Source organism: Rhodococcus huquni, from assembly GCF_055231055.1.
The window spans coordinates 1-115,343 of record NZ_JBUYWE010000002.1 but is presented as its reverse complement, the minus strand read 5'-3'; the positions used below and the strand labels follow the sequence as shown (position 1 = coordinate 115,343).

Genomic DNA, 115,343 nt, shown 5'->3' with positions numbered 1-115,343 from the left:
TGGTCGAGAAGCGACCGTCGAAACCGGTGAAGGCACTGATGTCCGCAACCTCGAAGGTCGCGTTGGTGAGGCCACGGTCCTGAGCGGCCTGTGTCGCCGCGGCGATTGCGGTCGGTGACAGATCCAGCCCTACGACGGTGTAGCCCTGAGCAGCGAGGTGCAGCGAGGTCTCTGCGTGTCCGCAGCCTGCGTCGAGCACGTCGCTGGTGAACTTGCCCTGTGCGATGAGTTCGGCGATTTCCGGTTGCGGTTCACCGATGTTCCACGGCACCGGACCGGAGAAATCCTCCGCCTTGCCGCTGTAGATGTCATCCCAAGGAGCAACTTGTTCGTCGGCCATGGCTTCGACCGTACGCCGCGTGATCGGTGTCAGTCTGACTCCGCGCGGCCGACGATGTACGCCTTCGCGTCCTCGTAGGAGAACGCGCGCCCCTTGTCGTCGGGGTCGGTTTTGGATCGGACGTTGAACAGGACGAAGTCCGCCACCTGGTTTGTGGTCACCAAGAGGCCCTTGGGCTCGGCCAGGGCATTCAGTTCGCCCGCCTGCTGCAGGATCTGCGTTCTGTCGACTGCTCCGAATCCACTGCTGAATGTCATACCTCCAGAACACACGAAAGACGGCGTTCTGTCGAAATTCACGTGTGAAGCACGTAACAGTGTCTGCCGAACGGGCGACAATCATTACTGCAGGTAACAATCCCACGGAAGGTGCACACCATGCCGAAGTCGATGTTGACGAAGGCGGCCGGGGTCGTATTCGGAGCGGCAGCCGTATCAGCAGTCCTGGCCTCCCCCGCTCAGGCGGACGAAGCCACGGGACCGGTTCATTTCTCGGCCGGAAATTTCCAGTGCGCGATCGACGACAGCGGCGTCGTCGGATGCGATATCCAGGGTGGCGACATGATGATGACCGTCGATCTCGGCGGCAGCGCGAACATCCCTCTCCCCTTCCGGGTGAACCAGGTGGTCGCGGACGTCGAGTGGGCGCCTGCGCACCCGGGATTCAACCCCGGCGTCTACACGCTCAAGGGCGGAAACCCGCCGATCAGCGAGGTGGGATACCCGGTGGGTAGCGGTGCCACTTCCGGGTCCGAGGTGTCCAACGGTGGCACCCGTTGCTGGACCGGTTTCCACGGAAGCTTCCAGTGCGAAACCGAGGCCGGGCACGGCTTCTTCCATTACATCGGTATCGAAGCCCACTGAAACAGATGAGGATTCGGGACCTGTCCGTCTACTTCTTGGCGGGCAGGGTGCGTGCGTAGGAGAGGCTGCGCCGGACCCAGGACGACAGGTCTGCATCGTCGTCCAGGTGCTCGCTGTCGACGGTGACCCAACCGCGCATGTCGCGTCCACCCATGACAGCTATGTCGGCCGAGGTGGTTGCCATGATGTCGGCCATGTCCACCGGATCGACCCGAGCGAGAATGCCGCCTTTGCCGCTCACCGCAACGGACACCTTTCCGTCGACGAGAAACGCCAGACCACCGAACATCGCCTTCTCGGTGATGCCTCGACCCCCGCTCGTCAACTCCCGAATCCGATCGGCAAGTTCCTGGTCGTAGGCCATGGAATCCGAGCGTAGGCGCTCGCGTGCTGCCACTGCGTACGATTTTGGAAGACGACATCGAGCAAAGGCAGGCGCCCATGAGTAATGACAATCCGGTCCAGAGCACCCGAATCGTCCTCGCCTCCAGGCCGGACGGCGAGCCGAACACGGACAACTTCCGAATCGAGGCCGCGAACCTGCCCACTCCGGGTGAGGGCCAGGTGCTTCTTCGGATTCTCTACCTGTCGCTCGATCCGTACATGCGCGGTCGGATGAGCACCGCGAAGTCGTACGCGGATCCCGTGGAGATCGGCGATGTGATGGTCGGCGGAACCGTAGCCGAGGTCGTCGAGTCGCGGCATCCGAAGGTGTCCGTGGGAGACCGCGTGCTGTCGTACTCGGGCTGGCAGACGCACGCAGTCGAGAACGGCGACTACGTTCGCGTGCTGGACGGCGCCGCGGCCCCGCTGTCGACGGCGCTCGGCGTCCTGGGGATGCCTGGTTTCACGGCCTACGCCGGGCTGCTCGAGATCGGAAAGCCCAAGGAGGGCGAAACGGTGGTCGTGGCTGCGGCGAGTGGGCCCGTCGGCTCTGCGGTCGGCCAGATCGCCAAGGTCAAGGGCGCCCGCGCCGTCGGTATCGCCGGCGGACCGGAGAAATGTGCTCATGTTCGTGACGAACTCGGGTTCGATGCGGTGGTGGACCACCGGTCCCCCACCTTCGCCGAGGATCTGAAAGCGGCAGTTCCGGACGGCATCGACGTCTACTTCGAGAATGTGGGCGGGGCGGTGGCTTCCGCGGTGCTGCCACTGCTCAATACATTCGCGCGAGTCCCTGTGTGCGGCTTGGTGGCTCAGTACAACACCACCGAAGCTCCCGACGGGCCCGACCGGTTGCCGGGATTCTTCGGATCCGTGCTGACCAAGAGTCTGACGATCCGCGGCTTCATTCAGACGGAGTTCGTCCGCAGTATGCAGGCCGACTTCCAACGGGATGTCTCGAAGTGGATCGGCGAGGGAAAGATCGCCTACAAGGAAGACATCGTCGACGGAATAGAGACCGCCCCGCAGGCCTTCATGGGACTCCTGGCCGGACGCAACTTCGGCAAGCTCGTCGTTCGGGTCGCCGAGGAGTCTTGACCTTGACGCAGCGTCATGGTTGACACTTGACGCATGCGGATCGGAGAAGTTGCTCGAGCAGCGAAGACGACGCCTCGCGCGGTGCGGCACTATCACCGGCCGGGCCTGCTCGCCGAACCACCGCGCCTGCACAACGGCTACCGCGATTACGCACTGGACGACCTCGCGCGGCTGATGCGCATTCGCTGGCTCGCAGACAACGGGGTCCCGCTGGGCTCGGTTGCGGCTCTTCTGTCGGACGAGAACTCGACCACTGATGTCGCGGATATGCAGGGCGATCTACGTGCTCTCGTCTCGGGCTGTGAACACGACCTCGCTCAACTGACGCGCAAGCATCGTCGCTTGACTCGCATGCTTCGCGCTGCTGAAGGTGGCAGTCCACCGACCGCTCTCCCGGACGGGCTGGTTGCGGCCTTCGACAGGATTCGCGCCGAAACCACGAACGACGCCGAACTGCGTACGTTGGCGGGTGAGCGCGACTTCCTCGAGGTCCTCGCCATATCGGGCGACGCGCCCGACGAGGTCTTTCTCTGGTTCACTCGGATGCTGGACGACCCGGAGCGGCGGTTGGGCTATCGGCGAATCATGCGTACGTGGAGTCGGCTCGAGGGCCGACCCGCCGACATCGAAACGCTCGCCCAGGATTTGGCTCTGCATCTCGGCGGCGAGGCCCTGCCTTTCGGTGACTTCGACGACCCTGCCGATGGGGGGGGTCGACCGATCTCGCTCTCGTGGACGTGATTCCTGATGCAGCCCAGCGCGCGGCTGTGCTTCGAACCGTGGACATTCTGGCCGAGAGCGGCAAGGAATCGTCGCCATGAACATGCGGGTCGTCGCAGGGACGGCGCAGGTGCTGACCCTTCTCGTCGTCGTGGTCGACATCATCCTGGTGGCTACAGGTGTCATTTCTGTTCGGGCTGCGGTGACTCTGTGGGCTGTGGTCGAGGTGCCGTTGGTGGTGGCAACAGCGGCACTCTTCGCGCTGCGGGTGCGTGCCGTTGCGCGGAATCGGGGATGGGCGAACCGTGTCGCGTTCTCGGCCGTGCTGGCCGAGTCTCCGCTGTGGGCGTTCGCGCAGAAGGAGTTTCGCGCCTATCGGTCTCTCTGGATGTTACTGCGGGGCAGAAAGGACCGTTCTGGTGACGCTGTCTTCACGTCGTCGGCGGGCGCCCTGACGATGCTGACAGCATTCGCGGTCGCGACGGCGATCGAGATCGCCGTCGTGCACCTGATCATCCCGTGGCCGTGGCTCAGTGTCGTGCTGGTGATCATGTCCGTGTGGGCGCTGGCTCTCGTATTCGGGTTTGTCGCAACGGATATCGTTTACCCGCATTATCTGGCAGGGGCCACGCTTGTCCTTCGTCGATCCGCGCGGATCGTTGCGGAGGTGCCCGTCGACGCGGGCCTCGTGGTGAGGCCGCGTCGACAGGTATCCCCCACTTCGACCACCGTCGGGGGCCACCGACTGCATCTGCCGAATCAGGACGGCACGAACGTCGAACTTGCGCTCAGCGCGCCGGTTTCGGCGAATATCGTTTCCATCGTCCGGTCCTGGCGCCAAGCCGGTGAGGTGACCTCGATCCATGTCCACGTGGACGAGCCGGAGGCGTTGGTCGTCGCTGTTCGGGCGGTCCAGCGACTCGATGTCTGACTATCCCTTCGGTCGACGAGCCACCCACACGGTTCGGGAACCACGGACCTCGAAATCCTTTCGGTGTAAGAGGCTGTGTGGACCTTCGTGTGCCAGTAGGGAATCGAGAGTGCTCAGGTCTTCTGCACTCAACTTGCCTTCCACTCCGGGGCGCACGCGCCGGAGGTACGTATCGGCATAGCGGCCCACGGACCCCGGATACGGGGGTGCCGGGTCGACGGCGAAGGACCGTCTGTCGAGGGCGTCGAAGCCGGCCTCTTGCAGGCGCGGGCTCCACTCGGGATGCAAAGGTACGCCACCGCGGGCGTTGTACACGGCCTCGCCGATCCGAAGTTCGAGGCCGGGGCGCCCCAAGCCGATGTCGTGTGGCAGGAAGGTGGGCGGGGCTTCCATCTCGATGACCGTGAGCACGCCGCCGGGTTTCAAGGCGTCGTAGATGTTGCGCAAAGTCCGTTCGGGGTTCGGCACCTCGTGCAACGAGAGCGCGGCCCAGGCCAGGTCGACAGGCTGCACACCGGACAACTCCGAATCCAGATCGGCGACCACCGTGCGCACGCGGTCGGACAGTCCCCGGTGTTCTGCTTTGTCGCGGACAAGTGCCAGCATTTTCTCCGAGATGTCGACGGCCGTGACCGTGGCCTCGGCGAATCGTTCCGCCAGGGCGACCGCCCAGGTACCCGTTCCCGAGCCGAGGTCGACCATGCTGCGTGGGGTGCCGGCGAACGGCGCCGTCCAGTCGAGAACCTCGCGAACGAAATCGTGAAGAACGTGGGCGTCGAGGTCGAGGATGTCCGCGAGATGGCCGTGCGATTCGCCGTGAAAGTCGGCTCCGTGATGGTGAGTGTAATCGTGAGTCATGGCTTCGACTGTACTCAGTATATGCCGTAATGGCATACACTCTTGCGCATGACGCAAGAAGTGGATTTCGACAGAGTGGTCCGACAGCGGATCAAAGGTCTACGCCAGGCCCGCGGCTGGTCCCTCGATGCGCTGGCCGCCCGCTGCTACCTGAGCCCCTCCACTCTGAGCCGCATCGAGTCGGGCCACCGCCGTATCGCCCTCGATCAGCTCGTTCCGATTGCGAAAGCCCTGGACACCACGCTCGATCAGCTGGTCGAGGCCGTCGAGGACAACGACGTGGTGATTCGGCCTCAGGCCGACGCCAAGAACGGTAGAACCGTGTGGACTCTCACCAGAGAGGGCAGCCCCAACGGCGTGACCGTGGCCAAGATGCGGATCACTGCCGTGGCGAAGCCGGTGGACCCGTCCAAACTGGGCGTGCATCCTGGACACGAATGGTTCACGGTGCTGTCGGGGACGGCCCGTTTGCAGCTGGGCGAGCGCACGATCCTCGTGGAAGCAGGCAACGCAGCCGAGTTCTCCACCATGATTCCGCACGCCATCGGTGCGCACGAGGGGCCTGTCGAAATTCTCACCGTCCTCGACCATGACGGCCAGCGAGCTCACCTGCATCCTTCGCACGAGCACGAATGAGCGCTACAACATTCGGTGCGGGCGTCGCAGCAACCGCGAGCGCCGCACGTTCACTCGCGACCAGACGGCCTGTTGCAGCGCAAGTGTCGCCCACCCTGCCACCGCCATGCCGCCGAGGTTCATCGAAAGCTGAGCCAGACTTCCCCAGGTCGTAGAACCCACGCCGAAAGCGATGCCCAACGCGATGTTTCCCGCTGCGGGCACTGTGGTCACGGAGATGAACACACCGATCAGTCCGCCCGATCTCGAGGACGTGACCGACAGGACCCCGGCCGCCGCCGCGATCACCGCCACGATGAACGACCACTTGTCCGGCGTGTAGACGAAGGCCGTACCCGGACGCGAGCCGGTCACGTCATCGAGGGTGATCCAGCCGATTGCTCGTGCGAGCAGGCACAGCAGGGTGGTGACGGCAATCGCTGCGACGAATCCGATGACCAGTGTCCGTGCGGCCACGGCCAGAAGCACGAAGCGCCGAAGGACCAGAGCCACACCCAGGGCCGCGATCGCGCCGAACTCGGGTCCGAGAACCATCGCGCCGATGATCAGAATCTGTGAGTCGGTGATGATCGCGACTGCAGCGAGGATCGTCGCGAGACTCATGAAGCTCAGGTAGGTCCAGTTGAGTTCGGAATCGTCGTACGAGCGCTGGGCCACGTCGGCCCACACCACCGCATCGGCACTGCTGCCGGGTGTGCGCACCTCTGCATCGAATCCATTGTGTGACAGCCAGGTCTGCACCGGCTCTATCGTGATGGTCCCTTCCCGGTGCAGACCGAGATCACGCAGTGCTGAAACGAGGTCGTTCGCCGCCTCCCGAGCCAGGTCGGCGATGACGACGTCACCTTCCGGTTTCACCGAGGCGCCGCGCATCAGGGCGACCCCGCTCACCGCAGGGTCGCCCTCGAGGATGTCGACGACGTCGCTCGTCATCTTCGCCGGCGACAGGATGCGAAGCTGCAGCATTCGTTCAGTCTGCCGGTTGGCAGTCGATGTTCAGCCGATCGCGTCGGGGGTGTCGCCCGTCGTCTCGATCTCACCCATCCTGTCGGCGCCCCAACTGCGGTGAATGTAGCCCTCGACCCGGTCGAGTTCGTCCTGCGTGACGCTGGCCAGTTCGCCGGGCTCGAGCGGATCGAAGTGGAAGATGTACAGGCGGGACGCGAACTGTTCGAACGGTAGTGATGCCTCGCCGAAGCGTTCACCACAGCCGGCGGTGCTGACGACGACGCCGTCGCCCCAGTCCTGTCCGCTGTCGTTGTTGGGGTTGAAGAAGTACACCCGCATGACTTCCTGCGGGTCGAGCGTGACGCGCAGAATCGTGATCGCGTGCCATCCGATGAAGCGCGCGGCGCTGTCGGTGACCGCGATTCCCGCGGGCTGCGGGTAGATCAGCGGCTGGTTGCCGTTGTAATACGGGTGATAGCTCGCGTAGAAGTGCCGCAGGAATCCGTCGATATCGGTGAGGTTTCCGGTGGCGACGTCTACGTCGATGCGGAACCCACGGCCCGACCACCATCCGTGGAACTCGGGGTTGACCCAACGGTGTGGGTCGCCCTCGCGATCGATACATCGACGCCCCATCTCGGCGTAGACGCGGTCGAGGTGCGGCACCACCAACAGCGACACCGGGTCGAGGTCGACCGGAAGGGTTGTGGCGACCCCGGATTCGCTCTCGTTGGACGAGATCGCCTGACCCTCGAAGTGCATGACGATCTCGTCGTCGCGGGCCGCCCAGACGACGATCTGCATGAGATAGTCAGGGTCGTTGTACGACCATATGGACAGGGCTCTCGCCGACTGGCACGTCGGATTGTCGCCCTGCCCGATCCCGAGTGGCTGTCCGAGTACCGACAGCAATCCCGACAACAGCCATGCGCGGGGGCCTGGAGTGGGACCGAATGCTTCGGTCAGCCGATCACGCGAGTACTGCGAGAGCGGTTGCGCGAGCTGGCGCCACATCGACGGAGCGACCGGCGGTTGGTACAGAATGCCCCGCTCGAGCATCAGGGCGAGGCCGTAGATGCACTGTGCGGTTTCGACATGCACCGCTTCGTCGATGAGGCTGCGCACCAGGTCGTGGTAGCACAACAGGCAGTCCCGACCGGTGCTGGACAGACCGAGCGCCTCACCGATGAGGTACTCGCCCTTCTCCAGCAGGTATCGCAGCAGAGCCGCGTGGTACGGCGAGACCAAACCGGTGTCGTGCATGGCACGAGCGAAACCAGCTGCCTCGTACTGCAATCCGCTGCTGTCCATTGCCTCGAGACGGGCGACGTACACATCGACGCCGGGGTCCTCGCGACAGGCGTCGGTGGTTCCGAACAAGCTGCTGATAAGGCGGTCGGCCCCGCCGCCGCTCGAGCCGAGATCGACGTCCGGGTCGTTTCGGTAGATCGCGATCTGCGTGATCATCTTCTTGACCTGGTCGACCTGGATGGGCCGTTGTCGCAGTATCCGCCAGATCTCCTCGACGAGGTTGTCGAGGATGTTCTCGTATCCGACGTTCTCGCCGAGATACCGGAACAGACTGCGCGTCACCTGCGCCATGCGTCCCTGCTGTTCACGCTCCGCTTCGCTCGGCGGCGTGAACAGCAGGGACAGGTTGATCGCCAGAACCTGCGAGAGGTGGTTGCGGGCATCCTCCGCCGAGATCAGCGGGTGCTCGTAATCCCCGTTGGCCACTGCGAGGAGACGCAACTCGTTGACGGCCTCCAGCACCACGGTATCCGCATTGGCGCTGCGCAGGGTTCCTGTGGTCAGTGCCGGGATCAGGATCTGCGGTGACGCCCAGTCGGTTCCGTCGAAGAGACCGGCCTCCTCCAGAGCATGGGCCCGCGACGCGATCGCGGCCGCACCGCCCGGTTGGAGCAGCACGAGCCGCAACGCGTCGAGCACCGGGCGCAGCTTGACCTGCTTGCCGAAGTCGCTGGTCGCTGCCAGGCCCTGGGTCGCGTCGTCTAGCCCGGCCAGACGTTTGTCCAGCCGTCGCGTATCGCCCTGTGTGTCAGCGCCGTCGGCGCTGCTGTTTGCGTCACTGCTGGTCGAAGTCAACCGAGAGTCCTCACGTATGAACCGACCTGGTCCTCAGACGTAGAAGTCGAGTTCTTCCTGTTGTTTCAAGAGATCGCGCATCACGTAGGGGTCGTCACCGAAGAAGTAGAGCAGACCCCAGTGCGTACCGAAGGCGGTCCGCTTGGTGACGGTCTCCTCCAACGGTGCTGCGAGCTCGTGGGATTCGAAGTACTCGTGGTCTTCGGTCTCCTCCGGCATCGCCAACTCGTTCACCACACGGCGACGCGGATAGACGCCGAAGCAGCCCGCGTGGCCCTTGGCGCCGACGACTTCTTCCGGGAAGAACGCTTCGATCTCTTCCTCGGTGGTCTTCGGGTCGAAGGACAGAACGAGGCCCTGGTAAGCGTTGAAACCGTATGCGCGCTCGAGCAGCTCGAACACCTTGAAGCCCGGTGGCCGGTACGCGACCTCGCCGAAGTACATTTCGCCGTCGCTCGTGACGAAGTACTCGGGATGCACGAACCCGAAGTCGATGTCGAACGTCTTGATCAGCTTCTCGATCTGCTTGGTGATCTCGGGCCGGTACTTCTCGAGCTCCGGTGTGGCAGGCACGAACACGGAGTAGCCGAGAGTCACGTACTCGGAGATGTTGAGGAAGCGGATCTTTCCGTTGTGAATCCACGCCTCGACTGCGAACTCCCAGCCGTCCAGGTGCGACTCCATGAGGACGGGAAACTCCTCGTCGGGAATCGTGTCGACCTCGTCCGGGGTGCGGATCACGCGGTGGCCGAGGCACCCGGCCTTGTCGAACGCCTTGAGGTGGATCGGGTCGTTCGGGTCACCGTCCAGCTTGAGCAGCGTCTGGTTGACGCGCTTGAGGAAGCGGATGATGTCGTCACGTTCGTGGGCTTCTTCGAAGATGCCCACGCGGATTCCGCCGAGCTGGGCCCGGCGCTTCATCAGAGCCTTGTCGCGAAGCAACAGCGACTGACCGAACAGGCGAGGGTTGTCGAGAAGGACGGAGTTGATGGCACCCGCCCACTCGACTGTTTCCTCGAACAACGGGATCGCTACGTCGACACCCTTTTCCTTCAGGGTCTCGGCGATCTCCATCGACCGATCGTTGAGCCGCTCGAAGTTCCACGGCACATAAGGGATGCCGTGTTCCTTGCAGTAGTCCTCTGCCCAGTCCGGCGCGACGACCAGATAACGCCTGTCGAAACGATCGACGGCCTCGATGGCGTTCAAGCTCCAACCGAGAAGGGCTACGTAACCCTTCTCGGGGTTCTTGGGGTTCGATTCGGGCTTCGATACCGACAACTCTCTGCTCCTCTCGAAATGGCGTTCACAATCAAAGAGCGGGCAGACTGAGACCGAGTGTCACCGCCATGTCGTCCACATCGCGGGAACGTTCGATCGCGTCGATCTTCACCGCATCCATCCAGTGAAGGTTACCTGCTTGCCGTTCGCGGCCACTGTCGCGATCAGGCCGGATCGGCGGCGCGGCTCTCTGAACAGGGAGTTCTATCGGGAGGCTCCGGCGAGGCCGACACGATCGAAGCGTGGATGCCGATCACGGCCGCGGGCAGATGGCCGAGGATGCTCGCGACGGCCACGTCGTCGGCTTTCCTGGCGAACACCGCACCGTCGATGCTCGCGAGCACGTAGCGGGTGAGCTGGACGTTGATGTCGCAGGTCGGGGCCAGTTCGAAGATGCGGGACAGGCCGTCACGGATGGCCGCATACGACCGCTCGCGCGCTTCGCGCACCACTTCCTGGGTGCCGGATCCGCTGAATGCGCCGGGGGTGATGGCAACCGACAGCATCAGGCCGAGAAAGGCGGGCGCCTTCTCCAGTTCGGTCTCGAGCGCCCGCGCGAACGCGGTCAGCTTCTCGATCCGGGTGCCTTCGGGGAGCGGATGCGACGCCATCGCGGCGAACAGGCGGTGCGCACCACGTTCGACGACGTTGACGAGCACGCCGTCCTTGGACCCGAAGTAGTGATAGACCGAGCTCAGCGGCACCTGGGCCTCGGCCACGATCCTGGCGATCGTCGCGCCCTCGAAACCGTGCTCGGACATCACGCGCTCTGCCGCGTCGAGGACCACCTCGCGTGATGCGAGGCCCCTTCGATTGGGCTTCACCAGACTGCCTGACACCCGGAACAGGGTAGACCGCTATGTCCGATCAGGCGAGGGTCCGTGAACTGGGCTCGACCCGTGGTCGTGAATCTCGTAAGCCCGGAATCGTGGCTATTGAGACCCTGTACCAGGGACCGTTATAGTAGGTTACCTAAACCTACCCAGCGGTAAGTTGTGAGCTGTGACTGTCGTGGTCGACGGAGCCGCGAGTTCACATTCACGGATCTGCAGGGTTGAGGTCTTCCGGCCGAACTCGGTCGGTGCGTCCCTGCGCGAGCTCGCCGAACGAAGGATGTCTGTGTTCGAAATGGTCGATTTGCCCAGAGTTCCCGATCGTGGACACGAGACAGAAGCCGCACGGACACGGCGCCTGGCATGGATTCGCGAGCAGATCGGCCGGCCGCTCGAATCGCTGGATCAGTTCGATCTCGATGCCACGCGGCTCGTCGGGAACATCGAGAATCTGGTCGGTAGCGTGACCATCCCGGTGGGCCTTGCCGGCCCTCTGCTGTTCCGTGGCGAGCACGCCACCGGCTGGATCACCGCACCTTTCGCCACCACGGAGGGGGCGCTCGTTGCCTCGGCCACCCGCGGAGCACACGCGGTCTCCAGGTCCGGGGGTGTGGCCACTCGCGTGCTCGGGCAACGCATGGTCCGGTCGCCGCGGTTCGATCTCGAAGACGTCGTCAGCGCGCACAGCTTCGCCGAATGGGCGACGATGCAGCGTGAGGCGCTTTCGGAGGAGATCTCCGACGTTTCGCAGCATGCCCGCCTTGTGGCGATCCGGCCCGTGCAGATCGGTCGCAGCGTGGACCTCGTGTTCGAGTACGAGACCGGTGATGCATCGGGCCAGAACATGACGACGGCCTGCACGTGGCGGGCTTGCCTTTGGATCGAGAAGCAGTTGGCGCAGCACCCGGATATAAATCTGCGGTCGTTCTGCGTGGAAGGAAACACTGCCGGGGACAAGAAGATCAGTCAGCGTTCGTTGATCAACGGTCGCGGTACCCGGGTCACCGCAGAATGCTGGATCGACGCGGAGACCCTCGAGAAGGTCCTGAAGGTCAGCCAGGCCGACATGGTCCGCGCCTATACGATCAATGTCGTCGGAACAGCCCTGGGCGGCGGAATCTCTCCGAACATCAACGTGGCCAACGCGATTGCGGCCGTTTTTGCCGCTACTGGCCAGGACATCGCGTGCGTGCACGAGTCCAGTGCGGGCATCTTGAACATCGAGGCCGACGGTGACGGCATCTACGCGTCCATGCTGCTTCCTGCATTGGCACTCGGGACCGTGGGCGGCGGCACCAACCTTCCACAGCAGGCCGACTACCTGGATGTGATCGGTTGCCGCGGTACCGGCAATGCGCAACGCCTGGCCGAGGTCATCGCCGGATATGCACTGGCACTGGACTTGTCGACGTTGTCCGCGGTGATCGGCGGCCAGTTCGCCACTGCGCACGAGCGGTTGGGCCGCAACCGGCCGGTGAACTGGTTCACCGAAGTCGATCTCACGCCGGAGTTCTTCGACGGCGCGCTTGCCGGCGGGACACCGCCCGCCCCGGCTCGTACCGTCGAATCGGTCAAGGTCATCGGCAACGCCACCGCGTCCAGTGTGATCAGCGAGCTGACTCATCGGGTGAGCACTCAGAAGCTCGTCGGCGTGCTTCCCGTCGACGTTCACCTCGACGGTGATGCGCAACCGCTGGAACTGATGGTCAAGGCCAAGCCGCTCGACGGTGAGGTCGTACTCGCCGCACACCGGCTGGTTTCTCTAGCCGGGGGCCGCCTCGCGGAAGCGTGGTCCCGTGGGAGCGACGTCAGCGACTTTCTCGGCACGCACATGCGCGAACTCGAGCTGTATCGGAATCCTGGCGCCTTGGCGCCGATCATGCCGACATGTCATGGGATATACGAGGCGCCCGACAGGGAAGCCTTCGTGTTGCTGCTCGAGAGACTCGGCGACGATGTGATACTCCGAGATTCGGGTGACAGTCCAGAAGACTGGACTCCCGATCACATTCGCACTGCACTGAGCGGAATCGCAGGCGCACACGGCCACTGGTACGACAACTTCGACGAACTCGTCGAGCAGGAGTGGATGGGTCAGCCGACCGAGGCTGCCCGTGTCGCCGAAATGACCGAACTGTGGATGGGGCTGTTCGAGCATCATCGACAGGAGTACCCGAAGCTGATCTCGGGCCCGTGGTGGGACGAGACGGTGCAGTGGATCGACACGATCGGCGAGTGGTGGCCGGAGCTCGAGGCCATGCCCCGCACCTTGGTGCACAACGACTTCAACTCTCGCAATATCGGGCTGCGCCGTGTGTCACCACAGATCGCAGGCGAACCCGACACGTTCGCTCTGGTCGCTTACGACTGGGAACTGGCCACCGTGCATGTGCCGCAACGTGACCTGGTGGAACTGCTCGCCTACGTGCTCGAGCCGGACGTGTCCGCGGCGGAGGTCGACGGCTACATCGAGCATCACCGGCAGGCTGTCGCCGCGGCCGCCGGCGTGAACATCGATCCCCAGCAGTGGCGTCGCGGCTACCGGCTCGCGATGGCGGACTTCACGATCCGGCGTCTCTCCCTGTACCTGATGGTGCACACGGTTCATCGGCTGTCGTTCATCGAACGGGTTCTGGCAACCGTGCAGCGCCTGAACGAGATCGAGCGCGAGCGCGGATGAAGGTACATCACCTCGATTGCGGTTCGCTTCCGCTCGGTCTGGTCTCGCACTGTCTGTTGGTCGAGACGGGAACATCGCTCACTCTCGTGGACGCCGGGTTCGGTACCGACGACGTTCGCGCCCCGGAACGCACCTTGGGATGGACCAGGCATGTGATGCGGCCGCAACTGGACTCGGCGCAGACCGCGCTGCATCAGGTCGCCGCGCTCGGGTACTCGCCCACCGACGTTCGTGACATCGTCCTCACCCACCTGGACTACGACCATGCCGGTGGCATCGCCGACTTTCCGTGGGCACGTGTGCACGTGCACGGGCCCGAACATCGGGCGGCGCTCGAGCCCACACTGTTGGATCAGCTGCGGTATCGCCCGGCTCAATGGGCGCACGATCCGGACTGGGTGGTCAACGAACTCGGCGGCGACGAGTGGTTCGGTTTCGAGACTGTCGCGCCGGTTCCCGGTCTGCCCGAGGAGCTCCGCATCGTCCCGCTGTACGGACATACCGCCGGACACGTCGGTGTGGCGGTCGAGTCCGAGGGGCGATGGCTGCTGCACTGCGGGGATGCATTCCTGACCGATGTTCAGCTGAATCGCATGTTGCCCGGACTGCTTCTCGCGGGTGCTGCGTTCGGTGTGGCGAGCCCGAAGCTGGCTGTCTCGCGGGTCGTGAACATGCGCAGACTTGCCGACCTCGCACGCCGACACCGTGACGACGTCACGGTGTTCTCGTCCCATGATCCACTCGCGTTCGCCCGGATGGTGGCATGACAGCGAAGGAAGTTCGATAATGCGCCGCACGATGATGCACTCGAAGATTCACCGGGCCACAGTGACGCACGCCGACTTGCACTACGTCGGGTCGATCACCATCGACGAGGATCTCATGCGCGCCGCCGACATTCTCGAAGGCGAGCAGGTCGACGTCGTCGACATCACCAACGGCGCACGCCTCACCACCTACGCGATCACCGGCGCCGCCGGTTCGGGTGTCATCGGAATCAACGGTGCCGCTGCTCATCTGGTCGACCCGGGTGACCTCGTGATCATCATCTGCTACGCGCAGTTGGATGCCGACGAACTCGCCGCCCACGTACCTCATGTGGCGCACGTGGACGCCCTCAATCGTCTGGTAGCCCTCGGATCCGATCCGCAAGAACCCGTCCCGGGTGCACCCGACCAAGTCGCAGGCGGAGCAACCACCACCCCATCACCGATAGGAAGCGCGTCGTGACAACAACTCGATTCACCGAGAAATCACCCTTCCCGCTGCGATTGCTGGCGTACTCCAACGAGCGCTTTCCGCTGTGGCAGGTCGCCGGTCAGTTCCCGATGTTCCTCGCCGCATTCCTGTACGGGCAGTTGATCGTCGGCAAGGATGCCGAGTTCACCGGCCCTCTCTTCGCGGGTTTCGTCGCGTTCGTCGCCTACACGCTGATGGTGCGCTGCATCGACGACTGCAAAGACGCAGCACACGACAACGAGCACTACCCCGATCGGGTGTTGCAGCGCGGTCTGATCACGTTCACGCACCTGAAGATCATCGCGGTCATCTGCTTCGTCTCCTCGGTCGCCGTCTCGATCTACGTCGACGGAGGACTGGGCCGGGTCACCATGTGGTGGTTCATCATCTTCTTCACCAACAACCTGGTGCAGTTCGTTCAGGTCAAGTGGCGCTTCATCGGGGAATGGCTCGAGTCGCGCCGCGTACTGCTCGCGTTGAGTGTGATTCCCTTCTGGGGCTTCGGTTCGGTCTGGATCGCGCAGATGGGCGCAGACGACGCTCTGGTCACCGCCAAGGTCTGGTGGCTCGTGGTTACGTGGTGTGTTGCGGCTCTACTTCTCGAGATCGCGCGCAAGTCCCGTACGCCCGAGGACGAGCGCTCCACGGTGGTGGACTACACGAAGTCCGACTCGTCGTGGACGCGTTCGCTCGGCTTGAACGGCACCGTTGTCACTCTCGTCACGCTCGCGCTCGCTGCCACGCTGCTCGAGGTCGGAATGCTGCACGCAGTGGATGCAGGTACGTGGTGGGCCTACCTGGCGTTGGGACTCACCATGCTGCTCCCGACCGCGGCCGCGGGTCGCTTCTGGCTGAAGAAGGACCGCTACCGGGTCAAGGACGTCTCCGAGATGGCAGCAGGTGTATGGGTGATCGGTCAGATCGTCACCGCGTGTGCCCTGCTGTTCGCGAGCTGAGGCGCACGCAATGGAATTCGCGATCGTAGGTGGGGCAGTCTCACTACCCGGCGTTCACGATCTTGATCGTATGCGCGGCGATCTCGACGCCGGCAACACGCATTTCGAGACGGTATCGCGGACTCGGGCGCTACGGGCGGGCCTCGGGGACAAGGAGGTCGACAACGAGAACTATGTGGCCACCGCGTCCCCGCTCGAAGACGCCATGTGCTTCGATCGCGAGTTCTTCCGAATGACGGCAGCCGAGGCGTTGTGGACCGACCCCCAGCATCGCCTCCTGCTCACCCTGACGCACGAGGCTCTCGAATCAGCTGCTTTGGCACCGAATTCCGGACGCCACGGCGTCTACGCCACGATCGGTTCACCGTCCTACCTGTGGGGCCGGGTCGCGCCGGAGGATCTGGCTGGGCCTGCTCGGGTCGACTACCAGTCACTTCTCGGGAACGACAGGGACTTCGTCAGCTCCCGTATCGCCTACAAGTTCGGATTCACCGGTGCGGCGATGACCATCCAGAGTGCGTGCTCGAGTTCGTTGGTCGCACTGCATCAGGCCTGCCTGGCGCTGGCCTTCGGTGATATCGACGTCGCGGTGATCGGGGCCGCCTCGCTGAACTTTCCACAGGACCACGGCTACATCCACGAGCCGGGCGGGATCTTTTCGCCCACCGGCCGGAGCCGACCGTTCGATGCGAGCGCGGACGGTACCTTGCGTGGCAGTGGCGGCGGTGTGGTGATCGTTCGTCGACTCGACGATGCGGTGGCGGCCGAGGACAACATTCTCGCGGTGATCGCAGGCAGCGCTGTCAACAACGACGGATCGCAGCGAATGGGGTACAGCGCGCCGTCCGTGCAGGGCCAGCACGAGGTGCTGTCCCTGGCAATGGACCGGGCGGGGATCGGCGCCGCCGACATCGGCTACGTCGAGGCGCACGGGACGGGAACTGCGATCGGCGACCCCATCGAGTTCCGGGCACTCTCGCGTGCGCACGGTGACGGTGACGACCGCGTCGGGCCCTGCTACCTCGGCTCGGCGAAGGCCAACTACGGCCACCTCGATGTCGCGGCCGGCATGATCGGCCTACTCAAGGCCGCACTCGTCCTCGAGTCCGGGACGGTGTTTCCGCAACCGGGATACGACCATCCCAATCCCGCAATGGGATTGGACTCCTCACCGTTCGACATAGCGACGTCACCCGTGCCGGTGTTCGACATGTCTCATGCCGCGGTGAGCTCGTTCGGAATGGGTGGCACCAACGCTCACGTGGTTCTTCGGAAAGCCTCCGAACGTGCGGCCCGGCCGACGTCGCGCGAGAGTGTGTCGATCACCGTCTCGGCGCGGTCCGACGAGGCATTGACGTCGTATCGGGGTCGGCTGGCCGAATATCTGCGAGCCCATCCGGACCTGGAGCTCCGCGACGTGGCGACGACACTGGGGACGAGAGCCGTCCACGAGTACACGTGGACCTCGACGGCCTCGACCAGCGCGGAGCTTGCCGGCCGGCTCGACAGCGCTCGGGACGGCGATACGCGCGTCGACGACAGCAATTCGGAGTCGCGTATCGGCGGCCGCAGAATCTGGTTGCCGCCCGCCCCTCTGCTGCGTGATCGGCACGAGTTGCCCTTGCTGCTCGAGGACCGCACAGAAAATGCGGCGCCGCAGCAGGAATCCGGCGGCGACGTACGGTCGACCTTCTTGCGTCTGGTGTCGGAGGAACTGGGCGTGCAGGCGGATGTCGACACCGACTTCTTTGCCGCCGGCGGCGAGTCCATGACCTTGGTGTCATTGGTGGGCAAGCTCACCGACCTGCATGGCTTCCGTGCCGACTTCGACGAACTCGACGGCGCGGTCCAGCTCGGCGAGATGATCACCGTGCTGACTCGCCAGGCGAGCGCGCGAGGCGGTGAACGCCGCGACCTGATCGTGTACGGAACCGGCGATCCTGCGATCTACCTCTACCCACCGGCAGGTGGCACCAACTTCTGCTACGCCGCACTGCATCGAGCGGCGCCGGCACACACGCTGGCCGCGTTCCGTGCCGTACGAGACAGTGAGACGGTGGAAGAGATTGCCGCGGAATGTATTGCCGGCCTACGCAAGAGGGGCGCGATTCACGACGGCATGATCCTGGGTGGGTACTCCTTCGGTGGCAATGTCGCCTTCGAGATGGCACGTCAGCTGGAATACGAAGAATCGGTATCCCCAGGTCGCATCGTGATGATCGACTCCTATGCTCCCGGCTCCTTCCGCGGGTTTGCGGATTCGAGTGGTCGAATGGCGTCGGAGATCGAGGAGTTGTTGCGCGGCGCCGCCGCCGATCTGGTCGGCTACGACTCGGCGGCCGACACGGACACCTCGGGCGCGCGCGTGCTCGACGCCTTCGCAGCGATCTGGTCGGCAAACAACCGCGCATTGGCGCGGTATCGCCCTTCCGGTGCCGTTCGGGCCCCGATCACGTTGTTGCGCGCTCGGACTCGGCTGAGCGTTGCCCGCGCCACGGCGTTGGGTATCGATGTGGACCGCACGTCCGACTGGGCGGAATGGACGACGTCGCCCGTCGAGATCGTCGACGTGCCCGGTGACCACTATTCGGTGTTCACCGACCCGGCCGACCGTACGACAACCGCCCAAGCGTTCACCCGCGTTCTGCGCGCCGTACAACCCGAAAGCGGGTCCCCGAAATGAGATACGCAACGCCTGTCCAACGCAGGCTGGTGTTGGCTGCAAAGCTGCGCCCTGACGATCCGTCAGCGAACTGGGCGCTGCTGTCGCGATTACCTGCCGGCACCGACGCACATCGGTTCGCCGCTGCGGTCGAGGGCGTGCTGAACCAGAACGCGGCTTTCACCGAAGAGTTCGACCTGGGTCGAGGCGGCGAGGTGACGGTGACTGCGAGCAACACCCGCACCTCGGTGAAGGTTGTCTCGTACCCGGACGAGTGTGCCGTCCAGGCCGAGGTCGGCCGTCTCGGAGACTCGGTGTACGACCCGTCCACCGCGCCGCTCTACCACGCAGAGATCGGCGTCGTCGGTGAGCGCTGTTACTTCATGTTCGCCGGTGCGCACGTTCTCTCGGACGGCTTCGGCTTCTACAACCTCATCGCCGACTTCGCCGGCCGGTACGCCGATCCGGCCTACATCAGCCCGGACAATGCCTCCCCCGCAGACGCATTGGAACCGTATACCCGCCCACGTGACGAAGTCGTCCGATACTTCTCGGAACTCTTCGGAGACCTCGACAGCTTTCAGATCGACGGCTGGGACCGTCGCGACGATCGCGGCCGCATTGTCGGCTCGATATCTCGAAGTCCGCTACCTGCCGACGAATACGATCTGGCCGGAGCCATGGCGCGGGAGATCGGTGTACGCCGATACGCGGTTCTGTTGTCGGCGATGGCGGTGACGGTCGGCGGTATGCGCGGACTGGACACCGTGGTGATCTCCACCCCGATGTCCAATCGTCGGTCCGGGGCGGCGTCGCAGACGACACGTGGAGTACGTGTGAATGCGCTGCCGGTGCGCTTCGATCTCGGGGAGCGCGACACGTTTGCGAACCTCTGCAGTCGTACCAACCAGCAGATCGACCGGTTGATCGAGTTCGAGCAGCATGCATTCTCCGAATTCTCGCGGTCGCTGGTCGCTTCGGAATCGATGGACTCGACTCAACCATCTGCGGCCTTCACCCTCTACCCACGTCCGCTCGCAGCCACGGCCGCCGGTGAAGACGGCGAGCCGATCAACGTCGACCGGCGCTACCTGCAGTACCCGTTGACGATCAATGTCGAGGTGACCGACGGCGCTGCCACACTGATAGTCGAGCGCGCCGACTACCTGTCCGGCGTCGACGCGGCGCAGATGTATCGACACGTATTGGCGCAGACGACCGACACGCGGGGCGCGATCGCCCTGGGGGACATCGAATGGGCCTCGGGTGTGGGCGCCGCCCGCGTCGACATCGAGACCACCTTCCCGACTCGCACGATGGGAGAGGCGTTCGCGACCGCGGCGGAGAACTACCCGGACCGCATTGCCGTCCGGGAGGACGACCTGCAGGTCACCTACCGTGAGCTGGATGCGATGTCGTCGTCGATTGCGGCATGGGTCGACGAGAACGTCCCCGGCGAGATGGTGGGCGTGACCATGCCACCGTCGGTGCGGTGGCTCGCTACGGTTCTTGCTCTGTTCAAGGCAGGCAAGGTGTACGTGCCGATCGATGCCGCCGCAGCACCGACGCGCATCACACAGATCGTGCGCGAGTGCCCGGGCATCGCGATCCTGACCTGTGACGCCGGAACGTTGCACAGTGCGGGTGCGAACACGGTGGAACTCCCGGGTGTATTGCCGGAACGACCGTTCACCGGCCGTCCCCCGGTCGCGGACGACACCGCGTACGTCATCTTCACTTCGGGGACGACGGGATCCCCGAAGGGGGTTCGAATAACGCACCGCAGTGCTGCCCGCTTCTTCGACGGTCTGCTGGCCGCGACCGAGATCGACGCGTCCAAGTGGTTGTTGTTCCACTCCATCTCGTTCGACATCTCGCTGGTCGAATCGTTCGGTGCGCTGCTCGGTGGCGGCGCCGTGTGTATTCCACGCCCGGAAGTGAAGAGGGACCCGGCACGGCTCGCCGAGTTCATCGAGCGGCACGAGGTCGAGGTGGTGTCGCAGACACCGTCCGCCTTCGCGATGCTTTCCGGACGGCTTCGCCGCGCACCGTCCGTGCGCGAGGTGCTCTTCTGTGGCGAACGGCTCGAGTTCGCCACTCTCGCCGACTTCGTCCGTGAGCGACCCGACGTGACTTTGACGAACTGCTACGGCATCACCGAAACGACGATGTATCACACGGCTTTTCGTCTCCCCACAGATCCCGAGCAGTTTCCGTCGGAGTCGGTTGTCGGGCGCCCGTTCGCCGATATGGGAATGGCCGTGGTGGATGCGCAGATGCGTGTCCTCCCGCGTGGGGTTCTCGGTCAGATCGTCGTGACCGGTGCGGGATTGATGGAGGGCTATCTGAACTCCGAAGAGCTGACAGCGCAACGGGTTCGAGAAATAGACGGCGTGGTCACGTATCTCTCCGGGGACCGCGGATACCTCGACGACAACGGCGAATTCGTGGTGCTCGGTCGGGTCGACAACCAGGTGAAGATCCGCGGACACCGGTGCGAACTGGGCGAGATCGAGCACGCATTGATCGCCACCGAACAGGTCCTGCGCGCACACGCGACCGTGACCGGCTCGGGTCTGAGCGCCGAACTCGTAGGCTTCGTGGTGCTCTCGCGCGACGGTTCGGTCGAAAGCGTCCGAGACCGCGTACGTAGTCTGCTACCCAGGTACTTCGAGCCGGATCGGTTGGTGGTTCTGGACGAACTCCCGGTCGATTCGAACGGGAAGGTGGATTCCGCTGCGCTCATGTCTCGGTTGTCCACCGACGAGTCGGCGGCGTCTTCGGTAGATGCCGTGCCGGACCGAGCCGGCGACATCGATGTCGCGGCCGTGGTCGAGCAGGTGTGGCGTGAGGTGCTCGGAACGTCGGAGTTCGACGGAACAACTAGATTTTTCGACGTCGGCGGAACATCCGCGATGGTGCTTCAGATGGGCGAACAGTTGCGTTCGCGCTTGGGTGTGACGGATCTCGATGTCGTCGATCTATTCGAACATTCGACTCCGGACACACTGTCGGATTTCTTGTCAGGGAAGGTGTGAACCGCGTTGCCACTCAGTGATTCGGATATCGAACTCGATGTCGAGACGGAAGAGGACAGCACGGCCTATCGGTCGATCTGTGGCTGGTTGACGCAGCCGAATCCCCACAAGGGTGTCCGTCTGGCCGACGAAGCGGACGGCTGGACCCTCAGGTCGTACCCCGACTTGGCGGCGGATGCTCGCGACATCGCTCGGCGACTCACCGCTGCGGGGCTCACCCCGGGCGACGGTGCCTGTGTCGTGTTGCCCACCGACTTTCCCTGTATTGCCGGGATGTTCGCGGTGTGGTCGACAGGTGCAAGTGTCACTCTGGTTCCGCCGCCTGTCTTCGGCGGCGGAGAAGAGTACGAGGACCACCTCGCCGCAATTCTGACCAGAGCCACGCCACGTTTGGTGGTCACGACCGGCGGTCTCGAGCCGTTGGTGGCGCGAGTGATGGAGCGCGCCGGAATGTCGGGTTCGCCCGTCGCGATCGATCGCGTGGATGAGGCGTCCCCCGGGGTCGCCGGGCCCGCCCCGGTGCAGCGCCCCGCCGTCTCGGCGTCCGATATTGCGATGGTGCAGTTCACGTCCGGGTCCTCCGGAACGCCGAAGGGGGTGCGAATCAGCTGGCGCAACCTCGCCGCGAACACGAAATACATCACCGATTCCATTGGGTGGCGGACCGACGACGCCACGGCGTCGTGGCTGCCTCTGTATCACGACATGGGGCTGATCGGCGGGCTGCTCATGACCGTGGCCAACCAGGGCGATCTCTACCTGATGCGCCCCGACCAGTTCATTCGTGATCCGTTGCGCTGGATGCGTGCCATGGCGACGGCGCAGCATTCCGTCTCACCGTCGTTCGGGTTGGGTTACGCGGCCCGGCGTATCTCGAACGACGAAGTTGCCGACCTGGACCTGTCGGGATTCCGTTCGCTCGTCGTCGGCGCCGAGCCGATCGACACCGGCCACGTGCAGGCATTCACGACCCTGCTCGAAGGAACGGGCTACGACCCCCTGAGCGTTCGGCCCGCCTACGGATTGGCCGAGTCCACGCTGATGGCCACGATCGCCCCCGTGGGAAGCACGCCGGTAGCAGTGCAGCTCGACAGCGCGGCGCTGCGTTTCGGTGCCACCGTGTCGATCCTTGCGGAGACGCCGTATCGCGGCCAGGAGTTGGCCGGCGGCGGCTGGATCGTGGGTCTGGGCAGCTCGACCGACGCCTCGTCGGTACGGATAGTCGACGGCGACGGAAACTCCGTTGCCGAGGGCGTTCTCGGCGAGGTCGTCGTCTCGGGTGAATCCGTGGCCACCGGCTACCACGACGAGGACGGTTCGTCCGCGGACACCGGCGGCACCCGCTTCTCGGGCGGGGAACTCTTCTCGGGAGACGCCGGCTTCCTGCACGCCGGAGTGCTGTACGTGCTCGGCCGAATGGGATCGAGCATCAAGGTGCGCGGAAAGTCGGTCTTCATGGAGGACGTGGACGGCCGGGTCGCACACGAGACCGGGCTGCCCAAGCACAAGTTTGCAGCCGTCGCGATGCAGGAATCCGGTGCGGCGCAAGGAATAGTGCTGTTCGTCGAGCACGCACCGGGCCCGTGGATCGACGCTGCGCGCAAGGTACTGCGAGCAGATCTCGGTGCCGCGCACAAACTCACGGTCGTCACGGGCGGTCGTGGTCTGGTTCGCCGCACCTCGAGTGGCAAGCCGCGTCGCCGTCTGATGTGGGAGCTGTTCTGCGATGGCGAGCTCGGGGACGTCACCGTGCACGACGCGGCAACGCCCGTCGCACCCCGCCCGGAGCGAACGTTCGAAGAACGTCGGCCGTCGATGTCGCTGCTCACCGACACCGAGATAGCCGAACTGCTCGATCGGGCGCTCGAAGCCGTCGACGTGCGCGACGATGCGACGATCCTGCTCGAGGGGTCGATCGCGGAGGGATTCGGCAACGAGGGGTCCGATATCGACTTCCTCGTCATTTCGCCGGGCGACGAAGACACACCGGAGATGCCGACCGTCCTCTTCATCGGCGGACGTCGCGTCGAGGTCCGGACACGTTCCGAGGCCCAGGTGCGTGCGCAGCTCGAATACGCCAAGAAGGCGCTGTCGGCCGAGGACGTGAACGAGGCGGCTCTGCTCGAACTCAACCAGGATCTGCTGAATCGGTGTCAGCGGTTCTCCCGCGCCGCCGTGGTACAAACCGGCAGTGCCGACCTCGATGGCCTGCGCGAGCTGTTGCCGGCTCCCGATCTCGGTCGGGTACTCGCTCGGTGGTGGATCTCGCGCAGCGAGCAGTCGCTACGCCAGGCGGTCGCGCACAATGCGCTCGAGACGCACGCAGAAGCATTGGACTGGGCGCGCGACGGTCTGTTGCACGCAGTCAAGGGCTGGGCAGCGGAACGAGGCGAAACATACCTCGAGACCAAGTGGGTCGGCCCGCAGCTCGAGCGGATCGGTGACGTCGAGGTCACCGACACCTACTTCGCGCTGACACGCGCGCTCCTTCGCGGCGACGAAACGCTCGCGGGGGCCCTCGAGTTCGCAGCGAAGATGGGTGTGCACGTTCCCGACGACGCCGCCATGGTGGTGCTCGCACGCGTAAAGGGCGTCACGTCGTGGCCGATCGACGGCCGAATCCACGTGGTGCGCGGGGACTCGGATGTCTTCGTGCTGTCGGACCGAGCGGCAGTGGCGTGGCGCTCCGTGGTGTTCGGGCACTCCCTGCAGAGCATCACCGCACAGTGGTCGGAACCACTGCACGGCGAGCTGGCCGAGTTCGTCCGGCTCGGATTCGTCACGCCGCGATGGGGTGGCCGACGCGGGCCGGCTCTGCGTCCCGCCGTCGCGATGGTCAAGCCGCACAGCCCGTACACGCCCACCCCGTCGAGTGTCGTGCCGGTACTGGGATTGGATGGCGCAACCTGCCTGGAAGGCGCCCCGGCAACTCTCGTGCCGATGCCTGCACGCAGATTCACCGAATGTGCGACCGTGCTGGTCTGGTCCAACGTGATCGTCGAGAACGCCCGCGAGGATCTGGTGGGCGCGCTCGCCCAGAATCAGGGGCGAGTAGCCGATGTGGCCGCCGACAGAATACTCAAAGGCGCAGTGCGGTTGCTGTTGTCGGTGCTCGGATGCAGCCCGCTGCCGCCGGATGTGGCTGCAGTGTCGACACTCGAGCGTCTGATTCCGGCCGCTACCGAACGACGGCAAGCGCTGCTCCTCGAGCTGCGCGAGGCGCAGCTGGTCACCTTCGCAGGCCCGAACGGTACGGGCGCAGACGCCGGACTGGCTGTACTCGACACCTTCGTCGATTCGGTTCGCGCCATGGCGAAGCTGCAGTTCCCGGCGTCGTTCGATTCACACGAACAGTGGCGCCGAACCCTCGAGATCGCCTACGACTGGTTGCGGCTCGCCGCGTACCTCGACGCCGACCTCCCCATCGACGAGGTACAGGACCTGTTGTCCTCCGGCGGGGCTCAACCACACCAGCGCGACAACGCCAACGGAAAGAAGAAGTGATGACCGAGGAGAACCTCGCAGACCGCACCCGTTCACTGATCGCCCGCATGGCGCCCGATGCGCCTGCCGAGGTGAGCGACGAGCAACGATTGATCGAGGACCTTGGGTTCGACTCCATTCGATTGATGGAACTCACCGTGGCATTGGAGCGCGTGTTCGCCTTGCCGCGACAGAATCCGGAACAGCTCGTCGACGTCCTCAAGGTTTCGGACGTGATCTGGCTGGTCGAGAGCCAGTCCGGTTCGGAGACTGGCGAATGACCGTGCGCAACACCGTTCTCGTCACGGGCGCCAGCGGCCTCGTAGGCTCGGAAGTCGTTGCGCGACTTCGGGGTCGTGGGGTCGACGTGGTGGCGCTGACCCATCGCAAGCCGCATGTGGTGGACAGCAACGGCGATCGAACCGAGATGGAGCCGTTCGGAGTGGGCGGGTCGAATACTGCCGGTGCGAGCTACGTCCAGGGAGACGTCCGAAGCGCTGATTTCGGTTTGGACGAGGCCGCCGTCGCAGCCCTCGGCGAACAGGTCGGTCGGATCGTGCACTGCGCCGCGACGACCGACTTCGCGGCACCGGAGCGTGACTATGCGGAGCTCAACGTCGGCGGCACCGAGCATGCGGCGGCCCTCGCACGTGCCTGGGATGTGCCGCTCGTCTACGTGAGCACGGCGTACGTGTGCGGTCGTCGTGAGGGGACCATCGACGAGAACGATCTCAGCGACGAGTACTCGTTCGGCAACGGATACGAGAAGAGCAAGTACACCGCAGAGCAGAATGTCCGGAGCACGTCCGGGTTGCGTTGGGCCATCGTGCGTCCCGGAATCGTCACCGGTTGCGCAGAGACCGGGGCGATCCGTGACTACAAGAACCTCTACACGGTGGTCAAGCTCATCGTCGAGGGCAAGTTGTGCACCCTGCCCGGACGCTACGACGCCACGCTCTCGCTGGCTCCCGTCGACTACGTTGCGGACGCCGTGGTGGCCGCGGTGACGAATTTCGAGAGCGCAGAAGGAAAGACGATCCATGCGGTCGGCGATACCCCACTGTCGCTGCGCGACATGTCGGAGATCTTCGCCGAGTACCCGTCCTTCGAAGTTGCCAGGTTCGTGCCGGGCACATCGTTCTCCGTGGACGACCTGGACGTCATCGAGCAGGAATACTATCGCCGGATCGGCGCACAGTACGCCAGCTACTTCGACGGAAAACGAACGTTCTCCACCGTCAATGCCAGAGAGCTGGTCGGCACGCCGCCCGAAACCGGGAAGGACTACCTCCGGGAACTGCTCGACTACTGCCTCGAGACCGGGTACCTGGGCACGCCGCTCGTATCGATCGAAGAGGTCGTGAAATGCTCGAACTGACCGAGATCTCCAAGCGTTACGCCATAGGTGGACAGCAGGTTCAGGCTCTCGATTCGGTGAGTCTGTCATTCGCCAAGGGGACGTTCAGTTCCATCGTCGGACCGTCGGGCGCGGGCAAGAGCACGTTGCTCCATATCCTCGGCACGCTCGATACGCCCGACTCCGGTGAGGTGGCGTTCGCCGGTCGCAGCGTCGGCACTCTGGACGACAATGCTCTGTCCGAGTTCCGCCGTAACACCATCGGTTTCGTGTTCCAGTTCTTCAATCTTCTTCCTGCGATGAGTGCCTGGGAGAATGTTGCTCTTCCCTCGTTGCTCGGCGGCAACACGTTGCGGAAGGCGAAGCCCCGGGCAATGGAACTGCTGGCACTGGTGGACCTGGCCGACCGTGCGGAGCACCGCCCGTCGGAGATGTCCGGTGGCCAGATGCAGCGTGTGGCCGTCGCCAGGGCACTGATGATGGACCCGCCGGTGATCCTCGCGGACGAGCCGAGCGGAAATCTCGACACCAAATCCGGTGCGCAGCTCATGGACCTACTGGCCGGAATTGCACACGACACCGAACGTGAGCGCGTGGTGATCACCGTGACTCACAACATGGATGCGGCGGCAGCGACCGACCGCATCATCACTCTTCGAGACGGCGCTGTACGTAGCGACGAACCCAGCGGTGGCCAGTGAGATCGGCTCTCGACAGACTCTGGGTGTTCAGCGCCCGCGAACTGTCCGAACATCGGGGGCGCGCGCTGGCCGCCTCGGCGGTCGTTGCGGTGTCGACCGCACTGCTGGTCGCGGTGCTGTCGATCATCGGATCGATCAACAGTTCCATCGACACCGTGGCAGAGGGGGTGACCGGCGAGGCGGCACTGGAGGTCTCGGCGTCTTCGGGCAACGGCTTCGACGCGGGCGTGTACTCGGATGTGGCCGGCGTCGACGGGGTGCAGCAGGCAGTTCCGTTGGTACAGACGACGGTGACCACACCCTCGGGGCCCCTGCTGCTGCTCGGCACGGATGCGAATGCCGCCGCACTGCGCAGCCCGATCCAGGACCAGGTGCAGAGCCACACGGCGCAACTGCTGAGCGTCGAGAACGGGGTGTTGGCGGGCCCGGGCGCCGGCTATCAGGAAGGTGACCGGCTCCGACTGCAGAGTCAGGAGGTCACGGTTGCCGGTGTGCTGGACGGTCCGGACGCGCAACGATTCAACGGTGGCGACTACGTTTTCGCGCCACTCGCACTCGCACAGAAGGTAGCGGGAAACGACGGCAAGCTGAACTCGGTCCTCGTCGTCGCGAACCCGGATGTCGACACGACCGCGCTCGAGGACAGCGTCGCGCGCGCAGTGGAGGGTCGCGCACTGGTGGGCGAGCCCATGTCGGAGCGCACCAAGGCCAGCAACGGTGTCGTTCTCATTCAGTTCACCGCCATCTCGGCCGCCGCGATGGCGTTCCTGGTGGCAACCTTCCTCATCTACACATCGATGAGCATGGCGATCGCCGGCCGGCGACCCCGGATTTCGATGCTCCGCGCGCTCGGCGGCAGCCGCCGCTCGATCGTCGGCGATCTCCTGCTCGAAACCACCGTCCTCGCGCTGATCGGCGCGGCGATCGGCTCGGTGTTCGGCGTGTTCATCGGTCGTGCCGCGATCGGACAGCTGCCCGGTCTGTTCCTGCAATCGGTGACCGCAGAGGTCGAGTTCACCTTGCCCTGGTGGGCAATTCCGCTCGCGATCGTGGTGGCCGTCGTGGCATGTGTGAGCGCCGCAGGCCTCGCGGCACGCCAGGTGTATCGCGTTTCGCCGGTGGAGGCGCTCGCCCCCGTCGGTGTGGCGAGCGTCGACGTGATCCGGACCAAATGGCGGGTGGCCGCTGCGGTCGCGGGAGTCGTGCTGGCGGTGGTGGCCTTCGTCAATGCGACGACCCAGCCGGGAATCCTTGCGAACTCGGGTATCACCACCATGTTCGCCGCAGAGATCCTGCTCGGATTCGCGTTCGGCGCGCTCCTCGTACGAGCCGCCGCACGCACCGCTGCTCTGTTCGGTAGTGCCGGCACTGTCGCCGGCGAGACGATCGGCCGCGCCCCGAAAAGATCGTGGGCGATCCTGATGACGGTGTCGGTGGCCGTGGCGGCGACATTCGCGATCAGCGCCGGAAACGCGAACGCCGTGGATTCGACGAAGGATTCGTTCGAAGCGCTCGGCACCGCAGACGTGTGGGTGTCGACCACCCCCGCAGGAGAGTTCGCAACGGGGCCGACCTTGCCTACCGACCTCGCCGATCAGGTGCGGTCGATACCGGGGACCCCGGACGTCGAAGAGGGCAAGACCGGATATCTCGCGCTCGGTGACCAACGCGCACTGGCCTTCGGTATCGGGCCGAACGCAGCAAACCCGTTGGTCGCCGCGGCCGGGGACGACGTGCGGCAGCGGGTGCTGGCAGGCGAAGGCGTCGTACTGTCCGAGGACCTGGCGGAGTCGTTGTCGGTGTCGGCCGGGGACGAGCTGACGGTGCCGACTGCCACCGGAACGCAGCGAACGACTGTCCTTGCGGCAGTGCCGTTCTTCTCCGCGCTCAACGGTGCACTGGCCATGGATCTCGAGCAGATGCAGCAGTGGTTCGACAGTGCCGAGCCGTCGACCCTCCAAGTTCAGGGTGCACCCGGCTCCAACCCTGACGAGGTGCTCCGTGCGGTCCGCGAAATTCTGCCGCCCGGTGTTCTCGCCTACACCGGCGACGAAGCTGTCCAAGGGTTCGGCGACGCGCTGAACCAGGCGACCAGCCTCAACCATCTCATCTGGATCATCGTCACGATCATCGCCGCGGTGGCTCTGCTCAACACACTGCTGTTGTCGGTGCTCGAGCGTCGCCGCGAACTTGGCGTACTGCGTGCAATCGGCTCGAGCCGAAAGTTCACCGTGGCGATGGTGTTCGCAGAGTCGACCGGAATCGCCATCGTCGGCGGCGTGCTCGGGCTGATCTTCGGACTCGTGCAGCAGGTGGTGGCCGATCTCGCGTCCTCGCGGGCGTGGAACGTCGACGTCGCCTTCGAATTGGTACCGCTGTCGTTCGCGATGGCGGTAGGTGCGCTCTTCTTGTGCCTTCTGGGAGCGCTGCCACCGGCGTGGAAGGTCTCCCGTACGAACATCATCAACGCTATGAGGGTCGAATAATGCAGAACGTCCAGGCCGAGCGCACGTCCGTACTGCGCGCAGGCAACCAGGTGACCGCCGATGACGGCCGGTGGGCCGGTGGCAAAGCCGCCGGACTGGCGAAACTCGCCGCGGTCGATGCGCACGTGCCCGCCTGGCAGGTCATCGGTGTCGACTGTTTCACCGCTCATGTGACCCGCGGCGATGTGGGTGAGCTGCATCAGCAGTTGATGTCCGCCGCGGAGCCGGCGGACCGTGAGCGCATCGCCGAGACGTTGCGGGATGCGATCGTCGCCGCGCCCGTCGACGACGTGCTCGCGGCCGATGTTCTTGCCGCGCTGGCCCAGCGAGGGCCTGTCGCCGTACGCAGCTCGGCCGTTGGGGAGGACGGTGCCGACCGGTCCTACGCGGGGATCTACGAGTCGTATCTGTATCTCACGAACTCCGAGCAGGTGCTCGACGCGATCAAGCGTTGTTGGGCATCGGCGTTCAGCCCGCGTGCGCTGCACTACCGCTCGGAAAATGCGGAGCCGACGGCGATACCGGAGGTTGCCGTCATCGTTCAGGACATGATCGATGGCGACGTGTCAGGCGTGCTGTTCACCGCAGATCCGGTGTCCGGATCGACCACTCGGGCACTCGTCAGCGCGTGTTGGGGTCTCGGTGAGGGTGTGGTCAACGGTGCGTGTGCGGTGGACGAGTTCACCGTCGCTCACGACGGCACCGAACTGTCGGCGCGGTTGGCGGACAAGGACATCGAGTTCGTCCGTATCGACGACGGCGGTGTCGAGCAGCGAGACATCGACCCGAGCCGGCGTACCGTGCGATGCCTCGAACCCGAACAGGTCAGGGCGCTCGTGCGCGAGGGTGTGCGGATTGCTTCGGCCCTGGGCGGACCGCAGGACATCGAGTGGACCTTTCGTGCCGGGCAGCTCGTCGTGCTGCAGACCCGTCCGATCACCGCACGCGCCACCGCGCCTACGAGCCAGGCAATCGGCGACTGGCGAACCGTGTGGGACAACAGCAATATTCAGGAGTCGTTCAACGGCGTGACTCTGCCGCTGACGTTCTCCTGGGCGGCGAAGGTCTACGAGGTGATCTTCCGGGAAACCCTGCACTTGATCGGTGTCCGCAGCGATGTGGTGGCGGCCAACGACAAGGTGCTGCGCAACATGATCGGTCTGGTGTCGGGGCGCGTCTACTACAACATCAACAACTGGTACCGCGTGCTGCGGTTGGCCCCCTTCTTCGACCGGAACAAGGACGACGTCGAGCGGATGATCGGTGTCGAGAATCCGGTCGACTTCATCGAGGGGATTCACGCAACGACCCGCGAACGCATCACCACCGTTCCTCAGCTGGCGCCCGTGTTCGTCGTGCTCGGCTGGCGCATGGCCAACCGCGGGAAGCTGGTCGATCGGTTCCAGCGTGAGGTCGGAGGCGAAGTCGATCGGATCGGCCGTGACATCGCCGACGCACAGGACCTCGAGCAGCTTCTCGATCTCTCCGAACGCATCCTGAACCTGTTCGACCGTTGGTCGGTGCAGATCCTCAACGACCTCTACCTGAGCAATCAGGCCGGCCGCGCACGGCGTCTGCTGGCGCAGGACGGCGTTGCGTCCGAGGAGATCGTCGCTGGGCTGCTGGCGTCCGAAGAAGCCGTCGAATCCTTGCAGCCCACCATCATCCTGATGCGCCTGGCGGCTCACATCCGTAAGGACGAGGCGTTGACCGAGGCGCTCTACGCCGGGGATACGCGCACGGGATACGACGCGGTACGGGCCGGATCCGCCGAAGTCGCAGACGAGTTGGACCACTACATCGAGCTCTACGGCGACCGCTGCATGGGTGAGCAGAAGCTCGAGACCGTGTCGCTGCGGCAGGATCCGTCGTTCGTGGCCACGATTCTGCGCAACTACGTCCGCGACGAGACCATCGACGCGCAATCGTTCGAGAAGGCCCACGACGAGCGGCAGGCGACGTTCGAGCGTGACGTTCTCGGCGCGCTTCCCCGCCGGCGGCGTGAACGGATTTCTCGAGTGGTCCGTAAGGCGCGCATCGGCGTCCGTGATCGGGAACGCATGCGGTTGACTCGAACTCGGATCGTCGGCGTGGGCCGGGCCGTGTATTGCCGTGTCGGCGAACTGCTCAGCGCAGCAGGACAGTTGGACGATCCGCGTCACGTGTTCTACCTGACGATGGAGGAGATCACGGCGTTCGCCGAGGGGCGTTCGATGACTGCCGATCTTGCTGCGGTCGCCCGTGCCCGGATCGCCGAGTTCGCCACGTACGAGGAAACGGAACCGCCCAACCAGTTCGAGACCACCGGCCCGCCTTACGGCTTCTCGCATTCGGCAATCGAACCCGCCACCGGTGAGGGCGGAGACAACCGGGTGGTGCACGGTACCGGCTGCTGGCCGGGGATCGTCGAAGGGCAGGTCCAGGTGGTTCTCAGTCCGAACGACGACCTCGACGTGCGAGGGAAGATCATGACGACGATGCGCACCGATCCTGGTTGGGGGCCGCTGTTCCCCAGCGTCAAGGGCTTGCTCATCGAGCGTGGCAGCACCTTGTCCCATTCGGCTGTGCTGGCTCGGGAACTCGGCATTCCCGCCGTGGTGGGTGTGCCCGGTCTCATGTCCTTCATCAGAGATGGCGAGCGTGTTCGTCTCGATGGCGCAACAGGGCGAGTGGAGCGACTCGATGACCTCGACTGAACCGTTGCTCATCTGTGTGTCGGGCGGCGACGCCTCGGGAAAGAGCACTCAGGTGGCCGCTCTTGCTGCGGCCTTGGCTGCGGACGGTCTCCGAGTCGCCGAGGTGAGTATCTGGGACGCTTTCACCGACCCCTATGTGGCGAGCCGGCTCCCGTTCGGCGAGCGTGAAGAGGTATTCGAGTACTTGCGAATACTCAGCTCCCGTTCGCGGGCGCACTTCCTGTTCCATGCGCTGCACGTGGCGTTGGACCGGGCAACAGAGCAGTCGCCGGATGTCCTCCTGCTGAATGCGCATTGGTACAAGTACTTCGCGACCGAGGTGGCCCATGGCGGTGATCCCACGGTTCTGCGGGCCTGGACCGCAGGCTTTCCGGTGCCGGCACAGACGTTTTTCCTCGACATCTCGGCGGAGACGGCTCTGTCGCGTAAGGATCAGCGCAGCGACTACGAGAGCGGGTACGGGGACGCCGCGGCCTTCGTCGAGTTCCAGAAATGCAGCCAGAAGGTCTTGCGTCAGCTGTGCACCGAACTCGGCTGGACAACGCTGGACGGCACCGACGATCCAGAAGCGCTCACGGCAGCGATGCTGGCCGCCGTACGTGAGAAGACGTCCCGGTGACCCGCCGTGTGGCAGTCGTCGGCATCGACGGCTGCGGGAAGTCGTCGCTGATCGCGCAGATTCGTGAACGCACTGCGGACGACCGGATCGTCTCCATCAGCTGTCCGGATTTCCACGACAGCCAGGACGGGCCGATGCACGATCTGTCCAGGCAGCTCAAGGCGCTCGGTGAGGAAGCGGATCGTGCCGGCGACGCGACGATCAAAGCGGCCACCCTGTATCTGCGCATGACGCTGTACGGGCCAGTTGAGCGCTTCTTCGTCGACAGCTATCAGCCGGACGTGCTGGTGTGCGAACGCCATCCGCTGATCGAAACGTTCGTGTACGGACCTCTCTACGCCCGGCTGGCAAAGGGGCCGCGTCGCGGCGGCGCCGATCTGGAGCAACTGTGGGATGCGGTCGATCGACGCTTGCCGGGTGCCAGGCGGTCCGGGCAGCGCTGGCAGGCATTGGAGCACGCGCGAGTCGGGGCCGGCGCAGATCTGACGACCGTGCTGGACCACATCGTGGCGACCTTCGACAATGGCCCGGCCGAAGCAGTGCGCATCTTCGGAGACGCGTATCGAACGACCATGCCGGACGTGGTGATCTGGCTCGATACTCCACCGGTCGAGGCGGCACGGCGGTGCGCGGAGCGCGGTGGTGCCCGAGAAACCCACGAGAATCTGGAAAGCCTGTCGTTGCTGCGAGAGAACTATCGCCAAGTCGGCCCCCTCCTGCAACGAGCAGACTCGAACGTGCGGTTCATCCGGGTGGACGGCAACGAGCCCGAGCGGGTTCTCGATGCTTGTCTCGAGTTGGTTCTCGCACCGTAGGGCGCTTCCGCTCCGACGGACCCCCTATTGCTACTCGGTAGTAGGAATATGTACAATCCTCCGCTATGGCTTATGCAACAGTCGGTACGAAACGTGTCGTATCCAACATTTCGCGCCGACTCGGAACGGCTTCGGCCTGTTCGCTCGTAGTTGCAGTGATGGCCGTGGGGACCGCCGCGCCGACGTCCGCCCAGCCGGGTCAGGTGGGCATGAGCCCGCCGGAATGGACGCAGCTGCACGAGAGCCCTGGGCAGTACCCGGGCATCGCCGTGACACGCGGTATCGAGTTGCCGATGTCGGACGGGGTGGTTCTGCGAGCGGACGTGTACCGGCCCGCCGATGCGAACGGGGCGGCGACTGCCGACAAGAATCCCGTGATCGTCAACGTCACGCCGTACAACAAGCTCATCACGGCCATCGCGGACGCGGCATTCAACATTCCCGCGCTGACCCCCGTCGTCCTCGATTTCGTGAACTCGCTCAACTTCGCGGGCACGCCGATCTCGGGCGCCAATCAGCTGAGGGACGTACTGAACGGCGGCATGGTCGACACCTTCTCGGTCGATCGTGAGCTGGTCCAGAGCGGCTACACGCAGGTGGTCGTCGACGTTCGAGGTACGGGTAGCTCTCAAGGCGTGTGGCAGACCCTCGCAGAACGTGAGCAGGAAGACACCATCGAGGTGCTCGATTGGGCGCGCACGCAGCCGTGGTCGAACGGCCGCCTCGGCATGTCGGGCGTCTCTTACTCGGCGATCAATCAGCTCCAGGCCGCATCGCGCACCCCGGAGGGACTCGACGCGCTGTTCGCGGTCGAGCCGATGACCGACTTCATCCCGGACATCGTCGCGCCGGGAGGTGGGCTCGGCGTCGGGTTCCTGACGGCGTGGCTGACCTTGGTGAACAGCGCCAAGATGATTCCGGAGGGTAGCGATCTGCTGCGCGGCGAGATCGATCCGGCGTGGCTCAGTTCTCGCCTCCAGAATCCGGCGGTGATGTTCCAGGAGATATACGACGCGCTCACGGTCACCGATCCGAAGGCGGCGACGCCGAAGGCTCAGGAATTGGTCACTGCCTCGTCGAAGTTGCGTGCCGATTTCCGGACCGATACTGCCGCGATCACCGCACCGACCTTTGCGGTCGGTGGATGGCACGACATTTTCACCAACGCGGAGTGGCGTCAGCTCGATCAGCTCAGCGGACTCGGGTCGGACGAGAAGAAGCTCGTCATGGGCGACGGCTACCACGTGACGCCCGGCGCGGACATGGGCGGACCCGGTCAGCCACCTCGTATGGACGTCCTCCAGCGAGCATGGTTCGACAAGTGGCTCAAGGGCATCGACAACGGAATCGACCGGTACTCCCCGGTGACGAGCCATGCCCTCGGCGGCGGCTGGCAGCAATCACCCACGATCCCGCGTGACGACCAGGAACACCGCCGCCTGTACCTCGACCCGAGGACGAGCGGCACCGCCGGCCACGCAATCGCCGACGGATCATTGTCGGGAGAGACACCGACCGAGTCGGCGAAGTGGACGGTGGCTCCGGGCATCAGCACCTTGTGCTCGAACGACACGGTTCGCGACAGCACCGGTCTTCTCGTGCCCTTCGACATCTGCGCCGCCGACAATCGCGTGGCCGAGTCGAACGCGCTGACCTTCACCTCGCCGGCCGTGAACGAGCCTGTCTCGATCAACGGGCCGATCAACGTTCATCTGAATTCGATGTTCGACAAGCCGGACGGCTTCTACAGCGTCGTGGTCAACGATGTTGCACCGGACGGGACATCGTCGGTGATCAGCACGGGTTCGCTGACCGCGTCACTGCGGAACCAACTCGATCCCGAGCGTTCCGGCTACGCACCGAACGGCGATCTGGTCGACCCGTACTACCTACTCGACGTCGACACGCGAGAGAAGGTCACACCCGGTCAGCCGGTAGCGCTCGACGTCGGCGCCCTCGCCACCGATGCAGTTCTGCAGCCCGGTCATCGGTTGCGGGTGAGTGTCTACGCCTTCAATGCATCTCGCGCCGTCACTCTCGGGCCGGTCTCGCACGACACGCAGTTGGCACCCCAGCACATCCTGCTGGATCCCGCAGCACCGAGCTGGATCAGTCTTCCCAGTGACAAGCCGGTGGCCTGAACCAGGTCTCTTCTGAACGGGCCCGTCGGGACTTTCGTGGGTAGTGTCGGTGCGGATTCGGGTAATGAATCCGATATGTGAATCGGATGAAATTACCTGATTCGTGACGAGGAGGCCGACAACCTGGTCTACCTTGTGACGTAACCGACACGAGGGGGGAACCCGCAATGGTGCCAACCAAGAAGCGTCTGTCCGGATGGGGAATGGTGACCGCGTCGTTGGTCACTGCAGGTGTTGCTGTGACAAGCGCGCCGGTAGCTCAGGCCGATATCACCCCGACCACAGTTATCAACGGAGTTCTGTCCACTATCGGTGGATGCCAGACGAACATCAGGGACATCATCGTCCGCTGCACGGCCGCCGAGACGCTCACGCCGCAATCGCCCATCATGCTGGATCTGAACCCACTGGGTACCAATATCGTCGTCCTGGGCGCGGGCCTCAACCGTGACGGTTCCATGCCGCCCGTCCTCCACGAACGTCTGCAGGTCGCACTCAAACTCGCGCAGCAGTACCCGTTCACCCCCATCATCACCACAGGCGGTGTTCCCCAGGCCGGCATCACCGAGGCCCGCGCCATGCGCGACTGGCTCGTGGCGAACGGCGTGTGGGGAGGAAGAATCACCGAAGAGGGTGCTTCCCGCTCCACCATCGAGAACGCGCGCAACACCAACGGAATCCTGGCCTCGCGCGGCGCCACCGGCGCGGTGGTGGTCTCTAGTTCCAATCACGTCGAGCGTGCGATGAACGACTTCCGAGTCGCGGTCGCGGGCCGGATTCCGGTCGCTGGTGTGATCGCCGCCTAGTGTGAGTCTCCACCGACTGCGGTGAGGGCGATCCGAAGATCCTTTCGGCTGGTCTTCCCGACCACGGTCGCGGGGAACGCATCGATCACACGGACGAGGTCCGGGATCTTCCATTCGGCAAGACCCCGCTCTCGTACGAACTTTCGCACCGCGCCCTGCTTCGGGGGTTCGTCCGAGTCCACGGGTATCACGAACGCGCAGGTGCGCTGCCCGAGATACTTGTCCGGGACGGCCGCGACCACCGCATCGCGTATCTGCGGGTGCGCGAGAAGGTGCTCTTCCAACTCCTCGGCCGACACCTTCTCGCCGCCGCGGTTCACGTGGTCGGCAGCGCGTCCCGTCACGATCACATTCCCCGACTCGTCCAGTCGGGCCATGTCGCCTGTCCGGTACCACCCGTCCGCGGTGAACGAGCGGGCGTTCGCTTCCGCGTTCCGGTAGTAGCCGCGAATGGTGTACGGCCCCTGGGTGATGAGAGCGCCGACCTCACCTGCGGCAACATCGGTGTCGTTCTCGTCGACGAGCCTGACCCGGTCGTGTGGGGACATCGGCCGGCCCTGTGTGGTCGTCACCTGATCGCGTGGGTCGTCGAGCCGTGTGTAGCAGACCAGACCCTCAGCCATTCCGAACACCTGCTGCAAGGCTCCGTCGAAGGCGGCATCGATACGCCGTGCCAGTTCGTCGGGGCACCGGGCCCCGCCCACCTGCAGAGTCTTCAGACTGCTCAGATCCACGTCGTTGCCGCGCTCGCGGGTCTCGGTCCACAACCGGGCGAGCGGCGGGACCAATCCCGTGATGGTGACGCCGGCCCGCTCGATCATGGGAAAGGCGACATCGGGTGACGGTGCCGCCGCCAATGCGACAGTGCCGCCGACCGTGATCGCGCCGAGAATGCCGGGCGAACTCATCGGAAAGTTGTGCGCCACGGGGAGAGTTGCCATGTAGACGGAGTCCGACATCAGCTCGCAGATCTCGGCGCTGCGCACCACGCTGTACAGGTAGTCGTCGTGGGTGCGCGGAATGAGTTTGGGGATCCCGGTGCTTCCGCCCGAAAGTTGAAGAAATGCCACGTCGGAAGAGTTGGGCCCTTCCTGGAGCCGAGCGTCTTGCAGGCGGAGGTCATCCAGAGCGTCCACGTTCTCGCTGTCCGCCCGCTCTTCGCCGACGACAATCACCATGTTCAGGTCGGGTGTGACTTCGCGGGTCTGCAGGGCGAGGTCGAGATGCTGATCGGTGACGATCATCGCGATGGCGCCGCTCGCCGCTGCAATTGCCGTCAATTCCATGCTGCGATGCGCGGGCAATGCAAACACCGGCACCGCACCCGCACGGAACAGCGCGAACGTGATCTCGACGAACTCGGCGATGTTGGGCAGTTGAAGGAGGACCCTGTCCCCTCGGGCGATGCCGCGTTGGAGAAAGCCGGTGGCAAGAGCGTCGACGCGGGCGTCGAGTTCCCGATATGTCCAGGTTTGCACGGCATCGACGACGGCAACGGAATCGGGTGTGGACGTGGTGACGTCGCGTAGGACCTCGCCGAACGTTCTGCCTGCCCAAATGCCTTGTTCTGTGTAGCTTCTCGACAGCTCGTCCGGCCACGGTGTGAAATCGGCTTCGTTGTTCACCGTTGCGTTGCCTCCGTTCGGGAGCAGGTAATTACCGATTGCAAGGATTCACCTAGAAGGTTAGCCTAACCGAATGGTTGGGAGTGGATCGACTGTGCCCGGAGTGGCAGGCAAGGTCGCGGTGATCACCGGCGCGAGCGGTGGAATCGGTTCGGCAACGGCCCGCGCCTTCATGGATGCGGGCGCCAGGATATGGCTGATGGACCGTGACGAATCGGTGCTGAAACTCGGTGCGACGTTGGGTGTTCCGGCGTCGACCGTCGATGTCGCAGATTCGAGCGATGTCGATTCTGCATTCGTGAACGTGGTCGAGCAGTTGGGCCCACCGAGTTCGCTGATTCATGCGGCCGGTGTGCTGTCGACCGGTCCGGTCAGCACCCTCACCGACGCCGACTGGTTCGGAATGATGCACGTCAATGCCACCGGAACCATGAATGTCACCCGCGCCGCTGCGCGTGTGATGACCGGTCCGGCATCCATCACGGTTGTCAGCTCCAACGCCGGCGCAACTCCGCGCGCAGGCATGGCCGCGTACAGCGCGTCCAAAGCTGCGGCGACCGCATTCGTGCGTTCTCTGGGACTCGAATTGGCGGGCAACGGAATTCGCTGCAACGTCATCTCGCCGGGCTCGACGGACACGGACATGCTTCGGGGGATGTGGTCGACCGAGGACGAATCGGAGCGAGTGATCGCCGGCGACCCGGGCCAGTACCGGCTGGGTATTCCTCTGGGAAGGATCGCGGAGGCCACCGATATCGCGGCCAGCGCTCTCTTTCTCGCATCCGAAGCCGCACGTCACATCACACTGCACGATCTCCGGGTGGACGGCGGCGCCACCCTCGACGCTCGAGCGCGACCGTAAACACCATAGAACTGTAACCACGGCAGAACAAAGGACTTTCATGGCTATTCCGCACATCTCGCCCTACGTGCCACCGACGATCGACGAGGTGCCGGACGCGAAGGTGCCGTGGCGGCTCGAGCACGGCCGAGCCGCGCTACTCGTTCACGACATGCAGAACTACTTCATCGACGCATTCGAAACAGGCTCCGAGCCGATTTCTTCCGCACTGGCCAACATGATTCGGCTTCGTGATGCCTGCGCGGCCGCCGGTATTCCGGTGATCTACACGATGCAACCGGGAGATCAGCACCCGTCGCGCCGCGGAATTCTCGGCGACTTCTGGGGCCCGGGTCTGACCTGGGGGCGCGATACGGACGTCGTCGATGCACTGAGGCCGCAGGCGGGGGACATCGAGGTCACCAAGTGGCGCTACTCGGCATTTCAGCGCACGGATCTTCGTCAACTGCTCGCTCACCACGGGCGTGACCAGCTGATAGTGACCGGCGTGTACGCGCACATGGGGTGCATGCTCAGTGCGGCCGATGCCTTCATGGAGGACGTCCAGCCGTTCATGGTGGCCGACGCCACCGCCGACTTCAGTCGTGACGAGCATCTGATGGCGTTGACCTACACGGCGAAGCGGTGCGGTGTGGTCACCACCACGGATGCTCTGGTGGGTGCGCTGTCACCACTCGAGGTCGGCTGAATCGGACCCGAGGGCGGCGAGGACCGTACGGAACTTGGTGAGAGTCTCCGACACCTCGCGGTCCGGTTCGGAGCCGGCGACGATTCCGCCACCGGCGTATGCCGTAGCTGCGAGCCGGTCGGAACTGATTCGCGCGCAACGAATCGCGACCATCCATTCACCGTCACCCTCGGAATCACACCAGCCGACAGCGCCCGCGTAGAAGCCTCTGTCGGGTTCGATCCGACGGAGAAGCTCGAGAGAGGCGGGTGTGGGTGCCCCGTTCACCGCCGGGGTCGGATGCACTGCGAGCGCAAGGTCCAGTGCGGTGATGCTCGGATCGTTGACGGTGCCGCTGATCGGAGTGCCGAGGTGCCACAACTGAGGAGTGCTGGTGAGCGCAGGGTTCGCTGGGATGTCGAGTTCGGAGCACAGCGGTGCGAGGGCGTCGCGAAGGACATCGACCACGAATGCGTGTTCGCGCAGGTCTTTCGCGGATGCGAGGAGTCCCCGTCCCACCTCGGCGTCGCGCACCGGATCGGGATCGCGACGCGCCGAACCGGCCAAAGGGTGACACGTCACGGTGGTGCCACTGCGGCGAATGAGGACCTCCGGACTCGAGCCCACGAGGACGCTGCCGTCATCGAGCTCTGCCAAGTATCCGTTCCCGTTCGCGTCGGCCTCGACGAGGCGACCGAGGATCGCATAGGGATCGAAGGGTGCGGTGGCGGTGACCACCGCCCTTCTCGACAGGACGATCTTGTCCAGCTGTCCGCTGTCTATCACTCCGAGGACGTCCCTGACGCGATCTGCGTGAGCTGCGTCGTCGGGTTCGAAGACTGCGGCGGAAGCCGTGGTGCGAGTGGGTGAATTTTCAGGTTTTTCGTGTTCGAAGCGTATCCACGGCGGGGTGGTTCTGCGCAGTTCGTCCGGTTCCGTCAGTGCGCACGGCCGAGCCGGATCGAAGGCGAGCGCGCCGACGATTGCGGAGATCTCACCTCGACGAAGCGCATCCGCGGCAACGCGCGCATCACCGAAAGTGCTGCGGACACCGAAGGATTCGATGACGGATTGGGGGCGCGCGAGCACGAAACGAGGATGACCGGAACCGACAACCGAAGAACTCATATGGTTAGGCTAGCCTGACTAGTCGAGAAGTTGGAAGTTGAAGAGTTGAACACTGTCGTATCGATGAACACAGTCGAACCCAACAGGAGCGCCCGCCCGATGTCACCCTCGCTCGCCGCACCGTCGACCAGCGCTGTCCCGCTCACTGCGGCCCAGCGAGAACTCTGGGCGGCACACCACATCGACGCCACAGGTTCTGTATATACCACTGCGGAATACGTCGAGCTTCCTGCCGAGATCGACACGGAGGTCCTGGGGCGGGCAATCGGCACCGTACTGGGTGAGGCGGAGGTGCTGTCGGTCGCGTTCGCGGCGGAGTCGGGCGAAGCCGGGGGCGATCCGAACACCGTCTTCCAGTCGGTGAGACCGGATCGGCGCCCGGCTCTCGAGACCGTAGCGGTGCGCACGCGGGATGACGCGCTGGCATGGATGAGAGAAGACCTCGCCGGTCCATTGGATCTCTCCGGTTCGGAGGCCCTGGTGCGGGCGGTGTTACTGCGAACCGAGGCCGCAGTGCTCTGGTATCTCAGGGCGCCGCACATTCTGCTCGATGCGTACGGGTATTCGCTCCTCGTCAAACGCATGGCCGCTCTGTACACGGCATTCGCGGCAGGCAATGATCCCCGAGCCGCGCGGTTCCCGACTCTGCAAGAACATGTCGAGGCTGCACTGGCAAGCGACGAGGCGGCCGCGCCGGAAGTGCCGGAGAGTGCGGTCGGAACCGGACGCGCCTTGCGGCCTGCAGTGGCGGCGCATCGAGCCTCGGTACTTCTCGACGACACCGTGGTCGAGCGGCTACGAGAACTGACCGCCGACCGGGGCGGGTCCTGGACCGAAGCGGTGTATGCGGCCGCTGCGGCGTATCTGTCGGCACACACCGACGGCGCCGCCGTCACCATCCGGGTGCCGGTACTCGCCAGGCAGGGCGTGGAACTTCGTTCCCCGGTGACCGCGACCAACGTCGTCTCGGTGACGCTGGAGACCTCTACCGGCGGTATCGGCGATCTGGTCGACCGGGTCACCGAATCGTTCACGCACATGAAGCCGCTTCAACGAGTGCGCAGCGCCGCCGATACCGGCTTGCCGGTGGTGAACGTCAAGCCGTTCAACAGCAGTGCACGGTTCGGCGAATTCGATGGTGCCATTCACCAGCTCGCGACGGGCCCGGTGGACGACGTCGTGATCTCGCTGACGGGCAACGGTGGCGACCTGATTCTCGAATGGGCGGGCAATCCCGACAAATACACGGCCCACGAGATCGATTCCCACGCTCACCGGTTCGCCCACTATCTGCAGATGCTGCCGACCGTCGATCCCGCGGCCCCGCTGCCGGTCCTGGACAGCTGCTCCCCGCGCGATGCCGCGGAATGGGAAGCGATGGCCGGCCTCGACAGGGTCGAACGGACCGCGCCCCCGTGGGCAGACTCTCTCGCATCTGCCTTCGCGGAACGTGCACAGGTCTCCTCGACTCGTATTGCCGTGGACGGCATGAGCTACGCGGAACTCGACCGCCGCACCGCCGCTCTGGCCTCCCGGCTGCGAGAGCACGGCGCAGGGAGCGGCACGGTGGTGGCGATCGGGCTGGAGCGCAGTGCGGAGCTGATCGTGGCCATCGTCGCGGTCCTGCGTAGCGGGGCCGCCTACCTCCCCGTCGATCCGCATTCTCCGGCAGAACGCGCTCGGCACATTCTCGAAGACACGCGTCCCGCTCTCGCGATCGGTGACACGGAACTCTTCGCCGGTCTGAAGACGCTCGAAGAACCGCGAGGTCGAGAGGTTCCGTCGGGCGTCGACCCGGGTATCGACCAGGCTCGTGCGGACGACATCGCCTACATCATCTACACGTCGGGATCCACAGGTGCACCCAAGGGCGTACCGATACCCCACGGCAACGTCATTCGTCTGTTCGACGTATCTCGTGACTGGTTCGACTTCACGGAGTCGGACTGCTGGCCACTGCTGCACTCGTACGCCTTCGACTTCTCGGTGTGGGAGATGTGGGGTGCGCTGTTGTACGGCGGCCGTCTGGTCTCGGTCCCCGAGGACACGCTGCGCTCGCCCGAAGATCTGGTGCAACTGTTGGTGGACGAGCGAGTGACGGTCCTGAATCAGACGCCGTCGGCGTTCGGACACCTGGCGTCGGCGCTGAAAGGAGCGGACGCATTCGATCGTATTGCGCTGAGGTACATCGTCTTCGGTGGTGAGGCCCTCGATACTGCCGCGCTGCGCACCTGGTTCGGCAACGCACCCGGGTGCACGAAGCTGATCAACATGTACGGGATCACCGAGACCACGGTCCACGTCACGGCTGCGGAGGTCACGGACGCCGAGGCCGTCGGTGTCGGTGAGCCGCTCGGTGACCTGCGCACCTACGTTCTCGGTCCAGGGCTGCGGCCGGTGCCGCCTGGGGTGACCGGCGAACTCTTCGTGTCGGGGCCGGGGCTGTCTCCGGGCTACCTGAACCGTTCCGGGCTGACCGCGGCCAGGTTCGTCGCCGATCCCTTCGCCGCGCCCGGCGAGCGTATGTACCGAACGGGCGACCGGGTGCGATACGCCAACGGAGCCCTCGAATACCGCGGCCGTGCCGACGATCAGGTCCAATTGCGTGGTTACCGGGTGGAATTGGGTGAGATCACCGCGGCGCTGTCCGAGGTTCCGCAGGTGAGTGCCGCTGTCGCCACTGTTGTCGAGCACGCGGGCGAACAGCGTGTGGTCGCATACGTCGTTCCCGCGCCGGGTGTTTCGTCCGAAGGGCTGGGCGAGATTGTTCGAGCGCATGCCGTGCGCACGCTGCCCGGCTACATGACGCCGTCCCTGACTGTCGTGCTGGATCGTCTTCCGCTGACGCACAACGGAAAGGTCGACAAACAGGCGCTACCGGAGCCCCGGTGGGAAGGCTCGTCGAGCGACCTTCCCCGGACAGAGATCGAGGCGGCAATTCTGCCGCACTTCTCGGCTGTTCTCGGCGCGGAGCGAATCGGCGTGCACGACAGTTTCTTCGACCTCGGCGGAAGCTCTCTGTCGGCCGCAGCACTCGTTTCGGCGATTGCAGCCGAACTCGGAATCGCAGTGCGGGTTGCCGACATCTTCGATCGACCGACGGTGGCGGGTCTCGCCGCCGGGCTCGAAGATGCGACGCGCCAGGTGTCCACCCGCCCGACGCCTCGAAGCGTCCCGGTGGGAACACCGATGCCGTTGTCGCCTCCACAGGAGCGACTGTGGTTCCTCGACAGTGCAGCGGGAGGCGGCACCTATCTGTTGGCCTTGGCGGTGGATTTTCACGATAGTGTCGATCCTGATGCGTTGAGTTCCGCGTTGGTCGATGTGGTCACCCGTCACGAGTCGCTACGAACGGTGTTTCCGCTCGTGGAGGGGGTGCCGCACCAGGTGGTCCTGTCTGCGGACCGGTCGAAGGTGCGGCTCGAGCGCGTCACCAATATCGGGAACATCGAGGAGCACATCGGTGCGATGACGCGAGTAGGGCTCGGTCTCACCGAACAACCACCGTTGCGCGCCGTGCTGTACGAACCCCAGCGCACGCTGGTCCTTCTGATGCACCACATCATCGGCGACGAGTGGTCGCAGTCGAAACTTCTCGACGACCTGGCGTTCGCGTACAACGCCCGCAGGGCAGGCGTGGAACCGACATTCGAGCCGCTCCCGGTTCAGTACCCCGATGTCGCTCTGTGGCAGCGCGAGCGAATCGGGTCCGGCCCAGGTGACGACACCGCCCTGCTCAGGGGCCAGTTGGAATACTGGGACGAGCAGCTTGCAGATCTACCGCTCGAACTCGGCTGGCGAACCGATCGGCCGCGCCCGGCGCTCCCGACCAACCGCGGCGCGAGCCTCACCCGCGCACTGGATCCGAACCTGCACAGGGCGATCGACGCTCTCGCGGCCGAGCGTCGTGCCAGCTTCTTCATGATCGTGCACGCGGCTGTCGCCGTGCTACTCGAGCGTCTCGGCGCAGGCGAGGACATCGCTCTCGGTGTTCCTGTCGCAGGGCGTGCGCACCCGGATCTGGACGACATGGTGGGTTGCTTCATCAACACCGTCGTCCTGCGTACCGACGTCTCCGGGGCGCCGACGTTCGACGAACTCCTCGACCGGGTGCGGTCGGTCGACCTCGGTGCCGTCGACAACTCCGACGTTCCGTTCAACCGAATCGTAGAACTGGTGAACCCGCCGCGTTCGTCGTCACGGCACCCGTTGTTCCAGGTGATGCTTTCGCACTGGAAGCAGGACCCGAACGGCGAGCAGTTCGACGGCTCGACCACCTCCGTGCGGATGTTGGACACGACGACAGCCAAATTCGATCTCGCGCTGCGTTTCTCGGAGTCGGCCGACTGCGGCGGTGCGGAAGTCACGTTCGAGTACTCCACCGAGCTGTTCGACGACGCCACCATCGAGTCCTTGGCCGACCGACTGATCGTCGTGATCGAGCGCCTGGTCGACGACCACGACAGGTCGATCGCTCGTCTCGACATCTTGACCTCCGAGGAGCGTGGACTCGTTCTGGGCGAGTGGTCGCACGTCACCCACGAAATTCCCCGACGTACCTTCGACGAGTGCTTCTCTGCCCAGGTTGCCGAGACACCGAACGCAGAAGCGCTGGCGGTCGGGCCGGGACTCCGGGCCGCGGTGTCGCTCACCTATCGCGAAGTCGACGAGGAGGCCAATCGACTTGCCCACCAACTGCTCTCGATGGGTGCGGGGCCCGGTTCGGTCGTCGCCGTAGCGATCGACCGGTCCGCCGAGTTGATCGTGGGCGTACTCGCGATCCTGAAGACCGGGTCTGCGTACCTCCCCATCGACCCGACCTACCCCGCCGACCGCATCGCGCACATGCTCACGGACGGTGAACCGGTCGCGATTCTCACCTCGTCGCTCGGAGTTCCGGACCGAGGCCCGCTGGGGACCTCGGCCCCGATCGTCGACGTGGACGATCCTGTTGTACGAGAACAACTACGAGAACGGCCGTCGACCACGCCGACCGATGTGGATCGCCCACGGCCGCTTTATCTGGACGACGCCGCGTACCTGATCTACACGTCGGGTTCCACCGGCGTGCCCAAGGGCGTGGTCGTCCCCCATCGCGGAGTCGCGGACCTGCTGTCCTTGCAGTCGGACGTGATCGGGATGGACCACACGACGCGGGCGCTGCACTTCTCGTCGATCAGCTTCGACCTCGCGTTCTGGCAGATGATGTGGGGATTGCTCTCCGGCGGCACCCTCGTGGTCGCGACAGACGCGGACCGCGTACCCGGAGAACCTCTCGCGAAGGTGATCGTCGACCACGATGTGAACTTCGTCGGTGTGCCACCGTCGTTCGCCGCGGCCTTCCCGCCTGAGCATCCCATTCCGGACGGAGTGGATCTCATGCTCGGGGCCGAGAAGCTGACACCGCAACTCATCGAACGCTATGCGCCGGGGCGTCGCCTGTTCAACGCATACGGGCCGACCGAATGCACGGTCAACGCGACGCTTGCGGTGGTCGAGCCCACGCATGTCGGACCGGTTCCGATCGGAGTGATCGACCCGGGAAAGCATGCGTACGTATTGGATCAGGCATTGCGTCCCGCCCCGCCCGGCGTTTCCGGTGAGCTGTACCTCGCGGGTGGCAGCGTCACCCGCGGCTACCGGAACCAGAGCGGGAAGACCGCCGAACGATTCGTCGCGAATCCCTTCGGCGCGCCGGGCGAGCGCATGTACCGGACGTCCGACGTCGTCTGGTGGGGACACGACGGTCAGATCTACTTCACCGGCCGCGCCGATTCGCAGGTGAAGGTGCGAGGCTTCCGTATCGAGCTCAACGAGATCGAGGCTGTTCTCGCCGCGGATCCGGACGTGGAGCACATGGTCGTGGTGGTCCGTGAGGACCGGCCGGGCGACCAGCGTCTGGTCGCGTACGCCACTTCGGTGCCGGGTGGGCGTATCGACCCGGATCAGCTTCAGCGTCGGGCAGCCAGCCGCTTGCCGGACTACATGGTCCCGGCGGCGTACATCGCCGTCGACGAGTTCCCCACCCTCCCCAACGGCAAGCTCGATCAGTCCTCGCTGCCCGTACCGCACCTGTCGCTGCAGGTGTCCGAGCGCGGCCCGCGCACCGCCCGCGAAGAGGTGCTCTGCCAGTTGTTCGCGGAAGCGCTGGGCCTCGAACGGGTGGGTATCGACGACAGTTTCTTCGATCTGGGCGGGCACTCCCTGATGGCGGCAGGGCTGATGAGCTCGATCGCCACGCGCCTCGGGGTGAACGCCACCGTGGCGTCACTCTTCGCGGCGCCGACGGTGGCGCAGTTGGCCGGGCGTCTCGACGACGATCACGACGCCGATGCACTTGCCGTCCTTCTGCCCTTCCGGACCGAGGGAACGAAGCCGCCGCTGTTCTGCTTCCACCCGGCAGGCGGCATCAGCTGGGGCTACTCCGGTCTGCTGCGGCACATCGACGAGGACTATCCGCTGTACGGGGTGCAGGCTTCCAACCTGTCCTCCTCCAAGCGGCCGCCTGAGACGCTCGCCGACATGGCAGCCGAGTACCTCGAGCACATGCGGTCGGTCCAGCCGCACGGCCCGTATCACCTGCTCGGCTGGTCGCTCGGCGGAGTGGTCGCCCACGCGATCGCAGGCGCACTGCAGGAGCAAGGTGAGGAGCTGGGCATGCTCGTCATGCTCGACTCGTTCCCGTCCGATGCCTGGGCGTCCATGCCCACGGAACAGGACGCGCTCGCTGCCCTGCTGTACATGGTGGGCTACGACCCGGAACCCCTGCTCGCGGACGGCCTGGACCGTCAACAGGTGATCGACATCCTGCGCGGTGAAGGCAGTGCGCTTGCCGGAATCAACGAGCACACTCCGGCCGCGATGATCGACAACTTCGCGAACGCGGTGCGACTCGAATCGGAGCCGTCACAGATCGTCGTGGAGTCGGACATGCTGTTCTTCACGGCGACCCGGAATCCGCCGACGGCGGCGACGGCAGAGCTGTGGAAGCCGTTCCTCACGGGCGAGATCGTCAACCACGACCTCGACTGCGAGCACAAGGACATGACGCAGCCCAAGTGGATCGGCGAGGTCGGCGCGGTCGTGAACCAGGCGCTTGCGAAGTCCGACCGCTGACGCGTTCCTACCGTGCCGCGGCCGGCTCCGGCTCGTCGGCACGATAGGAACGCAAGCCCTTCAGAGCGACGGCGAGCACGCCGAGAGCGACGACGCCGCCTGCGCCGTAGAGGAGGAACGCCTCGCGAGGCCCGACAGCCGCGCCGACTGCGCCCGCCACGAGTGCGCCGGTCGCCGACCCTGTGGAGATCTGTGCGCCCCACACCCCGGCGACGCGACCGCGGAACGCCTCGGGCGTCTCGGTCTGGATGACGGCGTAGCGGAGGATGTCGCCGACGACCCGTCCGAAGCCGTGCGCGACGAGGCCCAGGAACGTGACGGCGAACATCGGAACCGCGCCGACGCCGATGAGTCCGGCCGCGGCGACGACGGCTGCGAGGAAGACGACGAGGCCGCCTCGGCGCACCGTTCCGGTCCAGCCGCTGGTGAGCGATCCCGCGAGCGCGCCCACGGCGGGCGCGCTGTAGAGCAGCCCGGTCGTGCCAGGTCCGGCGTGCAGAACTTCACTGGCGTACGCGGGCAGCAGCACGTTCCAGCCGGTGAGCATCATCGCGCAGAAGCCGACGAGCAACGTGCCGCCCACGACAGAGTCCTTGGCGGCATAACGGAATCCGCTCGCAATCGACTGCAGTGGCCCTTCCGAATTGCGGACGGGCGGTGGCAGGGACGGCAGTCTGGTGATGCAGTACGCAGTGAGCGCGGACGACAGCGCCGCAAGAACGTAGTTGGTGCCCACCGAGGTCGCGGCGATGATGACGCCGCCGATTGCCGGTGAGGCGACGGTGCCCAGATCGGACATCACCGTCATGAGCGCGCCTGCCGCAGCCATCTTGTCTTTGGGCAGCAGTGAAGGCACCACGGCCATGAGTGCGGTGGACGAGATGCCGCCCGCGAGGCCCTCGATGACTCCCGCCAGGTAGATCACCCAGAGATGGGAAGTCGGTAGAAACGCATTGATCGCGAGAATGACGAAGGCGATACCGGCGGTTGCCCGGGCAATGGCGATCACCGGCCGACGGTCGTAGCGGTCGGCGATCACTCCACCGAACAGGGTGCCGACGAACACCGAGACGCCGACCACGATGCTGGCGGCGCCGACGGCCAGAGTCGACCCGGTCATGTCGTACACCTGCAGGGGGACCGCCACCAGAAGCAGGCCGAGTCCGAAGATGGAGATGGTGCGAGCGATGAAGATGTACCTGAACTCGCGGCTGCTGCGCAGTGGTGAGAGATCGATTGCGTATCGGGACAGTCCAGCCATCGTCATCCATTTCGCGTTCGGTTACGACAACAACGTCGTCTATGCTTAGGCTGCACTAACTTACCAACCTCGGCTTGCCGACACGGAGGTCCCCCTTGAGCAACGCACCCTCGGGTACGGACGCGCTGACGCGTGGACGTATTCGCACCGACATCGCGGAGGTGCTCGAAATTTCCGCAGACGACCTGGACGATTCGGCGAATCTGCTCGACGAGGGTTTGGACTCGGTCCGTGTCATGACGTTGGTCGAGCGGTGGCGTGAAAGCGGAGCGCAGGTCGATCTCGTGGACCTCGTCTCCGACCCGACCGTCGAGGCGTGGGCCGACATCCTCGACGCGAACCGAGGTTCTTCCCACCGCGTGTCGCGGTAGCATCGGCGTCGTGAGCGCACAGAACGTCTTCGCGGCCCGTGGTGTGCTGCGCGTTCTCGTCTACAGCGACGACAAGTCGGTGCGCTCGGCGTTGACCTCCGGCCTGGGCACGAAGCTCGATGCACGCCTGCCCGAGTTGGAATACGTAGAGGTCGCCACCGCGCCCATCGTGTTCCGGCATCTGGACGCCGGTGACGTCGATCTGGCAATTCTGGACGGCGAGGCCGTTCCCGTAGGCGGTTTGGGCGTCGCCAAACAGGCACGTGACGAGATAGACCCCTGTCCTCCGCTCATCGTGATCACCGGCCGGGCCGACGACGCCTGGCTCGGATCCTGGTCGAGGGCGGATGCGGTGGTGCCGCGGCCGATCGATCCGATTCGTCTCGCACAAACCATCGTCGATCTGCTCTCCGGCGCCGAATCCGAGCCGGAATCTACTTAGGGTCTCCTACTCCAGATACCCGCCCTCCCAAAGAAACTGGCCCTTCGAGCAGCGGCGACGCGCTCGCCTTCTGCGGTCGTGACACATCCCAACGCGCCTTGTGTGTCGACTCCTCACCCTGTGCACACTTCGGCGGTACTGTGTGTGTTGCAACTCACAAGTGTGTGAGTTGCACGCCTGAAGAATCAGGGAGCAGGACATGAGCCGAGTCCGGACACGCGGGCGAGGGGAGGTCGTACGGCATGAACGTCTACGTTCCGATTCTCGTCCTCGGCTGCATCGCCGCGGCGTTCGCAGTGTTCTCGGTGCTCGTCGCGTCGCTGGTCGGACCGAAGAGGTACAACCGAGCGAAATTGGACGCCTACGAATGCGGCATCGAACCGATGTCGCAGCCCGGCATCGGTCAACGATTTCCGGTGAAGTACTACCTCACCGCGATGCTCTTCATCATCTTCGACATCGAGATCGTCTTCCTCTATCCCTGGGCGGTTCACTTCGACGCCCTCGGTGTGTTCGGTCTCGCCGCGATGGCTCTCTTCGTCTTCAACGTTTCTGTGGCGTACGCATACGAATGGCGTCGGGGTGGTCTGAGTTGGGACTGACAGTCCCAACAGGCCTCGGCGGCGGAGAACCGATCCGAACAGGGAGATGAAGCGGCGTGGGTCTCGAGGAGAAGTTGCCGAGTGGCTTTCTGCTGAGCACCGTCGAAGAGGTGGCGGGGTACGCGCGTAAGGGGTCGCTGTGGCCCGCGTCCTTCGGACTCGCGTGCTGCGCAATCGAGATGATGTCCACGGTGTCCGGGCGTTACGACATCGCCCGGTTCGGTATGGAACCTTTCCGTGGTTCACCGCGGCAAGCCGATCTCATGATCGTCGCCGGCCGCGTGAGTCAGAAGATGGCACCAGTCCTGAGGCAGATCTACGACCAGATGGCCGAGCCGAAATGGGTGCTGGCCATGGGCGTGTGTGCGTCGTCGGGCGGGATGTTCAACAACTACGCGATCGTGCAGGGCGTCGATCACGTCGTGCCCGTCGACATCTATCTTCCCGGGTGTCCACCGCGCCCGGAAATGCTGCTCAACGCGATCATCACTCTGCACGAGAAGATCTCGAACATGCCGCTGGGTGCCAACCGCGAAGAAGCGATCACCGCAGCCGAGCAGGCCGCACTGTCCTCCCCCACCCTCATGGAGACGAGGGGTCTGCTGAAATGACAGAGCGCGCCGGTGAATCCATCGGAATCCGCAAAGGTCTCTTCGGTGCCAGCGGATCGGGTGACACGTCGGGTTACGGCGGGTTCACCAAGAGGGTGACCCTGCCCGGAGGCACGCCACGTCCCTACGGCAGCGGCTTCGACGAGATCGTGGATTCGCTCGAAAGTGCCCTGGAACAGAGCGGTGTTCGGTACGAGGATGCTGTCGAACGAGTCGTGGTGTTCCGCGGCGAGCTGACCTTGGACATTCGCAGGGAATATCTCCTCGTGGTTGCCGCGGCGATGCGCAACGCGCCCGACCTGCGATTCGAACTGTGCCTCGGGGTCAGTGGAGTTCACTTTCCCGGTGACGCCGACGGCGAACTGCACGCCGTGTACCCGCTGGTGTCGATCACCCATGGTCGTCGAGTTCGCCTCGAGGTGTCCACGCCCGACGCAGACCCGCACATTCCGTCGCTGTGCCGCATCTACCCGACCAACGACTGGCACGAACGGGAGGCGTACGACTTCTTCGGAATCGTGTTCGACGGACATCCGGCGCTGACCCGTATCCAGATGCCGGACGACTGGGAGGGCCACCCGCAACGTAAGGACTACCCACTGGGTGGTGTGCCTGTCGAGTACAAGGGTGCGCAGGTGCCGCCACCGGACGAAAGGCGGGGGTACTACTGATGATGCACACGGTATCGGGCCAGGACTGGGACGAGATCATCCAGGCGGCCAAGGAATCCGGCGACGAGCGAATAGTCGTCAACATGGGTCCGCAGCACCCGTCGACACACGGGGTGCTGCGCTTGATTCTCGAGATCGAAGGAGAGACCGTCACCGAGGCACGGTGCGGCATCGGCTATCTGCACACCGGCATCGAGAAGAACCTCGAGTACCGCAATTGGACGCAGGGCGTCACCTTCGTCACGAGAATGGATTACCTCTCACCGTTCTTCAACGAGGCCGCGTACTGCCTGGGCGTCGAGAAACTGCTCGACATCACCGAGGAAATACCCGAGCGCGCCAGCGTGATTCGAGTGATGCTCATGGAGCTCAACCGCATCTCGTCGCACCTGGTCGCACTGGCAACCGGTGGCATGGAACTCGGCGCGGTCACGGCGATGCTCTTCGGGTTCCGCGAACGCGAACTGGTACTCGACGTGTTCGAGGAGATCACCGGTCTCCGAATGAATCATGCCTACATCCGTCCCGGTGGATTGGTGCAGGACCTTCCCTCCGGCGCGATCAAGAAGGTTCGTGAGCTGCTCGACCTCCTCCCGAAGCGACTGCAGGACATGGAGGATCTGCTCAACGACAACTACATCTGGAAGGCGCGCACCCAGGGTATCGGCTACCTCGACCTCACCGGATGCATGGCCTTGGGGGTTACCGGGCCGGTTCTGCGCTCCACCGGACTGCCTTACGACCTCCGCAAGTCCGATCCCTACTGTGGATACGAGAACTACGAGTTCGACGTGTCGACCGACTCCACGTGTGATGCCTACGGCCGCTACCTGATACGGGTCGACGAGATGAAGCAGGCGATCAAGATCGTCGAACAATGTCTCGACAAGTTGCGGCCCGGCCCGGTGATGATCGACGACAAGAAGCTCGGCTGGCCCGCCGAACTCAGCGTCGGACCCGACGGGCTGGGAACCTCTCAGGAGCACGTCGACCAGATCATGAACACGTCCATGGAATCGCTGATCCACCACTTCAAGCTGGTCACCGAGGGCTTCCGAGTTCCGCCAGGTCAGGTGTACGTGGGTGTCGAGTCGCCCCGGGGTGAGCTCGGGGTTCACATGGTGAGCGACGGCGGAACCCGCCCGTACCGGGTGCACTACCGGGATCCGTCCTTCACCAATCTTCAAGCAGTGGCAGCGATGTGCGAGGGCGGGATGGTCGCAGACGTGATCGCGGCCGTCGCCAGTATCGATCCGGTGATGGGTGGTGTGGACAGGTGACCAGCGAACCGGTATTCATCGAGTTCGGCCCCGTATCGCAAGGATTGCCGCTACCCGCACGCGACGATGCGCCTCGCTCGTACTCCGAAGACGTCGCTGCACGGTTGCGTGCGGACGCCGATCAGATCATGGGTCGGTACCCGAACACCCGCTCGGCGCTCCTGCCCCTACTGCATCTGGTGCAGGCCGAGGACGGCTACATGACCCCCGCCGGCGTGGCGTTCTGCGCCGATCGACTGGGGCTCACCGCGGCGGAGGTCGCGGCGGTGGCGACCTTCTACTCGATGTACCGTCGCGAACCCACCGGCGAGTATCTGGTGGGAGTCTGCACCAACACCCTGTGCGCCATCATGGGTGGGGACGCGATTCTCGCCGCGCTGGAAGACCATCTGGGTGTCGAAGACGGTGAGACGACCGCAGACGGGAAGGTCACCGTCGAGCACATCGAATGCAACGCGGCCTGCGACTTCGCTCCCGTGGTGATGGTCAACTGGGAGTTCTTCGACAACCGCACGCCGGAGTCGGCGCGCACACTCGTGGACGACCTGCGGAGCGGACAATCCGTCACGCCTACCCGTGGCGCAACCCTCTGCACGTTCAAGGAGACGGCTCGCATACTGGCCGGCTTCCCCGATCGCCGTCCCGGCGCCTCGGACACGGAAGTTCGTCCACAGACGATCGCTGGTCTCCGAGTTGCGCAAGAGCGGGCCATGACCGCACCCAAGATCCCCGAGATCGGGCGCGGCGCCGTGAATCCGGGCGGTGAGTGACGTGCCGTTGACGCCGGTGCTCAGCCGCTACTGGGACGAACCTCGTTCGTGGACAATGGAAACGTACGTCCGGCACGACGGCTACCAGGGCTTGCGCACCGCCCTCACCCGACCGCCGGAAGACGTGATCCAGACCGTGAAGGACGCCGGACTTCGCGGCCGAGGCGGTGCGGGATTCCCGACCGGCCTCAAGTGGTCCTTCATTCCGCAGGGCAAGGACGGTCAGGGCGACACCAAACCCCATTACCTCGTGGTCAATGCCGACGAATCCGAACCGGGGACGTGCAAGGACATGCCACTGATGATGGCGACTCCGCACGCACTTCTCGAGGGAATCATCATCGCGTCCTATGCGATTCGGGCGCACCGAGCCTTCATCTACGTTCGCGGCGAAGTGGTTCCCGTGCTGCGGCGCCTGCAGACGGCCGTCGAGGAGGCTTACGCAGCCGGTTACCTCGGTACCGACATTCTCGGCAGCGGCTTCGACCTGGAAGTCGTGGTGCATGCCGGTGCCGGTGCCTACATCTGCGGCGAGGAGACAGCACTTCTGGACTCTCTCGAAGGTCGAAGAGGCCAGCCGCGTCTGCGCCCGCCGTTCCCCGCGGTGGAGGGCCTGTACGCCAGCCCGACCGTGGTCAACAATGTGGAGTCGATCGCCAGCGTTCCCTCGATCATGCTCAACGGAATCGACTGGTTCCGGTCGATGGGGTCGGAGAAGTCGCCCGGATTCACGCTGTACTCGCTGTCGGGTCATGTGCGCTCGCCAGGGCAATACGAAGCGCCACTGGGCATCACGCTCCGTGAGCTACTCGGCTACGCGGGCGGAGTCCGTATCGGGCACCAGTTGAAGTTCTGGACGCCGGGAGGGTCGTCGACTCCGATTCTCACCGACCAGCACCTCGACGTCCCACTCGACTACGAGGGTGTGAGCGGGGCAGGATCCATGTTGGGAACCAAGGCCCTTCAGATCTTCGACGAGACGACGTGTGTGGTGCGGGCGGTGCTCAGGTGGAGTGAGTTCTACGCCCACGAATCCTGCGGCAAGTGCACGCCGTGCCGAGAAGGCACGTACTGGCTGGTGCAGATTCTGCGGCGGCTCGAGCGCGGCGAGGGCACGGAAGCCGATCTCGACAAGCTTCTCGACATTTCGGAGAACATCTTCGGTCGAGCATTCTGTGCCTTGGGTGACGGCGCGGTCAGCCCGATCGTCTCCTCTCTCGAATACTTCCGGGACGAATATCTGGAGCACTTCCGACATGGCGGATGCCCGTTCGACCCGCACCGTTCCACTCTGATGGCAGGGGTGCAGCAGATATGACAGGTACCGAACGCGGCGCGAACCGGTCGAGCGAAAAGCTCCTGACCGCGACGATCGACGGGATCGACGTCCACGTCCCCGTAGGAACGCTGGTGATCCGGGCGGCCGAGGCTGTGGGAGTGCAGATCCCGCGATTCTGCGATCATCCGCTTCTCGATCCGGTCGGTGCCTGTCGACAGTGCCTCGTGGAGGTGGAAGGACAACGCAAGCCACTCGCCTCGTGTACCACCGTGGTGACCGATGGAATGGTGGTCAACACCCAACAGACCTCCCCCGTCGCAGAGAAGGCACAGCGAGGCGTGATGGAGCTGTTGCTCATCAATCACCCTCTCGATTGCCCGGTGTGCGACAAAGGCGGTGAGTGCCCGCTGCAGAACCAGGCGATGTCCAGTGGGCAGGCCGACTCTCGCTTCGAGGGCGTGAAACGTACCTTCCCCAAGCCGATTCCGCTGTCTTCGCAGGTACTGCTCGACCGTGAACGCTGTGTTCTGTGCGCGCGGTGCACGCGGTTCTCGGAGCAGATTGCGGGTGACCCCTTCATCGAGTTACTCGACCGCGGAGCGCTCCAACAGGTCGGAATCTACGGAGACGAGTTCGAGTCGTACTTCTCCGGGAACACCGTCCAAGCGTGTCCTGTCGGCGCGCTGACGGGTGCGACGTATCGCTTCCGGGCCCGCCCGTTCGATCTCGTGTCGAGCCCGAGCGTGTGCGAGCACTGCGCGAGCGGGTGTGCTCAGCGGACCGACCACCGTCGCGGCACGGTGCTTCGACGACTGGCCGGCGACGACCCGCAGGTCAACGAGGAATGGAACTGCGACAAGGGTCGTTGGGCGTTCGCCTATGCAACCGAGCGCGACCGGATCACGACACCGTTGGTGCGGAGGCCGGGCGGCGAGCTCGAAGCGGTATCCTGGCCGGAGGCGCTCGCCGTGGCGGCCGAAGGACTGGCCGGTAAGCGCGTGGGCGTGCTGGTCGGCGGACGGTCCACCGTGGAGGACGCGTACGCCTATGCCAAGTTCGCCCGGGTCGTACTGGGAACCAACGACATCGACTTCCGCTCGCGTCCCCACAGCGAAGAAGAAGCCGACTTCCTCGCCACACATATTGCGGGTCGTCTGCTCACGGTCACTTACGCGGACCTCGAGCGCGCCCCGACGGTGCTCCTCGCGGGATTCGAGCCAGAAGAAGAGTCGCCCATCGTCTTTCTCCGGTTGCGCAAGGCGGCCCGCAAGAAGGGTCTGAAGGTCCTCTCCGTGGCCCCGTATGCGTCCAGGGGTCTGCAGAAGATGTCGGGAACCCTGCTCCAGGCAGTGCCGGGAGCCGAGGCGCGGGTTCTCGATGCGCTTCGCGATGACAGTCGTCTACGACAGCCGGGTGCGGTGATCATGGTCGGTGAGCGGTTGGCCACGGTTCCCGGTGCACTGTCCGCCGCTGTAGCGCTCTCCGAAGAGACCAGTGCCCGTCTGGCATGGGTGCCGAGAAGGGCCGGTGATCGAGGGGCCGTCGAGGTAGGCGCGCTACCGAACCTGCTCCCCGGTGGTCGACCTGTCGGCGACCCCGCCGCACGCGCCCAGGTCGAGGGCCGGTGGGGCGGTACCGCTGTCCCCGACGCTCCCGGACGCGACGGAGAGGCAATTCTCGCGTCCGCTCGCGCCGGCGAGCTCGACGCTTTGCTGGTGGGAGCGGTCGACCCGGCCGACCTCGCGGACCCGACCCAGGCGAACGCCGCTGTGGAAGCGGCAGGATTCGTCGTAAGCCTGGAACTGCGGCATTCGGCAGTCACCGACCGTGCCGACGTCGTGTTTCCGGTCGCACCCGTAGCCGAGAAGTCGGGCACGTTCGTCGACTGGGAAGGGCGACCTCGCGAGTTCGATACCGCCCTCCGTGACACCGGCGCGATGCCCGACCTGCGGGTACTCGACGTGCTGGCTCAGCGAATGGGCGTGACCCTCGGACTGCCGGATGCCGATGCAGTGCGGGACGAGTTGGGCGCGTTCGGAAGTTTCGAGAGCGCGGACGTTCCCATGCGCAGGCGGGAGGGCGCGCGAGCCGTCACTCCCGGTGACGGCGAAGCAATCCTCGCGGCCTGGCGGATGCTCCTCGACTCGGGAAGCCTGCAGGCCGGGGAACCCAACCTCGCCGGAACCGCGCGGACACCCGTGGCGCGCGTATCTGCCGAGACCGCTCAGCGTGTCGGAGTGCACCAGGGTGAGCCACTGACGGTTCACACCGAACGCGGCGCCATCACGCTGCCGCTCGAGATCTCCGAGATCCCCGACTCCGTGGTCTGGCTGCCGACCAACTCGCCCGGCAGCACGGTGCACGCCTCGCTCGGTGTCGTCGCGGGCGCGGTCGTCGGCATTCGGCCGGGAACGCTGGGGGTGGTCTCGTGAATCCGGCCGTCCACTACGACCTCGCTGCGCCCTACGACCTCACCGCCTTCGGGCACGACCCGTGGTGGCTCGTGCTGCTGAAGGCCATCGGCATCTTCGCGTTCCTCGTACTCACCGTCCTCGTGGCGATCTACGCCGAACGCAAAGTACTGGCGTGGATGCAGATGCGGGTCGGGCCCAACAGGCTGGGACCGGCGGGCATCCTCCAAAGCCTCGCCGACGGAATCAAGTTGGCACTGAAGGAGGGAATCACTCCCGCCGGTATCGACAAGCCGATCTATATCTTGGCGCCGGTAATCGCTGTTGTCCCGGCGATCATGGCGTTCGCGGTGATTCCGTTCGGGCCGGGAGTGTCCATCTTCGGAACACGAACGCCGTTGCAGCTCACCGACCTTCCCGTCGCCGTGCTCTACATCCTCGCCGTCACTTCGGTCGGGGTGTACGGGATCGTGCTGGCCGGCTGGTCCTCCGGGTCCACCTACCCGCTGCTGGGCGGACTGCGTTCCACCGCACAGGTCATCTCGTACGAAGTCGCGATGGGTCTGACCTTCGCCGCGGTATTCCTGTATGCGAGCACGATGTCGACTTCCGGCATAGTCGCTGCGCAGGAGGGTATCTGGTACGTATTCCTGCTCCTGCCCTCGTTCGTGATCTACGTGACGTCCATGGTGGGTGAAACCAACCGGGCGCCGTTCGACCTGCCCGAGGCCGAAGGTGAGCTCGTCGGCGGCTTCCACACCGAGTACTCCTCGCTTCGCTTCGCGATGTTCATGCTCGCCGAGTACGTCAATATGGTGACGGTCTCCGCCCTGGCCACGACGATGTTCCTCGGCGGGTGGAGCGCACCGTGGCCGCTGAGCATGTGGGATGGCGCAAACTCCGGTTGGTGGCCGCTGCTGTGGTTCGTGGTGAAGGTGTGGGGGTTCCTCTTCTTCTTCGTGTGGTTGCGGGCGACCCTGCCGCGGTTGCGCTACGACCAGTTCATGAATCTCGGTTGGAAGGTGCTGATTCCGGCCGCACTGGTATGGGTGATGGTGGTCGCCGGTATCCGGGCGCTCCGCAACGAGGGCTTCGAGTTCCATCACCTGGCGCTCGTCGTGGCCGGGATCGTGGTGACACTCTTGGTCCTCGTCATGGTGCGCAAAGTGATCGGGCCGGCGAAGGCGAATGCGCGTTCTGCCTCACCCCCGGATTCCCCGCCTTTCGATTCCCCGCCTTTCGATCCAATGGCCGGCGGCTTCCCGGTGCCGCCGCTACCCGGACAGCTCGTCTCCTCGAAGGAGGGCAACGATGCCTGAGTTTCTCGGTCCCGTGGCAGGTTTCGGCGTCACGTTCAAGACCATGTTCAAGAAACCGAACACCGAGCAGTACCCGGAAGAGAAGGTGGCGACTGCCCAGCGGTTTCACGGCCGTCACCAGTTGAACCGATACGAGAACGGCCTCGAGAAGTGCATCGGGTGCGAGTTGTGCGCGTGGGCGTGTCCCGCTGACGCCATCTACGTCGAGGGCGCGGACAACACCGAAGAGGAGCGCTACTCCCCGGGCGAGCGATACGGCCGGGTCTATCAGATCAACTACCTGCGGTGCATCGGCTGCGGGTTGTGCATCGAGGCCTGCCCGACGCGGGCGCTGACCATGACCAACGATTACGAGATGGTCGACGACAATCGGGCCGGTCTGATCTACGACAAGGACCGCCTGTTGGTGCCCCCCGACGAGCCCCCCACCTCTGACGACCCGGGGCCCCCTGAGTCCGGCGGTGAGGAACTTTGACGTCGGCCGTGTGGGTGCCCGGTTCGGAGGCGGTGTTTGCCGCCGCACAGACGTCCACCGGTGAAGCAGTTCAGTTCTGGGTGCTCGGCGTCGTTGCGGTGCTCGGCGCGCTCGGCGTCGTATGTGCGACGAAAGCCGTGTACTCGGCACTTTTCCTGGCAACGACCATGATCGTTCTCGCGGTCTTCTACATCGCCCAGGGCGCTCTGTTTCTCGGAGTGGTCCAGATCGTCGTGTACACGGGCGCGGTGATGATGCTCTTCCTCTTCGTGCTGATGCTGATCGGTGTGGACTCGTCGGAGTCGCTGGTCGAGACGCTGAAGGGGCAGCGTATCGCCGCGATAGTGGCCGGTATCGGCTTCGGCGTACTTCTCATTGCGGGCCTCGGCAACGTGGCGGTGCTGTGGGATCGCTCGCCCGGCGCCGAGTTGTCGACGGCGGGTGAGTCCGGAGTGGAAGGCCTCGCCGATCTGATCTTCGTTCGCTACGTGTGGGCGTTCGAACTCACCGGCGCACTGTTGATCACCGCAACTCTCGGCGCGATGGTCCTTGCTCACCGAGAACGGTTCCAACGGCGTAAGACTCAGCGCGAGATGTCGGAGGAGCGCTTCCGCGACTGGGCCGACTCCGAATCCGGGCCACCGGTCACGTCGTTGCCCAGTTCCGGCGTGTATGCGCGGCACAACGCGGTGGACGTGCCTGCCCGCCTCGCCGACGGCTCGTACTCGGCGCTCTCGGTCAACCGCCTGCTGTCCCCCGCGGATCCGGATGAAAAGGGGGACAAGTCATGAATCCCGAGAACTACCTCTACCTGTCCGCCCTCCTGTTCACGACCGGTGGCGTGGGGGTTCTGCTCCGGCGCAACGCCATCGTGGTGTTCATGTGTATCGAGCTGATGCTCAACGCGGCGAACCTCGCATTCGTCACCTTCGCCCGGATGCACGCGAATCTCGACGGTCAGATCTTCGCCTTCTTCACGATGGTGGTGGCTGCGGCGGAGGTCGTCGTCGGCCTCGCGATCATCATGACCATCTTCCGAGCCCGCAAGTCGGCTTCGGTCGACGACACCAACCTGTTGAAGTACTGACGTGGACGGGAGATGACAGTGCTCGTGGATACGCTCTGGCTGCTTCCTGCGCTACCGCTCGTCGGCGCCCTAGTGCTGCTTCTCTCGGGTAGGCGTAGCGACCCTTGGGGGCATCTGCTTGGCTGCGCGCTCGCCCTCGCGTCCTTCGTCTTCGCCGCAGCGCAGTTCGTACACATGCTGGGGGCGTCGACCGAAGACCGGACCGTGAACCAGACTCTGTTCACTTGGGTTCCGGTGGCAGATCTGCAGGTCGATTTCGGATTGCAACTGGATCAGCTGTCGGTGTGCTTCGCGCTGCTGATCACCGGAGTGGGTTCGCTCATCCACATCTACTCGGTCGGATACATGCGAGACGATCCCGGCCGTAGACGATTCTTCGCCTATCTCAACCTGTTTCTGGCGGCGATGCTGCTCCTCGTTCTGGCCGACAACTTCCTCGGGTTGTACCTGGGCTGGGAAGGCGTGGGCCTGGCGTCCTACCTGCTGATCGGGTTCTGGCAACACAAGCCCACCGCAGCGACAGCAGCGAAGAAGGCGTTCGTCGTCAACCGGGTCGGCGACATCGGCCTGGTGATCGCGCTCATGATCATGTTCGCGACTTTCGGCTCCTTCGACTTCGACACCGTGTTCGGTGGTGCCGACACTGTGAGCGAGGGCACGCTCACGGCGATCGGCCTGATGCTGCTGCTCGCGGCGTGCGCAAAGTCGGCGCAGGTGCCGCTGCAGTCCTGGCTCGGCGACGCGATGGAGGGCCCCACCCCGGTATCGGCGCTCATTCACGCAGCGACGATGGTCACGGCAGGTGTCTACCTGATCGTGCGGTCCGGCGCGATCTTCGACGCGGCCCCGGCCGCGCAGGTGGCAGTCGTGATCGTCGGCACGGTCACGCTGCTCTTCGGAGCGATCATCGGCTGTGCGAAGGACGACATCAAGAAGGCGCTGGCCGCGTCGACCATGAGCCAGATCGGATACATGGTGTTGGCCGCCGGACTCGGACCGGCCGGGTACGCCTTCGCGATCATGCATCTCCTGACGCACGGCTTCTTCAAGGCCGGGCTCTTTCTCGGAGCGGGTTCGGTGATGCACGGCATGAACGACGAGACCGACATGCGCCGTTTCGGCGGGCTGCGCACATTCATGCCGATCACGTTCGTGACGTTCGGGCTCGGCTATCTGGCGATCATCGGGATACCCCCGTTCGCCGGCTTCTTCTCGAAGGACAAGATCATCGAGGCGGCATTCGCCTCCGGAGGGGATTCCGGGATCGTGCTCGGATGCGCCGCACTGTTCGGTGCCGGCCTCACCGCGTTCTACATGACGCGCGTGATGCTGATGACGTTCTTCGGTGAACGCCGTTGGCGAGAGGACGTGCATCCGCACGAATCTCCCGGGAGCATGACCTGGCCGATGATCTTGCTCGCGATCGGTTCCGTCGCTGCAGGTGCCCTGCTGGCTTTCGGTGGTGCGCTACAGCATTGGCTGGAACCGGTGGTCGGCGAACATCACGAGGAACTCGGTGTGCCGGTGTGGGTGATCACTGTCGTGACCCTCGCGGTGGTGCTCGTCGGTGTCGGCGTCGCCTACCGAACCTATGCACGCAGCCCCGACAGCATTCCTGTCGAAGCACCACAGGACGTGTCGATACTGACCACAGCGGCCCGTCGGGACCTGTACGGAGACAAGGTGAACGAGGAGGTGTTCATGCGTCCGGGTCGTACGTTGGCGCGATCCATGGTCGTCGCCGACGACCGTGTGATCGACGGTGCGGTCGACGGTGTGGCCGGATCCGTCGGGGTGCTCTCCGGTAGCTTCCGGCGGATGCAAACCGGGTTCGTCCGGTCCTACGCCCTGTTCATGCTGGTGGGTGCGGCGCTGCTGGTCGGTGCCATGATGGCGGTGAGGCTGCTGTGAGCACCTTTCCGTGGTTGAGCGTCCTGTGGCTGTTGCCCCTGGTCGGTGCCGTGGCCGTCATGCTGCTCCCGGCCGGCAACGGGCGGGCGGCGAAGTGGCTTGCGCTGGCGGTATCCGTAGGCGTTCTCGGATGTGCGGTGGTTCTGGCCATCGGGTTCGACTCCGGCGGGGATCAATATCAGTTCGTCGAGTCGCATTCCTGGATACCGGCGTTCGGCACTCGCTACATTCTCGGCCTGGATGGAATCGCGCTGAGCTTGGTGTTGCTCACCGCCTTCCTTGCACCATTACTGCTGGCAGCGGGGTGGAACGACGTTCGAGACGACGCCCGCCCCAGATCAATACATACGTACGTTGCGTTGATTCTCGTGGTCGAGTCGATGGTGCTCATGTCCTTCGTGGCCCTCGACGTGTTCCTCTTCTACATCTTCTTCGAGGCCATGTTGATCCCGATGTACTTCCTCATCGGTGGATTCGGCCCGAAGAAGAGTGCCGCACGGTCCGCGGCTGCTCTGAAGTTTCTTCTGTACAACCTGTTCGGTGGGCTGATCATGCTCGTCGCGGTGATCGGTCTGTACGTAGTCACAGCGGGCTCGGGCAGCCCGTTCGACGGCGGCACGTTCGACTTCCGCGCGATCGTCGCCGCCGTGTCCTCGGGTGAACTCACGATCGACGCACCAATTGCCAAGGCACTGTTCCTCGGCTTCATGTTCGCATTCGCGGTGAAAGCCCCGCTGTGGCCGTTTCATACGTGGCTGCCAGGTGCCGCAGTGGAAGCGACACCGGCGAGTGCGGTGCTGATGATGGCCGTCGTCGACAAGGTGGGCACGTTCGCGATGTTGCGGTACTGCCTGCAGTTGTTCCCGGACGCAGCGTCCTACTTCGCGCCCGTGGTGATCACACTCGCGGTGATCGGAATCGTGTACGGAGCGATGTGTGCCATTGCCCAGACCGACATGATGCGCCTCATCGCGTACACCTCGATCTCCCACTTCGGCTTCATCATCCTCGGAATCTTCGTGATGACGTCCCAAGGTCAAGTGGGTTCCACGCTGTACATGGTCAATCACGGACTGTCCACCGCGGCGCTGTTCCTGATCGCAGGTTTCCTCGTGTCACGCACGGGAACTCGATTGATCGCCGAGCACGGTGGTGTGCAGAAGGTCGCGCCCGTCCTGGCCGGTACGTTCCTCGTGGCCGGACTGGCCACCCTGTCGCTGCCCGGGCTGGCACCGTTCATCAGCGAGTTCCTCGTACTGATCGGGTCGTACACGCAGTATCCGGTTGCCGCGGTGATCGCCACCAGCGCACTGGTGCTCTCCGCCGTCTACATCCTCTGGCTCTACCAACGAGTCATGGGCGGCCCGGAGCGGACGAAGCGGATACCCGATCTGGTTCGGCGTGAGGTCGCTGTCGTGGCGCCCCTCATCGTTCTGCTGATCTTCCTGGGGATGTACCCCAAACCCGCGCTGGACGTGATCACGCCCGCGGTCGACTCGATCGTCGACGTCGATCGGCCGGCGGAAGGAGTTGCGCAACCATGAACGCGCCGAGTATCGAATACGGTGTCCTCGCTCCGATGCTGATCGTGTTCGGGGCCGCCGTCGTGAGCGTGATCATCGAGGCGTTCCTGTCCGAGGCCGTTCGATTCGCTGCCCAGATGATCATCGGAATCTTGGGTCTTGCAGCGTCATTCGTTGCGGTCGTGGTCCTCGCGGGGAGCCTGGGTGACGGCGGCGGGCAGCTCGCGGCTCTCGGCTCGGTGGTGATCGACGGGCCCGCCCTGTTCCTGCAAGGCACGATCCTGTTGATTTCCATCGCAGCCCTGGTCTTGGTGGCAGAGCGCGGCGGCATCGCAGCCAAGGAGGACGTACCCGGACTGGACGCCTTCACTCCGCAGGCGTCGGCCGTCCCCGGAAGCGTGGCGGAGCGTGAGGCGACGCGGCTCGGAATTCGTCAGACCGAGGTCTTCCCGCTGGCACTGCTCGCGGTCGCCGGAATGCTGCTTTTCCCGGCGTCGGGAGATCTGCTGACGATGTTCGTTGCCCTCGAGGTCTTTTCGCTTCCGCTGTACCTGCTGTGTGGCCTTGCCCGTCGCCGCCGGTTGCTCTCGCAGGAAGCCGCGCTCAAGTATTTCCTTCTCGGCGCCTTCTCGTCGGCGTTCTTTCTGTACGGAACCGCACTGCTGTACGGCTACTCCGGAACCACCGACCTCACCGGCATCGGCGACGCTATCGCGCGGGAGCCGGAGGGCCCGGTGCTCGTACTCACCGGAACCGCACTGCTGTCTGTGGGATTGCTCTTCAAAGTCGGTGCCGTTCCGTTTCACTCCTGGATCCCCGACGTATACCAGGGTGCGCCCACCCCGATCACGGCATTCATGTCAGCCGCCACCAAGGTGGCGGCCTTCGGGGCGATGTTGCGCATCTTCTCGGTCGCCCTGCCTGACCTGAAAGACGACTGGCGACCCATGCTGTGGGCGGTCGCCATACTCACGATGGCGGTCGGAGCGATCCTCGCGGTCACGCAGACCGACGTGAAGCGAATGCTCGCGTACTCCTCGGTCGCGCACGTCGGTTTCGTGCTCACCGGTGTGATCGCTGCCAACCGAGAAGGTATTGTGGCAACGCTCTTCTACCTGGTGGCTTACGGTTTCACGGCTCTCGGCGCTTTCGCCATCGTGGGACTGGTTCGCGACGGCGACGGTGAGGTGTCGGACATCGATCGCTGGGCAGGTGTGGGCCGCAGGTCACCCGTGTTCGGAACCGTTTTCGCGGTATTCCTTCTCGCAATGGCGGGTATTCCGTTGACCAGCGGGTTCGTCGCCAAGTTCGACGTATTTCAGGCCACGGTCGAGGGCGGAGCGGTGCCCTTGGTGATCGTCGGGGTGCTGAGCAGTGCGATCGCCGCCTTCTTCTACGTGCGGGTGATCGTCCTGATGTTCTTCTCCGAGCCGACCGGCGGTGAGCCGGACGTGGTCACGCCCGGTGCCGGCACGATCGGCGCGATCGGATTCGCGGTGGCCGTGACAGTGGCGCTCGGCGTCTGGCCGCAGCCGCTCCTGAACCTTGCCGACAATGCGGCAGTCTTCTTCCGCTGATCTCGCGCCGCGGTCACCCTCCAGCGTGCCTTGGGTGAACGTCAGGTGGCCGGTCCTGAAGCTCGCCGGCAATGCGACCGTATTGTTTCGATGACTTCTTTTGTCGCTTCGACCTGCACCGACGCCGGTTACCCAGCGGTAGAACGCTATTCGGATCAATTTCGGTGCTGACTGTTCCACGTATCTCGAGTACGGTGGCCCCACCCGCCGAGTCGGGAGATTCGGTCAGGGGCACGAGTGTTCGATGACAGGCAACATTTTCAGGAGTCGGACTCGAATCGAGATTCGACGAGAGAGGTGTAATCCGTATGAAGAACGTTCGACGCGCACTGACAGCAACGACCATGGCCCTCGGCCTCGCCGCAGCAGGCGGTGCGACCGCCCTCGCTCAGCCCTCCGGTTCCCTCGGAGGCGACGGCGGAGACATCAAGCTTTCGCAAGGAGAAACCGCGGTCCCCGGTGGCTGCGCCGTGGAGGTCGAGAACATCGGCAGTGAAACGGCGGAGGGCGTCTCCGTGAAGAGCCCACTCGGCTTCTCCGACGAGCTGGGCGACATCGAGGCCGGTCAGTCCGCCACGGCCGAATTCATCGACTGCGAAAGTTTCCCCTTCCCGATTCCGTTCTACGGAACGACCACCAACGGTGACGCGAACCTGCTCGACAACTTCGTGATCGTCGATCAGAATGCGGCACCCGAAGACGACGTCCAGACCACCGAGCCCGAAACGGACGGCCAGTCGGACGGAGCCGCTGACGATAGCCAGACCGCCGAGCAGCCCGAGACCGAAGGCCAGTCGGGTGAAGCCACCGACGGAGCCGAGTAGGCGAGAATGCTGATCCACTGATCAGCAGGAAACTCACAGACTCCTTCCAGGAGCGTCGCAGGCTGGGGCTCGAACCTGGCATGCATGACGACGAACTCCCTCACCCACCCCTCGGACACAGAGCCGAGGGGTGGGTCTGTCGAGGTCACGGCCGTTCTCGATGTGGTCGTACCCGTGTACAACGAAGAAGCCGGGATCGAGCGATGCGTTCGCACGCTTCGGAGACATCTCGACGACAACGTCCCCTACTCCGCGTGCATCACGATCGCCGACAATGCCAGCATCGACGGCACGCGCGCCATCTCCGATCGTTTGGCCGCCGAGTTGGACGGTGTGCATGTCGTGCACCTCGACGAGAAGGGGCGCGGCCGCGCCTTGAGCGCAGTGTGGCGGGCCTCGGGCTCCGAGGTCGTCGCATACATGGACGTCGATCTGTCGACGGATTTGAACGCGTTGATGCCGTTGGTGGCGCCGCTGCTGTCCGGGCATTCGCACATCGCGATCGGTTCTCGGCTCGCACGATCGTCTCGCGTGCTGCGGGGCCCGAAGCGGGAGTTCATCTCCCGTAGCTACAACCTGATTCTCCGTGGCACCTTGCGGGCACACTTCTCCGATGCCCAGTGTGGATTCAAGGCCATGCGGACAGACGTCGCGCGCACCCTGCTGCCCCTCGTCGAGGACACCGGCTGGTTCTTCGACACCGAACTCCTGGTGCTTGCCGAACGTGCCGGGCTTCGTATCCACGAAGTTCCGGTCGACTGGGTAGACGACCCGGACAGTCGAGTCGACATCGTGGCGACTGCCGTCGTCGATCTCGAAGGAATCTGGCGAGTCGGGCGTGCGCTCGCGACCGGATCGCTCCCACTCGGGACGCTGCGTGCGGGGTTCGCCCGCGAACCCGTCATTCACGGTGTGCCACAGGTTCACGGTGTGCCACAGGGGATGCTCGGCCAGATTCTTCGATTCGGCGCCGTCGGTATGGCTTCGACCGTCGCGTACGCCTTGCTGTACCTGCTCTTCCAGCCGGCGATGGGCTCCCAATGGGCCAATGCGTCAGCGCTGCTCGTGACGGCAGTCTTCAACACGACCGCGAACCGAGCCTTCACCTTCGGGGTGCGGGGCAGGGAAGATGCCGCACGGCATCAGCTTCAGGGGCTACTCGTATTCGCCTTCGGCTTGCTGCTGACCAGCAGCTCGCTGTTTCTCCTGCACGCCGGCGCCCCCTCGGCATCCAAGAACATCGAACTGATCGTCCTCGTGATGGCCAATCTCGTTGCCACACTTACTCGTTTCGTCGCCCTTCGCTGGGTGTTCCGCAGTTCCCGTACCGAAGGAGCCTCCTCGTGACCGCCGTTCTCGAACACCCGGGCCACAGCGCGCCTCGCTCCACATCTCGGCGACTCTGGGAGCCGTGGGCGCTCGCCGCCCTGCTCGTCGGAACCGCAATCGCCTACATCTGGGGACTTGGCGCCTCGGGCTGGGCGAACTCCTTCTATTCTGCTGCAGTACAGGCAGGTTCGGTGTCGTGGGAGGCCTTCTTCTTCGGATCCTCCGACGCCGCCAACTCGATCACCGTCGACAAGCCGCCGGCATCCCTGTGGCTGATGGCGCTTTCTGCGCGAATCTTCGGGTTCAGTAGCTGGTCTATGCTCGTCCCCCAGGCACTGCTCGGAGTCGCGTCGGTAGCGACGCTGTACGCAACTGTGAAGCGGAGTTTCGGCGCCTCCGCAGGCCTGCTGGCGGGTCTCGTCCTCGCGCTTACTCCCATTGCGGCTCTGATGTTCCGGTTCAACAATCCCGATGCGTTGCTCGTCGCGCTGATGATTGCCGCAGTATGGGCGACGCTTCGCGCAGTCGAGGACGGACGTACGCGATGGATGGTCCTGACCGGTGTGTTCGTGGGTGTGGGATTCCTGACCAAGCAGCTTCAAGTGATGTTGGTCGTGCCACCACTGGCGCTGACGTACCTGTACGCCGGCCCGCCGAAGTTCGGTAAGAGGCTGGCTCAGTGCTTCGCTGCGCTGGGGGCAATGATCGTCTCGGCGGGCTGGTGGCTCCTGGCGGTGGAGCTGTGGCCGTCCACCTCGCGGCCGTGGATCGGTGGCTCGCAGAACAATTCGATCCTCGAACTCACCCTCGGCTACAACGGGCTGGGGCGACTCAACGGTGAGGAGACCGGCAGCGTCGTGCCGGGCGGTGGTGACATGCCAGGCGGTATGCCTGGTGGAGGCGGCAGCATGTGGGGCAGCACCGGAATCACGCGGATCTTCGAGTCGGCGCAAGGGGGCCAGATCGCCTGGTTGATACCTGCTGCACTGATTCTGCTCGTCGCCGGTATCGCATTGCGCGGCAAGGTGACCAGAACCGATCCGAAGCGTGCTGCATTCACGGTGTGGGGTCTGTGGCTGGTGATCACCGGGCTGACCTTCAGCTTCATGGCGGGAATCTTTCACGCCTACTACACGGTGGCGCTCGCCCCCGCTGTGGCTGCGCTCGTGGGGATGGGCGCGGTGAGCCTGTGGCGTAGGAGGGAGCTGATCTGGGTCCGGGCCACCATGTCCGTAGTCGTCGTCGCCACCGCGGTGACCGCCTGGGTTCTTCTCGATCGGACCCCCGATTTCGCTCCGTGGGTGAAGTGGCTCGTGGTGGTGACAGCCGCGGTCGCAGCAGTAGGCGTGTGGGTTCGCAGCCGTGGAACAGTTACTGCGGTGGTCGCCGGTGCCGCGATCGTGTCGGCTCTCGCCGGTCCTGCGGCGTACGCGGCGGACACGGTCGCCACGCCGCACATGGGGTCCATCGTGTCTGCCGGTCCCGAAGTTGCCGGGGGGTTCGGTGGTCCCGGAGGAGCGCATCCGGGCGGCCGTCCGGGAGCAGTCGGGCCGGATGGTGGACCAGGCGGTCCCGGCGGTCCCGACGGTGCGCAGATGCCGGACGGCGGACCGGGCATGGCCGGCCGTGCCGGCGGCGGCCTACTTTCCGGGAGTACCCCGGGGGACGCGATCGTGACCCTGCTGGAGTCGAACGCAGACGAATACACGTGGGTTGCGGCGGCGGTGGGATCGAACAGTGCCTCGGGGTATCAGTTGGCGACCGGCGAACCGGTCATGCCGCTCGGCGGATTCAACGGCAGTGATCCGTCGCCCACGCTCGAGCAGTTTCAGCAGTACGTAACCGACGGAGAGATCCACTACTTCGTCTCGGGCGGAAGTGGTGGGGGTGGCGGTATGGGATCAGACGGCACAACGTCGCAGATCTCCACCTGGGTTCAGGAGAATTTCACGGCCGTCACAGTGGACGGGGTGACCGTGTACGACCTGACGACATGATTCGATCGACCCGACCGCGTTCTGTCCGGTATGTCCGTAAAATGGGTTCGCCCGTCGGCCGGATCGGCAAACCTGATACGTGGGTTCCGGGGTGTTGCCGCTAGATTGTCAAGACATAAGGCATCCTCGCTGTCGGCCGATCCTCGGCCCTTGTCGGGAGCACAGATCGTACGAAGGTTGATATGGAGAACGTCTCGCCCAAGGTCACTGTCGTGGTGCCGACCTACAACGAACGCGACAACCTGCCCAAGATCGTCGAGCTTCTCGCTGCGTTGAAGATCTCGAACCTCCACGCACTGGTGGTGGACGACAACTCACCCGACGGGACCGGCGAGGTCGCCGACAAGCTTGCGGTGGACGGCCCGATCCCGGTCAGCGTCCTGCACCGCACGGTCAAGGACGGGCTGGGCCGCGCCTATGTCGAGGGCATGACGCGCGCGTTGGGCGAGGACGCCGACATCGTCGTGCAGATGGATGCAGATCTGTCGCACCCGACCAGCGCGATTCCGCCCATGATCGACGTTCTGAGCACCACGGACGCCGCAGTCGTGCTGGGTTCGCGCTACGTCGAGGGCGGTGCCACCGCCAGCGAGTGGCCGTGGCACCGCAAGGCGCTGTCGGCCTGGGCCAATTTCTACGTCAACGCCATCCTGCAGCTCAAGGTGAAGGATGCGACCGCAGGCTTCAAGGCGTGGAAAGCCGACACGCTCCGTGCCATCGACGTCGCGTCGGTCCAGAGCAACGGCTACGCGTTCCAGGTCGAGATGAACTACCGAGTCGTCAAGAAGGGCCTGCGGATCGCGGAGGTGCCGATTCGCTTCGAGGAGCGCACCGAGGGCGAGTCGAAGATGAGTCTTGCCGTTCAGTTGGAGTCGGCGCGAGTGCCCTGGAAGCTTCGCTTCGGTCGGGGTAAGTAGCTTCGCTTCGGTCGGGGTTAGTGGCTAGAACAGGCTGGTCGTTTCCTTCGAGACGTGGAAGCCGTGGTCACTCATGTGACAGGTGACACCTGTGGTCTCCGACGCACACGCGACGCCGCGCACGATCAGCACGTCTCCGTATTCGAGGATGCGGCCGCCGCCCCTCTCGCCGCCGTAGACCGGCGGGCCGACGTAGATACCCTGGTTCGTGCAGACGTACTCGGCGCCGGTACCGCTCACTTTCGCGCCGCCGCTGGTGTTCCCTCGATTCCAGCACTCCTGCATTTCCGGCGGCGCCGTCGCGTCGACGTCGATCATCTGGCAGCCGGTGGCTTCGTAGCCCTCGTAGATGCCGCACATGATCGAACCGCTCGGCGACTGGAAGAAGTAGTTCGAGCCCTGTTGATAGTCGCGCGCATCGACGGTCGCGTCGTCACGATCGGGAGCCTCGGTCGATTGTTCGACAGTCCGCTCGGGGTCGGCCGGCTCGGGGTCGGCGGCCGCTTCGGGTGAAGCCCCCTGCGTCATCGTGGACGCCGAGACAGTCGGGGTGATCTGCTCGGGCGTGCTGCCGACATCCTCACCGGAACACGCGCAGGACAAGAGTGCGACGGCAAGAGCTGCGGTGATCCTCGCTGGTGACGCCCACGATTTCCTCATACCCGCTTGTCGTGATCCCCCGGGGAGGCGTTAGCAGGTCGAACGTCACGTTCGGGTGAACAGTGGCGGGCGCGAAGTGCACTGTCGAGTTGTGTCGAGGTCAGTGCGGGCACCGGGAGCGGGCTGGATCGGGTGCGCTGCGCCTTCAGTCCGTCGAGTACGAGAACGAGCATTCGGCGCCAGAGATCAGGTGACTCGGAGCCTGCGAAGTCGTTGACGGACTGCAACATGAACATGATGGCCGGCAGATCTCCCGGCTCGAAATCTTCTCGGAGAGAGCCGTTCTCCTGTGCACGTTCGATGAGGGTGCCGAGGCGGCGTACGTAGTGTTCGCGTGACTGCCTCATGTCGCTTCGGCTGATCCGGCCGTTCATCACGAGATCTCGCAGGCCCTGGTCTGCGTGCATCATTCGGCAACTCTGTTCCAGAAAGTATTCGAGACCGTCGAAGGGATCGTCGAACTCCTCCGCACCCGAGGCGACCGCGCCGATTTCGTCCACCCGGGACTGGAAGAGCGCTTGGATCAGGTCTTCCTTGCTCGCGAATCTGCGGTAGACGGTTCCGACGCCCACCCCGGCGTGCTTGGCAACATCCGCGAGCTTTGCCTCGACGCCCCGTTCCGCGAAGACCACGCGCGCCGAGGCAAGGATTCGTTCGAGGTTGGCGCGGGCGTCGCGTCGCATGATCGGCGGTGTCGGCATCGTCACATCTTAGCCGGTAAGCGGAACGATTGATTCCGGTCCGTGTTAGGTTACCGGAATCTGGAATTCCGTTCCCGTGGGGTGAGCGGAATCGAGGCAAGGAGATGCAGGTGACGGCCACTCTGGGCAGCACCCTCCCTCGCCGCGTCTGGTCGGTGAGCTTGCGCGGCGAGCGCGTGATCGATCAGTTCGCTCGCTTCGTGCTCGTGGGCGGAGTCAGCAACGTGTTGTACGGCGCTGCCTTCCTACTCCTTCGCTCGGAAGGTGTCCTGGTCGCGAACGTGATCGGGTCGGTGCTGAGTACCGTCCTCGCCAACGAACTGCATCGACGATCGACCTTCCATGCTGCCGATCGCGTGCATTGGTTGACAGCCCAAGGCGAGGGCGGCGGTATCGCACTGCTCGGCATGGTGCTGAGTACCGCAACCCTCGCTCTTGTCGGCGTGATGTTTCCTGCTCTCGCGGGTGTCCTCCAAGCCGCTCTCGTGATCGCTGTCAGCGGAGTTGTCGGCGCAGTGCGGTTTCTTGCACTGCGCCGCTGGGTTTTCTCCCTCGATTGAAAACGACCGCGAGGGTCGCGCCCACGAAAATCACCTGCAGAATGGTCCGCGGGATCAACGAATCGAAGAATCCGACGGGACCGTCGAGCGCCTTGAATATGTTCGCAGGGAACATTGCCAGTAGCAGGGCACACAGGCAGGCGGCCGCTACCCGCGCCGTTCGGTCGATCAATAGACCCACGGCGCCCGCGAGTTCCAGAATTCCCGTGATCGTGACCAGCAGGCCGGGATTCGGCAGGGCTGTCGGCACCATTGCGATCAGTTCCTCGCGCATTCCGAAAAAGTGCACGATCCCGGTCAGAACGAACATTGCTGCCAGTCCGCCCCGAAGCGCTATGGACCACGAGTCGAACCGGCTGAATCCCAGAGTGCCGAGCGCGGCCAGTGCCAATGTGACCACCACCAGTGTGATGAGCGGTTCCATGTCAGTTCTCCATTCGTAGAGGTCGACCGTTTCGATGCGCTTCGGCGTTGTCGATTCGTGCTCTGGCGTTGTTGCGACCCTTTGTCACCGGGACGCGCGTCGTGAAACGGGCGAGTCCAATCTCGGGACTGTCGACGTACACCGACTCCGCACGATCGATCAGGTAGGTCTCGTGCCAGACGCCCACCGCGCCCGGGGTCTTCGCGGCACGACGATTGAACGCCGCCCAGGCCGGCCGATGCTTCGCGTCTCGCTCGCTCGCGTAGGCGTACAGCTTGTCGAGCGAATCCCAGTACTGGATCACGGTGGGATCGAAGCCCTCGAGTGTCGTGCGATACCCGAGAAGCCCCGAGTCCGGATCGCGGGACAGTTCGCGCAGCATGCGGGGCATTGCCGCAAATGCCGGGATCCACCGATCGGGTCGCCACGGCCGGTTCACCGTCATGCCGATGAGGAAGACGACCAGTTCACCGTCGTGTGAATGGGTATGTCGCTGCATGCTCCACCTCCTAAATTGGATACTTCTACTATCCAAAGTATGGATAGTAGAAGTATCCAATGTCAAGGGTTCTGTGTTACAGGCTCTTCGCTGTCACGTCCTCGTGCACCGCCTCGTCAAAGAGATGGCGGGAAAACCGCCCGGAACAGAGCCATCCAGGCCCGCGAAGAGGAGACAGTGATGCAGGCACGTATGAAGAACCCGGTGATGGTCCTCCCCAAGGCGATGAAGACGCTGTACGCGTTCAGTCACTCGACCGGTGACGTCGACCTTCCCCTCCGCACGATGCACCTGATTCATCTGCGCGCCAGTCAGATCAACGGGTGCGGGGTCTGTGTCGACATGCACGCAAAGGAGGCGCAGGAAGCCGGCGAGACCACGGAGCGACTGTTCGCGATCTCGGCCTGGCGGGAGGCGCCGTACTTCGACGATGCCGAACGCGCAGCGCTTGCGCTGACCGAGTACGTCACCCGGCTCAGTGATCGTCCGGACCCGGTCCCGGACGACGTGTGGAACGACGCGGCCGATCACTACGACGAACAGCAGCTGGCCGCGATTCTCGTCCAGATCGCCGCGATCAACGCGTGGAACCGGCTCAATGCGAGCACCAGGCAGATCGCCGGGTCGGCCGGCTGACGGCTATCCGCAGGTGGCGGGCACCGGTTCCCCTCGGAACCGTGCCTCCATCCAGTCCAGGGCGGGCAGCAATCCCAGCGCAGCCGCGGAGAGGTGGTCGGGACTGGGAGTGAGCGTCGTCTTCACGTAGGTGCCGGCAGCGCAGTACTTGGCCGTGGTCCTGTCGATCGCATCGACGGGAATCAGGACGTCGGTGGGACTGTGCCACTCGAATATCGGTGTCTTCGGAATGTCCGGGTAGTACTCCAGACTGTTCTCTTCGAGCACCTTCCACGCATCCGGGTCGTTCATGAAGTTCGGATTGTCGGTGAGCTCGGCAGCGTTCTTGCCGACCCCCCAGAACATTATTTCGTTGGTGCACCCGTTGTTGATCAGCCCGCGCAGCCAGCGGCCTTGGTTGTTCAACTGGCTACTGAGGTGAATGCGGTCCGGGTACTCGCGTTCGAGACCGATCGCGGCAGCCATGGCAAGACCGAACGCAGGGTGCGGGTTCACACCGAGGGCCTCTGCCATCGTGGTCAGGTTCATCGGGGTGCCGCCGTGTGCGGCGCCGACGATGTCGAGTTCGGGCGCGTACTTCGGCGCGAGTGCGGCCGCCCAGGCCGTGGCCATTCCGCCGCCGGAGTACCCGCCGAGGGCGACCTGGCTGTTCGCCACGCCCAGTTCCGGCACCTTCTTCACGGCGCGAATGCCGTCCAGCGTGATCTGACCGCCCAGCTTCGCGGCCCCGTACGCCATCCGGGGGCCGAGGTGATCCGGGAGAGCGACCGCCCAGCCGCGAGCGAGCGCGATATTGAGGCCCGGTGCCTCACGGATCTGAGTGAACGGATCGCTCGTGTACAGCTCGGTCGCGATCTTGCACTTGTGTCCGAGCGAATTGATGATGTGCTGGTAGGACGCCAATGGGCCGTCCGGCTGGTGGTTGGGTGGCAGCAGATACGTGGTGTTCGCGGCGATCGGCAGTCCGCGTGAATCGGTGGACCGGAACAAGACCTCCCACACTGCACTGCCAGGGAAGTAGAGGTTGGGAGGCATCTGCCGAATGTTCAGGACATCGCCGGGCGCCTTGCTCGCCAAGTCCGGCGGCGGCGCATAGAAAGGGTCCGGATCGGGCGTCGGCAAACCGAGAACCGAGGCGGGAGCCTGGTGCGGATCTTGGGCACCCGCCGTCCCGGCACCGGCGAACGCCGCAGCGAGAGTGATGCTGACAGCAAGCACGACAAGTGAACGAAGAGTGCGTGAGACCATGGCCTACCCCACTGTTTGCCTGATGGACGAGGCTCACTATGCCTTGGACCGCCAGGCGGTATGACCGTTTCGAGCCGAATCGTGACAAACCGGGCGGTCCGCTTTTCGGTGCATCGGCACGAATGGCGTTGCCAACTTTGCAGAATTGCTGCAACTGGACGTAATCTTGTCGTCGAGTTTTCACCGACGATTGGATTGATTCGTGGCAAGAAAAGTAATTGTAGAACTGGTGGATGATCTCGACGACACGCCCATCGAGTCCGGAGAAGGCGAACACATTGTTTTCGCCGTGGGTGGAACCGAATATGAAATCGATCTGAACGACAAGAACGCACAGGAATTCCATCGCAAGCTCGGCTACTACATCGAGCACGCAGCGAAGGTCGGCAGCACCAAGAAGCGGCAGACCGGCGGGGCGTCGTCCTCTCCGCGTCGCAGCAGCGAACAGACCAGGGCAATCCGTCACTGGGCCGCAGCCAACGGCTACGAGGTGTCGTCTCGCGGGCGCATTCCCGCAGAGATCGAAGAGGCATTCAAAGCTGCCCACTGACATATGGACGACATCGACGCCGTTTCCTCTGCCCAGGGAAAATCGGCCGGACTTCGCCGAGGCCTGACGGCTCGCCACATACGATTCATCGCGCTCGGATCCGCAATCGGCACAGGGCTTTTCTACGGCTCGGCCGAAGCAATCAATCGTGCCGGACCTTCGGTTCTCCTCGCCTACCTGATCGGCGGTGCGGCCGTCTACATCGTGCTGCGCGCGTTGGGTGAGATGGCGGTCGACAGCCCGGTGGCCGGATCGTTCGGTGAGTACGCCACAAGACATCTCGGCCCCCTCGCAGGCTTCGCAACCGGGTGGACCTACACCTTCGAAATGGTCATCGTGTGTCTGGCCGACGTCACGGCATTCGGCGTGTACATGGGTTTCTGGTTCCCCGACGTGCCGCGATGGATCTGGGTGCTGGCGATCGTCTTCTTCATCGGGGCGATCAACCTTCTCGGCGTGAAAGCTTTCGGTGAGCTCGAATTCTGGTTCACGCTGGTGAAGATCACGGCGATCATCGCAATGATCGTGGGCGGCGCCGCAATTATCATTTTCGGATTCGGTATCCACGACACGAGCGTCGGTGTGTCACACCTATGGTCCAGCGGCGGATTTTTCGCCACCGGATTCGGCGGATTCATAGCGTGTTTCGCCATTGTGATGTTTGCATTCGGTGGAACCGAGATCATTGGAATCACGGCGGGTGAGGCAGAGGATCCGGCTCGAACTATTCCCCGGGCCGTGAATACGGTTCCGGTGCGCATCATTTTGTTCTACGTGCTCACCCTCGCCGTCATCATGGCGATAAATCCCTGGCAGGAGATCGGTTCGGACGAAAGCCCATTCGTGCAGATCTTCGAAGGACTCGGTATCGGTTCCGCCGCGACGGTGCTCAATATCGTGGTCATCACCGCGGCGCTCTCCGCGATCAACAGCGACATATTCGGCGCAGGCCGAATGATGTACGGAATGTCTTGCGCCGGTCAGGCTCCCGCAGTCATGCAGAGGGTCTCCCGCAACGGCGTTCCGTGGATGACCGTGGTGATCATGGCGGCAGCACTGCTCGTCGGCGTGCTACTCAATTACCTGATCCCGGACCGTGTCTTCCTGGTGATCGCCTCCATCGCCACGTTCGCCACGATCTTCGTGTGGATCATGATCCTGCTGTCTCAGTTCAAGGCGCGGCGGCGCATGACCGAGCAGGAATCAGCGGACCTTGCGTTCCCCGTCCCGTTCTGGCCGTACGCGCAGATCGCCGCGATCGTCTTCCTGGCCTTCGTGATCGGGGTGCTCGCCTTCGTATCGGATACGCGGGTCGCGCTCGTCGTGGGTGTCGTGTGGTTGATGCTGCTGGCCGTCGCACACCGGATCTGGGTCAGGCCGCGCCTGTCGACCTGACCCGACCCGGATGGTCAGCGGGCAGCGCCGAGCACTTCGTTGAGCGCCTCCGTGGTGGACGGATGAGTCCAGATGCCGTCTCTGAGTTGACTTGCCGACGTGTTCGACCGCATGGCGAGGGCCACCAGGTTGACGAGCTCCTGCGCATCGACGGTGTGGAGCGCGGCCCCGAGGATCCGATCCGTCTCAGCGTCGACCACGAACTTGATCAGGCCGTGAGTTTCGCCGAGTGTCTTCGGCCGCGGCATCGCAGCGATCTTGGCAACGGGCTTCGCGAAGACCTGAATGTCGAGGCCCTGTTCACGTGCCTGATCTTCCGACAGCCCCACACGACCGAGCGGGGGTGTGGTGAATACCGTCGTCGGCACCGCGACGCGGTCCGCGCGGGACCGTGATCCGTCGCCGGACAGCTGAGACAGAACGATCCTGTTGTCGTCGAGCGAGATGTACGTCTGCTGCGGCCCGCCGTTCACATCGCCTACTGCGTAGACGTTCTCGGCGCTCGTACGCAGTCGGTCATCGACGACGATGGCACCACCGTCGTCGGTTTCGATGCCGGCGGTATCCAGCCCGAGGCCCTTGGTTTCCGGCACTCGCCCGACAGCGAGCAGGACCGCATCGGCCTCGAAATCCCCGGCATCGGTCCGAAGGGTGACCTGGGAACCGTCGTCGTCGAACGCAGTCGTCTCGACCCCGGTGACCACGCGAACGCCCTCGTCCTCGAGCGCGCTACGTACCGAATCGGCTACCTCGGCGTCCTCGTGTCGAAGGATGCGGTCACCGCGCTCGAGCATCGTGACGCTACTGCCGAACTGCGCGAACATGCTTGCGAATTCCAAGGCGATGGGTCCCGCGCCGACGATCACGAGACGTGACGGAAAGGGATCGACATGCTGAATGCTGGTGGAGTCGTGAATCCGCGGTCCGTCGGCGCCGGGTAGGTCCAGCGATCGGGGGCGGGCACCGGTATTGACGATGACGGTTTCGGCCGTGATGTCCAGGGCTTCGGCGTCCCGAGTCGGGTCGTTGGAGGTGACACGGACGGTTCCCGGGCCGGTGAAAACTGCATCAGCGCCGACGACGAGGCGCACCTGGTCGAACGGTTCCAACATGGCTCGATTGGCTGCATTGAGTTTGGCGATGAGCGAGTCGCGGCTGTCGACCGCCGAGCGGAAGTATTCGGCGGGATCGTCGCCCTCTCGCCGGATGTCTGCTTGGTGGACCAATGCTTTAGTGGGGACACAGCCGATGTTGATGCACGTTCCGCCCACCATCTCGCCGGACCGCTCCACCAGGGTGACACTCTTGCCTGCCCGCCCGAGGGTTCCGGCAAGCGTCTTACCGGCCTTCCCCCAGCCGATGACGAGCACTTCGGTCTTCAGCGATTCCGTCATGGGTCCGACGATAAACCCGGAAACTCTTGTTGCATGCCGATTGGCGCCGTCCGTGGTGCATGTGGGCGGCGTTGCTCGGTGCTCGGGTGTGTCAGGCGGCGTCGGGTCCGGCCCGGTTTGCATGTTCCTGGCCGGTGTGGCGGGCGGGGCGGCGGTTCGAGGGCAGGACCGGCCGACTGCCCGGCAGTCGCGGCGGCAGGAACCACGGATACCTGTCAGCACCCATCACCACCTCCCACCCGGAATGGTGAATCAGTCGGTGATGAAACCCGCACAACAACACCAAATTGTTCATGTCGGTGGGGCCGTGGTCAGCCCAATGCACGATGTGATGCCCTTCGCACCACGACGGTGGTGCCCCGCAATTCGGGAACGCGCACCCACCATCACGCACCGCCAACGCCCGACGCTGTTTGGTGGTGACGGTGCGTTGGGTGTGCCCCACATCCAGCGGGGCGCCATCCGGGTCGATCACCACCGCCGACAGCACACAGTCGCAGGCCAGCATGCGGGTGGTCGCGATCGTCAACGGACCCGTCCACGACGCCCACCCCACATGATCATGTTCGGGATCCGACAACACATCCCGATACGCGCCGCGGTCGGCCGCTGGTGTCGGGTGCGAGGCCAGATCGGCGGCTTTCACCGTCACGCTCACGTGCGGCTTCTGACCGCCCTCCACAGGTCCGGCACCGGCGGCGAGGTAGCGGCGCAGCAGTTCGGTGAACCCGTCCGCCCGCCGCTTCGCAGCCGAGCGTGGATCCTTGGCGCCGTCGAGGCCCGGTCGTGGTGTCGACAACCCGGACAGCGCCGACAGCAGCATCTCCCCGGTCACCGCATCGAGGTCGGCTTTCACACTCATCCGACCGTTCAACGTGGTGGCGGCATGAAACTCGTTACGCTCGGCGTCCTCGGCCGGTGGGAGGTCGTCGGATTCGAAGATCCGCTCCAACCGCGCGATCACCGCCCGCACCCCCACCGCGGTCGCCAACGGGCCCCGCGCCGCAGCCAACAACGCATCCAAGCACGCCGGCAACGCGTCTTCCGGCATCCCTGCCGGTGGGTTCTCACCAAACCCCACGATCAACCCCGCAAACGCAATGGACATCTGACCGGCATCCAATGCTGCCCCGATCGCGGGAAACCGCACCAACCCGGCGCCGAGCGCGATCAACCGGCCCGCAGCACCGACCTCGAGCAACGTCGAATGCGCCAACCACAACTTCGCATTCCGATACCCGAGCACTTCGACCCGGCAACGGGAATCGACCTCCGCCACCAACCGGACCCGCCGCGCCTCCAACACCGCAATCTGCGCAGACAACTCGAGCACCGAATCGCACAACACCCGATCCGCCAACCGCCACGCATCATCGGCCAACTGATCATCCACCCCTGTAAAAGCGTCCCCCGACCCCATACACAAAATCTTAATTCGAACACACGTTCGAGTCAATGGAAACTATCCCGGCATGGCAGAATCCGACGATGCCAAGCTCACTCGTGGAAGTTCGTCGGCAATACACCCACGCCGAAGAAGTATCGATCATCGACGCTGTTCACGGCGCTCTGGTCACGGCTTTTCAGATCCCCGAGGCTGACAAGCACGTTCGGCTCCTCGTCCATGAGCCGCACCGAATGGCAACCAACCCGGAACTCCACAGCCCGGACCAGTACACACTCGTCACCATCGACTGCTATGCCGGCCGATCGGTCCAGGCGAAGCGGAGCCTCTACAAGGAGATCGTCGAGCGGCTAGGTATCGCCACTGGCATCCCACACGACCACGTCACGATCGTGATCCGTGAGAGCGCTACCGAAAACTGGGGCGTCGCAGGCGGGCAGGCTGCGTGCGATATCGACCTCGGGTTTGACGTGAACGTGTAGTCCGGGCCATTTGCCGACCCTCCGGTGACGACGGGATCTACCCTCGAATCATGACCACTGCCGAACACCGCAAGCACGAACAGTCGGATCATGAGCACGTCCACGGCCCGGATTGTGGGCACGAGACGGTTCAGCACGGCGACCACGTCGACTATGTCCACGACGGACACCGGCACGCCGCGCACGGCGATCACAACGACGAGCACGGCGACGCCTGAACGGCGCCTCGCTCATCCAGCCAGGAAGCTGAACCGAACCGTGCGCACAGGGTTGTCCACGTTCGTGTCGACGAGGCATACGGACTGCCAGATGCCGGTGGCCGCGGCGCCATCGACAACGGGGACCGTCGCGTAGGGCGGCACGAACGCCGGGAGCACGTGGTCGCGCCCGTGTCCGGGCGTGCCGTGTTGGTGACGCCACCGGTCGTCGCGGGGCAGAAGGACGTCGATCGCGGTGAGAAGATCCTCGTCACTTCCGGCGCCGGTCTCGATGACTGCCAAGCCTGCGGTGGCATGGGGAACCCACACGTGGAGTAGCCCGTCACCCGCGCCGGCATCCTTCAGGAACTTCTCTATGTCGGCGGTCAGGTCGTGCACCACCGCCACGTTGCCCGTGCGGACCTGTATTTCGGTGCTGTGCATGTATTCGACGGTAGCGTGAATCAGGTGGGTAGCAACCGTCCGACGACATCGGCGAGCTGCCGGACGGTCCCGGTCTCGTACATGGACACGACCTCGGCGTAGGTGTGGGCCGCCGAGTCGCCCGTCGACCATGATCGCGCGGGTTCCGGGTTGAGCCAGTAGATGTTCTTGGCGCGCGCCTGCATTGCTTGCAGTGCTTCGATGTTGGGGTCCGCGTAGTTCGTGCGGCCGTCGCCGAGAATCAACACCGAGCTGCGCGGTCCGATCGCGTCGAGGTACTGCTGCGTGAACGTGGCGAACGCCGTTCCGTAATTGCTACCTCCGAAGCGTGCGACGTCGGTCTCGGCCAGCACCCGGTCGGCAAAGCCGACCGCCGGCGGCTCGCCGGGACGGAACATCTGTGTGATCTCGTCGCACGAGTCGACGAAGCCGAAGCTGCGCACCTTCGTGAACTGGTCCTGCATGGCCTGCACGAGCATGAGTGTGAACTCCGCGAAGCTCGAAACGGACCCGGACATGTCGGCGAGTATCACCAGGTCCGGACGACCGTGTCGACGTGCTTGAAGTACCGGCCGCATGGGCACTCCGCCGGTGGCCATCGACCTGCGAACGGTGCGGCGCATATCGATTCGGCCGCGAATGGCTTTGCGTCGGCGAGCCGACACTCGGGTGGCCAATGTGCGAGCGAGCGGATACACCAGCCTTCGCATCTCGGCTAGGTCGCGCTGGTTTGCCGAAAGGAAGGACCGGTCTTCCGTGCCCTCTCGCACCGCGCTGTTCGACACCTTCTTGGCTCCCCTGATGCGAGATACGCGGCGCAGTGCTTCGTTCTCGACGAGGGCGCGAAACTCGCCCGCGCGGTGTTCCGCCTCGAGCACGAACACGGTATCTCTGGTGTCGTCGCCGGTCGACCCTCGTTGTGACTGTGCTTCTTTCACCAGGTCCTCGGGGGATCCGAGTCGTTGGAAGGCCTGGTATGCGGAGAACTGTGCCCGGCCTTCCCCGCCACCCGATCCGGATGAACCCTCGCCGCCTATCCCGCCGAGAGAGGCGAGCACCTGATCGGCGAGTGCTGCTGCCGCGCTCGAGTCGCCGTCTGCGATGGCGGAGACGACTTTCTCGCGCAACTCAGCGGCGTCCGTCGGGAGGTCTCCGCCCTCGTCGGTAACACTCTCGCCTGCACTGCCCTCGTCGAAGAACAGTGCGAAGATCCGGTCGAAGACTTGGCGCTGGCCGGGTCGCCGGAGGAGTGCGGCGGCTAATCCGGATCGGAGGCGGTCTCGGTCCGAAAGGCCGAGCACGACCATCACGGATGCGGCATCGACCGTGTCGCTGGTTCCGATCTCGACACCGTGCTCTCGCAGGACGCCCACGAACTCGATGAGCTTGGCCGACATCTCCTGATCGGACACGCTACTTCCGGCTCCGCTTTCCTTCGAGATGTAGTTTTTCCGTGGCTGTTTCGTGGTCGGACTTGTACTTGAGCAGTACGCCCAGCGTCGACTTCACGACAGCATCACCGACCTCTCGGACGCCGAGGCCGCGGAGAGTGCGTGCCCAATCGATCGTTTCTGCGATGGACGGTGGCTTCCGAAGCTCGAGCTTCCGTAGGGCGGACACCACTTCTACTGCAGAGGAGGCCACGAACTCGTCCAGATCGGGAACCTGCGAGCGCACGATGGCGAGCTCGAGTTCCGGTGTCGGGAAGTCGATGTGAAGAAACAGGCACCGTCGTTTGAGGGCCTCGGACACTTCTCGATTCGCGTTGGACGTCACCACGACGAACGGCTTCCGAACTGCCTCGATGGTGCCGATCTCGGGAATGGTCAGCTGGAAGTCGCCGAGAACTTCGAGGAGGAGCCCTTCCACCTCCATGTCGGCTTTGTCGAGCTCGTCGATCAAGAGCACGGTGGGCTCGTTGTTCCGTATCGCCGTCAAGAGTGGCCGCGAGAGCAGGAACTCCTCGGTGAACACGTGGTCTCGGGTGGACTCCCACGATTCGCCCTGCTCGGCGGTGATGCGCAACAGCTGCTTGGCGTGGTTCCACTCGTACAGAGCCCGCGATTCGTCGATGCCCTCGTAGCACTGCAGACGGACCATTTCGGAGCTTGTCGCTGTCGCGATGGCCTTCGCGAGTTCGGTCTTGCCGACACCCGCCGGGCCCTCGATCAGAAGTGGTTTGTGCAGGTAGTCGGCAAGAAACACGGCCGTAGCGATATCGAGAGACGGTAGATATCCGGCCGCGGACAGGCGATCGCTCACTTCGTCCACCGAGGTGAACAGGGTGTCGGTCGCGTCGCTCTGATCGGTGTTCATAGCAGCATCGAGCGTATACCAGCGGTGCCTTGCCGATTCGGTGAGAATGAGGGGGCGCCGGAAGGAGGTGGTTCCCATGGCAGAACCGGTCGACGATTCTTTCGTCGAGCGTGTTCAGGGACTACCTGCTGCGGCTGGGCCTCCGCGACTGCGTTTCGACGTGGTGCGTGCCGGTTCTTCGCTGACAGTCCAGCAATGTTTGGACCTGTTCGACGATCAACTGGCGAGTCGCCATCTCGATCTGGCTGCCCGCGCTCTTCGGGCGCAGGGCTCGGGGTATTACACGATCGGCTCGTCCGGGCACGAGGGCAACGCTGCGGTGGCGGCTGCACTGCGACCGACCGATCCTGCGCTGCTGCACTACCGGTCCGGCGGGTTCTATCTGGCTCGTGCGCGGCAGATCGACGGTGGTGATCCTTTACTCGACGTCTTGCTCGGAATCGTTGCGGCGGTCGATGATCCGATATCGGGCGGACGGCACAAGGTGTTCGGGCGCAAGGATATCGCGGTGATTCCGCAGACCTCCACCGTCGCATCACACCTCCCGCGGGCGCTCGGGGTCGCATTCGCGATTCCGCGGGCCGCAAAGTTGGGGGTTGCCTCGCCGTGGCCGAAGGATGCGTTGGCGGTGTGCAGCTTCGGTGATGCGTCGGCAAATCACTCGACCACGACCGGAGCAGTCAACGCGGCCGCCAATATCGCATACCGCGGTATTCCCCTCCCGCTGCTTCTCGTCTGTGAGGACAACGGAATCGGGATCAGTGTTCCTACCCCCGAGGGGTGGGTCGCTGCAATGTATTCCGGCGTAAAGGGATTGACCTACTTCAGTGCAGACGGCACCGATGTGGTCGACACCTTCGAGGTAGCGGAGCGCGCGGCGGACTGGGTGCGTCGTCATCGAAAGCCCGCACTTCTACATCTGCGGACTGTTCGCTTGATGGGGCACGCCGGCTCCGACGTGGAGTCGGCATATCGCTCCCCGTCGGATATCGCACACGATATGGCGCATGATCCCGTGCTTGTCACGGCGAAGCAGCTCGTCGAAACAGGCTGTCTCACAGCGGCAGAAGTGTTGGACCGGTACGAGGCTGCGAGAGCGGAGGTCGCGACCCGCGCCGCAGAAGTGGTCGAGCGTTCCAGGCTCACGTCCGCCGAGCAGATCATGGCGCCACTGGCGCAGCCGACGGATTCCGAGGTTCGGCCAGCCGTTGCACCCGTCTCGGGTGGCGACGATCGACTCACCCTCGCGCAGTCGGTCAATCGCGCTCTCGGCGACATTTTGGATTCGTATCCCGAGGCGCTCGTGTTCGGCGAGGACGTTGCTCGTAAGGGCGGCGTGTACGGAGTGACGCGTGGTCTCGCCGCGCGCGGTGGGCCTGGTCGAGTGTTCGACACACTCCTGGACGAACAGACGATTCTCGGCCTCGCCCTGGGCGCCGGACTGTCGGGCTTTCTGCCGATCCCGGAGATTCAGTACCTGGCGTACCTGCACAATGCCGAGGATCAATTGCGGGGTGAAGCGGCCACCCTGCGCTTCTTCTCCGAAGGCCGATTTCGCAACCCGATGGTTGTTCGCGTCGCGGCATACGGATACCAGAAGGGCTTCGGCGGACACTTCCACAACGACAACGCGATTGCGGTTCTCCGGGACATACCTGGGATCATCGTCGCGTCTCCGTCGAATCCGTCCGACGCCGCGTCGATGCTCCGAACGTGCGTGGCCGCGACGCAGGTGTCCGGAACCCCGTGTGTATTTCTCGAGCCCATCGCGCTGTACCACCAGCGCGATCTGTACGAGGCAGGGGACGACGAATGGCTCGCGCCCTATCCCTCGAATGACGACCATGTTCCGATGGCAACCGTACGTACGTATGGAGGTGGGAGTGACCTGACGATCCTGACGTTCGGGAACGGTGTGCCGCTGAGCCTCCAGGCAGCGCGAACTCTGCGCGCACGCGGTATCGAGGCCCGGGTTGTGGATCTGCGCTGGTTGGTGCCATTGCCTGCCGAAGCGATGCTCCGCGAGGCGTCCGCAACGGGCCGCGTGCTCGTCGTCGACGAGACGAGACGTTCGGGTGGTGTATCGGAGGGGGTGTTCGCCGTTCTGATCGACGCCGGATTCGGCGGCGCACTGGGCCGGGTGAACAGCGAGGACAGCTTCGTTCCGCTGGGTGACGCGGCCTTGCAGGTACTCGTCTCGGAAGAACAGATCGTGGCGGCGGCAACTGCGCTCGTCCACGGCGGAGCGTCATCGACCACGGAAGCTTAGGATCCGAGTATGTGCCTACTCCTAGTGGCGTGGAAGGTTCACCCCGACTATCCGCTGATCGTGGCTGCCAACCGCGACGAGTTCTATCGGCGCCCCACGGAACCGGTCCATCGATGGGACAGCGGCATTGTTGCCGGCCGTGACATCACCAGCGGTGGAACATGGTTGGGAGCGAGTGCGGGCCGTTTTGCGGCAGTCACCAACGTGCGAGAGGGTCCGCCGACAGGAGCGACAGCGCCGCGTTCCCGGGGGCTGCTTCCCACGGACTTCCTCACCGCGCCGACAGCGCCGGAGGTCTACGCGCACGAGGTGGCCGCCGCCGGCGATCGGTACGACGGCTTCAACCTCCTCGCGGGTGACCTCGATCAGCTGTGGTGGACGTCCAACAGGTTCAGTACGGAAGAGGTCGGGCCCGGAATTCACGGGCTGTCCAACAGTGCGCTGGACACGGCATGGCCGAAGGTGACGTCCGGTACGGCCGCCTTCGCGAGGCTCGCCGAGACGGACGACGGCGGGGACGCGACCACCGAGGCCTACCTGAACCTGCTGTTCGACACGACCCCCGCGCCGGTGGAACTGCTGCCGCGCACCGGCGTCGGTGAGGACATGGAGCGGGTTCTCTCATCGCTGTTCGTGGATTTCGGTGATTACGGCACCCGTGCCAGCACGGTGGTACGGATGCGAGCGGACGGCGCTTTCACCGTCACCGAGCGTCGGTTCGAAAGTTCCGAGGTCACCGGGGAATCAACGGTCGGGATGTAATCGATCACCTCGTGATCAGTCGACCACACCGATGTCTTCGTTCCACAGATCGGGCCGGTCGCGCACGAAGTCGGCCATCATGTCGATGCAGTCCCGATCCTCCAGCACTGTCACGTCGACTCCGTGCTCGGCCAACCAGTCGTGGCCGCCGGTGAAAGTGACGCTCTCGCCCACGACGAGGCCGCCGATACCGAACTGTCGGACCAGGCCGCTGCAGTACCAGCACGGTGACAGCGTGGTCACCATGATCGTGTGCCGATAGTCGCGAAGTCTCCCGGCATCACGAAAGGCTGCAGTCTCCGCATGGACAGACGGATCGTCGTCCTGCACGCGTCGGTTACGCCCGCGGCCGAGGAGTGTTCCGTCGGTTGCGAACAGGGCCGCGCCTATCGGGACACCTCCCTCGGAGAGGCCGGCTCTTGCCTCGTCGAGGGCGATGCGGAGAAGTTGCTCGGGGTCAGTCACGGTCCCAGCTCATCCAGTTTCGTGCTGCGTGTCAACAGGTCTGCCGTTTCCGCGCGGTGGAGGGTGTGCCCGCCATATCCTTGACGCAGGGACATGGAAGGGGCGGAAATCATGCGTACCGGATCCACCGTTGCTGGTCTTGTTGCTCTGTGCACACTGCCTTTCCTTTCGGCCCTGCCCGCCGCAGCCACTCCACCGTCCGGAGTCACGGCAGAGACGCTCTTTCAGACTTCGTTTCCGGTCGGCCTCGGAAGTACCGACCTCGAAGGTACCGACTTCACCGTCCGTCGAATCGAGATCGCGCCGGGCGGAACTACAGGCTGGCACTACCACGACGGGCCCGTGTACGCGTACGTCGAAACGGGGACTTTGACAAGAGTTCTCCACGACTGCGCCGTGGAATCGAGCGGGGCAGGCGCGCTGGTCCAGGAGGACGTCGGCAGCGACCATCCACACGAAGGTGTCAACCACGGTCCGGGTGTTCTGGTGTTGTTCGCCGCATATGTCGAACCGCCCGGCGATCCGTTTGCGGAGGATGCACCGGACCCCGGCTGTTGACGCTCGGTTCCTTTACTGTGGGGAGCCAGGAGAGGAGTGCGCTTGCGTACATGGGTAATCGACCGTCCGATGCGAGGTGTCGCGTTCGTGGCGATGGTCGCGGTGGTGGTCGTGATGGCAGCCGTGTCGTGCGTGGCAACGACACATTCCGCGCCTACCCATACCGGTACTCCGCTCAGCGCGGCTCCACCTCCACCGCTCGACTACGTCGCATTGGGAAGTTCGTACGCTGCCGGTCCGGTGATCGCCCCCGTGGTGGATGCGAACTGCACGCGGTCGGGCGCCAATTATCCCCACCAGGTGTCGGAAAGATTGAACTACCGGTTGACCGACCGGAGCTGTTCCGGTGCGACGTCGGCCAGCATTCTCGATACCCCGCACGTCCCGAACTTCGGTGGTGGTGCCCCGCAACCTCCGCAGATCGACGCCGTGACACCCGAAACCGACCTCGTGACCGTCACGATCGGTGGCAACGACGTGGATTACATGGGGCGGCTCGTCGCGAACAGTTGCGCGACTCTCTTCGAGCGGTCCCACCCGCGCCCTCCCGAGCAGGCCTACGTGAAGTTCTGTGGAAACGCCGGAGCGCCGCCCTCGTCGGAGCCGAGGCCAGAGGAATACGCGAAGGTCGAGGCTTCGGCGGTCGCAATCGTCGCCGCGATCAAAGCTCGCTCACCGATGGCGAGGGTGGTCTTCGTCGACTACCTGCCGATCGTCGCCGAGAACGGAAAGCTCTGCGACTTGCTCCCGCTGACCCCGGAACGCGCAGCCTCGACGGTCCGCGTTCATCGCGCAGTTGCAGAGGCGACAGGACGGGCCGCAGAGATGACCGGATCGCAATTGGTCCGAGCCTCGAGTCTCGGGAAGGGACACGGCGCGTGCTCGAAGGACCCGTGGGTTGCCGGCTTCGAGATCATTCAGCGCAACAGCGGTGGCGCGGTCTTCTACCACCCGAACGCCGCAGGTATGAGCGCCGTAGCCGATCAGATCGTGCGCCAGATCGGCTGAATCAGGGCAGCCAGCGCGGCACTGCTGGTTTCACCCACATGATTTTCTCCTCGGGGTGCTTTCTCGTTGCACCAGGATGATCGGGGTTCTTCGTCGCCCATTCGGCCTTCTCGCGAAGAAGCTCGGCGACGCTCGTCCAGGTTTCGATGGTCCTCGGGGGATGTGCCCCGGCCGCGCGCGCCAGCTTCTTGAGCTGGGCATCCGTCAGGTCGAGAAGTTCGTCACCACTGATGCCTCGATCCCACACGTATCGAGCGATTCCGACGGCCTTCTCCCGACGATTCTTGGCCGCCTGCTCGGTGTGCGCGAAGTCGACGTCCTGCGGTTCCACGGTCACCTCCCTGTTCGTACCGAACGAGTGTAAAGGCCGCTACCTGGCATTCCGTGAGGCGTATCGTTCGAGACAGCGATCGACAGGCCCCGAGCAGAGCGGTCGACAAGCCCTGAATTGAGGGTGAAGCGATGGGATGGTTCGTCGCGCAGGAGTATTCGCTCGGCAGACTGCTGTTCACCGAAGGGCTGGCGGCCCTTTACCTCGTCGCGTTCGTATCGGCAGTTCGGCAGTTCCGCCCGCTCATCGGCAGCGACGGAATTCTCCCTGTGCCGGACTTCGTGCGAGAAGTGCCGTTCACCCGGTCTCCGAGCTTGTTTCACCTGCACTATTCCGACCGGTTCTTCGCTGTGGTGGCCTGGGTAGGCGTGGTGTTGTCGGTGATCACGCTGGTCGGTCTGACGGCGCGCTTGCCGCTCGCGGCGTGCATGCTCGTGTGGTTCGTTCTCTGGGCGCTCTATCTGTCAATCGTCAACGTGGGTCAGGCGTGGTACGCGTTCGGATGGGAGTCGCTGCTCCTGGAGGTGGGCTTCCTCGCGGTGTTCCTGGGAAACACGGATACCGCGCCGCCAATCCTCGTGCTGTTTCTCCTGCGTTGGGTGTTGTTCCGTCTCGAATTCGGCGCGGGACTGATCAAGATGCGTGGCGATCGCTGTTGGCGAGACCTGACCTGCCTCTACTACCACCACGAGACCCAGCCGATGCCCGGGCCGCTCAGTCGGGCTTTTCATCACCTACCCAAGCGCATTCACAAGATGGAAGCGGCCGGCAATCACGTGACTCAGCTGGTTGTTCCGTTCGCGCTCTTCCTCCCGCAGCCGATCGCCGGAACTGCTGCGGGGGTCATGATCCTGACGCAGTTATGGCTGGTGGCGAGCGGAAACTTCGCGTGGCTCAACTGGGTGACCATAGTTCTCGCGGTCTCGGTGCTACCCGACGCGGCTCTGGGGCGCGTTCTGCCGTTCGCGGCGCGCGAGGGGTTCTCGGCTTCGCCGGCGCCGTTCGTCGGTGGGGTCGTCGCGGTGTCGATTCTGGTCGTACTTCTCAGCTACCGGCCGGTCCGCAACCTGCTGTCGACGAGGCAGGTGATGAACGCGTCTTTCGACAAGTGGCACCTCGTCAATACTTACGGCGCCTTCGGGACCGTGACCAGGGTTCGTCACGAGATCGTGCTGGAAGGGGCCACGGATTCGGAACTGTCCCCGTCCACCGAATGGTGGGAGTACGACTTCAGAGGCAAACCCGGTGACGTGCACCGTCGGCCTCGCCAGTTCGCGCCCTACCACCTGCGGCTCGACTGGCTGATGTGGTTTGCGGCGCTGTCGCCTTCGTACGCGCGCTCGTGGTTTCCCGCCCTGGTCACCAGGTTGCTCGAGGCCGACCCGCGCGTGTTGGCATTGCTGCGAAAAGACCCGTTCTCGGGCCGACCGCCGCACTTCGTGCGGGCACGCTACTACCGATACCGGTTCACGACTCGTGCGGAACAACGTGCGACGGGGGCGTGGTGGCACCGCGAACTCGTCGGGGACTTCATGCCGCCCGTATCTCTCCGATGAACCTTGCTCCGAAACGACTGCCGAAGAAAATGGAACCTGTTACATTTTGCCGAACCGGCCGGCAACGACAGGAGCTCAGCAATGGTGCATCGCGTAGTGGGTTGGTCCACCGGCACGGTCGGGAGGCACGTTCTCGCCGGAATCGACAGGCATCCCGATCTCGAGCTCGTCGGGTTGTGGGTCTCGAATCCGGACAAGGTCGGCAAAGATGCGGGCGAGCTGGCCGGACTGGGGCGCGACCTCGGCATCGCGGCGTCCGGCGACAAAGCCGAAGTCCTGGCGCTCGAGCCGGACTGCATCATCCATACCGCGATGACGGACGATCGGATTTTCGAGGGGGTCGAGGATCTGATCTCCTTCCTCGAGGCGGGTATCGACGTGGTGTCCTCCGGGCCCGTCGTGCTGCAGTACCCGCACGGGGGACTCCCGGACGATCTGGTGAACCGGATCGCCGAAGCGGGCAAGGCGAACGGTGCCACTCTGCACGTCAACGGCATCGACCCCGGTTTCGCGAACGACGTTCTGCCGCTGGTGATGACAAGCCTGTCGCAGCGTATCGACGAGGTGCGCTGCTCGGAGATCGCCGACTACTCCACCTACTACCAACCGGTCGTCATGCAGGATCTCTTCGGTTTCGGAAAGCCGCTGGACGAGACACCTCCGATCCTGCAACCCGGTGTGCTGTCGTTGGCGTGGGGCAGTGTCGTCAGGCAGATCGCAGCCGGTCTGGATGTGAAGTTGGACGAACCGCTCGTCGAGAAGTACGAGCGCGGGACCACCGAAGTGGACTTGGACATCGCGTCGTGTCACATCGCGAAAGGCACTGCTGCAGCACTGCGATTCGAGGTGATCGGCACGGTGAACGGCGTGCCCAAGGTCGTTCTCGAGCATGTGACGCGGACGCACAAGGATCAGATGCCGGACTGGCCGTATCCGATCAAGGGTGACGGCGCCTACCGGATCGAGATCAAGGGCGAACCGGCAATGACCGTCGACTTCTCGCATCATGGCGAAAACGGTGACCACAACGACTCGGGAATGATCACCACCGCCATGCGGTTGGTCAACTCGGTGCCCGCGGTGATCGCTGCCGAGCCCGGACTTGCCACGGCGCTGGATCTGCCGCTCGTCACCGGACGCGGGCTGGTGAGCTGACCGGAGGCATCACAACCGGGCGTATGGTGGGTATTCGCGTAGAGGCGAAGGAGGACCATGACCGTCAGCGAGAACACCGTCGACGTAGACAGGTACTTCCAGCGGATCGGCTACACGGGTGACCGCAGTCCGACGCTCCACACACTCGATCGGATCATCGGTCTCCACGCGAGCACCATCGCATTCGAGAACCTCGATCCGTTCATGTCCCGCCCCAACAGAATCGACCTCGTCTCCCTGCAGCACAAGCTGATCGAAGGGCGCCGGGGCGGATACTGCTACGAACAGAATCTACTGCTGCGAGCAATCTTGATGTCACTCGGTTTCGACGTGACGGCCCTCGCGGCTCGTGTTCTGTGGGGTGCAGGCGACTACGCGATCACGCAGCGCTCGCACATGTTGTTGTCGGTGATGCTCGATGACGGTCCTCGCGTCGTCGACGTCGGCTTCGGCGGAATGACGATGACGTCGTCGATCGGGTTCGAGATCGATGTCGAACAATCCACCCCGCTCGAGCCGTTCCGACTGACCGAGCTCGGGAACGACTTCGCTTTGCAGACGAAGTTGGACGACGCCTGGCGCTCCATCTACCGCTTCGACCTCACGCCGCAGCATCCCATCGACTACGAGGCCAGCAACTGGTACTTGTCGACCTGGCCGCAGTCTCGATTCGTCACCGGGCTGACTGCCGCACGTCCGTCGTCCGATCGGCGGTACGCCCTCAGTGGCCGGCGTCTGACCGTGCATCATCTGGGTGGTCCGAGTGAACGCCGTGAGCTCGAGAGTGCGGACGAACTCCGTCGAGCTCTGGAGAACGACCTGTTGATAGACACCACCGGCCTCCCGCTCGATCTCGTCTTCGCGCGTCTGAGCTGAGGGCCGGTGGCGAAGAAGCGTAAATCAGGGGCACCTTCGGCTGGCAGTGGTGGCCCCGCTCCGGGCGTGTACGAAATCGACACCGGTACTTGCGAGCTGGTTGCCGATCCCTACACCGTCGGCAGCTGGGTTCTGAAGGTCAACGGCGTGGAAAGCTCACACATCGATCCGGACGACGCGGAGCGTCTCGATTTCGAGTACATGAGATGGATTGCGCAACTTGCGCACTCGCAATGGGATTCGGACTTTCGCCTCCGTGCGCTGCATCTCGGCGGTGGCGCATGCACCCTGGCCCGCCACCTGTGGGCGGTGTATCCCTCCGCACGGCAAGTGGTGGTCGAATTGGACGGCCGACTGGCCGAACTCGTCCGTGACTGGTTCGACCTGCCTCGCGCACCGTTGCTGAGGATTCGGGTGGGCGAGGCCAGGGCGGTCACGGAGACCCTGACCGAGTCGTCACGCGACCTGATCGTCCGTGACGTCTTCGCGGGAAGCACGACCCCTACGGACCTGACGACGGTGGAATTCGCCGAGCACGTACGCCGAGTGTTGGCGCCGGGTGGCATCTACGTGGTCAATTGCGGCGACACCCGCGACCTCGTGGGAGCGAAACGTGAAGCGGCGACCATCGGTTCGCTGTTCGAACACACTGCGATCATCGCGGATCCGGCGATGCTCAAGGGCAGGCGCTACGGCAACATCGTGATTGCCGGAAGTGACGTTCCCATCGCGGAAGAACCCGCTCTTGCACGGGAACTCCTGGGCGGCGGGGTCCCGGCCACCCTGTGGCGCGACGACCGGGTGCGTCAGTTCGCCGGAACGGCAAAGCCTCTCGCCGATCCTGCCTGAACGATCGCCGCGTCAACTGGGCGTGACACGAGCTGGCCGCAGAACAGCCGATTCTTCGTTCGGTCCTGGATTCCGGCGCGGTCGTGTCTGCTGAACTGCGGTCTGTGCAGAGGGGCGAGCGACACATGATCGATGCGTACTCCACCGGATCGTTTCCGGTGCTGGTGCCAGGCTAGAAAGGGATCAGCCGACGGGGACGGGGGCGTCCTCGTCGTGAGTGTTCGTGACGGCGTTCTTTCTGTTCCGCCGCACACTCGACACGAACGCGGCCCCGATCAGCACTACTCCGACGAGTCCGGTGACGTTTTCGTTCACGTGGTAGCCGATCGAGACGAGCAGGATCATCGCCAGCGCACCGATTGCCCAGTGCGCGCCGTGTTCGAGGTACACGTACTCGGACAGGGTGCCCTTCCGGACGAGGAACACGGTGAGAGACCGTACGAACATGGCGCCGACGAAGCCGAGTCCCAACGCGATGATGATCGGGTCCGAGGTGATCGCGAATGCTCCGATCACTCCGTCGAACGAGAACGAGGCGTCCAGGACTTCGAGGTACAGGAAGAGGAAGAAGCCCGCCTTGCCCGTCGCCTTCGCGAGCCCGCTCGGACCGGTCGACTCCTCGGCCGTGTCGAACAACTCGCCCAGCCCGTTCACCGAGATGTAGGTGATCATGCCGAGGACGCCCGCGATCATCACCGTGGAGACCTTGTCGTCGGCGGCCACGAAGCCGGCGGTGAGGAGCAGTAGTCCACCTGCCACGACGACCGAGAGCTGATCGAGCCTACCGAGCTTGGCGAGCGGCTTCTCGATCCATGACAGCCAGGTGATCTCGCGTTCCTCGAGAACGAAACCGAGGAAGAGCATCAGCAGGAACATCCCGCCGAACGCCGCGATCTGAGGGTGCGCGTCGGTCAGCAGGGTTTCGTAACTCGGGTCTCCGTTGGGGAAGTAGGCCGCGCCGTCCGCAGGCGGATCGAGCGCCAGGTCCATCGCGGCGACGGGGCCCAGCCCGGACGCCAGCCAGACGATGACGAGCGGGAACACCAGGCGCATGCCGAAGACGGCGATCACGACGCCTACGGTGAGGAAGATCTTCTGCCAGAACTCGCTCATTCGCTGGAGGACGGTCGCGTTGATGACCGCGTTGTCGAAGGACAGGGAGATCTCGAGGATCGAGAGAACGGCGACCAGCAGAACTGCCTGGGGGCCGCCGTACAGAGCCGCGGTGATCAGGGCGAGCACCGTCACCACGATCGAGATACCGAATATTCGTAGAACCACGTACCGCGGCCTTTCCATGGAGAATTGTGCCCCGTGACGGTACAGCGAGGTGAGGGCGCTCAGTCCCCCGGCAGGGTGATCCCCAGCTCGCGTGTGCGCTCGGCCACAGCCTCGGGGAACATGTTCCGGAACAGGTAGAGGTCCTGTCCGAGCACCCAGCCGGGTGCCAGTTCGGTGGCGTATCGCTCGAAGTACCCGAGTTGTTTGCCGAACAGAACGAGCTCTTCGGGGCTCGCGACACCCCATTGCTTGCCGACCTGGATGAGCCCGACGATGAGTGTGCTGAGCTTCAGCTCGCCGAGGTCCCGACCGAGAATCGGGGCGAGTACGGTCGCCACCTGTGCGCCGATCTCCTCGTCCGTGGCATCGATCTCGGTGATGTAGCCGAGCTTCCTCACTCCGCGGGCCACCCGTGAGAAGTCGCCGTCGATCAGCGTCGAATAGAACATGTCCTTGATGATCTGTCGCCACTCCGGTGGCAGGACGCCCACGATGCCGAAGTCGAGGAAGGAGATGCGGCCGTCGTCGAGGACCCACAGATTGCCGGCGTGGACGTCACCGTGGAACGGTCCGTGTATCACCACCGATTCGATCCACACCTTCACGCCGCGGCGGATCAACAGACGATTGTGCTCGTCGTCGTGTGTCTTCCAGCGGTCGAGCGGTGTGCCGGACATCCGTTCCATACAGATCACGTGCGGCCCGCAGTAGTCCCAGTACACCTCCGGCGTCGTGACGTGCTTGTTGTCGCCGAACGCCGGAATGTTGTCTCGGAACCGTGTCTGCCGATCCGCTTCCACGGCGCTGTTGAGTTCCGTCATCGTCGCGGCGTGGAGATCGCGAATGATTGCGGTGGCGTTGGCGATCCGAAAGAACTCGAAGGCCTCGAGGGTTCGGGCGCCCCAGTAGGCCGCACGGAGATCGATGATCATCCGTCGGGCGATGTGAGGTCGCTGAACCTTGATGACGGCGCGACGACCGTCGCGCAGCGTGCACGCGTGAACCTGGGCGACCGACGCCGCGGCGAGAGGGTGGTCGTCGAATTCGGCGAAGAGGTTGTCGATGGTGTGCCCGAGATCCTGCTCGATGCGTGCACGCGCGACCGAAGCAGGAAAAGGCGGGACGTCGTCGAGGCAGCGCAGGCACGCGTCTGCAAGGGGAGCCGGGAACACTCCGGAAGACGACGCCATCAGCTGCCCCAACTTCACGAAGGTCGGGCCGAGGGCCTCGAACCCGTTGACGACGCCCTCGCTGGCCGTATCCACCAGGCGCCCACGATCCCGTCGGAACGGCCACGTCAAGACTGAGGCCATGACGGCCGTGGTGAGGATCGCGACGATCACCACGCTGCGCCAGAGCTCGGGCAGGCGAAATCGCCCGAGCTCCGGCATGTCGACCGAGAGGGCCGAGGTCGGCGGCCCTGCCGCATAGGGGCCGACGGGAGGTGGCGTGGATTCGGGCACGAGCTTAAATCCTGACTGGGCGGGTACTTCGCCTGACTAGGTGGTACTGCGTGTCACGGACATACTGCCAACAATTCCCCCGAGGGGGAACAGTCAATTGTCGCAGTGCCGATTCGCCCCAGGTCAGAGATCGAGAACTGCAGCCAACTCGCGGAGTGCCGGCACCGGATCGTCGGCGCCCGGCAGTACCTGAATCGCCACATGATCGGCACCCGCGCTCACGTGCTCGTTCAGCCGGTCCGCCACCTGCTGCGCGGTGCCGTGAGCGACGAGGTCGTCGATGAGGCGGTCACTGCCGCCGTCCACGATCTCCTCCTCCGGGTATCCGAGCCGCTTCAGGTTGTTCACGTAGTTCTTCAGGTGCAGGTAGGGGTTGTCCACGGCCTCCCGGCCGGGCACCCGGGCCCGCGCGGGATCACTGTCGAGAACGACCTTCTGTTCGGGCGCCAACAGTGCACTGCCCAGGTGCTCACGCGCCTGCCGGGTGTGTTCCGGGGTGGTCAGGTATGGGTGGGCGCCGGCAGACCTGGCCGCCGAGAGTTCGAGGACCTTCGGTCCGAGGGCCGCCAGTATTCGCCGGCTCGAGGGAACCTCTCGTTCGTCGAGAACGTCCAGGTACCGGGTCAGCGCGCTGTACGGCTTGCTGTAGTCGAGTCCGGGCTGCTCGGGATGGCCGACCCCGATTCCGAGCACGAAGCGACCCGGATACTTCTCCTCGAACCGGTGGTAGGTGTCCGCGATGTCGGTGGCAGTGGCAGTCCAGATGTTCACGATGCCGGTGGCGACCGTGATTCGCTCGGTGGCTTCGAGGACCTCCTCGACGGCTCCCAGATCAGCGGGCGGCGATCCGCCGATCCAGATCGTGCCGTAGCCCAGATCCTCGATGGCCTTTGCTGCGTCCGGCTTCAGATGGCCCCCACGCCAGACTCCGAACTGTCCGAGGGCGGGGGTTGTGGTCGAATCGGTGTCTGCAGTCATGGGTGGTGCAACCTTCCTGGTATCCGTCTGATTCCTGGTTCAACCCTGTAGCTGGTTCGCCCACGAGACGAAGAAGAGTCCGCCTGCGATGGCGACCAGGATTGCGACCGGGACCGGCCAACCCGGTCCCTCCCGATGAAGCAAGCGTCGAAGGACGCCTCGAACGAGCGCGTCGATGCCGATCAATGCCCAGAGGGCTACGGGTATGAAGGGCAGGGCGACAAGCGCGTGCACGATCCAGGCGCCGGCCAGTGACGGCCCGCCCCAAGAATCGTCGTAGGGTCCACGGTCCACCAGTCCGTACAGCGGGCCACGGACAACGGCGAGGGCGCCCAGGAGGGCGACGAACCAGGCGACGAGGCCGACGATCGCCCCGAGAAGCCCGGCCGAAGCCGTCCGCCACAGCGGAGCACGTGCACCCTTTCCGGCAGCAGTCACCATCGTGACCAGGCCGCGGGGTAGTGCGAGGAGCGCATTGCCCGCTCGCCGCAGCGATTGCACGCTGAATGGGTTGACCAGCACGCCCGACACGCTAGTCCAAACCGAGCTCGCGAGAAGGGTTGTCAGCTAGGGCACGTGGCATTCCCGGGGAATGCCGGTACCCCTGTTCGGCAACCGACATCGGTGACGGCCTGCAAGCGCTGGACCGGGTCGCGGACCTCGAGGGCCGGAAGTAGCCCCTCGTTCAGAAGGGAGTCTTTGGTTGTCGTTGCGGTAACGAGCGTTCCGCGAGCACGTGCGAACTCGACGAGTTCGTCGTAGACCATCGACAGAGCAGCCTCCGTGGTCCGGTCCTCGGGCTGCAATCCGGCGAAGTCGACGCCGGTTTCGTACACGTGGCCACTCGAGTGCGGGGGCTGATCGCAGGTGGGTTTGTTCAGGTCGATCACGAAGCCGGGGTGATCAGGTGACGGCGTCGCGACCGTGCCCGCGTCTATGCACATGTGGTGCGAAATACGGTCTGCAAGCGAGTGAAGGTAGATGCCGATGCGTGCATTCCAGGATTGGGCCCCGGCCCAGGAGTCGAATTGCGAGGACAGCACGTTGTCGGTGACGACCTGCTGCCCGGTGGTGTTGTCGAAGGGCAAGGCCACCGGCGTCTCGATGCTGTACATGCCGTGTATGGGCGCGGGTGCGCCGTCTCCGTAACACGTTGCTCCGGTGGCGAAATCGCCGTTTGCGGAGGGGCTGGTGAATCCTCCTGTGCACAGTGGGGCGCTACTGCCAGGACCGGCCATCGCCCAGTTCCTGATGTGCGCGAGCATCACTTCGCGCTGCGGATCCCCGACGTCGGGGTACAGACCGTTCGGCATCGGGTCGTTCGGTCCGCGTATCGACACGGGGAAGTGGAAGAGGAAACCACCGGTGTCGAAGTGGGTGCGAACGACACCGCTGATGTCGCTGGTGGTCAGCGCGCCGGCATCGGCGACAGGTTGACCGTTCATGTCCCTGGGGGCGAACGTGCCGAGGTCCGTTGCTTCGTTGTACGCGGCGATCCAGTACGCATCCTCGACAGAGAACCCGACGTTGCGCGCGATGATGTAGGTGGAGTCCGTGTGTACGAGACTTCGGCCACCTTGTGGCTGACGCAATGTGTATGCGTACCGCAGGAACGCCTCGGTGCCGCACACCGGATCGTACGGGTCGTCGAGGGGGCAGAAGGACGGCAGTGTCGCGCAATTATGCGGTGGCCCACCGGATCCGGAGTAGCAGATGTCCTCGGCGAAACCCTGCGCAGTCGGCGGTGATGCGACCGACGGGATGACGAACAGTGCAGCGGTGGCCACCGCCAGCACCAGCGTGGACAGGCCTCGAACGCGTCCAGACATGACGAGCGCCTTTCGGTCGCGACGTCCATCTGACATTACGCGCTGAGCAGCACATTCGGGGGGTTCGTTTCGACTACGCTGATCGTATGGCCGAAGAGGCCGGGCATAACAGTCCTGGGGTGATGCTGGGCGGCGTGTACAGGCACGAGTCCCGCACCCAACACGACGCTGCGGCCGTCGGGTATCCACTCGTCGGTGATGCTGTCGATGAGATGCATACCGACTCTACCGAGTCGTCGATTCTGATCGCGGACTTCGGCGCGGCGCAAGCGAACAACAGTCTTCGGCCGATGGGCATTGCTCTCGATCGGATCCGTGCCTCCAGAGCGGACGTCGGCATAGCAGTAGTCCACACCGACCTCCCGAGGAACGACTTCTCCGCGCTGTTCGACGTGGTGGACTGCGCGCCCGAGAGCTATCTCGTCGGACGAAGCGAAGTGTTCCCGCTCGTCGCGGGACGTTCGTTCTACGACAGGATCTTTCCGCGTTCGGCATTGACGTTCGGGTGGAGTGCGTCGAGTCTGCACTGGCTCAGCACGGCGCCGGGGCCGATCCCGGACCACTTCTTCGTGCACATGTCGGAGGACCTGTCTGCGCGAGAGGCATACCGAGCGCGCTCGCATACGGACTGGACGCGATTCCTCGACCACCGATCGGTGGAACTCGTGACCGGAGGTGGCCTGGTCATCGTGGATGTCCTGCGCGGGGACGACGGGTTGGTGGGGTCCGAAGCGCTGTTCGATTGCCTGGAAGCAGAGCTACGTGTGCGCCGCGACGACGGCGTCATCACGTCCGACGAGTACAGGTCGCTTGCGTACCCGACATGGTTTCGTTCGGTCGACGAGATTCGTGAGCCGTTCGCGCAGAAGTTCATCGGTAGCTCAGGTGGAGAACTCGCCCTACGTGATTGCATCACAACGGTATTGGCGGATCCGTTCGTCGACCTGCTCGAGGGTGGGGCGATCGCCGACTACGCGAACGCCCACACCGGGTTTCTGCGTGGATTCCTGGCTCCCAGTTTCGAATCGCAGCTGAGACCGGAACGTTCCGGTGCGGACAAGGAGGCCGTGCTGCGAGAGATCTGGCAGGGGACAGCGCGGCGAATCGCCGAGAACCCTCGTGGGGTGGCGCCCGCCTACCGCTTGTGTGCATTGCGCGTGCAGCGGTTGTGAGTAGGCAACCGAAGGGTGCCGGTGTCGGTGCGTCATGGGACCCTGGCCGGGTGAACACGAGTGCGGACATCCGGTGGCCGGAGAATTGGCCGAACACGGCACGGGAGATCGCCGGGGCAGTGAATACCGCGATCGCTGCGGTGCAATCGGAGTCTGCCGAGGCCTCGGCAGAAGCGTTCGAGGATCTGGGTGCTCTGCCGTTCGAGCAGGTGGTTGCCGTGCAGTCGGGAATAGTGCGCGAACTGCTCGAGATGGCGCATCCCGACGGCTTGGACGGCGACGACGTCCACGATGTGCTGCAGCGGTGTGTTCGGTCTACGGTCCCGTGGTTTCCGACTCTCGACGTGGCGGTGTTGGTGGAGGTGCTCACCGGCGCTCTCGGGGTCGCGGATGTCGACGCGAACCCCCAGGTGGCGGCGCCCACTGCTTACGTGCAGGCGGCAACCGTGGTGATCGTCGACCTGCTGCGCATCGTCGAGGTTCCGGCCGTGGATGCGATTCGAAGTGCGGTGGGCGAGGTTGCGCGTGCCGAGACGATCGAGATTCCCTGACGCGCTACCAGGTGAACCCGTAGGTGGATGCGGTCACGAAGCCGTGGTCGTGTGTCTCGCAGCTGACGGTGCCCTGGTAGCCGACGCCGCAGGTGCTGTTCTGAAGGGTGATCTTGTGGCCTTCGGGAAGTACCTTCTGTCCGCCCGGAACAGTGAAACCGGGGGTCTCGGAGTGTCGATAGTTTCCGGCCTCGAATACGGCGGCACGCACCTGGTCGGTGCCCTCCGGTGCATCCATCGGGACGGCGTCGCAACCAACGTATCCACTATTGGTGTAGATCCCGCACATCCGACCGTCCGGTGTCTGGAAGAACACGCTGCCGTAGTAGTTCATGTCGTCCACCAGGTAGTCGGACGACTCGACGGGCGTGTACTCGTCCAGTCCGGTGTACACGGGTTGTGCGGCGGCCACGCCGGTTCCGAGTGCTGCCGCGAGCGCGGTACCTCCGACTGTCGCCAGGGCTGCCGAGAGTGCTCTCGAACGGGGAGTCTTCGAGCTGGGGGTCATGACTGGCTCCTCATGCGTCGCGGACGTGCGTGTGCATGATGTGTCGTCGGGCCAGCCGAAATCGTTAGCAACACAACGGAAATTGCAGTTCAGCTAGCTTCCGAACGGTGTCGGAGCGGGCTTCATCGGATACGCGGCGACGTCCATGATCACGGAGCCGTCGCACGGGCCGCCGGTAATGTCCGTTCGCCACGATCCGACGAGGGTGCCGTCCGGCTGTGGCGTGTAGAAGGCGACCGAATGCGCCGGTGCCCATACCTTGGGGACACCTTCGCCCTGGTAGCAGTCCCACTCCCAGTCGTAGGTGTGAACCCAACTGGTCCCGTCCCACGTGTATACGGGAGGAAGGGGGAGCGTCGGATTGGCCGGGGCCGGACCGTTGGTCACGGTGGCAGTGCACGGTCCGTCAGCGCAACTCGTCTCGAATGTGTAGGTGTCGGAGAAGTCGGGTTCGCTCTGCGTCGCAGCCAAGCTGGTGCCGGTCTTGGTCGCGGCGAAACGCTTCAGGGAGTAGTCGCCCGACCAGTCGGGGTCTGCCGCGCCCGCAGGCGCCGTGGCGGCAAGTGCCCAGGCCGCGATCAGTGCGATGACCAGCAACGTTTTGCGCATGAACGAGATTAACCCGTCGTGCGGATCAGAGGAATTGTTTCTGTATGAATCCGGCAAGTAGGACGGCCGTGCCACCCAGCTCGCCGATGATCAGAGCGATCATGAAGGTGGTGGTGCCTCGGACCGGCTCGACGAACTGGTTGTCGGTGTCGGCGCGAAAGCCGTGCACGACGTAGCTGGCGATGGCACCGACGAAGAAGGCGACCACGACGAGTCCCGCCACGAGATCCACCACGACGGGCCAACCGCTGAACTGGGCCAGCGCTGCCAGGACGAGGGTCGCGAACGAGTACATGAGCGCCGCTCGATGCGCGATGTCGACGTACGGGTGCGCGAGGCCGCTCTGGGACACCGACATCTGACGGTACTTCCAGGTACCGAGGGCCATGCCCCACAGCAGGATGAGACCCGAGAGGAGTATGAGGACCTTCGTATCGACGGCGAGTGTCACACTCGCATTCGATCACAGGTCTACCGGGACAACTCCCGGCTCGGGGAGGGTCGCCGCACCGGGACGAATGCCGGCCAGGTAGATCGCCACAAGTCTGCGTGTGAAGTTCGGTAGCGGATTCTCGACGAACTGCACCTGTGGTCGGGTGAGGGTCGCGAGCGCGAAGACGATCTCGAGGGGTGCCAGGTCGTCCCGAACGATGCCGGCCGACTGGACTCTGCGAATCAGAGTGGTGACAACTGTCTTGGTCTGTTCGCGGATGGCGAGAACGGGCTCGGGAAGTTCCTCGAAACTCTCACGTACGAGTGCGGGAACCAGTGTGCCTATTTGTAGGGCGATGACCGAGTCGATGAACTCCAGCCACGCCGAGTCGGGATCCGTATCGAACCGCTCCAGCGCTTCACGACCCCGTTCCCCGACCTCGAGAAGAGTTGATTCGGCAACGGCGTGTGCAAGTTCGTCGCGTGAGGAGAAGTTCCGGTACAGCGTCGCTATCCCGACGTCGGCGCGGGCCGCGACAGCGTCGAGTGGTGCGTCGTAGCCACGTTCGACGAACACGTCGCGGGCAGCGCGTAGCAACGCGTTGCGTCGTTTCAGGGCGTCCGAGCGCATTGGCCTCACCTCCTGGTGTTGACGCACGAGCATAACCGGAGGAATATCTTCCACATAAAGTGGAGGAAAATACTCCGGTTGGAGAGGTAGCTATGACGACGACCATGGCCGAAGTTTCAGCGGACGAGAAGAACCGCAGTGGTCCGCCCGACAACGTGAAGTTGGTCGGTGTGGTTCTCGGCCTCACCGTGGTGATCGGGCTGATGCTGCTTGCGTTCGTCCTGCCGAGTATCAACAGTGGTCCGCACGAGTTGGAGCTCGGTGTGGCCGGTCCGGGACCTGCCGTGGCGCAGATCGAGAACGGGCTCGCAGCGGCGAACCCGGAGGCGTTCGACGTCCGGACGTTCGACGACGAAGCATCCGTTCGGACCGCCATCGAGCACCGCGACATCGTGGGCGGCATCGTCGTCACCGATGCCGGACCGAAAATGTTGACTGCGTCGGCTGGTGGACCGCAGATCAATCAGGTGTTGTCGGGAACTGCGGCCGGACTCGGGCAAGCGACGGGTACGCAGATACCGGTGGAAGACGTGGTTCCACTTCCAGAAGGAGATCCCGCGGGCATCGGTTTGGGAATGCTCGCATTTCCGCTCGTCTTCGGCGGCATGGTTCCGGCGATTGCGCTGGTGGCCCTCTTTCCGCACAGTCTGCGTCGGCGCGTCATCGGCGCGGCGTCCTTTGCGGTTCTCGCCGGCTTGGTGGTGGCGGCGATCATGCAGTTCGGAATCGGCAGCTTCGACGACAACTACCTCTTCGCGGCGGGCGGTGTGGCGATAGGCATCGCCGCGATCTCGCTGACGATTCTCGGTCTCGAATCGCTGCTCGGATATCCAGGTCTGGGGATCGGTGCGGTGACGATGATGTTCATCGCAAACCCGTTGTCCGGCATGGCGACAACAGCAGCGTGGCTACCCTCGGGGTGGGGCACGCTCGGGCAGTTGCTGCCGCCAGGCGCTGCCGGTACCGCGATTCGTTCGATCGTCTATTTCGACGGTCACGGGGCCGGGCCGTCGATTGCCGTCTTGTCCGGTTGGATCGTGATCGGTCTCGTTCTGTGCGTCGTCTCGGGGATGCGCGGTCGGACGCGGACCGCGGAGGTGCGCGCCTGAGCGACGCGCGCGCCGACCCGCGTCGCATGCTTGGATGGGGTGTATGTCGGCTTCCATACTCGCGAACAGGCGCACTCGATCAGACGTCGTTCGCCGTGGATTCCTCTGTGTAATTGCCTGTGTGAGCGCGGCGGTCGTGACTGTGGTGGCAGCGGCCGCGTGGATTTCACTGGAGGCTTCCGGGCACGTCTACCGGGTTTCGGATGCGCCGTCCGCGCCCGTCGTGATCGTGCTGGGTTCGAAAGTGGTTGACGGGGCGCCGAAGTCGTTCCTCAGAGGCCGTCTCGAGACTGCAGCCGGACTCGTGGCGGACGGTCGAGCGAAGGCGGTTCTCGTCTCGGGCAACGGGGCGAGCGAGACCGGTGACGAAGCGGCCGTCATGTCCGACTATCTCGTGGACAAGGGGATCGACCAGCGCTCGGTCATCACGGACCCGCACGGGTTGGACACGTACGACACATGTGCGCGGGCAGTGCACACGTATGGCGTCACCAGGGCTCTGATCGTCACGCAGGGACTGCATGTGGCTCGAGCGGTGGCGTTGTGTCGGGACGCGGGAATCGACGTCGACGGCGTGGACGGGGATTGCGAATGCTCGTCGGTGGCATTCACACAGAACCAGGCAAGGGAACTGCTCGCCCGCCCGAAGGCCCTCTACGACCTCGTCTCGAACCGAGACCCGGAGGTCGTGTCGCCGCCGGAGAACTCGGTGACCGTCCTGATCGACGAGTAGCGTCTTCGGCGTGTCGACAGTCCCGTCAGCCGGATCGAGGCGCGAGCCCACCTCGCGCGACCTTCGACGTTGGCGCCGGTATCTCGCGAACGAACGGGCGGAGGCTTCCGTCTACCGCGACCTGGCACGGCGTCGGCGAGGCGAGGAACGCGAGATTCTCCTGGCGTTGGCGGAAGCCGAGGGGCGCCACGAATCGCATTGGCTCGAACTACTCGGTGACCAGGTGGGAAAACCGTTACGCAGCGACCTCAGAACCCGTTTGCTCGGCGTGCTGGCCCGTCGTTTCGGATCGGTGTTCGTACTCGCGCTCGCTCAGCGCGCAGAGACACGGTCTCCCTACTCGACGGATGACGACGCCACCGCGGCGATGGCCGCCGACGAGCAGATTCACGAGGAAGTGGTCCGGGGCCTCGCCGCCCGTGGCCGCAATCGGTTGTCCGGAAACTTCAGGGCCGCGGTGTTCGGGGCGAACGACGGACTCGTCAGCAATCTCGCGCTGGTGCTCGGTATCAGCGGCAGCGGGGTGTCGCAGCACATCGTGCTGCTCACCGGCCTTGCCGGACTTCTCGCCGGCGCGTTGTCGATGGGTGCGGGCGAGTACGTGTCGGTGCGCTCGCAACGTGAGTTGCTGGAGGCGTCGGCGCCTGCCGAGTCGGCGCGCGAGGCCGTGCCACTCCTCGACGTCGATGCGAACGAGCTTGCGCTCGTCTATCGGGCCCGGGGCATGGCGGAGGAGGATGCCGAGGCGCGTGCTGCGGAAGTACTGCGGGTCGGTGTCGAACCCGATGTGGATGTGCCGTCCGCCGGCGACGAACACGAGTCGGTCGGAACCGGTCTCGGTGCTGCGATCGCGAGCTTCTTCTTCTTTGCCTCCGGCGCGATCATTCCGGTGCTTCCCTATCTTTTCGGACTGTCCGGGGTGACCGCGTTGTTGGTAGCCGCGCTTCTGGTCGGAATCGCGCTGCTGGGAACGGGTGCGGTGGTGGGATTGCTGTCCGGTGGGCCGCCGATGAAGCGGGCGTTGCGACAGCTGGCCATCGGTTACGGCGCCGCTGCCGCCACCTACGTGCTCGGCTTGGTGTTCGGTACCGGAGGAGCGGGGTGACCTCCCCGAACGGTTACTGCTGAGTAATCGTGTGCCATTACCGACTGGGCGGTCTGTCCGGTGCTATCGTCCGTCGTGAAAATGCCGCTCGGCGCGAGTGGTCCTGCTCACGACTTCACCGAGGTATCGATGTCTCGAAGGCTGCTCGCAGCTGCTGCTGCCGTCACGTTCGGATCTGCGACGATCGTGTACTCCAACAACTCCGAGGCGCTCGCGCAGCCGAGTCAGGTGCCGGGTACCGGCCCGTGTGCTTCGGAGGTGTCCAACGAGGTCGGCTCGATCATCCCGGAAGAGCTCGACATTCCGATTCCTTACCCTGCGGTGACCACGGTGCCGTATCCCGCGCCCGAGCCGCCGCAGACGCGTGTTCCACAGCAGCAGCTTCCGGCCGATCCGTGCATGGACCCGTGCCCGGATCTGACCGACGACGACGAGCGGCCGGGCAACCTGTCCAGCGTCGTGAACATCCCGCGCCTCGGTGTGAAGTTCAATCCCTTCTACTTCGGGATTCCGGTTCCAGGCGAGGGCGACCCCGTTCCGCCACCGCCGCCGGAGGCGCACCCCGCCACCGAGCAGGACACGGTCAGCCCCAAGCCACCCACGCCACGCATCGGTGAAGTCACTCGCGTTGCCAAGCAGACCGGCGCGGGATCGGTGACCCGATCCGACAAGCGCTGGCAGGTGTACGGCACCGACCTCGGCATCACCTGGGAGACCAAGCCCGGTCAGGTCGCCATGGCCTTCGGTGACACGGTCGGAAAGGGCTTCCACCCGCCGGGCGGCCAGGGCGGTGACTGGCGCAGCAACGTTCTCGCATTCAGCAGTGACCGTGACCTCTCGGACGGCGCGAGTTTCGACAGCATGGTGCAGGACAGTCGATGTCATGCCGCCGAGGTGCTGAGCAGTCGCAAGCTGGACAACGTCGAGATCACCACCATTCCGACGTCCGGCTTCGCCATCGGTGATCGTCAGTACATGAGCTACATGTCGATCCGCACCTGGAACAGCATCCCGACCACGTGGTGGACCAATCACGGCGGCATCGCGTACTCCGACGACGGCGGATCCACGTGGACCAAGGATCCGCATGCGAAGTGGGAGAACATCTTCGGTCTCGCCAAGTTTCAGGTGACCTCGATGGTCCCCGCCGGCGACTACGTCTACATGTTCGGCACACCCAATACTCGTCTCGGGGCAGTCGGTCTCGCCCGGGTGCCGAAGAAGGACGTGCTGAACAAGTCGGCCTACCAGTACTGGCAGAACGGTACGTGGACGCCGGTCGGCGGTTTCTCGGAGGCGACACCGGTCGTCAACGGGCCCGCCGGAGAACTCTCGGTTCGCTACAACGAATCCACCGGCAAGTGGCAGATGGCGTACCTGGACACCGCGAAGGTGTCGATCGTGCTCCGTGAATCCGATTCCCCGCAGGGCATCTGGTCCGACGGTGCGCCGATGGTTCAGGTCAAGGACTACCCCGAGCTGTACGGCGGATTCATTCACCCGTGGTCGACCGACGACGATCTGTACTTCAACATCTCGACGTGGTCGGACTACAACGTGTTCATGATGCACGCGAAGGTGGAATGACCCGGTTCGTAAGGGCCGCCGTTGCGGGAAAGTGAAACACGTTCTAGATTGTGTGTGACGCGCGCCACCGATGTGTGGGCGTGGGGTACACCGTCGAGAACGAAGTAGAGGATTTCATGGGACGCGTAGCGGGCAAGGTCGCATTCATCACGGGCGCTGGCCAGGGACAGGGACGCGCGCACGCGCTTGCTCTCGCCGCCGAGGGCGCGAGCATCATCGGCGTCGATCTCGATTCCGATTACCCGGACCTGATGAACTACAAGCCTGCCAACCCCGACCTTCTCGCCGAGACCAAGCAGCTCGTCGAAGACCTGGGCGGCAAGATGAGCACCTCGGTGGCCGATGTGCGCAAGCGCGACCAGGTTCAGGCCGCCGTCGACAAGGGCATCTCCGAGCTTGGTGAGATCGACATCGTGATCGGCAACGCCGGTGTCGCCACCTTCCCGACGTCGCCGTTCGACGTGTCCGAGGAAGAGTACGACTTCATCATGGACACCAATGCGCGCGGCTGCTGGAACACCATCCAGTGCACCGCACCTCGCATGGTCGAGAACAAGCGTGGCGGGTCCATCGTCCTGACCAGTTCTGCTGCCGGCCTGCGCGGCCACGTTCCGTACGCCCACTACGTTGCGGCGAAGCATGCCGTCGTCGGCATCATGCGCTCGTTCTCCAACGAACTGGCTCGTCACGGGATTCGCGTCAACACCGTTCACCCGACCGGTGTGGCATCGCCGGGCATGGGCTCGGACACCAACATCTTCCCGCTGTTCGAGGCGCGCCCCGACTTCCTGACATCGGTGAGCAACACGATGCGCAACCTGGACGACTCGTTCGACGCCGACTTCTACGGGGTGCCGGCGCTCATGCCGGAGGAGATCGCGAAGGCCGTGCTGTTCCTCTCGTCCGACGATGCCCGGTACATCACCGGCCAGACCCTCGCCGTCGACGCAGGGTGCACCACCAAGGCGTGATCACCGAACCTCGGGCGCTCGCTCCATCAGTTTTGCGAGCGCCCGATGCTGGGCGACGCGCACTGCGCCTGCGGTGCTCCCGAGAACCGCGGCCATGCGTTCTGCGGACATCTCCAGGGTGAACCGCATGTGCAGGATCTGACGCTCGCGCTCCGACAGCGAATCGACCAGGAGCCCGACCTCTTCGTGAAGTTCACCCCGAAGGATCGCCTGCACGGGTTCGTCGCGTATCGCTTCCGGGGGCGTGGGGTCATGGTCCTGCCGCTGGTGCCGGTGCGCCCGGCGCCTGGCATCAGCCACTTTGTGTATCGCGACGCCGTACACGAATGGCAGGATCGGCCGACGTCGACAACCACTGATCGACGTCATCAGTGCCAGGCACACGTCGTGTGCGACATCGTCGCCGGTGACGTGAGGTTGCAAGCTCGTTCCGATCCGCCGCAGGCAGTACGCGCGGACGATCGGATACGCGGCCCGCACCATCTCGCGAACCGCGCGCTCGTCGCCCGCGTGCGCCTGCGGCGCCAGGTCTTGCAGCAGTGATTCGATCTCGTTCTCGTTCACGAGTTCGATTCTGCGTCGGTGCGTCCCGCGCGGATAGGCACCCTGGGGTGGCGAAATTGCCACCCCAGGGCAGCCCGGCTACTGCGTGGCCGACTGGGGGACGAGTTCCTGCAGCGCAGTCACCGGCAGTCCGCTCGGGTACGGCGCGGTCACTCCGGCCTCCCCGAATGCGATGCGGATGCGCCGACGGAGTTCGCGCTCGGTGGCCCACTGCATGTTCGCGCGGGTCGCCACTGTCATGCGCAGCGTCCACGAATCGGCGTCCATTGCATTGACGCCCTGAAGCTCCGGCGCGGAGAGCACGTTCGACTTCATCGGCTCCTCCGTGACTGCGGCGCGGGCGGTCTCCAGCGCCACTCGGCACGCGAGATCCATGTCGGACTCGTAGGAGATCGGGAACTCCAGGAAAGCGATGCCGAAGTCCTGGCTGTAGTTGCCCACCCGCATGATCTCGCCGTTGCGGCAGTACCAGATGGTGCCGTGCAGGTCGCGTACGGAAGTGACGCGGAGCCCGACGTTCTCGACCGTGCCGGAGGCATCGCCAAGATCGACCCAGTCGCCCACGCCGTACTGGTTCTCGAACAGCATGAACAGCCCGGACAGGAAGTCTCGGACGAGTGCTTGCGCACCGAAACCGATGGCGACACCGATGATGCCGGCCGATGCGATGAACGGTGCGACGTTGAGTCCGAGGATGCCGAGCGTCTGCAAGACCACCCAGAGCAGCACGAGGAACGAGACCAAGGACTTGAGTACCGAGCCGATGGTGGCCATCCGCTGGGCGCGACGTTCGTCGCGCTGTTGCTCGGCGCGTACTTCCTCGGCGGTGCGCTTGCGGGTGGCCTTCTTCAAGATCGCGGCGGTGAGTCCGCTACCTTCCTCGACCCGCAGCTCGCCGTCGTGGCCGTTCTCGCTCGGGTTGGCAGCTTGCTCTGCCTCCGCGCGCTTCGCGGCCTTGTTCTCTCGCCAGCGTGTGAGTCGTGACGAGGATCCGTCGCCGACCTGGCGTCGCGTAATCCGGTCGATCGCCCGGTGCAGTACGAAGCGCACCACCAACGCGAGCACGATGTAGATCGCGATGCTCACAGGCTTGTCGATGAGCCACTCCTGGCCGGTGTCCGTCAGTCGAAAAGCTAGTTGATCATCCACGGCCACGAGGCTACTGATAAAGATTTGGTCACGAAACCCTCGTGACGGCGATCACGAAGTGTGGGCGGTTGCCGTAGTCAGGAAGGTTCTCGCCGTCAGTTCTGCCGCGGCAGTGCCTCCGCGACTCTCGTGAGCCGTGCTGCTGCGTCGCGTACTCGTTCGATTTTCTCGGTGAGAGCAGCACCGTCGAACGCCTCGACTCGTCCGCCGATACTGATGGATGCCACGACGGATCCACCGCGGCCGAGGATCGGCGCGCCCACCGCAGCGACACCGGGCAGGTAATCGGAGTTGCTGATCGAGTATCCGGCTTCCTTCACGGTATCGAGGTGTTCGGTCAGCTTGGCCACGTCGGTCAGGGTCCGATCGGTGAACGAAGGAAGGCCGTCTTCAATCCATCGGTGCCGTAGTTCGTCCGATTGCGCGAGCATGACTATCGGCCCGGCTGCCGCGTGGTAAGGCATGACCGAGCCGATGTTGATCCCGGCGACGACAAGTGGGTTGTTGCCTTCGAGTCGGTCGATGCAGACCGCGCCTTCATCTGCCGGAACCATCAAATACGCAGTGTCGCCGAATGTCTCGGCCAGATCCACCATGAAAGGCCTTGCCGCAGTGCGGATATCGAGCTGGACGAGTGCGGCAGTGCCGATCTCGAACATGGGCATTGCGATGCGATACGAACTTTCGGCCGTGCGATCGATCCAACCCACGTGAATCAGCGTGGTCATGAGGCGATGCACTGTGGTCTTGTTCATGCCGCTTGCCGACGTGAGGTCGTTGAGGGTCCAGGTCGGGTGATCGACGTCGAAATTCTCGAGCAAGCTGCAGGCTTTCAGTACGGCTCCGACGATGTCGCGGCCAGCCTGGGATTCGGACTCGATGGGCGTAGCCACTGGCTCTCACTTTCCGTTTCGACGCGTAATCGGTGTCGTCATCATACGAACAAGGACCCTTGGACCCCTCTTGACATGTGACGCCCGCCACTCTAGCTTCAACTGAACATTATGCGGAATGCCTTCCGCAATGCGAAACGGATGGTGAACATGACGCTAGCTACTCCCACCCTCAAAGAACTCACATCACGCGGGCTCGTCTATGCGCCCGGCGTCTGGGACGGACTGACCGCGCGGCTCGCCGAACAGGCCGGATTCAGTGCCCTGTGCGCGTCGGGGTTCGCCGTGTCCGCGGGCCTCGGACTGCCCGATGCCGAGTTGTACACGATGACGGAGAACCTTCAGGCCGTCCGTACGATCCGCGAGTCTTCCAAGCTTCCGCTGGTGGCGGACATCGACACCGGGTACGGCAATGCCGTCAACGCTGCACGCACCGCCGCGAAGTTCGTCGATGCCGGGGTGCAGGGCATGTTCATCGAGGATCAGGTGTCGCCGAAGTCGTGTCCGATATGCGTCGGCGAGCCGGTCGCTCTGGTCGACGCCGTCGAGGCGACCGGCAAGATCCGTGCGGTTCGTGATTCGATTCCAGATCACGTGCTGCTGGTCGCCCGCACGGATTCGCGGGGTGACGACGCCATCCGTCGGGCCCAGGCGTACGTGGACGCGGGAGCGGACATGATCATGCCTGTCACCAAGACCTTCGAGACGGTCGAGGAGTGGGAGCGGTGCCACGACGAGGTCGGCGTTCCGTTGATGGCCACCCTCACTGCGTCGACCTGGACAGAACGAGATTTCACTCCGGAGGTGCTCGATCGGATCGGTGTGCGTCTTGCCCTGCTCCCGACGCAGGTACTGATGGCCGTCACCGGCGCTGCCCAGGAGACTCTGCGACGGCTCGCAGCAGGGGAGGCACCGGGCTCCGTCAGCGCCGATGCGCTATCGCATCACGATTTCGTGGATCTGATCGGGTTTCCCGAGGTGGAAGCGATGCAACGCAAGTACCTTCCTGCGGAATCGAACCGGTGATCGCGGTGGGGTACACGATGGCGGAGAAGATCCTCGGCCGTACCTGCGACAGCGAAACGGTACGTGCCGGGCAGAATCACGCAGTTCACCCGGCGCGCATGATCGCGTACGACTTCCCGGGATACACCGACGTCATGTTCCGCCAGATGCGCGAGGACTTCGGCATCACCGAACTGTCCGATCCCAGTCGCTACGTCGTGTTCATCGATCACATGTTGACGAAGAACAACGACACGGAAGCCGAGGTCCACCAGGTGACGCGCGACTGGTGCGAGTTCTACGGCATCGAACTGCACGAGGGCCGCGGGATCGGGCACCAACTGACCGCCGAACTCGGATTGGCGACTCCAGGCGACTTCCTGGTGCACTTCGACGGGCATATCAGTGGTGTCGGAGCGTTCGGCGCTCTGGGCTGGGGTATCCGTCGCGACCTCATCGAGGCGTGGGTGACCGGCAAGCTGTACGTCGACATTCCGGCGACGACACGATTCGACCTCGTCGGCGAGTTCTCGCCGGGCGTCGACAGCCGCGATCTCGTGCACACGATCATCGATCTGGTGGGTGCCGACGGTTGCGCGCATCAGGTTATGGAATTCGGCGGCCCCGGCGCGCGATCGATGAAGATCGATCACCGTCAGGGACTGTGCGGGATGGCGATGTTCACCGGCGCCGTCTCGGCGGTTTTCGAGCCCGACGAGACTTCGCTCGCCTACGCAAACGGCGTCGCCCGCGAGTCGTTCGAACCGGTGTATCCCGACTCGGATGCCACCTACGCGGCGCGCTACACCATCGACCTCGCGTCCGTGGTCCCTCGTGTGGTTCAGCCCGGTTCGGCGCGCGCCGCGAACACGAAGACCGCGAAGGAGATGTCCGGCACGCCGATCACGAAGGCGTTCATCGGATCCTGTGCGAGCGGACGGATCGAGGATCTCCGGGCCGCGGCTCTCGTTCTCGACGGGCGGACGGTGGCGCCCGGCGTCGAACTGAACGTGGTACCCACATCTCAGAAGGTGCACGAACAGGCGGAGAGCGAGGGCATTCTCGACGTGTTGCGTGCCGCGGGAGCCACCATCGCGGTGTCGAGCTGTGACTTCTGCTTCGGATACCAGAAGCCGCTGCAGGCCGGTGAGAACTGCATTTCCACCGGCGTGCTGAACATTTCGGGAAGAATGGGAAGTTCGGACGCCAACATCTATATGGGATCGCCGTACACCGTCGCAGCGAGCGCGCTCGCCGGCGCGATTCAGGAGTCCGTGCAATGAGCGCCTACCCCCCGCCCCCGGACGTCATCGACGGCAGCGTTGCCTGGATCTTCGGCGACGACTTCGACATCGATCTCGTCGTGGGAGTGTCCAACATCAAATCCTACGATCCAAGTCATCTTCGATCGGTCTGCATGAAGGCCTACGACCCGGGGTTCGTCGATCGAGTACGGCAGGGCGACATCATCGTCGGTGGCCGCAACTTCGGATACGGCCATCCCCACTACCCACCGATGGTCGCTCTCCGTAACGCTGGAATCGCGGCGATCGTCGCCGAGTCGTTCTCGCCCGGGTTCTGGCGCGGCGAGACCTTCAACGGAATGCCGCTCATCACCGTTCCGGGCGTTTCCACTGCCGTGGCGACCGGTGATGCCGTGACCCTGGACTGGCGCACCGCCACCCTGCGCACCGCGGACGGTGCCGAACTCGTCGGCACTGCCCCCAACGCTCGGACCGTCCAGGTCGTCGAGGCGGGCGGCTCGTACGAACTCCTGATCGCAGAACACTCCCTCGCACAGCAAGGACATGCGCAATGACGAAGGTGGAACAACCCCCCGCACACCCCGGACGCGGCGGATTCGGCGCAGAGGTAGCCGGTTCTACATCTGTACGGACGTCGAACCCCACCGCGCGGCGTGCTGCCATCGCCGGCGGCGTCGGCACCCTCATCGAGTACTACGACTTCGCGGTCTACGGCTTCCTCGCTGTCGTGATCGCGCCGCTGTTCTTTCCGTCGACCAGCCCCGGCGTCTCGATTCTGGCAACGCTCGCCGTCTTCGGTGTCGCTTACGTCGCCCGGCCGCTCGGCGGAATCTTCTTCGGCCGCCTCGGTGACCGTCGTGGACGTAGGTCGGCTCTCGTCATCACCGTGGTCTGTATGGGGCTGGCCTGCGGGATTCTCGGACTGCTGCCGACACACTCTTCGGTGGGGTTTCTGGCGCCCATCCTCTTGGTGATCATCCGGCTGGCGCAGGGATTCTCGGCCGGAGGCGAGATCGGTGGAGCGGCAACGTATATCGCGGAGTCCGCGCCGCCGAGTCGCCGAGGATTCTACGGCTCGTTCACCCCGATCGGCTCGACCCTCGGGTTCGCCGTGGCGGCCGCGGTAGTCGGCCTCGTCGCGCTCGGAACCACCGACGAACAGATGTCCTCATGGGGATGGCGCATCCCGTTCCTGCTGGCGTTGCCACTGGCAATGATCTGCCTCCGTGTTCGGCTGAAGCTGGAGGACAGCCCCGAGTTCGAGGAAATGGCCGAGAAGAACCAGGTCGCCAAGAGCCCACTTTCCGACGTCGTCAAGAAGAATCCGCTGTCGGTCCTGCGCGTAGTCGGTATCGCCATCGCGATGAACGGCTCCGGCTACATCGGCCTCACGTACTTCAGCGTGTACCTGATCAACGATCTCGGATTCTCGAAAGACTCGGTGTACTGGACCTCTGCCCTCAGTATCGCGTTGGCGTGTGCGACGTTCCCGCTGACTGGGATGCTGACCGACAGGTACGGACGTAAGCCCGTTCTCCTGGGCGGATACCTCGCGTACATCGTCATCGCCCTGCCAGCGTTCATGATTCTGGGCGCCACTGCGAGCATCTTCGTAGTCGGAGCCGTGTACTTCGTATACATGGTGCTCAACGGCGTGGTGCAGGTACCGGCATTCCCATTGTTCACGGAACTCTTCCCGCGTTCGGTTCGGTACACGGGGGTATCCCTCGGCTTCAATATCGGCACCATCGCGGCAGGCGGCACCGCGCCGTACGTCGCGGCCCAACTCGTCGAGTCCACGGGAAACAGCATGTCCCCCGCATATTGGGTGATGGGCGTCTGCGCAATCGGCGTCGCCACCGTGCTGACGATCCACGAGACAGGAAAGTCCTCGCTCCCCGTGTAGAGATGTAGGTTCCGCCGGTCGATGTCAGTCCACTGGTTCGCCGACCTCCAGCTTTCCGAGTGTGAGGCGTCGACGAATTCCAACGATCTTGTCGGGATCCTCGGCCCCAATCCCGTCGTGCGACCGGATT

General features: G+C 64.3%; 104 protein-coding genes (1 of these 104 running past the window's edge). 69 read left to right on the top strand and 35 right to left on the bottom strand.

The annotated features are described in order from the left end of the window. A protein-coding gene (locus ACZI8R_RS04135) for a class I SAM-dependent methyltransferase (RefSeq protein ID WP_463378312.1) crosses the window boundary here: on the bottom strand, positions 1 to 340 show its 5' portion. The gene continues 320 nt to the left of window position 1, outside the view; the window shows 340 of its 660 coding nt (coding positions 1-340); it begins with the start codon at positions 338 to 340; its stop codon lies beyond the left edge, outside the window. Between the two features lie 29 nt (positions 341 to 369). After that, positions 370 to 597, bottom strand: coding sequence for a hypothetical protein (locus tag ACZI8R_RS04130; RefSeq protein ID WP_463378311.1), 228 nt, complete (start codon positions 595 to 597; stop codon positions 370 to 372). A 120-nt stretch (positions 598 to 717) separates the two neighbouring features. Between ACZI8R_RS04130 and ACZI8R_RS04125 the strand changes: the two genes are divergently transcribed. Then, positions 718 to 1,203: a hypothetical protein gene (locus tag ACZI8R_RS04125; protein WP_463378310.1), complete on the top strand. Its 486-nt coding sequence runs from the start codon at positions 718 to 720 to the stop codon at positions 1,201 to 1,203. Between the two features lie 28 nt (positions 1,204 to 1,231). Here the strand turns inward: ACZI8R_RS04125 and ACZI8R_RS04120 are convergent, their stop codons facing one another. Beyond that, entirely contained in the window at positions 1,232 to 1,600 is a 369-nt protein-coding gene (locus ACZI8R_RS04120) for a TfoX/Sxy family protein (RefSeq protein ID WP_463378309.1), read from the bottom strand. Positions 1,601 to 1,644: 44 nt separating this feature from the next. Here ACZI8R_RS04120 and ACZI8R_RS04115 point away from each other — a divergent pair, with 44 nt between their 5' ends. The 3 genes from ACZI8R_RS04115 to ACZI8R_RS04105 all read left to right on the top strand — a co-directional run bounded on the left by ACZI8R_RS04115 (position 1,645) and on the right by ACZI8R_RS04105 (position 4,336). Then, positions 1,645 to 2,685 (top strand): NADP-dependent oxidoreductase, encoded by a 1,041-nt coding sequence (locus ACZI8R_RS04115; RefSeq protein ID WP_463378308.1) that lies wholly within the window; start codon positions 1,645 to 1,647, stop codon positions 2,683 to 2,685. A 33-nt stretch (positions 2,686 to 2,718) separates the two neighbouring features. Beyond that, positions 2,719 to 3,426, top strand: coding sequence for a MerR family transcriptional regulator (locus ACZI8R_RS04110; protein WP_463378307.1), 708 nt, complete (start codon positions 2,719 to 2,721; stop codon positions 3,424 to 3,426). Between the two features lie 76 nt (positions 3,427 to 3,502). Then, positions 3,503 to 4,336 carry a hypothetical protein gene (locus tag ACZI8R_RS04105; protein ID WP_463378306.1) on the top strand — a complete coding sequence of 278 codons (834 nt, stop codon included), beginning with the start codon at positions 3,503 to 3,505 and terminating at the stop codon, positions 4,334 to 4,336. Here the strand turns inward: ACZI8R_RS04105 and ACZI8R_RS04100 are convergent, their stop codons facing one another. Continuing rightward, the gene (locus ACZI8R_RS04100; RefSeq protein ID WP_463378305.1) at positions 4,337 to 5,194 is read right to left on the bottom strand and encodes a class I SAM-dependent methyltransferase; all 858 of its coding nucleotides are present in this window, start codon (positions 5,192 to 5,194) and stop codon (positions 4,337 to 4,339) included. Between the two features lie 48 nt (positions 5,195 to 5,242). Here ACZI8R_RS04100 and ACZI8R_RS04095 point away from each other — a divergent pair, with 48 nt between their 5' ends. Then, positions 5,243 to 5,830, top strand: a complete 588-nt coding sequence (locus tag ACZI8R_RS04095; protein WP_463378304.1) for a helix-turn-helix domain-containing protein — start codon at positions 5,243 to 5,245, stop codon at positions 5,828 to 5,830. A gap of 3 nt (positions 5,831 to 5,833) precedes the next feature. On the opposite strand, the gene ACZI8R_RS04090 is transcribed toward ACZI8R_RS04095, so the two are convergent. The 4 genes from ACZI8R_RS04090 to ACZI8R_RS04075 form a co-directional block, all read right to left on the bottom strand. Beyond that, positions 5,834 to 6,796, bottom strand: a complete 963-nt coding sequence (locus ACZI8R_RS04090) for a DUF389 domain-containing protein (protein ID WP_463378303.1) — start codon at positions 6,794 to 6,796, stop codon at positions 5,834 to 5,836. A gap of 30 nt (positions 6,797 to 6,826) precedes the next feature. Beyond that, positions 6,827 to 8,803, bottom strand: a complete 1,977-nt coding sequence (locus ACZI8R_RS04085) for a hypothetical protein (protein ID WP_463378753.1) — start codon at positions 8,801 to 8,803, stop codon at positions 6,827 to 6,829. Positions 8,804 to 8,917: 114 nt separating this feature from the next. Continuing rightward, positions 8,918 to 9,958 (bottom strand): ATP-grasp domain-containing protein, encoded by a 1,041-nt coding sequence (locus ACZI8R_RS04080; RefSeq protein ID WP_463378752.1) that lies wholly within the window; start codon positions 9,956 to 9,958, stop codon positions 8,918 to 8,920. Between the two features lie 371 nt (positions 9,959 to 10,329). Then, positions 10,330 to 10,953 carry a TetR/AcrR family transcriptional regulator gene (locus ACZI8R_RS04075; RefSeq protein ID WP_463378302.1) on the bottom strand — a complete coding sequence of 208 codons (624 nt, stop codon included), beginning with the start codon at positions 10,951 to 10,953 and terminating at the stop codon, positions 10,330 to 10,332. Positions 10,954 to 11,293: 340 nt separating this feature from the next. Here ACZI8R_RS04075 and ACZI8R_RS04070 point away from each other — a divergent pair, with 340 nt between their 5' ends. From ACZI8R_RS04070 to ACZI8R_RS03995, 16 genes are all read left to right on the top strand, one after another. Beyond that, the gene (locus tag ACZI8R_RS04070) at positions 11,294 to 13,678 is read left to right on the top strand and encodes a hypothetical protein (protein ID WP_463378301.1); all 2,385 of its coding nucleotides are present in this window, start codon (positions 11,294 to 11,296) and stop codon (positions 13,676 to 13,678) included. Continuing rightward, positions 13,675 to 14,445: an MBL fold metallo-hydrolase gene (locus ACZI8R_RS04065; RefSeq protein ID WP_463378300.1), complete on the top strand. Its 771-nt coding sequence runs from the start codon at positions 13,675 to 13,677 to the stop codon at positions 14,443 to 14,445. The genes ACZI8R_RS04070 and ACZI8R_RS04065 overlap by 4 nt, the downstream gene beginning before the upstream one ends. 19 nt (positions 14,446 to 14,464) lie before the next feature. Further along, positions 14,465 to 14,908, top strand: a complete 444-nt coding sequence (gene panD / locus ACZI8R_RS04060; RefSeq protein WP_463378299.1) for an aspartate 1-decarboxylase — start codon at positions 14,465 to 14,467, stop codon at positions 14,906 to 14,908. Then, entirely contained in the window at positions 14,905 to 15,873 is a 969-nt protein-coding gene (locus ACZI8R_RS04055) for a UbiA prenyltransferase family protein (protein ID WP_463378298.1), read from the top strand. The genes panD and ACZI8R_RS04055 overlap by 4 nt, the downstream gene beginning before the upstream one ends. Before the next feature lie 10 nt (positions 15,874 to 15,883). Then, positions 15,884 to 18,556, top strand: a complete 2,673-nt coding sequence (locus ACZI8R_RS04050; RefSeq protein ID WP_463378297.1) for a beta-ketoacyl synthase N-terminal-like domain-containing protein — start codon at positions 15,884 to 15,886, stop codon at positions 18,554 to 18,556. Then, positions 18,553 to 21,573: an amino acid adenylation domain-containing protein gene (locus ACZI8R_RS04045; RefSeq protein ID WP_463378296.1), complete on the top strand. Its 3,021-nt coding sequence runs from the start codon at positions 18,553 to 18,555 to the stop codon at positions 21,571 to 21,573. The genes ACZI8R_RS04050 and ACZI8R_RS04045 overlap by 4 nt, the downstream gene beginning before the upstream one ends. A gap of 6 nt (positions 21,574 to 21,579) precedes the next feature. Beyond that, a complete protein-coding gene (locus ACZI8R_RS04040; RefSeq protein ID WP_463378295.1) occupies positions 21,580 to 25,077 on the top strand; it encodes a DUF6001 family protein in 3,498 nt (1,165 codons plus the stop codon). Then, positions 25,077 to 25,337, top strand: a complete 261-nt coding sequence (locus ACZI8R_RS04035; RefSeq protein ID WP_463378294.1) for an acyl carrier protein — start codon at positions 25,077 to 25,079, stop codon at positions 25,335 to 25,337. Before ACZI8R_RS04040 ends, ACZI8R_RS04035 begins: the two co-directional genes overlap by 1 nt. Next, positions 25,334 to 26,434: an SDR family oxidoreductase gene (locus ACZI8R_RS04030; protein WP_463378293.1), complete on the top strand. Its 1,101-nt coding sequence runs from the start codon at positions 25,334 to 25,336 to the stop codon at positions 26,432 to 26,434. Before ACZI8R_RS04035 ends, ACZI8R_RS04030 begins: the two co-directional genes overlap by 4 nt. Next, positions 26,422 to 27,114, top strand: a complete 693-nt coding sequence (locus ACZI8R_RS04025) for an ABC transporter ATP-binding protein (RefSeq protein ID WP_463378292.1) — start codon at positions 26,422 to 26,424, stop codon at positions 27,112 to 27,114. The genes ACZI8R_RS04030 and ACZI8R_RS04025 overlap by 13 nt, the downstream gene beginning before the upstream one ends. Then, positions 27,111 to 29,600, top strand: coding sequence for an ABC transporter permease (locus ACZI8R_RS04020; protein ID WP_463378291.1), 2,490 nt, complete (start codon positions 27,111 to 27,113; stop codon positions 29,598 to 29,600). Before ACZI8R_RS04025 ends, ACZI8R_RS04020 begins: the two co-directional genes overlap by 4 nt. Further along, positions 29,600 to 32,296, top strand: coding sequence for a phosphoenolpyruvate synthase (locus tag ACZI8R_RS04015; RefSeq protein WP_463378290.1), 2,697 nt, complete (start codon positions 29,600 to 29,602; stop codon positions 32,294 to 32,296). Before ACZI8R_RS04020 ends, ACZI8R_RS04015 begins: the two co-directional genes overlap by 1 nt. Further along, positions 32,283 to 32,915 (top strand): hypothetical protein, encoded by a 633-nt coding sequence (locus ACZI8R_RS04010; protein ID WP_463378289.1) that lies wholly within the window; start codon positions 32,283 to 32,285, stop codon positions 32,913 to 32,915. The genes ACZI8R_RS04015 and ACZI8R_RS04010 overlap by 14 nt, the downstream gene beginning before the upstream one ends. Further along, positions 32,912 to 33,730 carry a hypothetical protein gene (locus tag ACZI8R_RS04005; protein WP_463378288.1) on the top strand — a complete coding sequence of 273 codons (819 nt, stop codon included), beginning with the start codon at positions 32,912 to 32,914 and terminating at the stop codon, positions 33,728 to 33,730. The genes ACZI8R_RS04010 and ACZI8R_RS04005 overlap by 4 nt, the downstream gene beginning before the upstream one ends. A 65-nt stretch (positions 33,731 to 33,795) precedes the next feature. After that, positions 33,796 to 35,871: a CocE/NonD family hydrolase gene (locus ACZI8R_RS04000; protein WP_463378287.1), complete on the top strand. Its 2,076-nt coding sequence runs from the start codon at positions 33,796 to 33,798 to the stop codon at positions 35,869 to 35,871. A 167-nt stretch (positions 35,872 to 36,038) separates the two neighbouring features. Further along, positions 36,039 to 36,677, top strand: coding sequence for a YdcF family protein (locus tag ACZI8R_RS03995; protein ID WP_463378286.1), 639 nt, complete (start codon positions 36,039 to 36,041; stop codon positions 36,675 to 36,677). On the opposite strand, the gene ACZI8R_RS03990 is transcribed toward ACZI8R_RS03995, so the two are convergent. Further along, positions 36,674 to 38,302, bottom strand: coding sequence for a (2,3-dihydroxybenzoyl)adenylate synthase (locus tag ACZI8R_RS03990; RefSeq protein WP_463378285.1), 1,629 nt, complete (start codon positions 38,300 to 38,302; stop codon positions 36,674 to 36,676). The two genes, ACZI8R_RS03995 and ACZI8R_RS03990, sit on opposite strands and share 4 nt — an antisense overlap. Before the next feature lie 73 nt (positions 38,303 to 38,375). Between ACZI8R_RS03990 and ACZI8R_RS03985 the strand changes: the two genes are divergently transcribed. Both ACZI8R_RS03985 and ACZI8R_RS03980 read left to right on the top strand, forming a co-directional pair. Further along, positions 38,376 to 39,164, top strand: coding sequence for an SDR family oxidoreductase (locus tag ACZI8R_RS03985; RefSeq protein ID WP_463378284.1), 789 nt, complete (start codon positions 38,376 to 38,378; stop codon positions 39,162 to 39,164). 40 nt (positions 39,165 to 39,204) lie between these two features. Then, complete coding sequence (locus tag ACZI8R_RS03980; protein WP_463378283.1) at positions 39,205 to 39,852, top strand: isochorismatase family protein; 648 nt, start codon at positions 39,205 to 39,207, stop codon at positions 39,850 to 39,852. On the opposite strand, the gene ACZI8R_RS03975 is transcribed toward ACZI8R_RS03980, so the two are convergent. Further along, positions 39,832 to 40,959 (bottom strand): isochorismate synthase, encoded by a 1,128-nt coding sequence (locus ACZI8R_RS03975; RefSeq protein WP_463378282.1) that lies wholly within the window; start codon positions 40,957 to 40,959, stop codon positions 39,832 to 39,834. The two genes, ACZI8R_RS03980 and ACZI8R_RS03975, sit on opposite strands and share 21 nt — an antisense overlap. A gap of 63 nt (positions 40,960 to 41,022) precedes the next feature. Here ACZI8R_RS03975 and ACZI8R_RS03970 point away from each other — a divergent pair, with 63 nt between their 5' ends. After that, entirely contained in the window at positions 41,023 to 48,075 is a 7,053-nt protein-coding gene (locus ACZI8R_RS03970) for an amino acid adenylation domain-containing protein (RefSeq protein WP_463378281.1), read from the top strand. Positions 48,076 to 48,082: 7 nt separating this feature from the next. Here ACZI8R_RS03970 and entS read toward each other — a convergent pair whose 3' ends face one another. Next, a complete protein-coding gene (gene entS / locus ACZI8R_RS03965) occupies positions 48,083 to 49,336 on the bottom strand; it encodes an enterobactin transporter EntS (RefSeq protein ID WP_463378280.1) in 1,254 nt (417 codons plus the stop codon). Positions 49,337 to 49,431: 95 nt separating this feature from the next. Between entS and ACZI8R_RS03960 the strand changes: the two genes are divergently transcribed. The 20 genes from ACZI8R_RS03960 (at position 49,432) to ACZI8R_RS03865 (ending at position 70,732) form a co-directional block, all read left to right on the top strand. Continuing rightward, positions 49,432 to 49,707: a phosphopantetheine-binding protein gene (locus ACZI8R_RS03960; RefSeq protein ID WP_463378279.1), complete on the top strand. Its 276-nt coding sequence runs from the start codon at positions 49,432 to 49,434 to the stop codon at positions 49,705 to 49,707. Between the two features lie 10 nt (positions 49,708 to 49,717). After that, a complete protein-coding gene (locus ACZI8R_RS03955; protein WP_463378278.1) occupies positions 49,718 to 50,149 on the top strand; it encodes a DNA-binding transcriptional response regulator in 432 nt (143 codons plus the stop codon). 242 nt (positions 50,150 to 50,391) lie between these two features. Further along, the gene (locus ACZI8R_RS03950) at positions 50,392 to 50,751 is read left to right on the top strand and encodes an NADH-quinone oxidoreductase subunit A (RefSeq protein ID WP_463378277.1); all 360 of its coding nucleotides are present in this window, start codon (positions 50,392 to 50,394) and stop codon (positions 50,749 to 50,751) included. Between the two features lie 56 nt (positions 50,752 to 50,807). Further along, entirely contained in the window at positions 50,808 to 51,362 is a 555-nt protein-coding gene (locus tag ACZI8R_RS03945; protein WP_463378276.1) for a NuoB/complex I 20 kDa subunit family protein, read from the top strand. After that, a complete protein-coding gene (locus tag ACZI8R_RS03940) occupies positions 51,359 to 52,033 on the top strand; it encodes an NADH-quinone oxidoreductase subunit C (RefSeq protein ID WP_463378275.1) in 675 nt (224 codons plus the stop codon). Before ACZI8R_RS03945 ends, ACZI8R_RS03940 begins: the two co-directional genes overlap by 4 nt. Beyond that, complete coding sequence (gene nuoD / locus ACZI8R_RS03935) at positions 52,033 to 53,313, top strand: NADH dehydrogenase (quinone) subunit D (protein ID WP_463378274.1); 1,281 nt, start codon at positions 52,033 to 52,035, stop codon at positions 53,311 to 53,313. Before ACZI8R_RS03940 ends, nuoD begins: the two co-directional genes overlap by 1 nt. Next, entirely contained in the window at positions 53,310 to 54,083 is a 774-nt protein-coding gene (gene nuoE / locus ACZI8R_RS03930) for an NADH-quinone oxidoreductase subunit NuoE (RefSeq protein ID WP_463378273.1), read from the top strand. Before nuoD ends, nuoE begins: the two co-directional genes overlap by 4 nt. Position 54,084: 1 nt before the next feature. Further along, entirely contained in the window at positions 54,085 to 55,401 is a 1,317-nt protein-coding gene (gene nuoF, locus ACZI8R_RS03925) for an NADH-quinone oxidoreductase subunit NuoF (protein ID WP_463378272.1), read from the top strand. Next, on the top strand, positions 55,398 to 57,794 hold the full coding sequence (locus tag ACZI8R_RS03920; protein WP_463378271.1) for an NADH-quinone oxidoreductase subunit G: 2,397 nt from the start codon (positions 55,398 to 55,400) through the stop codon (positions 57,792 to 57,794). Before nuoF ends, ACZI8R_RS03920 begins: the two co-directional genes overlap by 4 nt. After that, positions 57,791 to 59,092 (top strand): NADH-quinone oxidoreductase subunit NuoH, encoded by a 1,302-nt coding sequence (gene nuoH, locus ACZI8R_RS03915; RefSeq protein ID WP_463378270.1) that lies wholly within the window; start codon positions 57,791 to 57,793, stop codon positions 59,090 to 59,092. Before ACZI8R_RS03920 ends, nuoH begins: the two co-directional genes overlap by 4 nt. Continuing rightward, on the top strand, positions 59,085 to 59,567 hold the full coding sequence (gene nuoI / locus ACZI8R_RS03910) for an NADH-quinone oxidoreductase subunit NuoI (RefSeq protein ID WP_463378269.1): 483 nt from the start codon (positions 59,085 to 59,087) through the stop codon (positions 59,565 to 59,567). Before nuoH ends, nuoI begins: the two co-directional genes overlap by 8 nt. Then, positions 59,564 to 60,358, top strand: a complete 795-nt coding sequence (locus ACZI8R_RS03905) for an NADH-quinone oxidoreductase subunit J (protein WP_463378268.1) — start codon at positions 59,564 to 59,566, stop codon at positions 60,356 to 60,358. Before nuoI ends, ACZI8R_RS03905 begins: the two co-directional genes overlap by 4 nt. Further along, positions 60,355 to 60,654 (top strand): NADH-quinone oxidoreductase subunit NuoK, encoded by a 300-nt coding sequence (gene nuoK / locus ACZI8R_RS03900; RefSeq protein WP_463378267.1) that lies wholly within the window; start codon positions 60,355 to 60,357, stop codon positions 60,652 to 60,654. Before ACZI8R_RS03905 ends, nuoK begins: the two co-directional genes overlap by 4 nt. A 12-nt stretch (positions 60,655 to 60,666) precedes the next feature. Beyond that, entirely contained in the window at positions 60,667 to 62,565 is a 1,899-nt protein-coding gene (gene nuoL / locus ACZI8R_RS03895; RefSeq protein ID WP_463378266.1) for an NADH-quinone oxidoreductase subunit L, read from the top strand. Beyond that, on the top strand, positions 62,562 to 64,109 hold the full coding sequence (locus ACZI8R_RS03890; protein WP_463378265.1) for an NADH-quinone oxidoreductase subunit M: 1,548 nt from the start codon (positions 62,562 to 62,564) through the stop codon (positions 64,107 to 64,109). Before nuoL ends, ACZI8R_RS03890 begins: the two co-directional genes overlap by 4 nt. Beyond that, positions 64,106 to 65,665: an NADH-quinone oxidoreductase subunit NuoN gene (gene nuoN / locus ACZI8R_RS03885; RefSeq protein ID WP_463378264.1), complete on the top strand. Its 1,560-nt coding sequence runs from the start codon at positions 64,106 to 64,108 to the stop codon at positions 65,663 to 65,665. The genes ACZI8R_RS03890 and nuoN overlap by 4 nt, the downstream gene beginning before the upstream one ends. Positions 65,666 to 65,973: 308 nt before the next feature. Next, positions 65,974 to 66,489 carry a COG1361 family protein gene (locus ACZI8R_RS03880; RefSeq protein WP_463378263.1) on the top strand — a complete coding sequence of 172 codons (516 nt, stop codon included), beginning with the start codon at positions 65,974 to 65,976 and terminating at the stop codon, positions 66,487 to 66,489. An 84-nt stretch (positions 66,490 to 66,573) separates the two neighbouring features. Further along, the gene (locus ACZI8R_RS03875; RefSeq protein WP_463378262.1) at positions 66,574 to 67,836 is read left to right on the top strand and encodes a bifunctional glycosyltransferase family 2/GtrA family protein; all 1,263 of its coding nucleotides are present in this window, start codon (positions 66,574 to 66,576) and stop codon (positions 67,834 to 67,836) included. Further along, complete coding sequence (locus ACZI8R_RS03870) at positions 67,833 to 69,815, top strand: glycosyltransferase family 39 protein (protein ID WP_463378261.1); 1,983 nt, start codon at positions 67,833 to 67,835, stop codon at positions 69,813 to 69,815. Before ACZI8R_RS03875 ends, ACZI8R_RS03870 begins: the two co-directional genes overlap by 4 nt. Positions 69,816 to 69,997: 182 nt before the next feature. Next, complete coding sequence (locus ACZI8R_RS03865; RefSeq protein ID WP_463378260.1) at positions 69,998 to 70,732, top strand: polyprenol monophosphomannose synthase; 735 nt, start codon at positions 69,998 to 70,000, stop codon at positions 70,730 to 70,732. A 24-nt stretch (positions 70,733 to 70,756) separates the two neighbouring features. On the opposite strand, the gene ACZI8R_RS03860 is transcribed toward ACZI8R_RS03865, so the two are convergent. Further along, a complete protein-coding gene (locus ACZI8R_RS03860; RefSeq protein WP_463378259.1) occupies positions 70,757 to 71,392 on the bottom strand; it encodes a DUF6636 domain-containing protein in 636 nt (211 codons plus the stop codon). Next, positions 71,389 to 72,093, bottom strand: coding sequence for a TetR/AcrR family transcriptional regulator (locus tag ACZI8R_RS03855; RefSeq protein WP_463378258.1), 705 nt, complete (start codon positions 72,091 to 72,093; stop codon positions 71,389 to 71,391). The genes ACZI8R_RS03860 and ACZI8R_RS03855 overlap by 4 nt, the downstream gene beginning before the upstream one ends. Before the next feature lie 110 nt (positions 72,094 to 72,203). Between ACZI8R_RS03855 and ACZI8R_RS03850 the strand changes: the two genes are divergently transcribed. Beyond that, the gene (locus tag ACZI8R_RS03850) at positions 72,204 to 72,653 is read left to right on the top strand and encodes a GtrA family protein (protein ID WP_463378257.1); all 450 of its coding nucleotides are present in this window, start codon (positions 72,204 to 72,206) and stop codon (positions 72,651 to 72,653) included. Here ACZI8R_RS03850 and ACZI8R_RS03845 read toward each other — a convergent pair. Together ACZI8R_RS03845 and ACZI8R_RS03840 are read right to left on the bottom strand one after the other, a co-directional pair. Next, a complete protein-coding gene (locus tag ACZI8R_RS03845; RefSeq protein WP_463378256.1) occupies positions 72,589 to 73,077 on the bottom strand; it encodes a DoxX family protein in 489 nt (162 codons plus the stop codon). The genes ACZI8R_RS03850 and ACZI8R_RS03845 overlap by 65 nt on opposite strands. A 1-nt stretch (position 73,078) precedes the next feature. After that, entirely contained in the window at positions 73,079 to 73,576 is a 498-nt protein-coding gene (locus ACZI8R_RS03840) for a DUF4188 domain-containing protein (protein ID WP_463378255.1), read from the bottom strand. A gap of 180 nt (positions 73,577 to 73,756) precedes the next feature. Here ACZI8R_RS03840 and ACZI8R_RS03835 point away from each other — a divergent pair, with 180 nt between their 5' ends. Beyond that, positions 73,757 to 74,212 (top strand): carboxymuconolactone decarboxylase family protein, encoded by a 456-nt coding sequence (locus tag ACZI8R_RS03835; RefSeq protein WP_463378254.1) that lies wholly within the window; start codon positions 73,757 to 73,759, stop codon positions 74,210 to 74,212. Positions 74,213 to 74,215: 3 nt separating this feature from the next. Here the strand turns inward: ACZI8R_RS03835 and ACZI8R_RS03830 are convergent, their stop codons facing one another. Continuing rightward, on the bottom strand, positions 74,216 to 75,460 hold the full coding sequence (locus ACZI8R_RS03830; RefSeq protein ID WP_463378253.1) for a lipase family protein: 1,245 nt from the start codon (positions 75,458 to 75,460) through the stop codon (positions 74,216 to 74,218). Between the two features lie 202 nt (positions 75,461 to 75,662). On the opposite strand from ACZI8R_RS03830, the gene ACZI8R_RS03825 reads away from it, so the two are divergent. Then, a complete protein-coding gene (locus tag ACZI8R_RS03825; RefSeq protein WP_463378252.1) occupies positions 75,663 to 76,010 on the top strand; it encodes a histone-like nucleoid-structuring protein Lsr2 in 348 nt (115 codons plus the stop codon). Positions 76,011 to 76,013: 3 nt separating this feature from the next. Then, entirely contained in the window at positions 76,014 to 77,405 is a 1,392-nt protein-coding gene (locus ACZI8R_RS03820; protein ID WP_463378251.1) for an amino acid permease, read from the top strand. A gap of 14 nt (positions 77,406 to 77,419) precedes the next feature. Here ACZI8R_RS03820 and ACZI8R_RS03815 read toward each other — a convergent pair whose 3' ends face one another. Continuing rightward, a complete protein-coding gene (locus tag ACZI8R_RS03815) occupies positions 77,420 to 78,799 on the bottom strand; it encodes a dihydrolipoyl dehydrogenase family protein (protein ID WP_463378250.1) in 1,380 nt (459 codons plus the stop codon). 91 nt (positions 78,800 to 78,890) lie between these two features. Beyond that, positions 78,891 to 80,219 (bottom strand): HNH endonuclease signature motif containing protein, encoded by a 1,329-nt coding sequence (locus ACZI8R_RS03810; protein ID WP_463378249.1) that lies wholly within the window; start codon positions 80,217 to 80,219, stop codon positions 78,891 to 78,893. A gap of 68 nt (positions 80,220 to 80,287) precedes the next feature. Here ACZI8R_RS03810 and ACZI8R_RS03805 point away from each other — a divergent pair, with 68 nt between their 5' ends. Next, positions 80,288 to 80,686 carry a tautomerase family protein gene (locus ACZI8R_RS03805; RefSeq protein WP_463378248.1) on the top strand — a complete coding sequence of 133 codons (399 nt, stop codon included), beginning with the start codon at positions 80,288 to 80,290 and terminating at the stop codon, positions 80,684 to 80,686. A 50-nt stretch (positions 80,687 to 80,736) separates the two neighbouring features. Further along, positions 80,737 to 80,904 carry a zinc transporter permease gene (locus ACZI8R_RS03800; RefSeq protein ID WP_463378247.1) on the top strand — a complete coding sequence of 56 codons (168 nt, stop codon included), beginning with the start codon at positions 80,737 to 80,739 and terminating at the stop codon, positions 80,902 to 80,904. 12 nt (positions 80,905 to 80,916) lie between these two features. Here ACZI8R_RS03800 and ACZI8R_RS03795 read toward each other — a convergent pair whose 3' ends face one another. From ACZI8R_RS03795 to ACZI8R_RS03785, 3 genes are read right to left on the bottom strand one after another with little or no spacing between them, the layout of a single operon-like run. Continuing rightward, complete coding sequence (locus tag ACZI8R_RS03795) at positions 80,917 to 81,327, bottom strand: YjbQ family protein (RefSeq protein ID WP_463378246.1); 411 nt, start codon at positions 81,325 to 81,327, stop codon at positions 80,917 to 80,919. 20 nt (positions 81,328 to 81,347) lie between these two features. Continuing rightward, entirely contained in the window at positions 81,348 to 82,739 is a 1,392-nt protein-coding gene (locus ACZI8R_RS03790) for a vWA domain-containing protein (protein ID WP_463378245.1), read from the bottom strand. Position 82,740: 1 nt separating this feature from the next. Then, positions 82,741 to 83,643: an AAA family ATPase gene (locus tag ACZI8R_RS03785; RefSeq protein ID WP_463378244.1), complete on the bottom strand. Its 903-nt coding sequence runs from the start codon at positions 83,641 to 83,643 to the stop codon at positions 82,741 to 82,743. Positions 83,644 to 83,719: 76 nt separating this feature from the next. On the opposite strand from ACZI8R_RS03785, the gene ACZI8R_RS03780 reads away from it, so the two are divergent. Beyond that, positions 83,720 to 85,912, top strand: a complete 2,193-nt coding sequence (locus ACZI8R_RS03780; protein WP_463378243.1) for a dehydrogenase E1 component subunit alpha/beta — start codon at positions 83,720 to 83,722, stop codon at positions 85,910 to 85,912. A 9-nt stretch (positions 85,913 to 85,921) separates the two neighbouring features. Next, positions 85,922 to 86,674: an NRDE family protein gene (locus ACZI8R_RS03775; protein WP_463378242.1), complete on the top strand. Its 753-nt coding sequence runs from the start codon at positions 85,922 to 85,924 to the stop codon at positions 86,672 to 86,674. Positions 86,675 to 86,689: 15 nt separating this feature from the next. Here the strand turns inward: ACZI8R_RS03775 and ACZI8R_RS03770 are convergent, their stop codons facing one another. Then, positions 86,690 to 87,139: a nucleoside deaminase gene (locus tag ACZI8R_RS03770; protein WP_463378241.1), complete on the bottom strand. Its 450-nt coding sequence runs from the start codon at positions 87,137 to 87,139 to the stop codon at positions 86,690 to 86,692. A 111-nt stretch (positions 87,140 to 87,250) separates the two neighbouring features. Here ACZI8R_RS03770 and ACZI8R_RS03765 point away from each other — a divergent pair, with 111 nt between their 5' ends. Then, positions 87,251 to 87,697, top strand: coding sequence for a cupin domain-containing protein (locus ACZI8R_RS03765; RefSeq protein WP_463378240.1), 447 nt, complete (start codon positions 87,251 to 87,253; stop codon positions 87,695 to 87,697). Positions 87,698 to 87,739: 42 nt separating this feature from the next. After that, the gene (locus ACZI8R_RS03760) at positions 87,740 to 88,705 is read left to right on the top strand and encodes an SGNH/GDSL hydrolase family protein (protein WP_463378239.1); all 966 of its coding nucleotides are present in this window, start codon (positions 87,740 to 87,742) and stop codon (positions 88,703 to 88,705) included. A gap of 1 nt (position 88,706) precedes the next feature. Here ACZI8R_RS03760 and ACZI8R_RS03755 read toward each other — a convergent pair whose 3' ends face one another. Then, entirely contained in the window at positions 88,707 to 89,036 is a 330-nt protein-coding gene (locus ACZI8R_RS03755; protein ID WP_463378238.1) for a hypothetical protein, read from the bottom strand. Between the two features lie 131 nt (positions 89,037 to 89,167). Between ACZI8R_RS03755 and ACZI8R_RS03750 the strand changes: the two genes are divergently transcribed. The 4 genes from ACZI8R_RS03750 to ACZI8R_RS03735 all read left to right on the top strand — a co-directional run bounded on the left by ACZI8R_RS03750 (position 89,168) and on the right by ACZI8R_RS03735 (position 93,472). Continuing rightward, complete coding sequence (locus ACZI8R_RS03750; protein WP_463378237.1) at positions 89,168 to 90,592, top strand: lipase maturation factor family protein; 1,425 nt, start codon at positions 89,168 to 89,170, stop codon at positions 90,590 to 90,592. A gap of 81 nt (positions 90,593 to 90,673) precedes the next feature. Further along, positions 90,674 to 91,747: an NAD(P)H-dependent amine dehydrogenase family protein gene (locus ACZI8R_RS03745; protein WP_463378236.1), complete on the top strand. Its 1,074-nt coding sequence runs from the start codon at positions 90,674 to 90,676 to the stop codon at positions 91,745 to 91,747. Positions 91,748 to 91,804: 57 nt separating this feature from the next. Next, on the top strand, positions 91,805 to 92,623 hold the full coding sequence (locus tag ACZI8R_RS03740) for an arylamine N-acetyltransferase family protein (RefSeq protein WP_463378235.1): 819 nt from the start codon (positions 91,805 to 91,807) through the stop codon (positions 92,621 to 92,623). 6 nt (positions 92,624 to 92,629) lie between these two features. After that, positions 92,630 to 93,472, top strand: a complete 843-nt coding sequence (locus tag ACZI8R_RS03735) for a spermidine synthase (protein ID WP_463378234.1) — start codon at positions 92,630 to 92,632, stop codon at positions 93,470 to 93,472. Between the two features lie 183 nt (positions 93,473 to 93,655). Here ACZI8R_RS03735 and ACZI8R_RS03730 read toward each other — a convergent pair whose 3' ends face one another. The 5 genes from ACZI8R_RS03730 to ACZI8R_RS03710 all read right to left on the bottom strand — a co-directional run bounded on the left by ACZI8R_RS03730 (position 93,656) and on the right by ACZI8R_RS03710 (position 99,023). Continuing rightward, on the bottom strand, positions 93,656 to 94,753 hold the full coding sequence (locus tag ACZI8R_RS03730) for a DUF475 domain-containing protein (protein WP_463378751.1): 1,098 nt from the start codon (positions 94,751 to 94,753) through the stop codon (positions 93,656 to 93,658). A gap of 59 nt (positions 94,754 to 94,812) precedes the next feature. Then, complete coding sequence (locus ACZI8R_RS03725) at positions 94,813 to 96,216, bottom strand: ABC1 kinase family protein (protein WP_463378233.1); 1,404 nt, start codon at positions 96,214 to 96,216, stop codon at positions 94,813 to 94,815. A gap of 123 nt (positions 96,217 to 96,339) precedes the next feature. Beyond that, complete coding sequence (locus ACZI8R_RS03720) at positions 96,340 to 97,194, bottom strand: LLM class F420-dependent oxidoreductase (RefSeq protein ID WP_463378232.1); 855 nt, start codon at positions 97,192 to 97,194, stop codon at positions 96,340 to 96,342. 39 nt (positions 97,195 to 97,233) lie between these two features. Next, on the bottom strand, positions 97,234 to 97,716 hold the full coding sequence (locus ACZI8R_RS03715) for a hypothetical protein (protein WP_463378231.1): 483 nt from the start codon (positions 97,714 to 97,716) through the stop codon (positions 97,234 to 97,236). Between the two features lie 41 nt (positions 97,717 to 97,757). Beyond that, positions 97,758 to 99,023 carry a hypothetical protein gene (locus tag ACZI8R_RS03710; RefSeq protein WP_463378230.1) on the bottom strand — a complete coding sequence of 422 codons (1,266 nt, stop codon included), beginning with the start codon at positions 99,021 to 99,023 and terminating at the stop codon, positions 97,758 to 97,760. Between the two features lie 86 nt (positions 99,024 to 99,109). On the opposite strand from ACZI8R_RS03710, the gene ACZI8R_RS03705 reads away from it, so the two are divergent. Then, on the top strand, positions 99,110 to 100,195 hold the full coding sequence (locus ACZI8R_RS03705) for a class I SAM-dependent methyltransferase (RefSeq protein ID WP_463378229.1): 1,086 nt from the start codon (positions 99,110 to 99,112) through the stop codon (positions 100,193 to 100,195). 50 nt (positions 100,196 to 100,245) lie between these two features. After that, positions 100,246 to 100,746 carry a hypothetical protein gene (locus ACZI8R_RS03700; RefSeq protein ID WP_463378228.1) on the top strand — a complete coding sequence of 167 codons (501 nt, stop codon included), beginning with the start codon at positions 100,246 to 100,248 and terminating at the stop codon, positions 100,744 to 100,746. A gap of 4 nt (positions 100,747 to 100,750) precedes the next feature. Here the strand turns inward: ACZI8R_RS03700 and ACZI8R_RS03695 are convergent, their stop codons facing one another. The 4 genes from ACZI8R_RS03695 to ACZI8R_RS03680 form a co-directional block, all read right to left on the bottom strand. Beyond that, positions 100,751 to 101,254 carry a hypothetical protein gene (locus ACZI8R_RS03695; RefSeq protein ID WP_463378227.1) on the bottom strand — a complete coding sequence of 168 codons (504 nt, stop codon included), beginning with the start codon at positions 101,252 to 101,254 and terminating at the stop codon, positions 100,751 to 100,753. A 93-nt stretch (positions 101,255 to 101,347) separates the two neighbouring features. Then, entirely contained in the window at positions 101,348 to 101,863 is a 516-nt protein-coding gene (locus tag ACZI8R_RS03690) for an Rv2253 family sensor-like surface protein (RefSeq protein ID WP_463378226.1), read from the bottom strand. 25 nt (positions 101,864 to 101,888) lie between these two features. Beyond that, entirely contained in the window at positions 101,889 to 102,314 is a 426-nt protein-coding gene (locus ACZI8R_RS03685) for a hypothetical protein (RefSeq protein WP_463378225.1), read from the bottom strand. A 12-nt stretch (positions 102,315 to 102,326) separates the two neighbouring features. Beyond that, positions 102,327 to 102,926, bottom strand: coding sequence for a TetR/AcrR family transcriptional regulator (locus ACZI8R_RS03680; protein WP_463378224.1), 600 nt, complete (start codon positions 102,924 to 102,926; stop codon positions 102,327 to 102,329). A gap of 104 nt (positions 102,927 to 103,030) precedes the next feature. Between ACZI8R_RS03680 and ACZI8R_RS03675 the strand changes: the two genes are divergently transcribed. The 5 genes from ACZI8R_RS03675 to ACZI8R_RS03655 all read left to right on the top strand — a co-directional run bounded on the left by ACZI8R_RS03675 (position 103,031) and on the right by ACZI8R_RS03655 (position 108,431). Further along, positions 103,031 to 104,035, top strand: a complete 1,005-nt coding sequence (locus ACZI8R_RS03675) for an ABC transporter permease (RefSeq protein ID WP_463378223.1) — start codon at positions 103,031 to 103,033, stop codon at positions 104,033 to 104,035. 121 nt (positions 104,036 to 104,156) lie between these two features. After that, positions 104,157 to 104,768, top strand: a complete 612-nt coding sequence (locus tag ACZI8R_RS03670) for a SanA/YdcF family protein (protein WP_463378222.1) — start codon at positions 104,157 to 104,159, stop codon at positions 104,766 to 104,768. Between the two features lie 10 nt (positions 104,769 to 104,778). Next, positions 104,779 to 105,873, top strand: coding sequence for a VIT1/CCC1 transporter family protein (locus tag ACZI8R_RS03665; RefSeq protein WP_463378221.1), 1,095 nt, complete (start codon positions 104,779 to 104,781; stop codon positions 105,871 to 105,873). A gap of 129 nt (positions 105,874 to 106,002) precedes the next feature. Next, on the top strand, positions 106,003 to 107,460 hold the full coding sequence (locus ACZI8R_RS03660; protein ID WP_463378750.1) for a DUF4185 domain-containing protein: 1,458 nt from the start codon (positions 106,003 to 106,005) through the stop codon (positions 107,458 to 107,460). A gap of 80 nt (positions 107,461 to 107,540) precedes the next feature. Beyond that, complete coding sequence (locus ACZI8R_RS03655) at positions 107,541 to 108,431, top strand: mycofactocin-coupled SDR family oxidoreductase (RefSeq protein WP_463378220.1); 891 nt, start codon at positions 107,541 to 107,543, stop codon at positions 108,429 to 108,431. On the opposite strand, the gene ACZI8R_RS03650 is transcribed toward ACZI8R_RS03655, so the two are convergent. The 3 genes from ACZI8R_RS03650 to ACZI8R_RS03640 form a co-directional block, all read right to left on the bottom strand. After that, positions 108,432 to 108,995 (bottom strand): sigma-70 family RNA polymerase sigma factor, encoded by a 564-nt coding sequence (locus ACZI8R_RS03650; protein ID WP_463378219.1) that lies wholly within the window; start codon positions 108,993 to 108,995, stop codon positions 108,432 to 108,434. It abuts the gene before it with no gap. Between the two features lie 78 nt (positions 108,996 to 109,073). Continuing rightward, positions 109,074 to 110,144, bottom strand: a complete 1,071-nt coding sequence (locus tag ACZI8R_RS03645; RefSeq protein ID WP_463378218.1) for a mechanosensitive ion channel family protein — start codon at positions 110,142 to 110,144, stop codon at positions 109,074 to 109,076. Between the two features lie 95 nt (positions 110,145 to 110,239). Beyond that, positions 110,240 to 111,037: an IclR family transcriptional regulator gene (locus tag ACZI8R_RS03640; protein ID WP_463378217.1), complete on the bottom strand. Its 798-nt coding sequence runs from the start codon at positions 111,035 to 111,037 to the stop codon at positions 110,240 to 110,242. A gap of 150 nt (positions 111,038 to 111,187) precedes the next feature. Between ACZI8R_RS03640 and ACZI8R_RS03635 the strand changes: the two genes are divergently transcribed. Genes ACZI8R_RS03635 through ACZI8R_RS03620 form a run of 4 tightly spaced genes read left to right on the top strand, consistent with a single transcriptional unit; the run spans position 111,188 to position 115,213 of the window. Beyond that, positions 111,188 to 112,063, top strand: coding sequence for an isocitrate lyase/PEP mutase family protein (locus tag ACZI8R_RS03635; RefSeq protein WP_463378216.1), 876 nt, complete (start codon positions 111,188 to 111,190; stop codon positions 112,061 to 112,063). Positions 112,064 to 112,080: 17 nt separating this feature from the next. After that, a complete protein-coding gene (locus ACZI8R_RS03630) occupies positions 112,081 to 113,325 on the top strand; it encodes a 3-isopropylmalate dehydratase large subunit (protein ID WP_463378749.1) in 1,245 nt (414 codons plus the stop codon). Next, complete coding sequence (locus tag ACZI8R_RS03625) at positions 113,322 to 113,861, top strand: LeuD/DmdB family oxidoreductase small subunit (RefSeq protein ID WP_463378215.1); 540 nt, start codon at positions 113,322 to 113,324, stop codon at positions 113,859 to 113,861. The genes ACZI8R_RS03630 and ACZI8R_RS03625 overlap by 4 nt, the downstream gene beginning before the upstream one ends. Continuing rightward, positions 113,858 to 115,213 carry an MFS transporter gene (locus ACZI8R_RS03620; protein ID WP_463378214.1) on the top strand — a complete coding sequence of 452 codons (1,356 nt, stop codon included), beginning with the start codon at positions 113,858 to 113,860 and terminating at the stop codon, positions 115,211 to 115,213. Before ACZI8R_RS03625 ends, ACZI8R_RS03620 begins: the two co-directional genes overlap by 4 nt. Positions 115,214 to 115,343 lie beyond the last annotated feature (130 nt).

Excerpts from the sequence above, each read along its gene's own strand:
- ACZI8R_RS03845 (WP_463378256.1), bottom strand. The coding sequence starts at position 73,077 with ATGGAACCGCTCATCACACTGGTGGTGGTCACATTGGCACTGGCCGCG.
- ACZI8R_RS03920 (WP_463378271.1), top strand. The coding sequence starts at position 55,398 with ATGACAGGTACCGAACGCGGCGCGAACCGGTCGAGCGAAAAGCTCCTG.
- ACZI8R_RS03660 (WP_463378750.1), top strand. The coding sequence starts at position 106,003 with ATGTCTCGAAGGCTGCTCGCAGCTGCTGCTGCCGTCACGTTCGGATCT.
- ACZI8R_RS04010 (WP_463378289.1), top strand. The coding sequence starts at position 32,283 with ATGACCTCGACTGAACCGTTGCTCATCTGTGTGTCGGGCGGCGACGCC.
- ACZI8R_RS03720 (WP_463378232.1), bottom strand. The coding sequence starts at position 97,194 with ATGACTGCAGACACCGATTCGACCACAACCCCCGCCCTCGGACAGTTC.
- ACZI8R_RS04105 (WP_463378306.1), top strand. The coding sequence starts at position 3,503 with ATGAACATGCGGGTCGTCGCAGGGACGGCGCAGGTGCTGACCCTTCTC.
- ACZI8R_RS04030 (WP_463378293.1), top strand. The coding sequence starts at position 25,334 with ATGACCGTGCGCAACACCGTTCTCGTCACGGGCGCCAGCGGCCTCGTA.
- ACZI8R_RS04130 (WP_463378311.1), bottom strand. The coding sequence starts at position 597 with ATGACATTCAGCAGTGGATTCGGAGCAGTCGACAGAACGCAGATCCTG.
- ACZI8R_RS03865 (WP_463378260.1), top strand. The coding sequence starts at position 69,998 with ATGGAGAACGTCTCGCCCAAGGTCACTGTCGTGGTGCCGACCTACAAC.
- ACZI8R_RS03880 (WP_463378263.1), top strand. The coding sequence starts at position 65,974 with ATGAAGAACGTTCGACGCGCACTGACAGCAACGACCATGGCCCTCGGC.
- ACZI8R_RS03785 (WP_463378244.1), bottom strand. The coding sequence starts at position 83,643 with ATGAACACCGATCAGAGCGACGCGACCGACACCCTGTTCACCTCGGTG.
- ACZI8R_RS03975 (WP_463378282.1), bottom strand. The coding sequence starts at position 40,959 with ATGAGTTCTTCGGTTGTCGGTTCCGGTCATCCTCGTTTCGTGCTCGCG.
- ACZI8R_RS03820 (WP_463378251.1), top strand. The coding sequence starts at position 76,014 with ATGGACGACATCGACGCCGTTTCCTCTGCCCAGGGAAAATCGGCCGGA.
- ACZI8R_RS03855 (WP_463378258.1), bottom strand. The coding sequence starts at position 72,093 with ATGCCGACACCGCCGATCATGCGACGCGACGCCCGCGCCAACCTCGAA.
- nuoK (WP_463378267.1), top strand. The coding sequence starts at position 60,355 with ATGAATCCCGAGAACTACCTCTACCTGTCCGCCCTCCTGTTCACGACC.
- ACZI8R_RS04025 (WP_463378292.1), top strand. The coding sequence starts at position 26,422 with ATGCTCGAACTGACCGAGATCTCCAAGCGTTACGCCATAGGTGGACAG.
- ACZI8R_RS03950 (WP_463378277.1), top strand. The coding sequence starts at position 50,392 with ATGAACGTCTACGTTCCGATTCTCGTCCTCGGCTGCATCGCCGCGGCG.
- ACZI8R_RS04035 (WP_463378294.1), top strand. The coding sequence starts at position 25,077 with ATGACCGAGGAGAACCTCGCAGACCGCACCCGTTCACTGATCGCCCGC.
- ACZI8R_RS03675 (WP_463378223.1), top strand. The coding sequence starts at position 103,031 with ATGGCCGAAGTTTCAGCGGACGAGAAGAACCGCAGTGGTCCGCCCGAC.
- ACZI8R_RS03690 (WP_463378226.1), bottom strand. The coding sequence starts at position 101,863 with ATGCGCAAAACGTTGCTGGTCATCGCACTGATCGCGGCCTGGGCACTT.
- ACZI8R_RS03860 (WP_463378259.1), bottom strand. The coding sequence starts at position 71,392 with ATGAGGAAATCGTGGGCGTCACCAGCGAGGATCACCGCAGCTCTTGCC.
- ACZI8R_RS03805 (WP_463378248.1), top strand. The coding sequence starts at position 80,288 with ATGCCAAGCTCACTCGTGGAAGTTCGTCGGCAATACACCCACGCCGAA.
- ACZI8R_RS03710 (WP_463378230.1), bottom strand. The coding sequence starts at position 99,023 with ATGTCTGGACGCGTTCGAGGCCTGTCCACGCTGGTGCTGGCGGTGGCC.
- ACZI8R_RS03745 (WP_463378236.1), top strand. The coding sequence starts at position 90,674 with ATGGTGCATCGCGTAGTGGGTTGGTCCACCGGCACGGTCGGGAGGCAC.
- ACZI8R_RS03940 (WP_463378275.1), top strand. The coding sequence starts at position 51,359 with ATGACAGAGCGCGCCGGTGAATCCATCGGAATCCGCAAAGGTCTCTTC.
- ACZI8R_RS04045 (WP_463378296.1), top strand. The coding sequence starts at position 18,553 with ATGAGATACGCAACGCCTGTCCAACGCAGGCTGGTGTTGGCTGCAAAG.
- ACZI8R_RS03985 (WP_463378284.1), top strand. The coding sequence starts at position 38,376 with ATGGTTGGGAGTGGATCGACTGTGCCCGGAGTGGCAGGCAAGGTCGCG.
- nuoN (WP_463378264.1), top strand. The coding sequence starts at position 64,106 with ATGAACGCGCCGAGTATCGAATACGGTGTCCTCGCTCCGATGCTGATC.
- ACZI8R_RS04125 (WP_463378310.1), top strand. The coding sequence starts at position 718 with ATGCCGAAGTCGATGTTGACGAAGGCGGCCGGGGTCGTATTCGGAGCG.
- ACZI8R_RS03830 (WP_463378253.1), bottom strand. The coding sequence starts at position 75,460 with ATGGTCTCACGCACTCTTCGTTCACTTGTCGTGCTTGCTGTCAGCATC.
- ACZI8R_RS04070 (WP_463378301.1), top strand. The coding sequence starts at position 11,294 with ATGGTCGATTTGCCCAGAGTTCCCGATCGTGGACACGAGACAGAAGCC.
- ACZI8R_RS03705 (WP_463378229.1), top strand. The coding sequence starts at position 99,110 with ATGGCCGAAGAGGCCGGGCATAACAGTCCTGGGGTGATGCTGGGCGGC.
- ACZI8R_RS04065 (WP_463378300.1), top strand. The coding sequence starts at position 13,675 with ATGAAGGTACATCACCTCGATTGCGGTTCGCTTCCGCTCGGTCTGGTC.
- ACZI8R_RS04080 (WP_463378752.1), bottom strand. The coding sequence starts at position 9,958 with ATGGAGATCGCCGAGACCCTGAAGGAAAAGGGTGTCGACGTAGCGATC.
- ACZI8R_RS04000 (WP_463378287.1), top strand. The coding sequence starts at position 33,796 with ATGGCTTATGCAACAGTCGGTACGAAACGTGTCGTATCCAACATTTCG.
- ACZI8R_RS04115 (WP_463378308.1), top strand. The coding sequence starts at position 1,645 with ATGAGTAATGACAATCCGGTCCAGAGCACCCGAATCGTCCTCGCCTCC.
- panD (WP_463378299.1), top strand. The coding sequence starts at position 14,465 with ATGCGCCGCACGATGATGCACTCGAAGATTCACCGGGCCACAGTGACG.
- entS (WP_463378280.1), bottom strand. The coding sequence starts at position 49,336 with ATGGCTGGACTGTCCCGATACGCAATCGATCTCTCACCACTGCGCAGC.
- ACZI8R_RS04050 (WP_463378297.1), top strand. The coding sequence starts at position 15,884 with ATGGAATTCGCGATCGTAGGTGGGGCAGTCTCACTACCCGGCGTTCAC.
- ACZI8R_RS03635 (WP_463378216.1), top strand. The coding sequence starts at position 111,188 with ATGACGCTAGCTACTCCCACCCTCAAAGAACTCACATCACGCGGGCTC.
- ACZI8R_RS03815 (WP_463378250.1), bottom strand. The coding sequence starts at position 78,799 with ATGACGGAATCGCTGAAGACCGAAGTGCTCGTCATCGGCTGGGGGAAG.
- ACZI8R_RS03980 (WP_463378283.1), top strand. The coding sequence starts at position 39,205 with ATGGCTATTCCGCACATCTCGCCCTACGTGCCACCGACGATCGACGAG.
- ACZI8R_RS03775 (WP_463378242.1), top strand. The coding sequence starts at position 85,922 with ATGTGCCTACTCCTAGTGGCGTGGAAGGTTCACCCCGACTATCCGCTG.
- ACZI8R_RS03625 (WP_463378215.1), top strand. The coding sequence starts at position 113,322 with ATGAGCGCCTACCCCCCGCCCCCGGACGTCATCGACGGCAGCGTTGCC.
- ACZI8R_RS03620 (WP_463378214.1), top strand. The coding sequence starts at position 113,858 with ATGACGAAGGTGGAACAACCCCCCGCACACCCCGGACGCGGCGGATTC.
- ACZI8R_RS03680 (WP_463378224.1), bottom strand. The coding sequence starts at position 102,926 with ATGCGCTCGGACGCCCTGAAACGACGCAACGCGTTGCTACGCGCTGCC.
- ACZI8R_RS03970 (WP_463378281.1), top strand. The coding sequence starts at position 41,023 with ATGAACACAGTCGAACCCAACAGGAGCGCCCGCCCGATGTCACCCTCG.
- ACZI8R_RS03765 (WP_463378240.1), top strand. The coding sequence starts at position 87,251 with ATGCGTACCGGATCCACCGTTGCTGGTCTTGTTGCTCTGTGCACACTG.
- ACZI8R_RS04095 (WP_463378304.1), top strand. The coding sequence starts at position 5,243 with ATGACGCAAGAAGTGGATTTCGACAGAGTGGTCCGACAGCGGATCAAA.
- ACZI8R_RS04100 (WP_463378305.1), bottom strand. The coding sequence starts at position 5,194 with ATGACTCACGATTACACTCACCATCACGGAGCCGACTTTCACGGCGAA.
- ACZI8R_RS03750 (WP_463378237.1), top strand. The coding sequence starts at position 89,168 with ATGGGATGGTTCGTCGCGCAGGAGTATTCGCTCGGCAGACTGCTGTTC.
- ACZI8R_RS03840 (WP_463378255.1), bottom strand. The coding sequence starts at position 73,576 with ATGCAGCGACATACCCATTCACACGACGGTGAACTGGTCGTCTTCCTC.
- ACZI8R_RS03835 (WP_463378254.1), top strand. The coding sequence starts at position 73,757 with ATGCAGGCACGTATGAAGAACCCGGTGATGGTCCTCCCCAAGGCGATG.
- ACZI8R_RS03995 (WP_463378286.1), top strand. The coding sequence starts at position 36,039 with ATGGTGCCAACCAAGAAGCGTCTGTCCGGATGGGGAATGGTGACCGCG.
- ACZI8R_RS03695 (WP_463378227.1), bottom strand. The coding sequence starts at position 101,254 with ATGACCCCCAGCTCGAAGACTCCCCGTTCGAGAGCACTCTCGGCAGCC.
- ACZI8R_RS03740 (WP_463378235.1), top strand. The coding sequence starts at position 91,805 with ATGACCGTCAGCGAGAACACCGTCGACGTAGACAGGTACTTCCAGCGG.
- ACZI8R_RS04090 (WP_463378303.1), bottom strand. The coding sequence starts at position 6,796 with ATGCTGCAGCTTCGCATCCTGTCGCCGGCGAAGATGACGAGCGACGTC.
- ACZI8R_RS04110 (WP_463378307.1), top strand. The coding sequence starts at position 2,719 with ATGCGGATCGGAGAAGTTGCTCGAGCAGCGAAGACGACGCCTCGCGCG.
- ACZI8R_RS04015 (WP_463378290.1), top strand. The coding sequence starts at position 29,600 with ATGCAGAACGTCCAGGCCGAGCGCACGTCCGTACTGCGCGCAGGCAAC.
- nuoI (WP_463378269.1), top strand. The coding sequence starts at position 59,085 with ATGCCTGAGTTTCTCGGTCCCGTGGCAGGTTTCGGCGTCACGTTCAAG.
- ACZI8R_RS03875 (WP_463378262.1), top strand. The coding sequence starts at position 66,574 with ATGACGACGAACTCCCTCACCCACCCCTCGGACACAGAGCCGAGGGGT.
- ACZI8R_RS03780 (WP_463378243.1), top strand. The coding sequence starts at position 83,720 with ATGGCAGAACCGGTCGACGATTCTTTCGTCGAGCGTGTTCAGGGACTA.
- ACZI8R_RS03810 (WP_463378249.1), bottom strand. The coding sequence starts at position 80,219 with ATGGGGTCGGGGGACGCTTTTACAGGGGTGGATGATCAGTTGGCCGAT.
- ACZI8R_RS03630 (WP_463378749.1), top strand. The coding sequence starts at position 112,081 with ATGGCGGAGAAGATCCTCGGCCGTACCTGCGACAGCGAAACGGTACGT.
- nuoD (WP_463378274.1), top strand. The coding sequence starts at position 52,033 with ATGATGCACACGGTATCGGGCCAGGACTGGGACGAGATCATCCAGGCG.
- ACZI8R_RS03795 (WP_463378246.1), bottom strand. The coding sequence starts at position 81,327 with ATGCACAGCACCGAAATACAGGTCCGCACGGGCAACGTGGCGGTGGTG.
- nuoL (WP_463378266.1), top strand. The coding sequence starts at position 60,667 with ATGACAGTGCTCGTGGATACGCTCTGGCTGCTTCCTGCGCTACCGCTC.
- ACZI8R_RS03800 (WP_463378247.1), top strand. The coding sequence starts at position 80,737 with ATGACCACTGCCGAACACCGCAAGCACGAACAGTCGGATCATGAGCAC.